Source organism: Azospirillum sp. BE72 (assembly GCF_031455875.1).
Classification (GTDB): domain Bacteria; phylum Pseudomonadota; class Alphaproteobacteria; order Azospirillales; family Azospirillaceae; genus Azospirillum.
In genome coordinates, this window is record NZ_JAVDTO010000008.1 from 113,991 (window position 1) to 225,810 (window position 111,820).

Here is a 111,820-nt window from a genome sequence, read left to right on the forward strand (position 1 = left end):
TCCTCGTCGTCGACGAGGATGAACATTCGGCCGTTGCGGGCCTCTTCGATGATCTCCGCCGTCGAGGACAGGAATGGATGGCGTGGGGTGCAGGGCAGCATCGTCATGATCTTCCTCCGATCACCGCATCACATGTTCGACAGCGCCTGACGGATCAGCGAATCCTCGGAGTCGTCGTAGAGCGAATCGATCAGCGCCGCGTAACGCTCGTTCAGCACCTTGCGCCGCTTTTTCCGGGTTGCCGTCATGACGCCATTTTCCGCCGACAGCTCTTCGGGAAGGATCCGGAACGACTTTATCTGCTCGACGGGCGCCAGCCTCTGGTTCGCCTTGGCGACCTCCCCCTCGATCAGGTGGATCACCGCTTCCGACGAACAGAAATCCGAATAGTCGTTGATCGTTTCATTCCCCCCCTTCACCCAGTCGGTCATCGCGATGCGGTCGACCTCGATCAGCGCCACGAGGTATTTCCGCCCGTCGCCGCAAACCACGGCTTCCGAAATGTAGGGGCTTCGCCGCAACTCGTTCTCGATCTGCGCCGGACTGATCGACTTGCCGCCGGAGGTGTTGATGATCTCCTTTCTCCGGTCGATGATAGCCAGCTGGCCATCGGGCCGGACCTCGACGATGTCGCCGGTGTGGAGCCATCCGTCGCGCAAAGCCTCCAGCGTGTCGTCGGGCTTGTTCAGATAGCCCGTGAACAGGCCGGGTCCCGTCACCAGCATTTCGCCATCGCCAGCGATCCTCGTCTTCCAGCGCGGATCGGCAATCGGAACGCCGATGGTTCCGGGCTTCGACCAGTCCCGTATCTGCCCGGTGTTCGCTCCGACCAGTTCGGTCTGCCCATAGACCTCCTTGAGGTTCACCCCCCAGGTCTGCCACAGCTTCACGACGTCCGGCGGCATCGGTGCGGAGGCGGTGTAGGGGTATCTGAGCTGATCGAGCCCGATCTCCGCCAGGAGCGGCAGAAAGACCTGATCGCGGCAGGTCGCGAAAAGCGCCTGGAGAAAGGGATCGTCCGGACCGTCCGCCTGCCGGTCCGCCAGCGCCTTCTGGGCGATGGACATCGCGAAGCGGTAGGATTTCCTGCCGACCGTGGCCGACGCATTGATCCTGCTGACCAGTTCGGCGGCATAGCGCTGGTAGAAGCGCGGCGGCGCCATCCAATAGGTCGGCCTCACGTCGCGGATGGTCGTCGCGAAGTCCGCTCCGGTCTCGCCGAAATAGGGCGTGACCTCGCTGATGAGAGGAAGAACGATCCCCTGCCCGAGTCCCACGACATGGGAGAGGGGAAGATGGACGACCACCCGCTGGGGTTCGCGGAAAAGCGCCGGGCAAAAGCCTCGGATGGTCAGCAGCCCCTCGATCAGCGACCGGTGGGTGAGGATCGCGCCCTTGGGATTGCCGGTCGTGCCGGAGGTGTAGACGATGCTGGCATTGTCTTGCGCCCGCGCCTTGCCGGCCTGCTCGTCGAGCAGCGACGCACAGTCGGACGACGAGGCGGAAAACCGCGGCAGCGAGACGATGGTCTTCGATGACGGGACCGCCGGATCGAAGACCACGATCTTCTTCAGCGCCTCCGCCTGCCGGCTGCGGAGAAGGACGGCGAGTTCCTTCTCTCCGGCGACGAAGGCGAATTTGCTCCCGGAATCCTCCAGGAAATACTCCACCTCCTCCGTAGAAGAGGTGAAATAGATTCCGACCGCCACGCCGCCGGCACAGACCGTCGCCAAATAGGCGACCACCCAGTCCTGCGAGATGTCGCCCATGATGGCGACGTGGTCCCCTCTCTCCAGACCATGATCGAGGAGGGCACGCGAAAGCGCCGCGGCGTCCCTGGCGAATTCACCCCAGGTCGTGGCATGCCACGTGCCGGCACGCTTCTGGAAGAGCGCCACGGCCTCGCCCCTGCCGTCCCGGCGGTCGCGCAGCAGCGACGGCAGCGTCGCGTCCTCATGCGCGGCCGGTGGAGGATCGATGGCGGATGAGGCGATCGTGGAGGGGGCAATTGGGGGCAGGACGGGCGGGAAAAAGGAATGCGGCCCGCCCATCTCAATTGCCGCCTTCTGCAAAGCGTTTGCGCTTCTCGCGGAAGGCGGCGACGGCCTCCTTGCGCTCCGGGCTGTGGAAGGTGAGCATCTCGAGCGCGCCGGCGGTGTCGAGATTCAGATGCACCTGCTCCTTGATCAGCTTGTTGACGGCGTATTTGGTCCAGACGATGGCGTCGCGGGGGCCGGAGGCCAGCATCTCGGCATAGCGGACCGCATGCTCGACGACGGTTCCTTCCGGCACGACCCTGTTGATCATGCCGGCCGCCGCCGCGTCCTCCGCCGAAATGAAGTCTCCGGTCATCAGATAATGCTTCGCCCGGACCGGCCCCAGAAGGAGCGGCCAGATCACCGCACCGCCGTCCCCGGCGACGACGCCGGCCGTCACATGCGTGTCGGCGAAGCGGGCACCGGGCTCGGCGAAGACGACATCGCAGAACAGGGCGAGCGTGGCGCCCAGCCCGACGGCGACGCCGTTGACCGCGGCGATCAGCGGGCATTCCAGTTCGAGCATGTTGCGGATGAGATGACGCCCGGAACGGGTGGGCGAAATCGGCCCCAGATCGTCATCGAGCGCAGTCTGATCGCCGCCGGAGCAGAAACCGCGACCGGCACCGGTCAGGACGACGGCCTTGACCGCCCGGTCGTTGTCGAGGTCCACGAACAGCTCTTCCAGCGCGGAATGCATCGGCCAGTCGATGGCGTTGAGGATTTCCGGCCGGTTCAGGGTGACGACGGCCACGCCGCTCGGGCGTTTCTCGACGAGCAGGCCCGTATAGGTCTTGTCGGTCATGTGGGACTCTCTTCAGATCGGTCGACAGGGGATCAGGCCGAAGCGTTCACCGTCCGCATCCTGCGGATCTGGTCGAGGATCTCGTCGGTCGGACGCACCACATTGTTGCGGTCGTTGAAATGCGGGATGACGTAGCGTCCGACCAGTTCGATGGCCTTCATGATCTCGGCATGCGAAACAGAGTCGATGTGGAATAGGATTTCTTCGGCGCCGGTTTCGATGAAGCGTTCCAACTGGCGGATGACCGTATCCGGGCTGCCGCAAACCAGGCTGGCGGAGTCGTTCAGGAGATAATCCCAGTCGGTGGCCGCGCGCTGGAGCGCTTCCAGCCCCTCCCCCATGTAGGCGTAGTCGTCGGCGATCTTCGCCAGCCGCGGATAGGCATCGGTCGAGATGCGGGCGTACCGCATCAGCGGCTCGGCATAGATGTCCTTCGCCGCCTGATCCGTTTCGGCGATCCCGAGGAACACCGGCATGCCGAGACGCGGACGGTCTAGCGGGCCGTTCGGATCCCGCTGCCAGTTCGACCGGTAGGCTTCGACCATCTTCGCCTGGGCGTCCCAGCCCTGATAGAGCGTGTGGCTGAGGACGGCGAGCCCCTGGCGGGCCGCCCAGACGTGGCTGCGCTCGCTGGTCGCCGCGATGCCCATCAGCGGATAGGGCTTCTGGACCGGCTTCGGCACCAGCATGCGCGGCGGAACCTGATAATGCTTGCCCTCGAAGGTGAAGATGTCCTTGCCGAAGGCTTCGCGGATCAGCGCGATCCCCTCCTCCATCTGTTCGAGGGTTTCCGCGGGCTCCACATTGAAGGCGCGCATGGCGATGGTGGTGTTCGCGCGGCCGCAATACAGCTCCATGCGGCCGTTGGACAGGATGTCGGTGACGGCGGCACGTTCCGCCGTGCGGAGGGCGTGGTTGATCTTCTTGGGCATCAGGGAAACCGCCGGCCTCAGCCGGATGCGGGACGTGACCGCCGCGAGATAGCCATACACGACCTCGGGAGCCGAGCTGGAGATCCCGCCCAAGGCGACATGCTGCTCGGACAGGCTGACGATGTCGAAACCCATCTTTTCGGCAAACACCGCCTCTTCGACAAGCTCATGAAGCCGGCGCGAATAGCTTTGTCCGACCAGAGTTTCCTGCTCGGACCAGAAGCCGAACTTGACTGCCATTTGGTTGCCCCCTCGGGTTTGTTTTGGATGCCTCTTCGGTGATTGGAAGCTTGTCACGAAGCCGGCGGCAGAACCTGCTGAAGATCGGCCTCGCCGACTGTGCGCTCGGAACATTATTTTGTGGAGGAATGACCGGCTGGGTCGTCCTGGGAAAAGCGTTCGACGAGCAGCGAGGCGATGCGCTCGATGCAGTGCCTGCCGATGGTCGCCGAGGAACCGGCGGGGTCGCCGAGAATGCCGTTGGCGCTGACCGCCGCAAGCCCGTCGCGCCACATCAGTTCCAGGTCGCCCTGCGAAAGAAGCCCCAATCTGCCGGCCTCATAGCGCTCGGCGCGCACCCGCTCCGGGTGGATGTCGAGCATCAGCGAGGTTTCGGCGATGTCGGCATGGCCGCCGACCCTGACCGGCTCGCCGCCCGCCTCCTCCACCGCATCGCGCCAGCATTCCAGCCACGCCTTCGCATCGGTGAAGGCGGAGACGCGGCAGGGGGCGGGCACGGCCGACCGCAATCGTGGCAGCATCCTGGCCAATGGCGGAGAATTGCCGACATGGGCGGAGAAGATCAGAATGCGCTCGAAGCCGTGCCTCGCCAGACTGGTGCAGTAGTCCTGGCAGATCATTTCGAATGTGTTCTCCTGAAGCGAGATCGTGCCGGGAAATGCCAGATGGTGGGACGAACAGCCGACCCTGACGGTCGGCGCCACCAGCGCCCCTCCCACGCCCTTCGCCACCAGGATGCCGAGATGGTCCGCATGGTCGGCATCGACGCTGAGGGTCAGGTGCGGTCCATGCTGCTCCACCGCCCCGCAGGGGATGACGATGGTCCGGGTGCCGCCCGCAGTGGCGAGGGCGACCTCGGACGAGGTCATGAACTCAAGCCGGAGATGATCGCCGTCAGCCATGCTGCTGCCTCGTCTTGCGTTGGAGGAATCGGTCACGTGCCGCGGCCGTCTCTCCGCGGTTCAGGTACTCCTGCATGTCGCCGAGCGTGCGGGCCTCCAGCTCCTCGTCGGTCATCCGCGGCGCATCGCCGAAGGTCCGTTTGATCGCCGAGAACAGATGCATGTCCTTGAGACGAAGCGTCTCCGCAATGGCACGGGTCCGGTCCTGCAAGTCGCTGAAACCGACGACTTCATCGACGAGGCCCATCGCCTGCGCCTCCTGCGCCGATACGAGTTCCCCGGAATAAAGCAGGCGCTCGGCAGCCCGGCGCCCGAGGCGGTTCATCGCCTGCCGCATACCCTTCGCGGCAGGAAGCAGGCCATGATTGATTTCGGGAAAGCCGAATTTGGCGCTGTCGCTCGCCACGACATGATCCGCAAACAGCACCAGTTCCAGCGCCCCGCCCACCGCATAGCCGTTGACCGCGCACAGCAGCGGGCAGCGGTAGTTTTCGAGCGCGACAAGCAGCCGATGGAAGGCGCGCATCCTTGGAACCGCGGCATCCGCATTGATGGTGATTTCGCGAATATCGCCACCGGCACTGAAAAAGCGCTCGCCGGCACCGGTCAGTATCACGGCCGGCGCGTCGGCCTCCGACCCGAACCGGGCGAGGTCGCCTGCCAGCGCCTGGATCAGGTCGAATGAGAACGCGTTGGCGGGCGGCCTGTCCATGGTCAGCCGGACCAGCGTCGTGGATAAGCGATCCATCCGCAGCATGTTGCATCCTTTCAGGTCGCATCCTTTCAGGTCGCACGGGGGCTCCGTGCCGGCCGAGGTTAGCGCGGGCTCCCCGAGGGGTTCTTCCGAAGACTTCCCGCAAGCACGTCCATGAAAGGATGTTCTGGCGTGACCTGAGTGTTTGACGGCCGAAGATGCCGCGCGCTCCCGCCGCCGGCTACAGCGCGTCGGCGGCGGTTGCGGACTCGATGGCGACGGTCGCCGTCATGCCCGCCGCCAGTTCGACGCCGGGCGGCACCCGGTCGATGTGGATGCGGACCGGTATGCGCTGGGCGAGACGGACCCAGCTGAAGGTTGGCTCGACATTCGGCAGGCCGCGATGGCCGGGCGTTCCGTTGCTGTCCTCGATGCCCCGGCCAATGCTTTCGACATGGCCGGAAATCGGTTCATCGAAGCCCATCAGCATGATCTGCGCCGGGTTGCCGACACGGATGCACCGCAGCTTCGTTTCTTCGAAATAGCTGGTGATCGAGAAGCTGGTCGCGTCGAGGATGGCGATCTTCGTCACGCCGGCCGTGGCATAGTCGCCGGGGCGCAGTCGCAGATTGGTGACATACCCGTCGATGGGCGCCCGGATCGTCGTGCGTGCGAGATTGAGCTTGGCAAGATCGAGCGCCGCCACCGCACCTTCATAGGTCGCTGCCGCCTGCGCGGCGGCGGCGGCCGTCTGCTGCAGATCCTCCTGCGAAATGACCTCGCGGAGCTGGCTTCGCCGCCGCGCCGCCGCCTGGCGGACAAGCATGTCCTGGCGCCTGGCTTCGGCCTCGGCCTGCGCGGACGCCACCGCGAGCGAAAACCGCTTGCCGTCGATCTCATAGAGGATGTCGCCACGATGCACATACTGATTGTCGACGACGGAGACGGCGCCCACGGTCCCGGACACTTCCGGCGCGATCTGGACCACTTCCGCGCTCACCCGGGCATCTCGAGTCCACGGTGTCTGCTCGTGGCGGGTCCACACCTGCAGCGCCACGAGCGCGGCGACCGAGCCGAAGCAGAGAGTCAGGGCGTAGCGCCCGAGCAGGGACAGCACAGGTTTCATTGGAATGTTCCGCTGGATGGCAGAGCCTGCAGGAGCAGACCGTAGAGGAGGGCGAAAGTGGCGAGTTCGACGAGCGGTCGGCTGGCGGTCAGCCGGAAGAGTCCCGCGGCCGCAAAGAAACGGACCACTGCGATGGTGCCGACGAGGGCAGCCAGGGCGAGCACCAGCAAACCGGGGAGAAAGACGCCCCCGATGTCGAGATCGAGGATCATCGGTCGTTCTCCCGATACACCGCGCCGCCCGGACCGAGGGCGAACCGGAGGTCGATGAGCAGGTCGAGCAACAGAATGCGGTCTGCAATCGGGCTGTCGGCAATCCGCACCATCAGCGCTTCGATGCGCCGGTGCAGAGCGATGGCATCGGAAGGCTCCGCCCGGTATCCGGGGCCGAAGCGCAGGGCGATCGCGGTGAGAAGCTCGAACCCGTCGTAGCCGATCTTGCTGTCATCGTTGGCACCGTCATTGCCGTCGACATGCCGAATTGCCTGATAAAACCGACTGGCGGCGTGACCTACACGAAGATGGTGAAGGGTGTCGTCAAGCACATCCGGGTAGGATTTCCCGGACAGTCGAAGCCTCGGCAGCAACAACGCCGTCCGGTCGATCATAAGGCTTGTCCAGAGCGCTTCGTCGGAACCGCCCCCCAGGGCCCGCCGCCCGACATCCTGCCGGTTCAGTCGAATCATCCGGCCGATTGCCGCATCGACCGGGATGGTCTGGAACAGGCCCATGCTCACGACCGCGAATCCCGTCGCCGCGAACAGCGCGATGATGCTGTTGAGCGACCCGGCGAAGTCGCCGGAATAGGTGGCGCCCAGCCCCGACAGGATCGGGATCGTCAGGGTGATGCCGAGCGCCATGTATGTCGTCGGAGGCCGCGCTTGCAGGGAGCCGGCGAACAGGAAAGCCGGGGCAAGCACCGCGACGAGGCCGGTAAAATCCGTCACGCGGGGCAGAATGACGAAGCTGTAGACCAAGCTGATCGCCACCCCGGCGACCGAACCGACCATGTATTTGACGACATTCGGCGCCGGCGTGTCGACATTGCCGAACAGGGCGCAGCAGACGCCCAGGATCGACACCGCCATTCCGCCCTCCGGCCAGGCCGACCAGATCCAGAACGCGCAGCCGATCACGATGCCGGCGACCGCGCCCAGCGCGGACCGGGCTGCCATCCAGGGGTCGCGGTGATAGACATAGCCTGTCGCACGCCTTGAACGGAGGGGCGATGCGGCGTCCGGCGGCCGGGCGGCGGCTGTGGCGGTCCGTGTGCCGGTCCATGCGCCCCTCCGTACAATGATCCGTTCAAGCCGGTCACACTCGTGAAGCAGGCAGATCATCTCGGCGAGGTGTCCGGCGAGGTTGGCCGCGAGCCCGTCGCCGGCCGTCATGGCCTCCGCGGCCATGCGTGCCCGCACCGTCTTCGCGCGGTCGATCAGCCGGATCGCAACAGCGTCCCGATCAGCCGCATGGGCGGCAGCGACCCAATGCCCCACTCCATCCAGCAGCGCCGTCAGTTCGTCATGCAGGCGGTGGTCTCCGGTGCGAAGGGCATGGATGCGGTCCCCAACCTCCGTCGCGAGCGGAAGCAGTCGCGCAAGCCGGTCATGGATCAGTTGCAACGTCTCGCGGCTCGGCGTCACCGGGACCGGATCGTAGGGCAGGTGACCGGCCAGCCCTTGCAGGGCGAGAAGATCCCCCGCGAGCCGGTCGCGGTCGCGGCGGATCGCCTGCCCGGAGCTTCCGCGGAGCGCGTCGCCCGCCAGCCGGCGGGCATCCCGCAACGTTTCCGACAGCCTGGCGGTGAACTGGTCGGTCATGCGCTTCGGCAGGACGAAGCGATGGACCAGGACGGCGCAGAGGATGCCGATGGAGATCTCCTGGACCCGCACCGACGCCGTATCGAAGATGGCGGCGGGATTGAACACGCCGGGGAAGCCGATCAGGCTGGCGGTGTAGCCGGACAGAACGAAGGCATAGGCCCGCGCGGTGCGGTCCAGCAGCGAGAGGTAGAGGCACAGGCCGATCCAACTGGCGAGAACCACGCTGCAGACAATCGGATCGTTGACGAAGCAGGGGATGATCGCCACGGTCGCCACGGCACCGACAATCGTCCCCACGAACCGATAGACGCCACGGCTGAGCGACGCGCCGGCCGAATTCTGCGAAACGATGTAGACGGTGACGATAGCCCAAGAGGGTTTCGGCACTCCTGCTCGCAGAGCGATGTAGTAGGCCAGCATCGCCGCGGCGAAGCTCTTTGCCGAGAAGAGCAGCGCATCCGCATCCGCTCGCAATACCGGCATCCGGGATTGCAGTGACCATGCGCGCCCGATAGCCGCGATGCCGGTGATGGCGAAGAGCCGGTTCGAAGGTTGTTCGTTTCTCATGCCCAAGAGTATCGGCGCGTTGCGCAGCCGAATAAATTAGGTATCCTGTCAAAAAATCCCTTAATCATGCCAAAGTCGATCATGCCGAAACCTATGTCCGCGTCACGGTCGGCCGTTTCCGTCTTCGACCCCGATCTGGCGGATCGACCTGCGGTCGCACGTCGGCTCGACTTCGCGGAATACGGGGCGGAAGTGCCGGTGCATGTGCATCGCAAGGGACAGCTGATTCTGGCGCTGCATGGCGCCGTCACCTGCACCGCTGACGACGAGATCTGGATCGTGCCGCCCGACTGCGGAGTCTGGATTCCGGGCGGCATGCCGCACAGCGTCAGGACGACGGCGAATGCCCGGCTCAGCTACCTGTTCGTGGAGCCGGGAGCCGCAAATCTGCCCGATGTCTGCTGTACCTTGTCGATTTCTCCGCTGGTGCGGGAACTGGTCAACCGGCTGACCAGCGAGGTTTCGGACTATCCACTGGACAGCCATGCTGCCCGGCTTGCACGGGTGACGCTGGACGAGTTGGCCGGGATGCCGCGTGAACACTTCAACCTGCCCGTCTCCAACGATCCGAAGATCCGGGCGATCGCCGACGCTCTGACAATTGAACCGTCCGACCGGAGCACATTGGGGGAATGGGCGAAGCGCGTCGCGATGAGCGAGAGGTCGCTGGCTCGTTTGATGATCCGGGAGACAGGCCTGACGTTCGGACGCTGGCGACAGCAGTTGCACCTTGTCGTAGCACTTCGCGAATTGGCCAGCGGGGCGGCAGTGCAGACCGTGGCGGATTCGCTGGGCTATGAGTCGGTCAGTGCTTTCATCACGATGTTCAAGAAAGCTCTGGGAAGTACACCGGCGCAGTATTTCACCCAACGCAGGGTGAAGCTGTCACAATCCCGACTAATGACGAGCGCGAAAGATATGGGGCCGGAATTCACAACCGATAACTGAGAGCTTGTTCGTAGCATTTACGCGCTGACTGCCTGGGGAATGAGCCGCTTCAGACGGATGGACAGGATGGGAGATGAAGGCGATCTGGACGAAGGCAACGAAATGGTCCTTTGTCCGCTCGACGATGGTGTTCAATCGGCGGTAGCGACTGATCCAGATGAAGGACCGCTCCACCACCCAGGCGATTTCGGTGGGGATGAACATCCCGTCGCGGCCGCGGGCGATCGGCTGGACGGTGATGCCGAGCGTCTCCCCGGCGTTGGCGAGGCGCTCGCCGCGATAACCGAGATCGCCGATAGCCGGTCCCTGGAAACCGCACCCGGCGATCTCCCGCAGCACCGGCACGATGCCTTTGGTGTCGTGCACGTTGGCTGGCGCAGCATCGATTGCCAGCGGAATGCGGTACTTCTCCACCGCGAGATGGATCTTGATGCCGCGGATCCTCTTGCCGCCGTCTACGCCGCGGGCAAAACAGCTCCAAGCAGACGGGCAGGTGCGGCTGTCGATCACGGTGGCACTTGGTTCCGCCATATCGCCGCAGGCCAGCCGCCACGTGCGGCGCAGCCGGTCTAGCAGACGCCGCCACAGCCCAAGCCGGGTCCAGCGGGCGAAGAGGGCGTACAGCGTGCCGAAGGGCATACCGGAGAGCTGGCCGATGGCGCGCCATTGCATGCCACAAAAGCACACGCACCAGATCGCCATGATCGCCTTGCGCAACGCTGCTCCGGTAAACGCCGGCTTCGGCCCGGAACGGGTTGGGCGACTGCCATCGGCCGCCATCGCTGTCAGCTCGCTCAGCACCTCCTCGACGAAGGCCTCGACATCCGAGAACGCGTCCCAGGACGCTGGCGTGGTGCTTGCGGGACGAACGGCATTGCCCATAGAGTGCGTATCCAAGCGGTGAGAGCGAGGGCCGCGCCCCGTCGCAACACTCCTACTCAGCTTAAAGTAGCATCCCGATCAGCAATCCCAGGGATCCGCCTGCCACGAACAAGCTCTCATTCCCCAGGAAGTCAGCGCGTAAATGCTACGAACAAGCCCTTAACGTGACAATGCCATTCAATCACCAGGACCAGCGCAGTCCGGCCGACAGGCCGTGATTGCTCTCGCGGCGGCGAATTTCGCCGAGATAGCCGACCTGCAAGGAGAGCCGCTGCGTCATCGTCACTGTGAGCCCGGCGCCCACCAGAGCGGCGTCACGACCCCCTTGGCTGGACTGCACAGTGAAGCGCGCGCCGTTAAGGGCGGCGGTCGCCGACGTATCCACGTCGCGCCAGTCATGCTCCCAGCCCACAAGCCCGGTCGGCTCGACCACGGTCTCACCCAAGCTCAGCCGCGTACCGGCCCGCAGCCCGACCGAGCTGCGCAACAGGTTCCGTGTCGCCGTCTCCTCCGTCAGGCTCAGCAGCGGCGTGCCGCTTTCGGTGAAGCCGTCGCGCTCCAGCCGATCCCAACGCAGCCCGACGCGCGGCTCGACCCAGGTCTCGCCGTTCTGCGCCAGTCGGGTGCCAGTCGACAGCTCCGCCGAGAGTGCATTGCCGTTCGCCTCGCCCGAAGCCAACCCGGAGACATTGCCGAACGTCACCGACCGCGACGTCTCGGTGCGGCTATAACCGTAGCCCAACGCCGCATCGACGAAGATCGCACCCGGTGTCCAGCTTCCGTAGGCGGTTGCCTGATAGCTGTCCACCGTGCCCTTGCCCAGCCCGCCTTCCGCCTTGACCCGTGTGCGCAGGAAGCCCAGCGCCACGCCCGCTTTGAGCGTCGGATCGAACGCATAGTCGGAACCAACCATGAAGCCGCCGGTGAAGCGGTCTACCGTCCCGCCGTTGCCATCGTCCCCGCTACGACCCCGGCCGACCAGCGGCTGGCCCCACAGGCTGGCCCCGCCGGGTGTAGCCTTCACGCTGCCGTTGGGCCCTTCCGCCAAGCCAGAGCCAGACCGCGCCTTGCCATCGAACAGAAACTCCACCACGCCTGCCACCGGTCCCGGCGTGTTGAGCGTTCCACGCCCCGCCGCCTGACGGGCCTCCACGGCGTGACCGAACAGACGGCGGTTCGCTCGATCGGCCGCCAGCATGTCGGCATGTATGACGCCGGACAGCTGGTTGAGCGCCGGGCCGATCCGGCTGCCCGACAGGGTGTGGAGATTGTCGAACACCGTTTGCGTCGTCAAATCCGGCGCCTGCCCGCCTGCTACCGGACGGAAACTCTCCAGAGCGGCTCCGACAGCCTGCTGGTTGGCGCTCTGACTGAGACCCGCCGCACCGAGGTTGGCGTAGCTGGTGGGGGTCGCCACCAACGCGACGGCATTGGAGCCATAGAGCAGGTCCAACCGCGTACCGGCCGCCAGTCCGCCGCTCGGTTGATCGAGGGCGGCGAAGCGGCCGGAGACGCCGCCGTCGGCGGTGACCACGGTGAAGCTATCGCCCAGCGCCGGGGTGAAGCTGTTGGTCGCCGAGCCGGCGATGCCGCGCAGGATGGGCGTCAATCGTCCTCCGGCGGTGAAGGAGGCGCCGCGGACGATCACCTGATCGTGGTTGCCGGCGCCCGCCCCGGTGCCGGTACCGTCGATCTCGACCTGATAGATGGAACTTGCGGTGAGCCTGAGAGGGGCGATGAAGACCAGTGTACCTGGCGAATTGCCCGGCGCCAGAATACCGGAGACGGAAGTAGGGCCACCCACGAGGCCGCTGCCGCTGAGCGTCCCTCCGCTGGCAACGGTCACGGCGCCGGTGATCTCACCGTTCACCTTAGCCGAGCCGCCGCCTTCCACGCTCACCGACGAAGCGACCGTGCCGCCGCTGTTGATGGCGACGGTGCCAATTCCAACGGTGACCGGAGCGGAGACGCTACCGCCGTCGCTGACCGTCACCATGCCGCTGCTGACCGTGATCGGGGCGGCCACATTGCCGCCGCTGTTGACAGTGACCGTGCCCCCGCCGACGGAGACTGGAGCCGCGACGGTGCCGCCGCCGGCGACGGTCAATCCGCCCGACTTGACGTTCAGGCCGCCGCTGTTGGAGACCGTGTTGGAGACGATGAGCGAGCCGGAACCGTTCACCGTGAGTTGCCCCGCCCCGGTGATCGAGCCGGACAGGGTGACGGTCGATCCGTTGGGATCGATGACGCCGTTGGACGCCTCGACATTGACCGTCTGGCTCAGGGTCAGTGGTGCCACCGGCTTCAGTGTGCCGCCGTCGAAGGTGACGGTGGTGGCCCTGACCGCGCCGTCCTCGTTGGTGAAGGTCGGCTGGGAGCCGTCGATCACACCTGGGGTGACAGTGGGCGTTGTCGGGGTGGTCGGGGTGGTGACGACCGGCGGCGGCGTCGGCACGACCGGCGGTATAGGCGTGGTCACCACAGGAGGGGTGACAACTGGTGTCGTCGGCGTCGTCGATGTCACGGTGGCGACCAGCACCGTGTCATTGGCGGTGACCGTATAGCCGTTCAGGTCCACGGTGCCGACATATGCCGTGCCGGCCGCCGCCGTCCAAACCGCCGATCCGGTCGTCGCCACCGAAAAGGTCGTCCCGGTGAAGTTGGGTGCGGTGCTGCCGGCGTTGCCACGGATCAGGGCGACCGTCGCGCCGTTGGCGATGGTGACGCCGCTGAGCGTCGGCGTGACCGTGACCGTGCCGGCGCCTGGCGTGTAATTGGCCGTGTTGGCGGTGTTGACGATGTAGCCGCTGCCACCGCTGCCGATGGTGACGGTGATGCTGCCCATGCCGGTGATGTTGCCGCCCGCCGTCAGCACCGAACTGCCGAGAGCGATGGTGCCGCTGTTGACGATGGCGCCGGTGGTCAGGGCGCCGGTGCTGGCCAAGGTGGCCCCTACGGCGATGGTGGCGGCGCCGATGGTGCCGGCCAATGCCAGGGTTCCACCGCCGACGTTGACGGCGCCGCTGAGGTTTGTGACGCCCGACAGGGTTGCCACGCCGCTGCCGGCCTTCACCAGACCGCCGGTGCCGGTGATCGAACCCGACAGGGTCGTATCGGTGGCATCCCCGAAGGTCAGAGCGTTGGCGCCAAGCAAGACGTTGCCAGCGCCGGACAGCGCGCCGACCGTGATATTGGTGTTGAGCTGGAACGCCGCGCCGGAACCGATCGACATGGCCCCTGAGCTGGTGAGAGCCGAAGCGCTGCCGGCCACCAGCGTCCCGCCGGTGATCGTGGTTCCGCCGGTGTAACTGCCGGTCCCCGACAGGGTCAGCGTGCCGGTTCCCGCCTTTATCAGCCCGCCGGTGCCGGTGATCGAACCGCTGACAGTGGAGTTGGTGCCGGCGCTTGTCGTCAGTGTGTAGGCGTTCAATCCGATGATGCCGGCCCCCGACAGGGCGCCCACCGTCTCGTTCGCGCCGAGTTGGAGTGTGCCACTGGCACCGACGTCCAGCGTCCCGCTGTCGGCCAGTGCCGCTCCGCCGTTCAGGGTCAAGGTGCCGCTGTTGATGCTGGAGCCGCCGGTGAAGCTGTTGGTTCCAGACAGCACCAGAGTGCCGGCGCCGGTCTTGTAAAGTCCGCCGGAGCCGGTCAGGCTCGACGCGATGCTGGCGGTGACGCCAGTGCCGGCGGTGATCGTCGACTGCGACGCCGTCAAGCCGATGGTTCCGCCGGTCAACAGGTATCCGGTGGTCCCGAAGGTCATCCCGGCCGCCGAGACTGAGCCGGAAACGGTCACCGTCCCGGCGGTGCCCTGGAAGATCGGCGTGATTGTGGAACCGGTCAAGGTACCATTGGCAGAGCCGTCGGCTTTGGTCCAGTTGGTCCCGGCGCTGCTCCACGTCCCGTTGCCGCCATCCACCGTGTTGTTGGACGCGTTGCCCCCGGTGTCGCCATCCCAATAGAGGCGGCTTGGGTCCGTCAGCGTCACCACCAGGCTGTTCGTGGCGCTGACGACGGTGGCCGTGGCGATATCCAGGCCGGAGGACGGCGCGGTGACGGTGACGCCGCTGTAGTCGGTCGAGGTCGGACCGCTGACGATCGTGTAGGCACCGGCCGCCAGCGTTCCCGACGGCGCCGCCGTCATCACGATGGACGTGCCGCTGGTCAGCATCACGTTGCCCGACACGTTCAATTGGCCGTAGGTGGCGGTGGAGACGACGCCGATCTGCAGCGTCGCACCGGCCGGTTGGCTGTAGGCGCCGGAGAGAGTGGTGCCGCGTTGGACGTAGAGAATGCCCGTGTTGGTGATCGTACCCACACCGCTGGCGGAAGTGACGTTGCCGTTGAGGGCCGTGTTGCCGCTGAACGTGACGTTTCCAGCCGCGGTGATCGTGCTTGCCGAACCAACCGTGGTTCCCGTCAGCGTGCCGAAGCTGGTCCCGGTGCCGCCTGCGATAGACAGGCCTCCGGTCCGGAGATCGGTGATATTGCCGAGGATCGTCCCGGTGTTGGTGAAGGTGTCTATCCTGCCGCTGCTGGAGATCGAGAGCGCGTTTCCGCTGGAGGATGTGCCCTGGATCGTGCCGCTGTTGGTCAGGGTGGCGATCGTTCCGTTGAGCTTGATACCGGTCGCCGCTTTCATCAGACCGGCATTGTCGAGGAGTGTGAGCGAGGTCAGCGAGCCGAAGACCTGAAGCGCGGCTGCCGAACCCTGTGACCCCGTGAGCGTGCCGGTGTTGACCAGGGCGGCGGCGCTCGTGGTTCCGCTCATAGAGACCGGCCCGTTCGATCCGGTGGCGATGATCAGGCCGGAGTTCGTGATGGTGCCGATCGTCGCGTTATCGAGGTTGAGGCCGGTAGCGCCCGTAAGTGTTCCGGAGTTGGTGATGGTGCCGATCCGCGAATTCGATGACGCTTGCAGAACGTTGCTGGCGCCAGAGATGTAGCCGGTGTTGTAGATGCCGGCGATCGAGGCGCCGACCCCCGGCGAAAGAGCATTCGAGTTCACCGATACGATGCTGCCATCGTTCCAGACGGAACCGATGGTGGTGCTGCCGGGAATCGAGATGCCGGCCCCCGATGTCGGTGCGATCTTTCCGGTGGATGTGATCGACAGGCTGTTGCCGGACGTGATCGTCTGAATCGACGTGACGGTCGTGTCCGTGATGGTGTTGGTCGTCTGCGCCTGACCCGGCGACGAGCTCATGACGCCGGCCAGAGCGATCATCGACGCCCCCGCAAGGAGGGTCACACGCAGGGCTGCATACTTGCGGGCGGAAACGGTCGGCATCGTCGTCCTATCCTGATCGTTTACTCAGCCTTTGATTGAAGATATCGGATAGACGACCGACATCTCGGAACGAATACCCAATTCGGAGTCAGGTTTTTACCGACTAGGCAATGCCCATAAGAAAAATGGGTCAAATTCACGCTCAGATAAATGGGATTTTGGTCGTTAACGCTTTATAAGCAAATAAAGAATTTCTGATTTAATTTCAGCGATAATAGCACAGCAGCCTCAGCGTCAATGCAACATAATGTAACATCACAAATTTTTGGATATTCTGTGCGATTTATCAACTTACTGATTATATTAGAAATAAAGATTTTGACATATTCCGCCAATTAGGTGCACCGTGAAAGAAAAGCGATTGCACAGCGACTATATGCAGGAGCTATTCCGGTTGCCGGCTCTTATCCACCAGGGATTGTGCCGTGGGCGGAGTTCGATGGCCGCGGGCCAGGCCACGCGCACGATGCCATCCGTATGACGGTCCGTCGCCGGCGCACCGTCAACGCCACGGGAGCCGGGAAGGCACATCAATGAATGAAGGTGTCATGAAAGTCTGGACGGCCGCCCTGGTCAGCCTCGCCCTCGCCACCGGGTCCGCTCCGGTCTTTGCCGCCGATCCGCCGGCCAAGACCGACAGCGCCCCGCCGCCATTCTGGAGCAAGCGTTGCGTCACGGAGAGCGACGCTCGCGAAAACTGCTTCATCGAACAATATGCCGTCGCGATGCCGACAAACACCGTGCTGCTGAACATCCTGGTCGGCTTCCTTGCACCGGAAGGGAAACCGCGCCTGATCATGACGGCGCCGCTCGGCGTCCTGCTGGCACCGGGTCTGGTGATGAGCATCGATTCCGGAAAACCCGTCACACTGCCGTTCGAAAGCTGTCAGGCCGGCGGCTGCCGCATGGTCGCCGATCTCGACCAGTCCAGCCTCGACCAGTTCCGGCGCGGCGATAAGATGACGGTGCGTTTCGTCACCGGCGACCGCAAGGCCATCGACATTCCTGTCCCATTGAAAGGCTTCGACGCGGCCCTGAAGCAACTCAAGAAATAGGCCGTTCCATGCCTCGCTCCCAGCCTCCGGGAAAGCCCGGGCGTTCCCGTTCCTCGAAGAAATCCGAGCCGCAGGGTATCCCCGTCGAAACGGGTATCGAACTCGCCTATCGCCATTGGGAGGCGGGGCAGCTGCAGGAGGCGGAGATGCTCTGCCGGCAGGTGCTGGCGGTTTGGCCCGGTCAGGTCGACGTGCATCATCTGCTTGGCCTGATGGCGCATGCGCTCGGCCGGCACGACATGGCAATCGATCATCTGCGGCAGGCCTGCGCCCAACCGACGGCCCCCGCCGCCTATTTCAGCAACCTCGGGGAGCTGTGCCGCCGTGCCAGCCGCCTGGAGGAGGCGGAGCGCGCCGCTAGGCAGGCAGCGGCACGGGATTGGACAGCCTCCGGCATCTGGAGCAATCTTGGCATCATCCTCCAAGAAGCCGGAAAACTGGAGGACAGCCTGCGCTGCCTGAAGCGCGTGCTGGTGCTGGCTCCTGATTCTCCGGAAGGCCACAACAACCTTGCAAATACCCTGATCCTTTTGAATCGGCGGGAGGAGGCCGCTGTCCGCTATGGAACGGCCTTGAACCTCAATCCGTTCTATGCCGACGCATGCAGCAATTTGGGCAAACTGATGGGTGAGCTTGGCCATCCCGACGATGGCATAGACCTGCTGAGGCGGGCCATCGAAATCGATCCGCGCATGGTCGATGCGTATTTCAACTGTGCCGACCTGGAAGGCGGGCGCGGGCGCTGGGCGGAGGCGCTGGACTGGCTGGAAGCCCTGCGCGATTTCGCCCCCGACCATCCCGGTCTTGCACGCGCGTTCACCCTCATCCGGCTGCGGCAGGCTGGAAAGGAAACAGAGCAGGTCACGGCGGCATCCGGCAATCCCATGGAGAACGGGCCGGGATGACCGCGATGCAGTCGCTGGAGAAGGAAGGGCGCACCCTGCTGGCGGCCGGAAAACCGGAAGAGGCGGAACAACGTGCCCGGCAGGCTCTCGCCGGCGGCAGCGGAACGGTGGGCAGCTGGCATCTGCTGGCGGTCGCCCTGCGCACCCAGGGCCGTATCGATGAATGTCGGCAGGTTTACGAACTGCTGATCGACAAGCTTCCCGGCAACCTGAACCTCCGCTTCGAACTGGCGGAAATACTGCTGCTGATGGGGGAGTTCGAGCGAGGCTGGCGCGAATACCATCACCGTTACGGCATGCCGCACACCGCCCAACTCGAACGCCGGGTACAGCGCCCACGTTGGGACGGGCGGCCGATTCCCGGCAAGACCCTGCTGATCCACGATGAGCAGGGCTATGGCGACACCTTCCAGTTCCTGCGCATGGTGGCTTGGGCGAAGCAGCGCAGCCAAGCCCGTGTCGTCCTGCAGATCAACATGGATCAGATCGGCTTCGCCCGACGCTCGTCCTGTGCTGACGACCTCGTCCCACGCGGCCAGTTGCCCCCACCCTTCGACGTGCATTGCGAGATGATGAGCCTGCCAATGGCCATGGGGCTCAAGCTCTCCGATCTGCCCGGCAAAGTTCCGTATCTGAACGCGGATCCGGTGCGGGTGAAGCGTTGGCGCCGGCGGCTGGCCGGGTTGCCGAAGCCGCTGGTCGGCTTGGTCTGGGCCGGACGCCCCACCCATCTGAACGACGCTAACCGATCGCTAACGCTGGACCGACTGGCACCGCTGGCGATGACGGACTGCACCTTCCTGGCACTGCAAAAAGGGCCGGCCGAAGTGCAGGCGCTGACGCCCCCTTCCGGCATGCGGATTGAACACCTATCAAATGAAATCGGAGATTTCGAGGATACCGCCGCCATCCTGGCGGTCGCCGATTTGCTGATTTCGGTCGACAGCGCACCGGTGCATCTGGCCGGCGCTTTGGGCCGCCCGGCCTGGGTGATGCTGCCCTTCGTTCCCGACTGGCGCTGGCTTCTGAATCGCGACGATACGCCCTGGTACCCGAGCTTGCGCCTGTTCCGCCAGCCAGCCCGCAACGACTGGGCCAGCGTCTGCGAGCATCTGAAGGAAGAGCTTCAAAACTGGAAGGTCTGAAAGCGTATTCGCAGGAATTGCATAGCTGTCGGCAGGCTTGGAGAGAGCGGATGCTTGCGCGATCCATTCATTCCCGTGACAAAACTCCACAGACTTCCTGCACCGGCTCCTCCCAAAGGCCGGGATAGATTTGCCGGTGGAGCGTAACCGTCGGATACCAAGGGGTGTCGCTGCGTTCCAACTGCCAACGCCAGTCGGGGGCAAAGGGCAGCAGGACCGAAGTCGGCAGCCCCATCGCCCCACCCAGATGGGCGACGGCGGTATCGACGCTGACCAGCCGCTCCAGACCATGCAGGATTGCCATGGTGTCGTCGAAGTCTTCGATCTCCGGCCCCAGGTTGACCAATGGGGTTTTGCCGAAATACCGGCCGATCTCAGCCTGCGCGGGGCCGAGCTGGAGAGAGACCAAAGCCACAGTCTTCAAGTCGAACAATGCTGCCAACTGCCGCAGACGCATGGAACGGTGGTGGTCGTTGCCGTGGGTGGAACGCCCGGACCACACCAATCCAACCCGTCGCAGCCCCTTGGGCACAAGTTCGTCCAGACGGGTCCTCCACCTCGCCGCAAGTTCCTGATCGGCATGGATGTAGGGGATTTGGGCGGGAATGGTCATCAAGTTAGTGCCGAACAGCCGCGGCAGCCCAGACAAAGGACACCAGGCGTCGAAATGCGGCACTGCGTCCCACAGGCTGCGCGCGTTGAGACCGCCAGGCTGTTGCCGGAGGATGGGCAGCATCTCCGCGCTGCAAGCGACGATCGCGTTCGGACAAAGCTTGGCTGCCATCGGCACATAACGGGCGAACTGGATGACATCGCCAAAGCCCTGATCGGCAACCAAGAGAAGAGTGCCTTCCATCGGCTGGCCGTCCCATTGCCGACGATCGGCAAGGCCGCGCCCGGTCAGCCATTCCACCGGTATCGGCGGCGGGGCGTGCGGAAGGCGGTAACGCCATTCGTATTCCTGCCAACCCTCGTCGAGGCGTCCCGCAATCAGCAGGTTTTCCGCCAGTTCGAAATGCGGTTCCGGCGCGTCCGGAGCCAGCCGGACCGCGCGCCGTTCGCACGCGATGGCCTCTTCAATGTCCTGCCGGTCATGCAACGCGATCCCGAGGTTGTAATGAAAATCGGGGTTCCCGGGTTCGAGTGCGACGGCATGACGGCCATGGGCCACCGCCTCGTCCAGCCGCGAGCGCAGGCGCCGCAATTCGCACAAGCCGTGGTGGGCAAGCGCGTGATCCGAAGACAGGCGGATCGTCCAATAAAACCGTTGGGCGGCACAATCCGGATCCCCACGCTCGTGGGCAAGCACGCCTGCCTGATACAGCGCCTGACGGTCGGTCGGGTCGAGCATCAGCGCCCGCAACAGCGTGCGATCGGTCCCAGCGGGGTTCCCGGTTGCTGGCGGGGCGAGGACAGGGTGGGTGTAGGGAAAATTGCCCATCTCGACCTCAAAAGGCGGTACGGGGAACGGTCAAAACCGTCCTGTTCCTCGTGGTGCCATCGGGAGCCGCTGCAACGACGCTCGATCGGTATTGGGCGGTCAAAGACTGTATCCTAAATCCTGGATGGTGCTCTCCAAAATTGGAACGACCGGCTCCAGGTGGCGCATGTAGTGGCGGTGGCGGTAGAGGGAGCGGCTGTAGAGCTTTTCGGTGACCTGCGCGTAGCTCGCGGTACGGGCATGACGCCGGTTCTCGTCGAAACGCAAGCAGCGCCGGTCGAAGCGCAATCCGACGAAGCCCAGCAAGCGGCGAACGTTCGGTTCAAACTCCTGGACGAGATCCTCGTAGCGCAGCGGCAGGTAACGCAACGGCATTTCCCGGCGGTAATGCGCGACCAAGCCGAACATGCGCGCGCAATGGCGGGCCGCCGTTTCCAGATCTCCGGCGCAGTTGAAGCCGTGGGTCAGGTTGTGCGACATCATCGACAGAACGATGTCCAGCGGATGACGCAGGACATGCACCACGGGTACTGCCGGAAGCATCAGGGCGATCAGCCCCAGGTGAAGCTCGTTGAACGGCATCTTGTCGGTGAACAGCCTGGTGCCGGCGCCAAGCGGCACGAGCTTGCGGGCGCGGCGCAGATACTCGTCGCGCAGCCGGTCCAGCCCATCGCGCTGGTCACCCATCCACAGTTCCGACAGGGCGTCCGGATAGGCCAACGGGCTGCCGAGCATTTGCGGCAGGATGGGGATCAGCTGGGACAGCGCCGGCAACTCGTCGCCGGCGGCGACCGACGGGTGGGCCGAGAGGATCTGTTCGACCAGCGTGGTGCCCGATCGCGGGGCGCCGACGATGAAGACCGGCTGGGGACCGGCCGGCGGCGTCTCCGGCCGTGGCAGCAGCCGCAGGCGGGGGGCGATGAAGAAGCCGGTCAGGCGTTCGATCATATGCGACGCCTCCTGCTCCGCATAGAAATACCCGTCCCGTCGGACCAGTGCCTTGCCCGCGGTCATGGCGGCGAAAGCCTCATCATGGCGGCCCAGCCGATCAAGCACGCGCGCCTTCTCCAGCCAACCCGCGGCATCGAGGTCGGTCGGCGTTCCGGCTGCACCTTCAAGCACGGCCAGGGCGGCTTCGGGATTTCCTCGCCGCGCCAACAGTGCCGCTTCGAAGGCTCCCACCGCATGGGTGGGATCGAGCCGCTTGGTACGTTCGAGGAAGCGCGACGCGCCGTCCAGGTCACGCCCGGCCTCCTCGGTCTGCGCCCATCCCAGCCACGTCAGGAGAATGGCCGGATCGAGCGCCGTCGATTGCCGATAGAGCGCCCGGGCCTCTTCGATGCGGCCCTGCAGTTTCAGGTTCCAGGCGAGGTTCGCCAGGGTAACGGCGTCCGGCCCCGCGAGCGCAAGCGCCTGACGATAGTGGAATTCGCCGGCATGGGGTTGATGCCCCTCCGTCAGGGCCATCGCCATCAGCGCTTGGGAGGTTGGGTCGGTGGGGGCCAGCCGAATGGCGTTGCGCGCCTGGGTTTCCGCCTCCGGCAGTTGCACGGTGCACAGCAGCAGCCGAACCAGATCCTGCGTGGCCGCCAAATCGTCGGGCGTCAGGCGCTGGATACGCCGGAGCACGGCGATGGCGGCTTCGATCGGACCGGAGGCCTGCAACAGGCAGGCGAAAATGGTCAGTGCGTCGACATGGGCAGGGATCTGTTCGAGAATTTCCAAGCAGAGCCGGCGGGCGGTGTCTGCATCGCCACGGTCGAAGGCATCCGCCGCGTGTTCCGTTTCCGCTTCGGCCCAGTACAAGACCGAATTCGACGTCGGTTCGACCGCCGTCTGGTGGCAGCAACGGGAGGCGCGCAGTCCACTTCCGCAGTCGCAACGGTCGTCAGGAATCGGCGGCATCGCTGTGCGTTCCGGCGCTGTTGGGTAAGTCCGATTGTCGATTTGATAAAGACGGGGCCTTCCCGACGCAAGCGGGTGCATCCTTGCCGTTGGCTCCGCCATTGATCGCTGCCGGCTTTGGGTCTGGGATAATTTCTGTCGAAATGTGACAGCTATGCCGGGGCTCCAAAAAGGCAATCACTTTGGACAAAATCGATCTGTATTAAAAATCGGCCAACTTGAACAAATACAAAAACAAAATTCTGCAGCATAAGAATACATGAAAGAGAGGCTTTTACAGATCATCGTGGTTTAATCTTAAGTTAAATATCATAGTCTATGTGTTGTTTACGAATATTTTTAACAACTTTCAATAAATCACAAAGCCATCCCAGATATTTATTTAGAAGATATATCAGTATTATTATAATGGATATTGAGGCTATTGCCATACCATCGACATTTCGCTTAGTTCTTCGGAACGGGAAACTCCAGACCGCCAAGCCGCTCTCCTCCCCAAGGTCAAGATCAATGTCATCGATCCCATCCGTTCCCTCGTCCATTCGCAACCGCATTGCGGCTGGAAAACGCCTTCAGATTGCGGTTGCGGCACCGATTGCGGTTGGCATTTCCCTGGCCGGCAGCGTGGCGCAGGCCCAAAATACCGAGACGCTGTCCACCAGCCGGACGACGACTTTCTATCCGTCCTCGACGACCAGGAATATCATCATCACCGGCACCGGGGCCGTGAACGATACCGGGGTTGCGCCGAACGATCGGCTGTTGACCGGTGTCTACATCACGTCCGCCCCTGGCTGGAGCATGACGAACAACGGTACCGTCAGCATCAGCGAAGTTGGAACATTCCTTCAAGCGGATGGGGTGTACGCGCAAAATTCCGGCACATTGATCAACAGCGGGCTGATCAACGCTCCGAACTCCAACGGCGGCTTCTACGTCGGAAACTCCAGCAGTGCCCAAACGATGGTCACCAACACCGGGACCATCATCGGAAATTATTACGGGGTCGCCGTAAAGCACGCGGTCAATCTGGTCAATGGATCGGCGAGCGATGGATCGGCTCTGATCAAAGGAAATTCATCCGCGCTTTCAGATCATGCCGCCGTCTATGTCAGCGCTTTTCTCAACACCAACACGATCGTCAATTACGGAAGCATCGTGGGGGCGCGTGAGGGGATATCAGCCGGCGGCACCACGACCATCACCAATTACGGAACGATCGCCTCGGGAAACGGGTACAACGCGATCAATCTGAGAAACGCCCTGACGGGCAGCGGCGTGGCCCTCAAGGACGGCAGCCTGGTGGTCGGCAATATGAAGGCCGCCAGCACGGGTACCCTTCCTCCTCTGACGCTGGAAGGAAGCGGCACCGTCTCTGGCACGATCTCCGGCTTCTCGACGCTGACCATGGGCGGCACGGACTGGACACTGAGCGGCGCCACCACCATCGCGAACTCCGCGATCCAGAGTGGTATCCTGCGCCTTGGCAGCACGCTGACCAGTACGGTGCTGATGAGCAGCGGCGCCACCCTGGCCGGCACCGGGACCGTGGTCGGCGACTTGGCAGTGCCGAGCGGTGCCACGATCCTGCCGGGTTCGTCCGGTACACCGGCGACGCTGACGGTCAACGGCGCCTATGTCCAGTCGAGCGGCGCCACCCTGACCGTCCACACCACCCCGTCCGCCAGCAGCAAGCTGGCAGTCACCGGCTCCGCCACGCTGGGTGGCGCGCTGTCGGTCGTGTCCAGCGGAAACGGTTACAGCAACCCCACGCAGTTCACCATTCTCACCGCCAACAGCGTCAGCGGCACCTTCGGCTCGGTCACCGAAAGCGATCCCACCCTCACCCCCACCGTCACCTACGACACCGCCAACAACCAGGTTCTCCTGACGCTGACCGAAACGGTGTCGCCTCCTCCTCCTCCTCCGCCGCCGCCTCCGCCGCCGGTTTCGCCTCCCGTCGTGTCCCCTCCGGTGGTCGTGTCTCCGCCCGTGGTGTCGCCCCCTGTGGTCGTTTCTCCGCCCGTGGTTGTGTCTCCGCCGCCGGTCGTGGGTGTGATCGATACCAGCCAGACCAACTTCACCAACAATGACGGCGCGGTGCAGGCCAGCACCGTCACCTTCGACGGCGGCACGCTGAAGCCGAACTCACCCCTGACGCTGACCCAGGCGGTCACCGTCACCGCCAACAACGGCATCATCGCCCCGGCCGGCACTATTGTAACCCTGTCGGGAGCGATCGGCGGCAACGGTGGCCTCACCGTGACGGGTCCCGGTTCGGTGACGGTGGGGGGAACCGTCGCGAACAGCGGCGGCGTCGTCGTCGCAAACGGCGGCAGCCTCACCGTCGCCAGCGATGGCCGCGTGGCCGTCCCCCTAACCATGGACGGCGGCAGCAACGCCACCATTGGCGGGACGATGTCGGGCATCCTTTCGGTCGGCGGCGGCAGCGGCGTTACCCTGGTCAAAGGCGGCGTCATCACTGGCGGGCTGAACATCGCCAGCGGCTCCGCGACCGTCGGGGGCATCGTGGCCGCCCCGGTCACCGTGTCGTCGGGCGGCTCGATGACGGTCGTCCAGGGCGGCGGCGTCGGCGGCGCGGTGTCGATCAGCGGCGGCAGCCTGACCGTGGCGCAGAACGGCGCCGTCAATGGCACCGTTTCCGTCACCGAAGGCGGCACCGTCACCACCGGCGGCGCCATCATGGCACCGGTTAGCGTGCGCAACGCCACGCTTACCGTCGACAGCACCGGCAGCACCGGCGCGGTCACCGTCAATGGCGCAGGCGCAGCCAGGATCAACGGTTCGGCGCTCGGCACCGTTACCGTCAGCACCGGTTCCACGCTCAGCGGCGGCGGCACCATCGCCGGTGCCACCAGCGTTGCCGGTACCCTGTCTCCCGGCAATTCGCCGGGCGTATTGACAGTCAATTCCTCCGTCACGCTCACCGGGACCGCTGTCTATCGTGCCGAGATCGATGGCCCGACCGCCGGTACCGGTGCCGGGCATCACGACCAGTTGGCGGTTCAGGGGTCGACCTTCACCGCCGCAGGCACGCTCGAACCGGTGCTGCGCGGGATAGCAGGCGACGCCACCAACCGCTACACCGCAACGTTGGGCCAGAGCTTCGCCATCGTCACCGCCTCGGGTGGCGTGCTGGGCAGTTTCGACACTCTGGTGCAACCGTCGGAGGGCCTGGCTGCCGGCACACGCCTCGACACGCTTTACGGTCCCACGACCCTACGCCTGGTGGTGACGCCCAGCCGCTACGCCGCCCTGGGCAACACGCCCAACCAGCGCGCGGTCGGCACGGCGGTGGACGCCCTGCGCCCGGCCGCCGGGACGCGGCTGAGCGGGTCAATGGCTCCGGTATTCAGCGGCCTCTACGGCCTGAACACCGCCGGCGCGGTCGGAGCGCTCGACCAGCTGTCGGGCAAGCTGCATGCGGACACGCTGGCGGCGAACCTGACCAACCGTCGTCTGTTCGGCCAAGCCGTGGAAGACCGGCTGTCGGCGCTGCGCGGCGGCGCAGCAGGCAATCGCCTGAACATCTCCGGCGGCTCCGGCAATACCGTGGCCATAGGGGCATCGGCTGGGGATGCGAGGGAAATCGGCGGGGTGTGGGGCCAACCGCTGGCGGCTTATGGCCGCACCCGGTCCGACGGCAACGCCGCCGGGACGAACGAGCGTATCGGCGGCTTCCTGGTCGGCATCGACCAGGTCTATGAGGACGGCCTGAGCGCAGGTATATCCATGGGTTTCCTGCGCAACCGACTGTCTTCGCAGAACGGGTTTGGCAAAGGCCGTGCGGACAGTTATCAGGCGACCCTCTACGGGAGCTGGGATTTCGGCGGTCCCTATGTCGAAGGAGCCGTCGGTTATGGCTATGCCCATTACGACACGGAACGCTTCGTCTCCTTCGGCGGCTTTTCGCAGGGGGCGAACGCCAAGGCCAATGGCCACGACCTGTCGGCGGAACTGGTGGCTGGGCATCGGATGACGACGGGGCTTCTGGGCGACGCCGTTTGGATCGAACCGCGCGTCGGCCTGAGGCTCGACCGCATTACACGCGATTCCTTCAGCGAAAATGGCGGCGTGGCGGCCTTGGGGGTGGATGCATCCGCTTGGACCACCGTGCGAAGCAGCGTCGGACTGCGGACCGGTACCAACGTATCGCTGGGGGGGTGGAGTTTCCAGCCGAGCGCATCGCTGGCCTGGGCGCACGAGTTCGGCGATGCGACGGCCACCGCGGCCAATCGCTTGGCAGGGCTTGCCTTCACCGCCGATGCCAGCCGTCCGGGCCGCGACGCGGCGCTGATCGGCACCGACGTCAGCGTCCGGTTGGACGACCGGCTGAGCGCCAGCGTCAGTGTCCGGGACGAGGTACGCGTGCGTGAGAACACCGTCTCTGTCGCTGCAGGATTGAAATGGAAACTGTGACAATGTCGGTGTGAGAGCTTGTTCGTAGCATTTACGCGCTGACTTCCTGGGGAATGAGCCGCTGACCTGCCCTCCTGAACCCGCTCCAGCCCCTATTTGAGGGATGGGCAAATCAGGAGGAAGGTATGGCCCGTCGAAAGCGGCATACCCCCGAGCAGATCATCAGCATGCTGCGCGCCATCGAGGTGGCGGTAGCGCAAGGGCGCACGGTCGCGGAGACCTGCCGCGAGCACGCCATCTCGGAGCAGACCTACTACCGCTGGCGCGCCGAGTTCGGCGGCCTGAAGCTGGATCAGGCCAAGCGGCTCAAGGAACTGGAATGCGAGAACCAGCGTCTGCGCAAGGCGGTGGCCGACCTCACGCTGGACAAGCTGATCCTGCAGGAGGCGGCGCGGGGAAACTTCTGAGCCCCGAGCGGCGCCGCGCCTGCGTCGCGCAGGTCCAGCAGACCCTTGGCGTCTCCGAACGCCGGGCCTGCCGGGTGCTTGGCCAGGCACGCTCGACCCAGCGTCATGTATCCGTTGTTCCGGCCGACGAGGATGCGCTCACGGCGGCCATCTTGCGGCTGGCCGGTCAGTATGGCCGCTACGGCTACCGGCGCATCACCGCCTTGCTGCGTCAGGCGGGCTGGCGGGTGAACCACAAGCGGGTCGAGCGGATCTGGCGCCGTGAGGGGCTGAAGGTCCCCAAGAAGCAGCCCAAGCGTGGCCGGCTGTGGCTGAACGACGGCTCGTGCGTGCGTCTGCGCCCGAGTTGGCCGAACCACGTCTGGGCCTATGATTTCGTCACCGACCGCACCCACGACGGCCGGAGCTTTCGCATGCTCACCATCATCGACGAGTTCACCCGCGAGTGCCTGGCCGTCAACGTCGCCCGTCGGCTCACCTCGGACGACGTCCTGCACCGGCTGGCTGAGCTGTTCGTCGACCGTGGTCCACCCGACTTCATCCGCTCCGACAACGGGCCGGAATTCGCCGCCACGGCGGTGCGCGAGTGGCTGGCGCAGGTCGGCGTGAAGACGCTGTTCATCGAGCCGGGCAGCCCATGGGAGAACGGCTACAACGAGAGCTTCAATGACAAGCTGCGCGACGAGCTGCTCGCGCGGGAGATCTTCTACACGTTGCCCGAGGCGCAGGTGCTCATCGAGTGCTGGCGCGTCGCCTACAACACCGTGCGTCCGCACAGCGCGCTCGGCTACCGCCCACCGGCGCCCGCCGCGGTGGTGCCGGCTCCTGTCCAGCCCGGCTCCGCTACGCTCCGCCGGACTGGACAGGAGCCGCCGGGCGGTGTTTGGCTAACATAGTCTCTGGTGTCCCACGTGGGGGCAGGTCACGTGGTCGCCGCCTTTATTGAGGAAATGGTGGTGGCGCAACGGCGTGATCAGGCCGAAGCCCGGAACCTGCGCGGGGATCGGGAGCGCGCCCTCGCCGAGGTTGACCGGAAGATCGCGTCGATTCTGGAAGCGGTGGAGAAGGGGCTGTACAGCCCATCGCTGAACGCGCGGCTGTCTGCACTGGAGGCTGAGCGCGCCGCGCTCGCCGCCGAGATCGGCACCCTGGCGACGGAGGCGCCGGAGATGCTGCTGCCGGCCAACTTGCCGGAGCTGTACCGGCGGAAGATCGCGGCGCTCGAGTCCGTGCTCGGCGACGGCGACGAGGGAATGGCGGCGATGGAGATGATCCTGTCCATGGTCGACCGCGTCGTGCTGTCCCCCTGCCCCTCGGGCGCCGGACTGGAGGCGCAGCTTCATGGCGACCTGCTGGCAATCCTGGGTAAGCGGAGCGTGATCGCACCGGATCAGGCGTTGACAGCTGGCTTCCAGTTCCAGGGGAGGAGATCGGCGAGGCGGTTGGCGGGATAGCCGTTCACCATGCGCTCCAGGACGTCGCGCAGGTAGGCGAACGGCTCGACGCCGTTGAGCTTACAGGTCTCAACCAGCGAGGCGATCACCGCCCAGCGATGGCCGCCGCCCTCCGAGCCGGCGAAGAGGCTATTCTTCCGGCCAAGGGCTACCGGCCTGATGCAACGCTCCACCGTATTGGTATCCATCTCCACCCGGCCGTCATCCAGGTAGACGCACAACGCCTTCCAGCGGCCGAGCGCATAGCGGATCGCCTCGGCCAGCTTGGAGCGGCCCGGCAGGCGGGGAAGTTCGTGCTCCAGCCACGCCTTCAGCTCCGCCACCTGGGAAGCGGCCTCGGCTTGCCGAAGCTGCCGGCGCTCATCGGCCGTGCGGCCGCGGATGCGCTCTTCGATCGCGTAGAGCCGGGCAATGCGGCGCAGCGCCTCCGCCGCGATCGGCGAGCCGTTTTCGGCCAAGTCGTAGAAGCGTCGACGCGCATGGCTCCAGCACGCCGCCAGCACGACCCGATTGCCGGCAGCCAGCCGCTCGAACCCGGCATAACCGTCCACCTGCAGCACCCCGCGGAACTCCCGCAGGTGGGCGGCTGGGCGTTCGCCTTTGCGATCGCCGGTGTAGGCGTAGATCACCGCCGGCGGGTCCAGCCCCTGCCAGGGCCGGTCATCGCGAGCATAGGCCCACAGCCGTCCGGTCTTCACCCGGCCGGTTCCCGGTGCCAGCGTCGGCATCGGCGTGTCATCGGCGAATAGCTTGGTCGAGGCGAACAGGGCCTTGGCCAGATCCTCATGCAGCGCCTCCAGCCACCAGCAGGCCTGTCCCGCCCAGCCCGCCAGAACCGAACGATCAACGGGAAAGCCGTTGCGGGCCAGGATCTGCGCCTGGCGGTAAAAGGGCAGATGATCGCAGTAGCGGCTGGTGATGACGTGCGCCAGCATCGCCGGCGTCGCCATCCCCCTAACGATCGGCTTCTCCGGGGCCGGCGCCTGATGCAGCGTGCCGCAGCCGCGGCAAACGTATTTGGGCCGGTGGATGCGCAGCACCCGCACCTGGGCTGGCACGTAGTCGATCATCCGGGCCACCGTCTCGCCGGCATCATGCAACGCCCCGCCGCAACAAGGGCAGACCCCGGTGCCGGACTCCAGCCCGGGCGGCTCCAGCGTGAGATCGTGATGCGGCAGGTGATCGGGCAAGTCGCGGCCACGGCTGGCCGGTTCTGCCATGGCCCGCGGTTCCGGTTCAGGGGCGGCGAGCTTGGCTTCGACCCGGGCGATGTCCGCCTCCAGCTCCTCCAGTCCGAGATCGAGTTGATCGGGATCGAGCCGTTCGGAGCGCCGCCCAAAGACGGTGCGCTGCATCTGCCGGAGCTGCTGCCGCAGAGCCTCCAGCTCCGCCAAATCGGCCTTTTGGCGCTCAACGACCTCGGCCAAATCGCGCACCATCTGCTGCAGCAGGGCCGGATCGGCGGGCAGGTTGTCGAGGTCGAAGCGCATGAGCGATTATACCCCGGCTCACGGTCTCAGGCCAGCCAAGCCCGCGGTTTTCCTCGCTTTTTCTCCCGTTCATCCCGCTGCGGTCGGCCACGACACCGGTACGGTGTGACGCCAGTCCAGCCCCTCCAGAAGCAGGGACAGTTCCGCCGGCGTCAGTACCACCGTGCCGCCCGGAGTGCGGGTGGTTGGCCAAACGAAACGGCCGCGCTCCAGTCTCTTGGCGAACAGGCACAGGCCGTTCCGATCGGCGTAGAGAATTTTCACGCGGCCAGCACCTTTCCCCCGAAAGATGTAGAGGTGGCCGCAGAACGGATCCTTGCCCAGCGCCTGCTGTACCAGCAGGGCCAGTCCGTCGAAGCCGCGGCGCATGTCGCAGGGCTCCAGCGCCAGGTAGATGCGCACGCCGGCCGGGGTCGACAGCATCATGGCCGCTCCAGCACGCCGATCACCCGGCGCAAGGCTTCGGCATCGACATCCCGCCCGACCCGCAGCCGCCGTCCGCCGGCCAACTCGATCTCGATTATGCCGGCACCGGATGAAGCCGGCGGCGTGAGTGGGAGGGCCGGCGTGGTGTCCGCCACCTCCACCGGCGCAAAGACGGGTGGCGGCTCGACCGGGGTGAGCATCTGGCGACGCCAGCGGAACAGCAGGCTGGGATCGACCCCACGCCGACGGGCGACCAGCGACACGCTCACGCCCGGCTCGCAGGTTTCCGCCACCAACTGCTCCTTCTCCGCCGCCGACCACCGCCGCCGGCGGGGTGCCGCCTCGACGATCTCCATCACCAAGGGAGCGCTCGCCGTCATAGGGACAGCACCAGGACTATCCCAATGACAAGGAGCGCTCACCTCCTGCGCAGCGGCAAAGCGGCGCGACCACCGCCCCAGAGCCCAGCGTCCAATCCCATGGGCTTCAGCATAGGCTTTCAGCGTCAGCCCGCTGTCCTTCCAGGCATCGACATGACCGCGCCAATAGCTCTCCAGATCCTGACCCGACATCCTCTTACCCCGCTGAGCTGTGACCAGCGGAATATTTCATGAACCATGATCAGGTCGGATGTGTCGTCACACAACGCTTACAATCCTGGAGGCTTGCGCAGAAGCGGACCCGAAACGCCGACAGCCCGCCTCGTTGGAGGCGGGCTGTCAAGCGTCAGTGGTTGCGGGGGCAGGATTTGAACCTGCGGCCTTCAGGTTATGAGTTCGTTTCCAGCCCCCTACGCGCACGTTTCCGGCACCACGCCAAAGTATCCGATTGCACTATAATACATTGTTTCTATTGATGTTTTCTCGTAGATAAACTACGCTTCAGTTTCGTCGGAAGCGCTCTCTTTTCCTCCCGAGTGATTCCGATTTGATTCCGGAGATTCCGGCGTTCGTGGGGTGCTCTATGGCCAAGATCACGAAACGGTCCGTCGATGCCGCCGTCCCCGGCCAGGAAGAGTTCTTCCTCTGGGACGAGGAGCTGAAGGGCTTCGGACTGCGCGTCTATCCCTCCGGCCGGAAGATGTATCTGGCCCAGTTTCGGGCCGGCGGTCGCCTTCGTCGCGTCAACATCGGCCCCCATGGCGTCCTGACGCCCGACGTCGCCCGGACCGAGGCCATGAAGCATCTGTCCGATGTCCGGCGCGGCAGCGATCCGGCGTCCGAACGCGACCGGCGTAAGGCATCCCCCACCATGAAGGAATTCGGCAAGCGCTTCCTGGAGGACTACGTCGCCTCCCACTGCAAGCCGACGACCCAGGCCGAATACAAACGCTCCATCGAACTTTTCATCAATCCTAAGCTCGGCAGCCACCGCATCATCGACGTCAGCCGCGCTGAGGTGGTCGAACTCCACCAGTCCCTGAAAGCGACCCCCTATCAGGCCAACCGAACGCTGGGCGTCCTCTCCGTCATGTTCACCGTCGCCCACACCTGGGGGGTCCGGACCGACGGCGTCAATCCGTGCTGGAAGGTGAAGCGCTACAAGGAGGTCAAGCGCGAACGCTACCTCACGCCGGACGAACTCGCCCGCCTCGGCAAGGTGCTGCGCGACTCCACCTCCGAACCGGAAGCGGTCAACTGCATCCGCCTCCTCCTTCTGACGGGCTGCCGCCTCAGCGAAATCCAGAAGCTCAAATGGGAGCATGTCGATCTCACCGCCGGCGTGCTTCGGCTGCCGGATTCCAAGACCGGGGCGAAACTGGTGACGATCGGGAAGGCCGCCGTCGAGGTGCTCAAGGGCATCACCAGGGTGACGGACAACCCCTATGTCATCACCGGCCAGGTCGAAGGCCAGCATCTGACCGACATGCAACGTCCCTGGCGCCGGCTGCGCAAGCGCGCCGAGCTGGACGACCTGCGCATCCACGACCTGCGGCATTCCTTCGCCTCCGACGCGCTGCAACTCGGCGAAGACCTTCCGATGATCGGGCGCCTGCTGGGACACACCCAGGTCCAGACGACCGCCCGCTACGCCCACCTCAAGACCGACCCGATCAGGGTGGCCGCCAACAAGGTAGCGGAGGCCATCGCGAACGCCCTTACCCGTCCACCCAAGAAGGACGACACAGCGAAAAGCGACAGCCGGAACCTGGGGCAACCGGGCGGATGAAGACTTCCACGTCCGGTAAGAGGGGCACAACCTCGGGCATCGACGTTGCGCGTCGAGATCCCCTGCCCGTGCACCTTTTGGATCACCGCGATCAGCGCCTTCTCCGCGGTACACCACGGCTCCAGAACGGCCGGGAAGCAGGAGCCGCGCCACAGCTTGGGAAAATGCGCAGGTCGATGGCGTCGCGCGTGTCTCCCAGGTTCGCGCGTGATATCCGCTCTACTTGTTCTGGCGGTCGTCGCTGCACTCGCCGCCGTAGCCGGCGCCGCATTGGCTCTCGCCCTCCAGTTCCATCAGCCGCTGGGCGGCGAAGCCGACTATCTCGCGCAGAAAGTCGGCGTGGGCGCTCTTCCTAATCAGTTCCTGAAGAGCGATCCTGTCGTCGGTGATCGTGGTCTCTGTTCCAGTTGATGGTCGTCAAGCAACCTCAACTTGCCAAAGATACACGGTAACCGCCCGCTTCCGGACGATCCGCCCACCTGTATCAGCTATGCGGTTGATCCGGACGGCTTTGTCCTCGATTACTAGCAACCCGGCTCACGGCTTTAGACAAGCTGCTCAGCAATGGAGCGGGTCCGTGGCGTCTCAACATCCCCGGTGTGCTTTGTTGTCACGGGTTCGACCAGCAGGACCCAACACTCCTCATCGGCAACCGGATTATGCATCACTCCACGGGGAATCACACACAGCTCGCCGGGTGAGAGCACCGTTTCGCGGCCATCCTCGAACTGGATGCGAAGGCGGCCGCGGATGACCTGAAACAACTCGTCCTCGTTATCGTGCCTGTGCCAGACAAACTGGCCGAGAAGCTTGGCAACTTTCACATACTGGTCATTCACCTGCGCAACGACCTTCGGTGACCAATGGTCTGTAAGGGCGCTCAGCGCGACTTCGAAGTTGATGGACGGGATCATGAGTGCTCCTCGAATGACGCGGTTGTAGCGTTGCGGATGCACTCTGGATATCCCTATCCAAACCTTGATCACATCTAATTCTGGAGATAGTTCGCATTAGCAGTCATAATGGATGGATGGTGCGGAACCTCGACATCACTCTGCTGCGCAGCTTCGTCGCTGTTGCCGATCTCGGCAGCATGACGGTGGCGGCCCAGGTTCTTAATTTGACCCAAGGAGCGGTCAGTCAGCGGATTGCTCGCCTAGAGGCATTAGCTGGCGGCCCCCTATTTTCTCGGGACCACCGTAGCCTACGTCCGACGGCACTGGGTGAACGCCTGCTGGGTAAGGCGCGTCGCTTGCTATCATTGAACGACGAGATCTGGGCCGATATCACCGGCGGCGCCGTCGATGGGCCAGTCCGGGTTGGCGCGCCATTTGACTTGGTCGGCCCCTGCGTCGCACCGATGCTGAAAACGTTCGCAGCTGTCTGTCCGCAGGTGGACCTGTCATTGTTCTGCGGATCGTCGGTGGAGTTGGCGGCCCGTGTCGCCGGTGGCGATCTTGACCTCGCCGTCCTGGAAGAACCGTTGGAAACGGCAGCGGGTGAGCATCTGGCCGCCGATCGCTTGGTCTGGGTCGGAGCCCGAGGCGGCCACGCCTATGCGACATCACCGCTACCGCTGTCTCTGGTTGTCGAGACCTGCATTTTTCGGCCAGCAGTTACCGCCGCTCTACGCCGGCAGGGGAAGAACTGGCGCATCCTGTTCGAAAACGGCGGGCTCGATGCCACCTTTGCCACCGTACGGACGGACCTCGCCGTTTCCGCGTGGCTGGCCTTCACCGTTCCGCCCGATCTTGAAATTTTGCCACCGGAAAGTGGTCTCCCAGACCTTCCATACTTCGCTATCACGCTGCACCGGCCGGATCGGCCACCCACTTTGGCAGCGACCGAATTGAGCCGTCACATCCGTGACAGCTTTGGCCGACTGCGTCGAGCTATATGACCCGTTCGTACTCTTCTATCACCCCGCAAGCGCACAGATCGCCATCCCGACGGCGCGTAAAAAGTACCGGTATCCGAAGAAAAACTCCCTGCTCCATTACTTCCCATCTTCAAGCAGGTGGAACAGCACCACCTTAACGGAAGCCTTCAGCCACCGTCGGTATCAGATACCACTCGGTGGAACACGGCCGGGCCAAGGGCGAGACCATCGGCAAGGTCGCGATTCGCGGCGGCAAGGACGGGAAGCGTGATCCATATTGCCATCAATCCCGGCGGTCCGACGCCGTGCTCGCTCACCACCCGCATGATAGCCTGCGCCGGGAGCGGCATGCCCCGTGACACCACGCACGTTCCGTCCGACAGCACAGAGTCGGAAACGGCACATACCGCCTCGCCCCCTTTCCCGTCCTCCTTGCGACTCCAATCGCCGACGCCGGCCTCCATGGCCTTCCTACGCAGTTCATCCTCTGTGGGGCGGCCTTGGCCGGCGGCCGGGACAGTGGGGCAGGTCCGTTAACAACCGAAGCATTGAGGGAATAGCATGCATTTATTTTAGCATGCCGCGCCCGGCGAAGCGGGATGCGGAGCCCAGCTGCTCCTCGATGCGGATCAGCTGGTTGTACTTGGCCAGCCGGTCGGATCGGCTGAGCGAGCCGGTCTTGATCTGGCCGCAGTTGGTGGCGACGGCGAGGTCGGCGATGGTGCTGTCCTCGGTCTCGCCAGAGCGGTGCGACAGAACGGCGGTGTAGCCGGCCTTGTGCGCCATGTCCACCGCCTCCAGCGTCTCCGACAGGGTGCCGATCTGGTTGACCTTCACCAGGATCGAGTTGGCCACGCCCTTGCGGATGCCTTCGGCCAGCCGCTTGGGGTTGGTGACGAACAGGTCGTCGCCGACCAGCTGCACCTTGGAGCCGATGGCGTCGGTCAGCGCCTTCCAGCCCTCCCAGTCGTCCTCCGACATGCCGTCCTCGATCGAGATGATCGGGTAGCGGCCGGCCAGATCGGCCCAGTAGGAGACCATCTGCTCAGGCGACAGCGACTTGCCTTCGCCGGCCAGCTCGTACTTGCCGTCCTTGAAGAACTCGGTCGAGGCGGCGTCGAGCGCCAGCATGACGTCATCGCCCGGCTTGTAGCCGGCGGCCTCGATCGCCTTCATCACGAAGCCGAGCGCCTCGTCGGTGGAGGCGAGGCTGGGAGCGAAGCCGCCCTCGTCGCCGACGTTGGTGTTGTGGCCGGCATCCTTGAGCTTCTTCTTCAGCGACTGGAATATCTCCGAGCCCATGCGGATGGCGTCGGTACCGGTGGCGGCGCCCACCGGCATGATCATGAATTCCTGGATGTCGATCGGGTTGTCGGCGTGGGCGCCGCCGTTGACGATGTTCATCATCGGCACCGGCAGCAGGGTGGCGAAGGCGCCGCCGACATAGCGGTAAAGCGGCAGGCCGGCATCCTCGGCCGCCGCGCGGGCGACCGCCAGCGACACGCCCAGGATGGCGTTGGCGCCAAGCCGGCCCTTGTTCGCCGTGCCGTCGATCTCGATCATGGTCATGTCGAGCACGCGCTGGTCGGCAGCGTCGATGCCGATCAGGGCCTTGGACAGCTCGCCGTTGACCGACTGGACGGCCTTCAGCACGCCCCTGCCGCCGAAGCGGCCCTTGTCGCCGTCGCGCAGCTCGACCGCCTCGTGAGCGCCGGTGGAGGCACCCGAGGGGACGGCGGCGCGGCCGAAGGCGCCGCTTTCCAGCGTGACGTCAACTTCGACGGTCGGGTTGCCGCGGCTGTCCAGAATTTCGCGGGCGTGAATCTCGGTGATGGCGCTCATGGTCGGTGATCTCCGCCTTGGGGGCTTGACGTTCAGAATCCAGCCGACACCAAGTCTCGAGGCGAGCAATCCATCGGGATTTGGCGTCGGCGGTGATTAAAACCAGGATCCGTTATCAGTACACCAACATGGTGAATGGCCACACATAAGCCTGCGCAAGGATAAACAGCCCGACGAGCCCCGCCAGAGCCAACGAATGGAAGAACACGTAGCGCAGGATGTCCCCCTCATGTCCGTACCAGCGGGTTGCGGTCGAGGCGACAACGATGCTTTGGGCATCGATCATCTTGCCCATCACGCCGCCTGAACTGTTCGCCGCTGCCATCAGGACCGGATTCAGCCCCAGCTGCTGGGACGTGACTTTCTGCAAACCGCCGAACAGGACATTGGAGGCGGTGTCCGACCCGGTCAGGGCAACACCCAGCCAGCCGAGCATGGTGCCGAACAGCGGGTAGAGCCAGCCGGTCTGTGCGAAGGCCAAGCCCAGCGTCGCGTCGGTGCCCGAATATTTGGTGACGTAGCCGAGCGCCAGCATGCCGGCGATGGTGAGAAGCGAGTAACGGATCAGCACGAAGGTCCTGACATACTGGCGAACCAGTGCGACGGGGGAATAGCCCATGACCAGGCCGCTGACGACCGCCGCGACGAAGATGCCCGTTCCGGTTGCAGACAGCAGATTAAACAGGTAGACGGCGGCTTCGGTGACAGGTGCCGCCGCCACGGGCGGAACCTTCTGCACCAGATTGTGCAGTCCGGTCACGGGAAGTTTGGCGATCCACAGGCTGTCCAGCAGGGCTTTCACCTGTGGTGTTCCCCACAGGAAGACGCAGACGCTGAGGATCAGCCACGGAACCCAGGCCTTGATGACCTGCGCCTTGGTATAGACGGCCCCTTCCGCGCCGCTGGTCGCGACCACGGCCGGTGATACCTGCGCCCCCACGGCCTTGGCCTCCGCCATGGTGTTGTCCCGCGTGGTCGACAGCCACAGATCACGGGGTTGCCAGACCCGCAGGAAAGCGGCCAGCGCCACCATCGACACGATGGCCGCCACCACATCGACCAGCCAGGGACCATGGTAATTGGACACGAGGAACTGCGGCACCGCGAAGGACAATCCGGCGACGAGCAGAGCCGGCCAGATCGCCAGCATGCCGCGGAAGCCGGCAAAGGCCCAGATCAGCCAGAAGGGCACGATCAGCGAGAACAGCGGCAACTGCCGTCCGATCATGCCGCTCAACTCGTGCAGATCCAGACCGGTCACCGCTGCCAGCGCGATGATCGGCGTGCCGAGCGCTCCGTAAGCGACCGGAGCCGTGTTGGCGATCAGCGAAAGGCCCGACGCCGCCAGCGGCGAGAAGCCCAACCCGATCAGCATGGCGCCCGTCACGGCGACCGGCGTACCAAAGCCGGCCGCCCCTTCGAAGAAGGCGCCGAAGCAGAAGGCGATCAGCAGAAGCTGGAGCCGGCGGTCCCGGGTGATGCCGGCGATGCTGTCCTGCAGAATGGTGAACTGACCTTTCTCGTTGGTCAGCTGGTACAGGAAAATCACGTTCAGAATGATCCAGCCGATCGGCATCATGCCGTAGGCGGCACCGTAAGCCGCCGCCATCGACGCCATGCCGGCGGGCATGCCGAACGCGAACACCGCCACCGCCAGGGATGCGAGCAATCCCAGGAGCGCCGCGACATGCGCCTTGATGTGGAAAAGCCCGATGGCCCCCAACAGCACGACGATCGGGATCGCCGCAACCGCGGTGGATAGCGCCATACTGCCAAACGGGTCGTAGACCTGCGCCCACATGGACGTCCTCCCATTTTTGTGTGTTTGTAATCAATGCCTTGATGATGGCGACCGCCGACGCCTTTCAGCCGACCTTTCAGCCGACGTCGGTCAGCAGGAACGGCGCTTTTGCAACCCCACCGCCACCGGCAGGCACGAAGGCCGCTTGTCCGGCGAGCGGCACCGGAAGAGGGCCCCCGGTCGCCCAGTCCAGCAGTTCCACCGTATGGACCACCGGAACGCCGGTGCCCGACGCGATCTGGGTGATGCAACCGATGTTGCCGGCAGCGACCGCGTCGGGCCGCAGGCTCTCGATGTTGCGGACCTTCCGGTCGCGCAGCTGCGTCGCCAGTTCGGGCTGGAGCAGGTTGTAGGTGCCGGCCGAGCCGCAGCACAGATGCGCCTCGGGCACACCGCGGACCAGGAAGCCCGCCTTCGACAGCAGGGCCACCGGCGGCGCCTTGACCTTCTGGCCGTGCTGCAGCGAACAGGCGGCATGATAGGCGATGACCTGACCGGTCGGCCGCGAGACGGCGGGAAGGCCATGTTCGTCGAGGAATTCGGTGATGTCCCTGGCCAGCGCCGAAACGCGGGCCGCCTTGTCCGCCCAGTCCGGGTCATGCCGGAACATGTGGCCGTAGTCCTTGACCGTCGTGCCGCAGCCCGACGCGTTGATGACGATGGCGTCGAGCCCGTCGCCCTCGATCTCCCGCGTCCAGGCGGCGATGTTGGCCAGGGCGGACCGGTGCGCCGGATCGGTCTTGCCCATATGGTGGGTCAGGGCACCGCAGCAGCCCGCCCCCGCGGCGACCACCACCTCGACGCCGGCGCGCGCCAGCAACCGCACCGTCGCCTCGTTGACCGAGGGGGCGAGCACCGGCTGGGCACAGCCGGACAGGATGGCGACCCGCTTGCGCCGCGGCCCGGCAGCGGGAACCACCTGCGGCCGGTCGATGGGGCTGGGCAAGGGAACCCGCCGGGGCGCCAGATCGAGCATGGCCTTCAAGCGCGCCGGCAGCCAGCCGGAAGCGGGCTTGACCAGACGCGCCGCGATCAGCGCCAGACGAAACAGCCCGGGCCGCGGCAGCAGCGCGGACAGCATCCAGCGTTGCAGCCGGTCGGGCAGCGGGCGGCTGTGCGTCTTTTCGACGTGAACGCGGGCGTGATCGACCAGATGCATGTAGTGGACGCCCGACGGGCAGGTCGTCATGCAGGACAGGCAGGACAGGCAGCGGTCGATGTGCCTGACGACCTCCGGCGTGGCCGGCCGGTCGTTCTCCAGCATGTCCTTGATCAGGTAGATGCGCCCGCGCGGGCTGTCCAACTCGTCGCCGAGCAGTGTGTAGGTCGGACAGGTCGCGGTGCAGAAGCCGCAATGCACGCAGGAGCGGAGTATGGCCTCCGCGTCCTTCAAGGCAGGGTCGGCGAGTTGCGCCAGGGAGAAATCGGTTTTCATGGCGAACGGCTCCTTCGACCGGGCGTCACAGCCAGGCGTGCATGCGGCCGGGATTGAGGATGCGCTTGGGATCGAAGCCATCCTTGATCCGCCCGGTCAGGGCGGCGAGCGCGGCCGGCAGGGGGTGGAAGACGTCGGCGGCGGAGCGCAGGGCCTCGCTGCCGCGCACGAGGGTGGCGTGCCCGCGGTTCGGGGCCAGAACCGCCCGAACCGAGGCCGCATCGATCTCCGCCGGCGCCTCGACCCACAAAAGCCCGCCGCCCCAATCGTAGAAGGCGTCGATCTCGCCCAGCCGGCGCAGATCGGCGACGATGCGGGCACCATCACCGGGCCGGACCGACAGTCTCCACACCGTGCGCGGGCCGGTTCCGGCGAAACAGGCAACGTCCCGGATTTCCGTCCACAGCGATGCGGACTCCGCACCATCAAGGCACGCGCCGTCGTCATGACGGTCCAGCCGGGCCGCCAACGCGGAGGAACGGGCGGCGACCGACGGCCCGCACCCCTCAAGCCGCAGTGCGGTCACCGGCTGCCCGGCCGCCGCGACAGGCGCCACGGCCGAACGCCGGGCGACGGACGCCGGAAGGTGGGCGGCTCCGGACAGGTCGACGGCGCTTCCCAGCAGATCCGACAGCAGCGACAGCGCCGCCCGGTCATCAAGGCCGTACACCAGATGGGTCCGCTCCGAATCCGGCACCGGCAACACCTTCACGGTGAGCTCCGTCAGCAGCGACAGCGTGCCGTAGGAGCCGGTCAGCAGCTTGCAGAGATCATAGCCGGTGACGTTCTTCACGACCCTGCCGCCGGCCTTGTAAGCCTCTCCCCGCCCATTGACGGCCTCGCAGCCGAGCAGATGGTCGCGGGCGGCGCCGTCCTTGATCCGCCGCGGCCCCGCCAGATTGCAGCCGATGATGCCGCCGATCGTCGCCCGCCCGGGCGCACCGCCCAGCAGCCCGCCAAGGTCCGGCGGTTCGAAGGCCAGACGCTGCCGCCGTTCCGACAGGACCGTGCCGATGGTGCGCAGCGGGGTTCCCGCCCGAACGGTCAGCGTCAGTTCCTCGGGCTCGTAGGCCACGATGCCATCCAGCCCGGTCGTGTCGAGGGTCATCGCCGCCTGCACCGGCCGCCCAAGACCGCGCTTGCTCGCAGCGCCCCGGATTTCCAACGGTTCGCCCACCGACAGGGCATGGCGCACCACATCGGCGGCCTGCGCCGCCGTTTCTGGTTTGAAGGTGGTCATCGGCGGAGTCCTCAGAAGCGGGGAATGTCAGGAAACGGCAGCGCGCCCTGGTGAATGTGCATGCGGCCGAGTTCCGCGCAGCGATGCAGCTTCGGAAACATCTTGCCGGGATTGAGCAGCCCCTTCGGGTCGAACGCGCATTTCACGCGCTGCTGCTGGTCGAGGTCGATCTCGGCGAACTGGTAGAGCATCAGGTCGCGCTTCTCGACGCCGACGCCGTGCTCGCCGGTCAGCACCCCGCCGACATCGACGCAGAGCTTCAGAATGTCGGCGCCGAACGCTTCGGTCCGCTCCAACTCGCCGGGAATGTTGGCGTCGTAGAGGATCAGGGGATGCAGGTTGCCGTCGCCGGCGTGGAAGACGTTGGCGACGCGCAAACCGTAATGGGCCGACATCTCCTCCATCCGCTGCAGCACCAGCGGCAAAGCCTTGCGCGGGATCGTGCCGTCCATGCAGTAATAGTCGGGGCTGATGCGCCCGACTGCCGGAAAGGCCGCCTTGCGCCCGGCCCAGAAGGCCAACCGTTCCTGTTCCGACGTCGAGATGCGCAGGGATATTGCACCCAGCGTCAGCGCGATGCGCTCCACCTCGCGGACAAGATGGTCGACCTCGGCCGATGGGCCGTCGAGTTCGACGATCAGCAACGCCTCGACATCCCGGGGATAACCGGCCTTGGCGAAATCCTCGGCCGCGGAGATGGCGAGGCGGTCCATCATTTCCATGCCGCCCGGAATGATCCCGGCGGCGATGATTCCCGCCACGCAATCGCCGGCTGCGGCGCTGGACGGAAAGCCGATCAGCAGTGCGCGCGCCGTTTCCGGCTTCTTCAGGATGCGCACGGTCACCTCGGTGACCACACCCAGCAGACCCTCCGATCCAGTCATCAGGCCAAGCAGGTCGTAACCCTCGGCGTCGAGATGACCGCCGCCCAGCCGGACGACCTCGCCGTTCATCAGGACTATTTCGAGCCCAAGAACATTGTTGGTGGTCAGGCCATATTTCAGGCAATGCACGCCGCCGGAATTCTCGGCGATGTTGCCGCCGATGGTGCAGGCGATCTGGCTCGACGGGTCGGGGGCGTAATAGAAGCCTTCATGCGCGACCGCGTTGGATATGCCGAGGTTGGTCACGCCCGGCTGCACGGTGACGCAGCGGTTGGCGTAGTCGATGTCGAGGATCTTGTTGAACTTGCCCATCCCCAGCAGCACGCCGTCGGCCAGCGGCAGGGCCCCGCCCGACAGCGAGGTGCCGGCCCCGCGCGGGACCACACGGACGCCTTCATCGCTGCAATAGCGCAGGATGCGACTGACCTGCTCCGTGGTGGTCGGCAGGACGGCCAGCAGCGGCGGTTGGCGATAGGCCGTCAGCCCATCGCTTTCATAGACCTGCAATTCCCGTTCTTCTGCGATCACCCCCTCGCCGGGAACGATCTGCCGCATGGCCTCGATGATCGCACGGCGGCGCGCGATCACGCCCGCGTCCGGCGTTGGCATGCGCATCGCGGAACCTCCCTTGATTTTGATAAGCCGGGGGCGTTGTCCGCCGCATCCGGACGCATTCGACCTTTGATCGTGAAGTTGCTGCTCAGGCCACGGGAGCCGGGATATCGCCGCCCACCGCCTCGGCCATGCCCACATGACGGGGTTCGGTCACCGCCACCCGCAGGATGTTGGTGGCGCCCGGGGTGCCGAAGGGAACGCCGGCGGTGATGACCAGACGCTGCCCCGGTTCGGCCAACCCCTCGTGAATGGCGGTCCGGCAGGCGTGGTCGACCATTTCGGAGAAGCTGCGCACATCGGCGGTATGGACCGCATGCACTCCCCAGGCCAGGGCCAGACGGCGCGCAGTGGGCAGGCTCGGCGTGAGGCCCAGCACCGGAACCGCCGGACGCTGGCGCGCCACACGCAGGACCGTCGATCCCGAGGTGGTGAAGGCGGTGATCGCTGCGGCCGACACCGTGCCGGCAACCTGCCGGGCTGCGGTGGTGATGGCGTCGGCCGTCGTGGCCTCGGGCTCGGGCAGACCGGCTTCGCTGATCCGGCGGTGCAGCGGATCCCGCTCGACCCGGCGGACGATGCGGTCCATCATCGCCACGGCCTCCACCGGATAGGCGCCGGAGGCCGATTCCGCCGACAGCATCACGGCATCGGCACCGTCATACACGGCGGTCGCCACGTCGGAGGCTTCCGCCCGTGTCGGCGCCGGGGCGGCGATCATCGATTCCAGCATCTGCGTCGCAACGATGACCGGACGGCCGAGCGCGCGGCATTGAGCGACGATGCGCTTCTGGGCGCTGGGAACGTCCTCCGGCGGCATCTCGACGCCCAGATCGCCGCGCGCCACCATCACCGCATCCGACAGGGCGACGATGCCGTCCAGCGCCGCCATCGCCGCCGGCTTCTCGATCTTGGCGACGATCCCGGCACAGCCGTCGATCAGGTCCCGCGCTTCGGCCACATCCTCCGGACGCTGGACGAAGGACAGGGCGACCCAGTCCACACCCAGACGAAGCCCGAACTCCAGGTCTTTGCGATCCTTCTCGGACAGCGCCGACAGCGGCAGCACGACGCCGGGCAGATTCACTCCCTTGCGGTCGGACAGGACGCCGGAGGTGACCGCGACCGTCTCGGCGAAATCGGCGCCGCACCGCTCGACCCGCAGCCGCATCTTGCCGTCGTCCAGCAGAATGTCGACGCCGGGCGCCAGCACATCGTAGATCTCCCGGTGCGGAAGCGCTACGCGCGTGGCATCGCCCGGCGCCTCGGCGGTGTCGAGGCGGAAGCCCTGCCCGGCCTCCAGCCGGATCCGCCCTTCGGCGAAGCGGCCGATGCGCAGTTTCGGCCCCTGGAGATCGAGAAGGACGCCGATCGGCCGCCCCACCTCGCGTTCCAGGTCGCGGATGATGCGGTGACGGTCCGCGTGATCCTCATGGCTGCCATGGCTGAAATTGAGCCGGAAGACATCGACTCCGGCGTCGTACAGGGCGCGGATGGTCCCGGGTGCCGTGCTCGCGGGGCCGAGGGTGGCGACGATCTTGGTGCTTCGCTGACGGGGCATGGCTCAACTCTTCCCAGAGAATCGCGGCGCGCCGCCGCCGATCAGGATGGCGCGGAAATCATTCACGTTGGTCAGGGTCGGCCCGGTCACGACGAGATCGCCGAGCGCCTGGAAAAATCCGTAACCGTCATTGTCCGCCAGCCGGGCCTTGGCATCGATGCCGAGCCCGGCCGCGCGCACCAGCGTGTCGGGAGCAAGCAGCGCCCCCGCGTTGTCCTCCGTTCCGTCGATCCCGTCGGTATCGCCGGCCAGTGCGTGGACACCCGGCATTCCGTCGAGTGCAACGGCCAGCGCCAGCAGAAATTCGGCGTTGCGCCCACCACGGCCGTGGCCGCGTACCGTGACGGTGGTCTCGCCACCCGACAGCAGCACGCAGGGCGCCGTGACCGGCTGGCCGTGCTCCACGACCTGACGGGCGATGCCGGCGTGGACCAGCGCGGTCTGACTTGCCTCCCCCTCGATGGCGTTGCCCAGGATCAGCGGGGCATAGCCGGCCGCCGAGGCCACCTCGGCGGCATGCTCCAGCGCCATTTGCGGGGTGGCGATCAGGATCGTTTTCGCTTCGACCGCTCGCCGGTCGGACCGGACAGCACTCTCGCGCATGGCCGTCAGATGCCGGACGACTGCGGCCGGGGGATCGATTCGGTAGGTCTCCAGGATTCCCAGCGCATCGCTGGCGGTGGTCCGGTCGGGCACCGTTGGGCCGGAGGCGATCACCGAGGGATCGTCGCCCGGTACGTCGGAAATGATCAGAGACAGGACGGGTGCCCGCGTCGCGGCGGCCAGACGGCCACCCTTGATCGCCGACAGTTGCTTGCGCACGCAGTTCATCTCGTCGATCGACGCACCCGACCGCAGCAACGCCCTGGCCACCGCCTGCTTGTCGGCAATGGAGATACCCGGCGCGGGAAGGGCGAGCAGCGAGGAACCGCCGCCGGAGATCAGGCACAGCAGCAGATCCTCCGGCCCAAGCTCGCCAGCCAGCGCCAGGATACGGCGGGCGGCCTCCTCCCCGGCGGCGTCGGGAACGGGGTGGCCGGCTTCCACCACCTCGATGCAACGGGTCGGCACGGCGTGACCATAGCGGGTGACCACCAGGCCGGACAGCGGGCCGGACCAATGGTCCTCCACCGCCTTTGCCATCGCGGCGGCGGCCTTTCCCGCGCCGACGACCACCGTGCGCCCCTTCGGGGGAGCGGGCAGATGCGGCGGCACGCACCGGGCGGGCGACGCCGCCGCCACCGCCGCCTGAAACATGGCCTGCAAAACTTCGTTGGGCTGCGCGCTCATGGCGGCCAATCCTTCAAAGGGAGGGCGCCGGCACCATTCCGCCGAACCGCCGTCGGGCGGCGGAGATGGCGCACGGCGTCCGGGATCAGACCGCCGGAGCGGCGTCCTGGCCGATCTCGTGATTGGCCATCAGTTCCAAGGCACGGACCATCGCCGAATGGTCCCACGCCTTGCCACCCTGGGCGGCGCAGGCGTTGAACAGTTCCTGGCAGGTCGCGGTGTTGGGCAACGACACCCCCAGCGCTCGGGCGCCGTTCAGTGCAAGGTTCAGGTCCTTCTGGTGCAGTTCGATGCGGAAGCCCGGATCGAAGCTGCGCGTCACCATGCGTTCGCCATGGACCTCCAGGATGCGCGAGGAGGCGAAGCCGCCCATCAGCGCCTGACGGACCTTGGCCGGGTCGGCGCCGGCCTTGGAGGCGAACAGCAGGGCTTCGCCCACCGCCTCGATGGTCAGCGCGACGATGATCTGGTTGGCGACCTTGGTGGTCTGGCCGTCGCCGTTGCCGCCGACCAGCGTGATGTTCCGGCCCATCGCCTCGAACAGCGGTTTGACCATGTCGAACGCCGCCTGCGGGCCGCCGACCATGATGGTGAGCGAGGCGTTGCGCGCCCCGACCTCGCCGCCCGACACCGGAGCGTCGAGATAGACGCAACCCAGGTCGTTGATCCGCTTGGCATAATCCTTGGTTTCGATCGGCGAGATGGAGGACATGTCCACCACGATCTTGCCCGGCGAAAGCCCTTCGGCGATGCCGGTTTCGCCGAACAGAGCGGCGCCGACATGGGGCGTGTCCGGCACCATGGTGATGATGACATCGGCGGACCGCGCCACCTCGCGGCCGGAACCGCAGTCGATGGCTCCCTTGGCGAGCAGTTCGTCGGGCGCCGGCTTGATGTCATGGACATACAGCGTGTGGCCGGCGTCGATGAGGTGCGCGGCCATCGGCCGCCCCATGATGCCGAGTCCGATGAATCCGACCTTCATAGCGTTTTCCTTCTCCTGGAAATCGATGCTGTTCGTTGTGCCGTTCCGGGCGATGTCGTTCAGACCGCGGCGGCCGGCGCGGAGCGCCAGGACAGGCCGACGCTGGTGTTGCCGGCCGGCTTGTATTCGCAGCCGACCCATCCCCGATAGCCGAGACGGTCGAGTGCCTTGAAGACGAAGGGATAATTGATTTCCCCGGTGCCTGGCTCGTTGCGGCCCGGATTGTCGGCGACCTGGATGTGGGCGATCCGGTCGAACAGCCGCTCGATGGTCGGCACCAGATCGCCCTCCATCACCTGCATGTGGTAGACGTCGTATTGCAGGAAGAGGTTGTCGGACCCGACCGCGTCCATCAGCCGTTCCGCCTGGGCGCTGGTGGCGAGATGGAAGCTGGGGATGTCGCGGGTGTTGACCGGCTCGACCAGCAGGCGGATGCCCGCCTCCTTCAGGGCGCGGGCCGCAAAGGACAGGTTGTCCACCAGCGTGCGCTCCACGGCGTCCGCGGCGATTCCGGCGGGTGTCTTGCCGACGAGGCAATTGACTTGGACGCAGCCCAGCGCGGTCGCATAGTCGATCGCCCTCCCGACCCCATCCTGGAACTCGCCGACGCGGTCCGGCAGCACGGCGATGCCGCGTTCCCCAGCCTCCCAATCGCCCGCCGGCAGATTGTGGAGAACCTGCGTCAGCCCGTGCCGATCCAGACGGTCGGCCAACTCATCCTTGGGATAGGCGTAGGGGAAAAGATACTCCACCCCGGCGAAGCCGTCCTGCGCGGCGGCGGCGAAGCGGTCGAGAAATGCGTGCTCGCCATAGAGCATCGTCAAGTTGGCGGCAAATTTGGGCATGGTTCGTCGTCTCGCGGAAAGATACCGGGAAGTGCGGAAGAATCCGGCCGGTCAAACCAGGATGGTGGCGGTGTCCTCGACGGGCAGATCCAGCGTCTCCTCGAACTCGGTGACGTTGTCGATCTCGGTGCCCATGGCGATGTTGGTCACCCGCTCCAGCACCAGTTCGACGACAACCGGCACCTGATACTCGTCCATCCAGGCCTGCGCCTGGGCGAAGGCGTCCTGGATGCGGTCGGGCTCGGTGACGCGGATCGCCTTGCAGCCCAGCCCTTCCGCCACCGCGACATGGTCGACGCCATAGACGCCGATCTCCGGCGCGTTGATGTTCTCGAAGGAGAGCTGGACCTGGAAATCCATCTGGAAGGCGCGCTGCGCCTGCCGGATCAGCCCGAGATAGGCGTTGTTCACCAGCACATGGATGTAGGGCAGCTTGTGCTGGGCGCCGACCGCCAGCTCCTCGATCATGAACTGGAAGTCGTAGTCGCCGGACAGCGCCACGATGCGCCGCTTGGGATCGGCGACGCGGACGCCCAGCGCCGCCGGCAGGGTCCAGCCCAGCGGGCCGGCTTGGCCGCAATTGATCCAGTGGCGCGGCTTGTAGACGTGCAGGAACTGCGCGCCGGCGATCTGCGACAGGCCGATGGTGGTGACGTAGGTGGTGTCCTCGCCGAAGGCGCTGTTCATCTCCTGATAGACGCGCTGCGGCTTCATCGGCACCTGATCGAAGTCGCTGCGGCGGTGCATCGACCGCTTGCGGCCCTGGCAGTCCTTGACCCAGCCGCCCAGATCCTTGAAGCGCCCTTCCGCCTTCCACTCCCGCGCCACCTCGATGAACAGGTCGAGCGCCGCGCCGGCGTCCGAGACGATGCCGAGGTCGGGCATGAAGACGCGGCCGATCTGGGTCGGTTCGATGTCGACATGCACGAACTTGCGGCCCTTGGTGTAGACCTCAACGGACCCGGTGTGGCGGTTGGCCCAGCGATTGCCGATGCCCAGCACGAAGTCGGACTTCAGCATGGTGGCGTTGCCGTAGCGGTGGGCGGTCTGCAAGCCGACCATGCCGGCCATCAGCGGATGATCGTCGGGGATGGTACCCCAACCCATCAGGGTCGGGATCACCGGCACGCCGAGCAGCTCGGCGAACTCCACCAGCTTGTCGGAGGCGTCGGCGTTGATGATGCCGCCGCCGGCGACGACCAGCGGACGCTCGGCCGCCGCGAACAGCGCCAGCGCCTTCTCGACCTGGGTGCGGGTGGCGGTCGGCTTGTAGACGGGGAGCGGCTGGTAGGCCTCCTCGTCGAACTCGATCTCGGTCATCTGGACGTCGATCGGCAGGTCGATCAGCACCGGGCCGGGCCGGCCCGAGCGCATCAGGTGAAAGGCCTGCTGGAAGACATAGGGCACCTGCGCCGGCTCCAGCACCGTCAGCGCCCATTTGGTGACGGGGCGGGCGATGTCCGGCACATTGATGGCCTGGAAGTCCTCCTTGTGCAGGCGCGCGCGCGGCGCTTGGCCGGTGATGCACAGGATGGGGATGGAATCGGCGATGGCCGAATAGAGGCCGGTGATCATGTCGGTGCCGGCCGGGCCGGAGGTGCCGATGCACACGCCGATGTTGCCGGCCTTGGCCCGGGTGTAGCCCTCGGCCATGTGCGAGGCGCCCTCCACATGCCGCGCCAGAACATGACCAATATTGCCATCGGCTCTCAAAGCTGCGTAAAACGGATTGATCGCAGCACCGGGCACGCCGAAACAGATGTTAACACCTTCCTTTTTCAGGACACGGACTGCGGCTTCTGCTGCGCTCATCCTGGACATGGCACAAGTCCTCTTGAAATCTCCGACTATCTTGGCCGGAGATGAAGGTTTTGTTTGAGATGCTGATGGTTTTATATTATCGCTCTGCGAGCCGACAGCCCCTCATGTGGCAAATCATTCTTGCAGCGAGGGGCAGATAAGGAGAGGTGATGGACTATCTCAGCGCCATGAGGGCGTTTGTCCGGACCGTGGAACTTGGCAGCCTGTCACGGTCGGCAGCTGAAAGCGGAGCCAAGGTTTCGACCGTGTCACGCTACATCGCCGCCTTGGAGGCGGATGTCGGCGCCGCCCTGTTCAACCGGACGACGCGGCGGCTTCACCTGACCGAAGCCGGCATGACCTTCTACGAGCGGGCCGCCCGCATCATCGCCGACGTGGACGAAGCCCGGCTGGCGACCTCGTCGCTGAACAGCCGACCGCAAGGGCTCCTGCGGATCAACATCCCATCGGCGTTCGGACGGCGCCATGTGCAGCCGCATCTTCCGGACTTCCTGGCCGCCTATCCCGACATCCGCATTGACGCCACCTTCACCGACGCAACCGTCGATCTGATCGATGCCGGAGCCGACATTGCCATCCGGATCGGTGCCCTGACGGATTCGACGTTGGTGGCGAAGCGGCTGGCCCCCCACCGGCGCGCCCTGTGCGCCAGTCAGGATTATCTGGCACGGGCCGGAATGCCGGACAGCCCCGAATCGCTCGCCACGCACAACTGCCTCGCCTTCGCTCTCCAACCCTCCAACCGCTGGTATTTTTGCGAGAAAGGCACGGCGAAAACGGCGGAGGTGGTCATCGGAGGACGGCTGCGCGCGAACGACTCCGAGGCGCTGCTCGGCGCCGCTCTGGCCGGCCTGGGGATTGCCCTACTGCCGACGTGGCTCGTCGGACCGGAGATCCGCTCCGGACACCTCGTGTCACTTCTGCCGGAATGGGAGGGAAACATTTCCGTCGGACCGGAGCGGAGCATCTGGGGCGTCTATCCCCCCAAGAAGGTGGTGTCGCCGAAGGTCCGCGCTTTCCTGAGCTTCATCGAACAGCGCTTCGGCCACCCCCCTTACTGGGATCTCGAAACAGGCCTGCGGGTTTCCCCGGCAAGCACGGCCGGATCATAGCAAGGACGACGACCGGGCGGGGCATTCCCCGGACAACCACCCGTTTCAGCAACAATGCTTTCCCGCGCCGGTGCTTCATTCTCCGGGCAGCATCCGCCATCTTCCGGTGCGTCAGGAACGGCGGAGCATTCGTTGTTCCGACTCCCTCGGTCCTGGCGTCGACACATCGCAAGCCCCGCAAGCTGCGCCTCCGACACGCAACGAGGAGGCCCTTGTAAACGGAGGTTCCATGCTGACCGTATTCGCTCTTTTCATCGGCTGCCAGCTGGCCGGCGAGATCCTGCGGATGGCCTGCTCCCTGCCCTTGCCCGGTCCGGTGGTGGGAATGTTCCTGCTGACCACCTTGCTCATCATCAGGGATGCGCATGGAAATGACAGCACACGCCAAACCCAAAAGGCGGAGACTCCAGACGACATCGACCGCCTCGCCAATGGGCTTGTCGGTCACATGGGGCTTCTCTTCGTGCCGGCTGGCGTCGGCGTGATCACGGAATTTCCGATATTGCAGCTGGAATGGCTGCCGGTTCTGCTCGGCGTCATCATCTCCACACTTCTCAGCTTGGTCGTGACCGGCTGGGTGATGCACTGGGTGTCCTGTACGACCGAGCCTGACAGGGCATGCAGCAAGTCATAGCCGATTGAGGAGAAACACTGTGATGTTCCCCCACTTACAATGTGATGTTCCCCCACTTACAATCTGTGTGGTCGCCGCTGGAGCCGACCCCGCTGCTGTGGCTCGTGATTACCCTTACTGCGTATCTGATCGGCTGCGGCGGGCAGCGCGTGTGCCAGGGATCACCTCTCGTCAACCCGGTTCTGATCGCCATCGCGATCGTCGCAGCGCTGCTGATCGGGACCGGCACTCCCTATGCCACCTACTTCGCCGGCGCACAGTTCATCCATTTCCTGCTCGGTCCCGCCACCGTCGCTCTGGCAGTCCCCTTGGCAAGGAATCTCGCGCATGTTCGCCGCAACCTGCATGGGATCGGTCTGGCCTTGCTCGCGGGTGCATTGACATCGACAACCAGCGGCATCGCCTGCGTCTGGCTGTTTGGCGGCACTCGAAGCATTGCGATGTCGATGGCTCCCAAAGCGGCGACGACACCAATCGCCATGGCAGTTGCCCAGGATATCGGCGGTATCCCATCTCTGACTGCCGGAATGGCAATTGCTGGTGGCATCGTTGCTACCGCCGTCGGGCGCTTCATCCTGCAGCGGTTGCAGATTGAGGATTGGCGCGCTCATGGGCTGGCTGCAGGAGTTGCCGGCAGCGGTGTCGCCGCTGCACAGATTGCACATCGCAACGGACTCGCCGCTGCGTTCGCGGCAGTCGGGATTGCCTTGAACGGACTGCTGACGCCATTGCTGATTCCGTTGGTGATCGAGGCATGGCCCGCTCAGTAAGAGGTCGTTCGAAAAAAGTTGGCATGTCTGGTGACAATACGTCCTCTGTAGATGGAGCGTGACCTGGGCAGCCAGCTTGGCTCTGGAAACGCCCTAGAACCATGGCTAATTACACAAGCATCTAAAAATAATGGGAATAATTTTTAGGAATAGTGCGTCCATAATATTCTATTTCAACTTGAAATTTTACTTTCCCGATACCACTCTTTGCGTGCTGAGAGATCGAAATGGATCTACGTCATCTCCAACACTTTAATGTATTGGCTGAAACTGGCAGCCTACACCAAGCAGCTCGTAGGCTTGGTTTGGGTCAGCCGGCGCTTAGCCAATCAATTCGATCGCTTGAAGCCGATGTGGGTACAAGTCTGGTCGTACGCAGCCCAAATGGGACGCGCCTTACTCGGGCAGGAGACGCCTTTCTGAATGAGATTCGTCTAGTCCTGGCCGCTCTTGACCGGGCCATCCACATCGCTAAGCTCGCCGTCGATACCCCTGCTCCATTGCGTCTTGGCATCACTCCGGATGTTACTACCCGTCGATTAGCAGAATTATTGCGTGAGTATAGACAAGATCACCACAATGGTGGCATAATAATTATCGATGGATCGACGGCTCATTTGCTATCATTGCTCAATTCAGGGTTCCTAGACCTTGCTTTATTTCCAATTACTGCAATAAATTGTGGCGTCGAGAGCGCAGAAGTACTTTGGAAAGAGGAACTTTACCTCGCTCTACCAACTTCCCACCCGTTGGCGTCCGAACCATCGATCGACCTCCGCTGGTTGACGGAATTGCCAGTGATTTCCAAAGCCGGTCAGGATCCGGATGCCGCCACGCGGTCGTTGCTGGAAGGTTGCCTAGCAGCGAAGATCTCACCGCAAGTCACTGCCACGATGCAACATACCGAGTCGCGGCTGACGTTGGTCGCCGCTGGCTTCGGACTAACCGCCCTACCCGCCAGCGGACTTGGGGGAGAAAGGGATGGTATTATCCATCGACCGACCCGACCATCACTTTATGTAGGCGTCGCTGCTGCATGGCCGACGTCTGGTCAAACTGTGCAGGCTCGACGCTTCCTCGACATGGCCCGCACGCCAATCACCACCGAAACTCATCCGCCCGAAGCGCAACACGCAGCACCAGAATGACCGGCTTGCCGGCGTCGAGCGTGATGACAGGCGCCCGGTCGAGCAGGTCCTTGGCGGCCTTGTCGAGCGGACGGTCAATGCTGTGTCCGAGGATGCCGCCGATCAGGCTGCCGCCGCCGGTCAGCGCCGCCGCAGCAACATCCACCGCGGTGCTGGCGGCGATCAGCAACCCGGTCTGGAGCCACGGCACCTCCACCGACCCGGCCAACCCCGCCGCGCCGGTGCTGTCCGTCCCGATGGCGGCGACACGGACCGTATCGTTGCGCGGCCAAGGCCGGGTGATCACCGGGTTGGCCACCTCGATGCGCTTCTGACCTTTGCTAACGCCGCTGCCCACGTCCAGCGTCACCACCGATCCGGCCGGCACCGCCAAGCAGGCGAAACCGGCGTCCCAGACGTCCTGCGTCACCCGCGCCGTGACGATGCCGCCGCGTTCGGTCACCACTCGGTTCACTGTGAGCAAGGGGATCGGCGTGCCCGACGGCACGAGGCAGTCGGACCCGGCGGCGGCGAAGTCCGACACCCCGGCCTGGGCGGAGGCGACGGTCGTCCCCTCCTCCTTGCGACTCCAGCCACCGACACCGGCCTCCATCGCCTTCTTGCGCAGTTCGTCCTCCTTCGGGACAGTCTTGGCCTGCGACCGGGGTGGCGGGGCCGGCTCCCTCTTCTCGATGCGGGGCGTCGGCGGCGGGACCGGCACCGGCTTGGGCGCCATGTCCTCGTAGCTGGGCAGCCGCGGCTCCGGCTGCGTCGGGCCGAGGGCGACGGACAGCTTCGGCAGTCCGCCGGCCCCCTGGCTGCGGCCCAGCATGTAGGCAATTAACCCCAGGCCGATCACGATGGCCGCCACCAGCAGGATGCGGACGACGTGCGGACCGGAGGTGATCACCCGGTGGCGGGCCAGCGGATCGGGCGGCAGCGGCGGCGGGGTGTCATTGACCGATGTCACGGGCGGGTCCTCCGGATGTGCACTTCCTGCGCGCCGATCGCCAGCAGCAGGTGGTTGTGGATGCCGGCGACGCGGTAGGTGGCGTTCATCCGGCCATACTGGACGGGGATGCGGGTGCCGTCGGCGCCGATGCGCCAGAGGATCGGCGCGCCGTAGGCGCCAAGCGCACCGGGGGTGAAGTTGATGATCGTCACCTCGCCGTCGTCGCACACCGGCGGCTGGCCGTCGGGGGTCGGCACCGGCCGCCACTCGGGTGTGTCGCCGTCCATCGTGTAGGTGCAGCGCCGGTCCCGATAGGCCAGCTCGGTGGTGCGGTCCCGCCGGTCGCCGGCCGCAGCCGGGAGGGCGGTGGCCTGACCGTTCAGCGTCGCGAGATAGTCCTCGGGGTAGCGCCAGCGCACCTCGACGTGGTGGACCCGCTTGTGGGTCTCGACGTTCAGGTCGTATTTCCGCTCGCTGGTGAACAGGGAAATCTGCTGGTTGAGGCCGGCACGCCGGGGCATGAAGGCGATGCACTCGGTGCGCCGGGCGCCCTTGCCGAAGCTGTAGGGCTGGTGGGGAATCCACACCTGGGCGCCGGGCGCCACGATGTCGCGCACCACCTCGCCGGGCTTCAGGCAGACCAGCGTCTGGTTCCCCTCGGCCATGTAGACGAGGTAGTGCAGGTCGGGCTGGTACCAGTATTCGCAGCTCTTGCCCTTGAAGCAGGTCAGCGTCGGCAGGTCGAGGGCCGCCTCGTTGGCCTGCCCGACCCAGCTGCGGGTCTGCGCCCGCGACGGCCGCGGCCCCGCCTTCTCCGTCGGCTCACGCTCCATCGCCGTCGACGGGATGTGCAGGTCGGCCAGGGTGTAGGGGCGCTGCGGGGTGGCGGGGCCGGCGGCCGGCACCGAGGGTGGCTCGGTGGCGCAGGCGGCGAGCAGCGGCAGCGCCAGCAGGGAAACCGGGAGTCTCATGGCTGGGGCTCCATCGTCTCGGATTGGGGGATGGGGTGGGCTTTGGCCGGCTCCTTGGCCTCGGCCTTCAGCGGCGTGCCGCTGGGCTCGGAGAAGCCGGAGATCGACACGCCGTCGAGCGCGCCGTCCCGCGAGGGACCATCGACGGTGACCACGGCGGCGCTCATCATCGCCTTCGCCCGCGGCTTGAAGTCGCGGTAGACCGTCTCGGTCCACACCACGTAGAAGGCGGAAGTGCCCGTTTTCGGGTCGGCCTCGCGCTCCTGGACGCGGATGTCGGCAATGTCGCGGGTCCAACCCTCGGCCGGGGCGAGGTCGGCCGCCAGCAGGGCGTCCCACTTGCGCTCGGCCCCGCCGGTCAGCCGGGCGCGGGCGGCGGCGCGGTCCCTGGCCAGCATCACCGGGTCGGTGCCGATCTGGCGCTGCCAGCGGACGAACCACTGGACGGCGTTGATCCGGGCCCCCTTGGTCACGGTGAGGGTGTTGTCCAGCAGCACGAGGCGCTGGTGGCCGTCCATCTCCTGCTCCACCCGGTACACGGGCTTGTACCGGGCGATCTCCACCAGCCGGCCGGCGATGCGCAGGTTGTCCCAGGTCATCAGCGAGCCCCAGGACAGGCCGAGCACGGCCAGGGCGAAGGTCCAGCGCTTCAGCCGCAACGCCTTGGCCTCGCGGCTGGCACGGTAGGTCATGGCGGCGAGGTACTTCGCACTGTCGGGCACGGCCGCCGGTGGCGGGTCGTAGACGTTGACGACGCGCTCCTTCATGACGGGTCGGTCTCCTTGTCGTCGGCGCGTCGATCCGTTCCGGGCGTCCTACCCGGCGGGTCCTGCGGCCGTTCGGTGGCGTTGGAGGCGGTGCGGCGCAGCCACGAGTCTTCGCCGCCCCAGCGTTCGATGAGCCGGCTGGCTTGCCCGCGGGTAAGGTCGGGGTCGACGGTGCGGCCGGCGGCGAGGCGGTCGAGTTCCCCGCGCTGGGCGTCGGTCATCGGCTTGTCCCAGCCGCTGCCGCGCGAGGCCGAAGCGCGGGACCCGCCGAAACGGCCGGCCGGGTAGCGGCGCCCGGCCGAGGCGCCGGCGGACCCATTGCCGGACCCGCCACCAGCGCCGCCCCCGGTCCCGCCGGTGCTGCCGACGGACGAAGCCACCCCGGTCGTCACATGACGCAGGCCGCTCCACAGCGCCGAGGCCCCCACGGCAAGGCTGCCGGGCGTCCCGGTGGTGGCGGCCGCCGCCCCGGCCATGGTGCGCATGCCGAGCCAGCCGGCGGTCCACAGGGCGGCCAGCGCCGTCATGCCGTCCATCACCGGGCCGCCGTTCACCAGGCCGGCGGCGGCGCGCGGCGCCTTGATGGCCAGCACGAAGATGGCCGCCGCCAGCACCGCCACCCCGAAGGCCTGGGCCAGGGTTGGCGTGCCCTGGAAGGTCAACCCCAGCAGCGTGGCGCTGCACATGGCGATGACGCAGCCGAGCACCAGCAGCTTCAGCGCGGTGGCGGCGATGTAGCCGATGGCGCGCTCGGCCACGAAGCTGGTCGGCCCGAGCACGGCGAAGGGGATCGCCAAGTAGGCGGCGAGCGACAGCAGCCGGTATTCCAGGAAGGCGAGGAACACCTGGATCGCCAGGATGCAGAAGCTGACGATCACCACCAGCGCGGCCAGCAGGAAGATAACGATCTCGACGAAGTTCAGGAAGAAATCGACCGGCCCCAGCATCTCCTTGACGCGCTGCATCAGTGGGATCACCGCCTGGATGCCGAGGTGGGCGATGTAGCCGGGATCGTCGAGGGCGAAGCCGCCGCCCGGCACGAGGTTGAGCCCCTGCTGGGCGGCGGCCTGCATCAGGGCCGCCGAGCCGGCGGGGAACCACTCGACCAGGGCGCCGATGGCGGCGAACTTCAACAGCATGCGCAGGAAGGGGCCGTGCACCGCCGCCTTGCCCTCGAACAACCAGAGCAGCAGGGCCAGGGTGTAGGACAGCATCATCAGCAGGCGCAGGGCCGTCCGCACGTCCGGCCCGAGCAGGCCGAGGCCGGTGACCACGGCGGCGGTGAGCTGGTGCAGGACGACCGACAGGGCGCTGACGTCCATGGCCGGTCACTCCTGTACAGAGCGGGCCGGCACCGGCCGCTCATACCGGCCGATGCCCTCCCAGGCCGGGTTGCTGCGCTCCAGCCGCTCCAGGGCCGAGGCTCCCGTGTCGGAGCGGACGTAGAGGACCAGAGCCACAGCGCCGATGACGCTGACGACCAGCATCGCACCGAGAGCGAGGAGAATGTGCCGGAGTCCCATGGCTCAGCTCCCCGGTGCGCCGTAGGTGTCGAGGCCCCGCCAGTTGATGCGCGTGTGCTGGCGGGCGCGCTCGACGGCGGCCTGCTCGTAGTCGAGCTGGGCTTCCGCCGCCCGGTGGTGGGCCGCCTGCATCATCAGCAGCTGGCCGGCGACCTCGGCGTTGAGCAGCGTCGCCTGGGTGCCGGCGTCGATGGCGCAGGTCTGGCCGTCGCACGCCTTCAGCGCCGCCATCAGCGCCCGGGCGCGGGCCGGGTAGTCCTCGATGCCGGTCATGACGTCGGCCGAGACCAGCTTGCTCGCCCGGCTGGCGTCCCGCGCCAGCCGCGCCTGCTCGGCCTGGTGGCCGGCGAGCGCCGCGGCGGACATGCCCTCCGGCAGGGCGTCGGGGTAGAGGTCGGCGAACTGCTGCCCGACGCCGTCCAGGCTCCACAGCACCCGGTCCACCAGGCCGGCGGTGCGGCGGGCGTCGCCGAGCCGGACGGCCACGTCGACGCGGGTGTCGAGGTCCGACAGCCGGCGCATGCGGATCATGTTGTCGATCTGGGTCAGCATGTGCGCGGTCTGGGCGATGATCTCGACCTCCTGGCGCTGCACCATCTCCTCGACGATGCGCGGCCGGCTCTCCACGATCGGGCAGCCGGGCGCCTGGGAGCCGCCGTTCCCCATCAGGCTGGAGCCGGCCCCCACGGCGGCGCCCACCGGACCGCCGGTGACGTAGCCGGCGACGGCGGACAGCGCGGTGCCGAACAGCCCGTCGCCCTCCTCGGAAAAGCAGCCTCCTCCGCCGCCACCGCCGAAGAAGCTGTTGAGCAGCCCGCCCAGGAAGGCGTGGGCCGGAGGCGGGCCGGCGGTCAGGCCGACCGTGAGGGCGAGCGCCGCCGTGGCGACGCGCAGGGTGCTGGTCCTCATGGAATTTCTCCTTCATGGATCGTCTCCAGGGGGTCGGCGGCGTCCTTCAGGCCGTTGCGGCGCAGCCATTCCGCGGCGAAGCGCTGCGGCCCGACGTCGCTCCTCAGCTCGAAGGCCCGGCGCTTGTGAGCCGCCCCGCCGCAGCCGCAGACGGCCAGGGCGGCGGGATCGAGGGTGAGCTGACCGAGCCGGCTGCCCTCGGGCGTCTTGAAGAAGAGGTCGCGGCGCGGCATGGCGCGGGCGACCTGAGCGGCCTGGGTGGCGTTCAGTCCCCAGTCCCGGAGAATGGAGCGCTTGGCGGCGTTGGGGTCGGCGAGCAGCACCAGGACCTGGATGGTCTTCAGCATCGCCGCGATGGCCGAGCCCTCGATGTCGTCGAGCTGGTGGGTGGCCAGCACCAGGGCGACGTTCTTCTTCGGCCCGCGCCGGCGCAGTTCGTCCAGCTCGGCCGGCTGGTGCTTCAGCGCCTTGAACGCTTCGTCCACCAGGAACAGGGTCGGCCGGCCGTCCTCGAACAGCCGGTAGAAGCGGCGGAACAGCGCCTTGATCACCGGGGCGGCGCCGGGGCCGCGGTCGATCAGCGCGCCGATGTCCACCGTGGTCCAGGCCGAGCCGAGGAAACGGTCCTCCGCCGCATCGACGAGGTCGCCGTAGGGGCCGCCGCGGCAGTAGGGTTCCAGCGCGATGCGGACGATGTTGTCCTGCACCAGATGGGCAAGGTGCGACAGCGTGCGTTCGGACGGCGGCGAGACGGCCAGCAGGTGAAGCGCTGCGTCCACTGCGTCGCCGGCCTCGGCGGCCGACAGGTTGCCCGGCGCCAGGACGCCCTGGAGGCGCAGCAGGTCCATGACGAAGCCGTGGCTCCAGGCGAAGCCGTTGGAGGTGTCGACGTCGGCCAGCGGCTGCAAGGCGAGGTCGCCGAGCGCCCCGTCACCGGAGCCCATGGACAGGAACTCGCCGCCGGCTGTCCAGGTCGCCACCAGCGACGTGCTCTCCGTGGCGTCCACATCGATCCACACCACACGGGCGCCCGGCACGCGGGCGAGGAACTGGTGGCCCATGAAGGCCAGCACAGTGGACTTGCCGGTGCGCGGTGGGCCGATCACCAGCGCCGCCCCGTCCTGGCCCTGGTGGATGTCGACCATCAACGGGGTGCCGCCCTCGGCCTCCAACTGCATGAGGGGATCGCACTTGAGGTGCGGGTTGCGCTCCGGCCCGCCCCAGGCCGAGGAGAGGATGAGGAAGTCGGCAAGCTGGACCTGGGTCAGCGGCACCTTGCGCGGGTTCGGGCGCACGTGGCCGGGCAGCGTGCCGTACCACGCCCGCTCGGCGCCCCAGGTCTCCTCGATGATGGTGAAGCCCAGCGTGCGCAACGCCTTCACCAGTTCGTCGCGGCGCTCCTCGACCTCCTCCACCGAGCGGCCCCACAGCACGGCGGTGGGCGTCATCCAGCCGGAGCTGGTGCCGGCCTGTTCGGCTTCCAGGCGGGCGGCCTCGGCCTCCAGCGCCTCCATGACGCCGACCGGGTCGTGGCGCAGGGCGGCATAGCCGCCGACCGCACGCAGTAGCACCGAACGCCAGTCGTAGGAGGTGTCGTCGTGCTTGCGCCACAGGGCGGCGAAGACGCCGCGCGCCTGGACGTGGTCCATCGCCTCGAAGCGCACCGACCAGCGGAACTCGAAGGGCAGCTTGTCGAGCACGTTGAGCAGGCCGGGGTGGCTGACCTTGGGGTAGCCGCCGATGCCGATCATGCGGACCGGCCATTCGGTCCCGCCGTTGCTCCAGGCCGGGAACGAGCCGGGCTTGAAGCCGACGTCCACGAGGTTGGCCTTGATCGGAAAACCCGGAAGGTCGGGGGCGGTGACGTGGCGCTGGTACAGCGGCGAGACGCAGTTGTGCAGCAGGGTCTGCACACCGTCATCGTCCAGCATGCGCGCCCACCCCACCGCGCGGCCGAGCAGGGACGCGAACTGGAGCACCAGTTGGCGGAAGGGCTCGACGTGATCGCGCATGACATCCGGCCGGGCGCGTTCCGGCGGGTTGCGGGTGAACCAGGAGGCCACCGTGCGGGTGGTCGGCCGGGACGGCGTGTAGGTGATCGCCACGAAGGTGCGGGTGCGCAGTTGGCACCCGGTTCCGTCCAGCCGGGCGCGGCGCTCGCCGTCGATCAGCTCGGAGACAGGGTGCGAGCCGGTGGAGCGCGGGTAGCCGCCGACCTCGCGCCGCTGCATCTCGAAGTGGAAGGTCCAGCCGCCGGTAAAGGGGAACAGCACGTTGCCGGCAGCCAGCGCCGTCTGCATCCGCTCGGCCGGGTCTTGACCGTCCTGGTCGCGGCCGCCGTACTCGACGACGGCCATCAGCGCGCCGTCCTCCTCCAGCAGCACCACGCCGGGCCAGACGAAGCAGTCCCACGGCAGGTGCCGGGACAGGGCGTCGAAGCCGTCGTCGAAGGCGGTCAGGTCGAGCATGCCTCACCTCGGGGCGCGGTAGGACGAGAGGGACAGCGAGCGGCCGCGGGTGCGCAGCGCCCGCAGCAGCCAGGCCGAGGCGTTCTGGCGGACGATCTCCAGCCACCAGGGATCGCGGCGCGTCAGGTAGCGCGCCGTCAGGAAGACGAGCAGGAACCCCGCCACCGCCTGGAGGATGGCGCCCAGCGCCAGCCACAGTTCCGCGGCCAGCCAGACGGCGATGGCCAGCAGTTCCATGGGCACGCCGAGCGGCATCTTGGTCGGCCGCACCGAGGTGCGGCGCACCGGCTTCTCCCAGCCGTCGGGAACGGACGGCGGCGGCAGCGGGGAGTCCATGCCTCAGCCCCCCGCCAACGCAATGATGGCATCGCGGGCGCCGTAGGCGGCGGCGCCGGCCACGGTGAAGACGAACACCACCACCCCGGCGATGCGGGAGAACATCGCCGCAACCAGCGCCAGCAGCAGCCCGGCGGTGACGGCGATCGGCACGAAGTTGGTGTCGAACACCGCCTGCCAGGACAGCAGCTCGGCGCCCAGGTTGGCGATCACCTGGGCGTGCGCCGGCAGCGCCGTCCACGCCAGCACCAGCGCCAGGACCAGCCCCCGGCGCGCGTTACCGTTGCGTCGCATCGTCACCTCCACCGTCAAGCTCCCCCGCCCCCAGCGGACGGAGGACGAAGCCGTGGTCCGGGTCGAAGCGCTCGACCCGGACGATCTCGTTCACGAAGCGGCGCCCGTCGGGGTAGCGGGCGAGGTGCACCACCACGTGCACCGCCTTGGCGATCCAGCGCATCTGCAAGGCGTCCATGACGACGCCGCCGAGGCCGACCATCTGCGCGATACGGTCGAGCGCGTCCCAGGCGGAACCGGCGTGCACGGTGCACAGCCCCGGATGCCCGGTGGTCCAGCCGACCACCATCTGCCGCGCCTCGGCCCGGCGCACCTCGCCCAGCACCAGGTGCGTCATCGGCACGCGCAGCGCGTTGGCGACCAGCGTCTCCAGGGTGACCGGCGGCTCGGCCCACGGGTCGGCGACCATGGCGTAGGCGTGCGGGCACGGCGGCTCGAACTCGTAGGGGTCCTGGAGCACCGCCGGCAGGCCGTCCCGGAAGGCCGGTTCCTCCAGGCAGGCGCGCAGCAGCGTGGTCTTGCCGGTGTCCACGTCGCCGGCGATCACCACCGTGCGGCGCCCGGCGATCAGCCGGCGGAGGATCCGCGCCTGAAGTGTTGTCGCGGCGCCGGACCGCACCCAGTCGTCGAGGGTGATGCGGCCGCGGTAGGGCTTGCGGATCGAGCAGGCCGGGCCGGTGGTGACCGGCTCGATGTCGGCGTGGATGCGCTCGCCGGTCTCCGGCAGGGTGACGTCGAGCGTCGGACGGTCGCGGCGCAGCTCCTTGCGCTGGAAGCCGGCGACGGTGGCCAAGAAGCGGCGGACCTGGTCGGGATCGGCCTCGCGCACGAACTCCGGCGACGGGCCGTTCTTGACCAGCACCCGGCAGTTTCCCTGCCCACGAAGAGGCGGCAGCACCAGGACGTTGGCGACGTCGTCGCGGGCCAGCAGGTCGCCGAACAGATCCTCCCGCAGCCGGCCCAGCGACGCCAGCAGCAGGGCCTGACGGTCGGGATCGGACCCCGCCGGCCCGGTCATGGCGCCCCCCCGGCGCCGGCCTCCTTCGGGTGGAAGCCGTCGCGCACGCTGGGCACCGTGCGGCGGGGATGGCCGAGCCGCTCGTGGATCGCCGCCTTGGTCTCGGCGACCACCGCCGGGTCGAGATCGTGCACCAGGTTGAGCACCGCCACCACGGTGATCAGCAGGTCGTCGATGCGGGCGACGGTGGCCTCCAGCCGCTCCGTCTTCGCCCGCTCGTTCGCGATGGCGTCGAGCCCCTTGTCGAGCACATGGATCAGGGCATCGCTCAGCGTGCGCAGCCCCTGGCGGGTCTGCACCAGGGCGAGCTGATCGGCCAGCAGCGCCGGGATGCGGGCGGAGATCGGCCGGGTGGCCGGGTCGTCGGGGGTGTCGGTCATGGCCAGAGCCTCGGGGGTATGCCGGGACGGCGCGGCGCCGGCGGAGCGGGTGCGCGGTCGGCCGTGCCGGCGGGGTGACCCGTGCCGAACCAGCGGTTGGCGTCCGGGTTGGGAGTCCAGGCCGCCGCGGTGCGGCCGTAGAGCGGGCGCCACAGCGGATCGGCGTAGGGGTGCAGGCGGGTGGCGCGGATCGGCTTGCCGTAGCCGAAGACGATCAGGTCGTTGCCGTCCATCTCCAACGCCGCGTGCATCGGCAGCACCGGCCGGCGGTCCACCCGCACCCCGCGGCTGACCGTGGGGAACAGGTCGAGCAGGCCCTTGGAGGTCGAGCGCGTCGGCACCTCCTCGATGGCCTCGCCGACCATGCGGCTGATCCGTTCGGCCTCGTCCGAGGAGTTGGGGCGGAAGACCAGCAGCCGGCAGTTGGCGGTGAGGCCGCGGCCGTACTCCTCCTCCACCTCCGACAGGCTCTGGGCCAGCAGCAGCAGGCGGATGCCGTATTCGCGGACGTACTTGATCCACTCCGCCGCCTCGCGCAGGTGGAACTGCAGGAACTCGTCGAGCGCCACCAGCAGCCGCCAGCGCCGCGCCCGGCCGTCGTCGGCCAGGCTGCGGTCGATGGTGAGGAAATCCACCATCTGCGTCAGGATCAGCTTGAAGACGCGCTTCAGGCGCCGGGCGTCGAGCGGGCGGGCGACGATGTAGAGGGTGACCGGCCGCTCGCCGGCCACCAGGTCGGAAATGGAGAAGTCGCTGACGGCGGTCTGGGCTTCCAGCACCGGGTCTTCGAACTCGGCGAGCAGCACCGAGGCGGTGACGTAGACCGACTTGCGGTAGTGCAGGCTCTTGTCGGCGCCGCCGCCCCGCCCGCCCTTGGGCTTGCCGGCGGCTTCGTCGCGCTCGGCGGTGTCGGCGGCGGCGAGGCTCTTGTCCCACAGCTCCTGGGCGGCGCGCTGGGCGGTCGGGTGGACGCCCTCGGCCAGCATCAGCGCCAGCCCGTCGTCGCCGAGCAGGATGTGCCGGCGCGCACCGGCCAGCGACTTCTCGCCGTCGGCCGCCGCGGTGAGCAGGTAGACGAAGACGCCGGTGAGGTAGGAGAAGGCGGCGTTGCGCCAGTGCCCCTCCTGCTCGCCCTCGGTGAGGATGCGCGCGGCGTGCTGGCAGTCGGGGACGAGGTAGGGCTCCGGCCGCACCGCCATCAGCGGGTTGTAGCGGGGACCGCCCGACCGGGCGAGGTCGAGCACGATGACGTCGCCGAAGCGGGTGCGGGCGCGGCTGGTGTCCTCGGTGACCGAGCCCTTGAAGTCCCAGACCACCGCGCTCTCGCGCCACGCCGCCAGCAGCGTCGGATGGACGACCGTCGTGGTCTTGCCCGAGCCGGTCGGACCGATGACGAGGACCGGCTGCATGGTGCGCTCGCGCAGCGGCTCCCGGCCGTAGGCGCCGAGGATGATGGCGGAGGGTTCGGTCATCGCCGTCCCCCTCCCAGCAGGCCGCTGCGCCGGACGTCGGTCCGCGTGGCCCAGCGGCCGGCGCCGAACCCATGGGCCCGGTTTCCCCGGAGGTCGAGGCCGGCGCGCACCGCCAGGGCCAGCGCGCAGGCGCCCGACACCAGCGTGGCGCCGTCGACGATCCAGCGGTGGCCGGGGGCCAGCAGGCCGCGCCAAGCCAGGAACTGGCCGGGTCCGTACAGGGCGATCGGACCGACGCGCCACCCGCCGAAGACGGCCGGCCAGGCGAACAGCCAGCCGACCAGCTCGGTGATCGCAAACAGGGCAACGAGCCAGACCAGCAGCAGGGTTCCGAAGCGGACGATGGGAGCGGTCACAGCTCGTGCCCTCCCAGGTCCTGGAGATCGTCACGCCCGGCCTCGCGGCCGCGCTGCTGCTCGCGCAGCCGCTGCATTTCGACGAGCTGGCGGTCGAAGTCCTGGCGCTCGCGCTCGGTCATGTAGCCGAGGCGGTCGGTGGTGACCTCGATGGCGTCGTGACGCAGCCAGCGCGAGACGACGTCCGGGTCGAGGTAGAGGTCGCGGTCGTTCTGCACGCCGCGCACCATGATGTGGAGGTGCTGGTTGCCGTCCGGGTGCGCCATGTCAGGCTTGCGCTCGACCGAGGCCACCCACTCCAGCGGGCCGACCCGGCGCTCCCAGGCGGCAACGACATCACGGCCGTAGGACACCATGTCGTCGATGCGGTGGCCGTCGTTGGGGCTGACGATGACGTGGAACACCCGGCGGTCGGCCAACCAGGCGTCCACGATCTCGGCGGTGTCGATGCCCAGCCGGTCGCGGTCGAACAGCGGGCCTTCCTTGGCCAGGTAGTTGGCCAGAACCGCGACGGTGTTCGGGTAGGCGCCGCGGGCGCGGTCGTGGTAGAGCACCTTGACGGTGACCGGGCGGGCGTAGGGACCGGCCTGCGGCGGCGCGCCCTTGACGCGGACCTTCTGCATCGGCCGGCGGGTGTAGGCGCGGGCAAGGCGGCGGCCGCGGTCGGCCAACGCCTTCATCCGCGCCTTGAAACCGTCATCGTCGAGGATGCCCGCGAAGAGGCCGAAACGCTGCCCCATGCCCTGCCCTCCCATGCCACCACCCAAGTCGTGGCGTCACAGAAATATCGCCGCCGGCAGAAAATCATCAATCATTCTGAGGGGTTATCGGGATATCGAAGCCTGTATGCACCGGCATACCACAGACCTTCCTGAATACAGGCAAGCCATTGAAAAGCAACGACGGACGATCCCGCTGCATACGCTCTTTTATCTTGCTGACCGTTGATTTCTCTTCTTCCTCATACCCTCACGTAAACCCGCCAAAGCTTGGACGTCCTGTCCGGTTTCCTGTCTTTGCACGCCGTAGTGCGATCGGCTTCGCTCCGGAGACGGAGCGGGCCGCTGCCCTGCCCGATCAGCCCGCCACCGGGACCGATCCCAGGCCGAAGACCTCCGAGACGAGACCGCGGACGTCGGCTTCGGCCCGCCCGGCCATCTCCAACTCCGGCACCAGCAGCCCGGTGTTCCGGCTCGTCGCGAACACCATCCGCCGACGCACCACCGCCTCCGACACCGGCAGGCGCAGGCCCAGCACCTGAGCCTCGGTCCCCGGTTCGACCAGCACGCTCTCCGGCGCCTGGGTCAGCACCAGGGCCGCAGTCAACGCCGGCTCGGCCGCCAGCGCCTCGACGACCAGCTGCATGGTGGCGGCACAGCGCCCCACCGCCTTCCGGTCCGGCGGCGTCGGCATCAGCACGGTCTCCGCCACCAGCAGGGCCGCCCGCACCGCCGCCGGCGAACGGGCCGGGGTGTCGATGACCACGTGGTCGACGCTGATGCCCAGCCCCCACAGCCCGCAGCGCAACTGGGCGCTGGTAATCGTGACGGTGTCGAACAGGGCCGGCAGGTCGTTGCGCCCGCGCATTCCCGCCCAGTCCCGCACGCCCGAAGCGCCATCGACGTCGAGCAGCGCCACCCGCTTGCCTTGCAGGGCCAACTCGCCGGCCAGGTTGACCGCCAGCGTGGTGCGGCCCACCCCCGGCGCCAGGTTCACCAGGGCGGCGATCATCGCCCCTCCTCCCCGGCGAAGCGGGCTTCCAGCAGCTCGCGCAGCAGCGCCGCCATGGTGACGCCGCGCCGGAAAGCGGCGATCCTGATCCGCCCGCGCAGCTCCGGTGTGATGTCCACCGTCAGCCGCGCGGTGTAGACCTCCGCCTTGGCCGGCCCGCCCTCGCCCCGGCGCACCCAGGCGTCGGGCGCACCGGGGCGGGCGCCGAAGCCGATCCGTTCCGCGCTCATGGCCCGGTTCCCAGCAGCTCGGCGGCCAGGGCCGCGATCTCCAGCGCCGCCGTGGAACCCGGCTCGCTCTCGAAGGCCAGCCGGCCGGAGCGCACGCAGCGGGCGAAGACGACGCGCTGGCCGACCGACGCCGCCATCGCCGGCGGCACCACCCCGGCCAGTTCGCGGCGGGCTTCGGCCAGCAGCCGGGTCCGGGCGATGCAGCGGTTGAGCAGGAAGCGGGCGGTCAGGCCGGGCCGCCAGCCGCGCGCCTCGTCGAGCAGGCGCAGCAGCTCGGCCGAAGCCCAGGCGTCGAACGGGCTGGGCTGCACCGGGATCAGCACCCGCTCGGCGGTCAGGATCGCCGAGCGCGCCAGCGCCGTCACCCGCGGCGGCCCGTCGATGACCACGTGCTCGACCCCGGAGGCCAGGTCGGGCACCTCGCGGTGCAGCGTCTCGCGCGCCAGCCCGACCATGGCGAACAGCCGCGGCAGCCCCTCGCGGTTGCGCTGCTCGGCCCAGTCGAGCGCCGAGCCCTGGGGATCGGCGTCGACTAGCAGCACGCGATGGCCAAGCCGGGTCAGTTCTCCGGCGAGGTGGAGGGCGAGCGTCGTCTTGCCGACACCCCCCTTCTGGTTGAGGAAGGCCACGATCATCGCCGCGCCCTCCCCGTCTGGAGATGGTTATCCACAGGGAGAGGATTCGTGGAGTCAGCCGCCAAGAGTCTGTTATTGTTTAAGTTATATAAGTTATAGGGGCGAATCGGTGAGGCGGGACAAGGGCTTGACTCCGAGTCGGGGTGGCGTTCTCCCGCGAGTCGGCATGGCGATCTCCCGATTTCCGATAGATGTGATGTCCCGTCATCATTCACAGGCTGTCCACAGGAGGCTGTGGACAGGTTCGCGGCGGTCCGTTCTCGGGAGAACAGCAGGCGTTCCTCGCCGCCACCCCGCTCGATGGACAGCTGGTAACCCGGCAGGCCGGTGGACGCGATCCGCCGGATGTGGCGGGCGAACTCGGCCAGGCGCACCGGACTGCCGCTGCGGGCGTGCAGGCGGCGCAACCCGATGGCGCTGCCGCCGTGCTGCCGGCCGCCCATCTTGCGCACCAGCCGGTACAGCCAGCGCGCCACCCCGCCGGTGAGGTCGAAATAGCTGGAGTCCAGCGTCAGCACGCGACGCTCGCACACCGCCGTGAACAGCCACTCCGGCAGCGTCAGGCGGACGCCGGCCGCGGTCGGTTCCCACCCCTCCAGCCAGCGGAAACGGGCCGCCCCCTCCGGCCCGGCGCGCAGCGTAGTCTCGACGCGGGTGGCCGCCAGCCGGTCAAAGGCGGCGCGCAGCAGCGCGTAGTCGTGCCGGCCAACGCCGCGGCCGAGGAAGCGCAGAAGCGGATACGCCGGGGTTTCCAGATGCCGGCTGGGCGTCCGGCCGGCGTCGAGGGCCTCGGTCAGCTGGCTGACCGCCCAGACCAGCGCGTCGGCGTCCCAGAGGGTGGCGATGCCGAGGCCGCCGGCCGGCTCGACCCGGATGCGCACCGCCCCCTGCTCGAAGACGATGGGCGCGTGGCGTGGCGATTTTGCGAGGCTGAACCACGGCCAGATCATCAGGTCGGCCACGTCGCGCACCGCGATGTCGGTGCGGCGGGCGGGAAAGCGAGGGTCGTCCATGCTCCCCTCCCCTCAGCGGCGGGCCGGCCGCACGGCGCCGGCGCCGGGGTCGGAGGTGGAGGTGCGCAGGCCGCGGTCGGCCCAGGCTTTCAGGTCGTCGAGCGCGTAGACGACGCGGCCGCCGATCTTGCGGTAGCGCGGGCCGGTGCCGTAGACGCGGTGCTTCTCCAGCGTCCGGCCGGACAGGCCGAGGAAGTGCGCGGCCTCGGCCGTGCGCAGGAAACGGTGCGGCAGGTCGTCGGCGGTGTCGTGCATGGTCGAGCCTCCGTGAGCCGAAGCGCACCGCCGGGAGCGGCGGGGCGCGATGGCGGAAGGCTCGCGGAAACACGGAAACGCCGGGGAGGGGAAAGACCAGCGGGGCCGGAGTCCCCCGGCCCCTTCCTGCGGCGGTCTACCGCTGGCCGCGCCCGAGGCGGCCGGCCAGCAGCTCGCGGTAGCCGCCGGCCATCAGCCGCCGGCCCCGGCGGACCAGGTAGCGGACTTGGTCGCGCAGGGGGCTGGAGCGAAACCAGTCGGCCGCCACCCGCTTCGGACCGAACACCGCCTCGGCGGTGTCGCGCAGGCTGGCGCCGGCCAGGGCGGCGTCGAGCGCCTGCAGGGCGTGGCGCAGCAGACCCGTCTGGTACGGCGTCAGCTCGGGCGGCGGTGGCCGGCCCGCCATCAGCGCCGCCAGCCGCTCGATCCCGGCGACCTGCGGCGCCCGCGGCCGGTCGAACGCCACGGCGGCCCACATCGCCGTTCCCGGTGCCGGCAGGTCGGGCGCCAGGACCAGAAACCGCCGCTCGCAGGCGCCGTCGGCGATCACCACGTGGAAACCGTCCGGGGTCGGCAGCACCGCCCGCCGCCCCGGCCCGGCCAGCGGATCAGCGTCCGGAGCCACGGGGATCGGCTGCATGGGAACCGGGACCAGCCGCACCAGGTCCGGCAGCAGGTCCGGCGTCCAGAAGATCGCCGTGTCGTGGGCGGTCCGGTCCGGGTCCTCGGCGAAAGGACAACCCCCAGCGCCGACCGACGGCGGCGTGCTCGGGCGAGCGCGGCGCGGCGGCCCGCGTCGCGGCCCTGTACTCCGGATTGCGGCGCAGGAACTCCCACGCCCAGCCCGCCACCGGCAGCGACGCCGTGTCGGCGTAAGCGGCGGCGGACCGCCAGTCTCTCGTGCCTGTCATGAAACCGTCCTCGTCATGGATGAAGGGACGGATGCGCATCCAAACGCTCAGGTTGCGAAGGGCCGAACGCGCCGGTAGGCCGGTGCGGCGTATCGGGGGATCGATGCAACCGGCACACCCCGATCGAAAGGGGAGGAAGCGCTTGATCGGACAGGAAAAGAGCCGTCAAGGCGGCGTTCGGCACTGCCGGACGCGCCGGACGGCAATGGCGGCTTAACCTGAAACGAGCAGGTGGCGGTAGCCGCTTTCGGTCATCCAACGGGCGCGGGCAAGGTGGCTGGCGTGGGCACGCCGGGCGCGCTCGGGCTCCTCGTCCGGGTCGATGCGCAGCACGATCCGGGCGACCTCGTCGGGGTCGGCGCCGTCCGCCGCGGCGTCGAGCAGGCGCAGGTAGGTCACCAGATGCAGCCGGTCGTAGTCGGTCAGCGTCTCGCTGGTGGGCGCCACGTCGAACACCGGCGCGTCGATGCGCGGCTTCCTCATGCGCAGCCTCCTTTCCGTTCAGCCATGCAGACCACTCGGCAGCCGGGGGCCCGCGTCGGAATGGTAGATGTATCCCGTGGAGACTTTCCCCGCAATGGGGCTCCATCCTGGCGATGGAGGACCTGCCCGACATCCTGGCCGCGAACATCCGGCGCCTGCGGCGTGAGCGCGACATCACGCAGGAGGAGCTTGCGCATATCTCGGGCATCGACCGCAGCTACGTCGGCCAGATCGAGCGGGCCGAGCACAAGGCGAGCGTGGTGACGCTCGGCCGGCTGGCGCGGGCGCTGAAGGTGCTCCCCGGCGATCTGCTGGCGCTGCCCCCCGATCACCCCTTCCTCTCCGAACTGGCCGGCCCCACCCGGGACGGCGATGGCGGTGCGTGACGACATACGTGGGTAGGACGCCACGTTTCCGCCATCATTGCTTTTGGGGGTGAAGGGTTGGCAATGCCAACGGTTTCCGGGAGAGGTGCGTGTCTTTTTAGGCATATGCCGGCCAAATCCGGACTGCGGCCGAGGTGCATTGCCGTATTCTCGGGAGCCCGGATTTCCGGATCGGCGGAAGTCCGGATCAGTGGAAAGCCGGATATATGGACCGCCGGCTTCCCGTAAATCCGGACAGGAGAGGAGCCGTGCGCCCGATGACGGCGGCCGGCAGAAGGGCGGAGGATCACCGGCGCAGCGCCGGACAGACGCATGGCGAAACAGAGCGCGCCGGCAGGCGTCCTCCGGCCACACGACGAGGCTCTTGGCCGCGACGCACGGCGCCGCCTCAAGCGGGCGGCGCCTCCCCGATGAACACCGCCGCATCGGCGGCGCGGTCCATCCTCGCCTGCCGGGCGAGGAGCTGGTCCAGTTCGGCCCGGGCCTGGGCGCGTTCGCGGCGGGTCAGGGCGCAGGATGCCAGCTCGGCCCGCAGTTCCCGGACTTGGTCGTGGATGGTGAGCATCGTCCCCTCCTCTGGTTTTGAAGACGAGGGGGCGTCACGATGCCGGAGCGGTCCGGGTCGAGGATCGCCACAGGCGACCGGCCTGCCGGCGAGCGGGGGAGCCAAAAGGCGCAGCCTTTTGGGGGAACCGCTCGTCCTCGAGGCGGGCCGCTCCGGCATGGTAGGCTGGGACGTCCGAAGAGACAGACGGACTTTCGGGAGCACGGGACTCCCCCATCTCGGCCCGTGATCGGTCGCACGGCGATCACGGCCATCATGAGCGCCAGCGCCAGCCGCTCGCCGCGTTCCAGCACGCCCGTTATGGCCCAGAGCCGGTTGCGGCGCCCCGGGGGAGTGCCGCAACCGGTGGCCGGCCTCAGCGGGACCAGATCAGGACGTAGCCGCCGTCAACCTCGACTAAGCTGGCGTAGATCGGAGCCGGGAAGCTCGGATCGTCGAGCTTGACCGAGTGGTAGTCGCGGCCGGTTTCCTTGGCGGTCTTGCGCCAGCCGGCGCCGATCTCGATCCCGTTGCTCTGGGCGCGCAGGTCGGGAGCCTTGTCGCTGTCCTTCGCGGCCGGGACGAAGCGGGCCTTGATGTTGAGGGTGAGCGTCCGAATGGTCCCGGTAAAGGAGCCGTCGTCGTTGCGGGTGAAGGTACCGATCTGAGCCATGGTCGCCTCCTGCGGGGGTCGGCCGCGACCACCGCGGCCTTGATGGCGATCACAAGGGCGCCGGGCGACCGGCCTGCACGCGCAAGGGCCGCAGCGCAGCGGAGGACGGCCGGGGGCCGGGCTTCTTGTCGCGCGAGGAAGCCGCGCACAGGCGCAGCCGGGCACGGCGGGGAAGAAGGCCGGCCCCCGGCCGTTGCGGGATCGAGGTCGGGCTGCCCCGCAGCCGTACCCGGCGTCAGGGTCGCCAGCAGGAAAGGCCGCCGTGGTCGAGCCGCGAGCCGTTCCGCCGGAGACGACACCGCTCACGGCGCCGCAGCGCAACGCCGGATGCAATCTTACCGGAAACGGCACGGTTCCCCGATCACATGGCCTCGGCCTGGGAGAAGGACCATGAACGGCTCCCACCCGCCGTGGTAGCGTCGCCCGATGGAGCGGCTCGGCGGAGATGGATGCATTACCCCGGAGCGGTGCCGGTTCTTCCGCCGTCAACTGGGATGGTCGCAGGAGGCCCTCGCCGAGAAAGCGACGCTGTCGGTGTCGGCGGTGCGTTCCTTCGAACTCGGCAAGGGCTCGTCGCAGGGCTATGTGCCGGGCAGTCTCCGGCGGGCCTCCGAAGCCGCGGGTGTCCGCATGGACAGCGACGAAGCATCGCGAACGGCCACGGTGGATTGAAACCTTCAGGCACAGGGAATGGCCGGTGGCGAGCGGTCGCCATGGGTAAGGTGCCGGAGGCTGACGATGACGGAGTGTCGTCGGAGGAAACCGATCGCCCCATCACGGTTGGGATCGCCCTGCACCCGGACCCGGATCCTGCCGTCGTCCCCCTTGCAGGAGGAAGGCACGTCGCGGGAGATGCGCCAGGGATCGACGGTCGTCAGACTCGAGACACCGCAGGTGGCTCGATTCACGAGAGCCCGGCGCGCGGGCTTGCCCGTGCGGGCGCCACCACAACCGTCCGGTTACAGGCCGCAGTCGGCCGAACAGTCCAGCGTGAGCACGCATCGGCACCGTTCACCTATTCCGGCGTGCACACTGAAGCGGTATGATTGCACGATTGAGCGCGATGTTTCACAAGCGAAGCAACAGCATCCGGCGGGCATTGGGGGTGGGATGAGCGCCTTGGTTTCGACGACCGGGTTGTGGAGCAACGATAAAGCAGTCGGCTTGACCACCCACACCAGGCACAGACATGGTCCAAGCCCGATATCGCTGCACTTCACTGCACCAAATGCCACGCCAAGTCTTATCTTTGGCCCGATGGCGCTGGCGGCGGCGGTAGCGAGAACGGCAACGACGCGGGAGGCCCGTCCCCGGTTGTTGGCAGGGCTGCAGAAGAGCGCCCTGGCCCAGCTGGAATGCCTGATCTCCGATGACCCGGTCTTCGAACTGTCGGCCGATTTCAACGATCTGGCCGATACCGAAAGAACACTCTTCGCCGCGCGTGTCGGCGCCGGCATCACCGATCTTTACATGAACGCACTGGGATATGTGTGGCGCGCCAATGCTGCCTGCTTGTCCAGGACGCTCGACCCCCACGCGGACTTTATCTATGACGGCGGAAACGCGGACGGACATGGCGTGGTGCTGGCGGAGGCCCATGGGTCGTTCGCAGCCAAGGCAACCGCCAAGAGTGTAGCCGCGCAGGCCAAACGAAAATATGCGCGACAGGTAAAGCCCTATCTCGCAAAGACATCGCCCTATGGCCAAGTCGTTCATGGCTATTCCATCGCATTCGGTTCAAAGCCCGGAACGGCGGGGGCATTCCTGAGCTTGGCCGAGACACGAATTCCAAAGCCCGGCAAGAAATCACCACCACCGCCCGCTCTCCAAGCGCCCACGGGCACCGGGGCGACGCCGACCATGATCGCTCTTGCCACGCACCGTTCGAATTTTCTCCTGATGGGCGCCAGCCAAGTGGTCGATTGGATCGACTGGGTTCGCGCATCTGGTGAACTGCCCGCCGACCGTGCCCCGGTGACGTTCCTGAGATTCGGTTACGCGGGCCGCTGGTATCTCGGGAGTCCGTCCTACGTCTGGCCGCTGTTTCCACGATGGTGGCCTGACATGTACTGGGATGACCCGGCCCTAGGGGACTGGATCGAGCATAACACGCTTGCCCGGAGACCGCGGGGCGGACCGCCGACAGGCTGGTTTGTCATGGAGGAAACAGCCTGCGTGTCGTTCCTCGACGCGCTCAGCGGCATGATCCGCGATGGCGGTGAGCGGCGCCCCGAACGGCTCGAACTGCCGACCTTCGACCCGATCGGTTTCGGTGCCGGCGGGGATGATCGCGTCCTGGATGCGGAGCACCCAGACTACGATTACGCGCTGTTTCGTGACGGCCTTGCATTGATCGACGCTCCGTTCCGATGGACTGGACGCCACATCAGGAGATGGCTGCCTAAGGAAGGATTCGAAAGACAGGCCTGACGACGGACAGCGCGACGGCTGGTTCAAGCAAGACCATTCAACAGATAATGGCTGAGTTCCGGTGTCTGCGCCCATCAGGCCTGACAACGTGTCATCGGCACCGGCGTTCGTACGCCTATGCAGGGCATGGGGCGGTCACCGCATTCAACGCCGGAAGATGGCCGGGCGTCGAGCATATGTCGGCTTGGGGCATGTGCGCCGGATCCTGCTGGCGTTGAACGGCTCCGAGGACGCTGCGATGCGCGCATCGTCCGCCAGCAATCACCGGAAGCGGAGCTTACGCGCGCCCCACCGAATCACCGGACCGGACGACCAACGCGTCCGGCTTGTCGGTGGGGGGATCGGGGTTGCGCATGCCGGAAACGTTCTGAGACAGGGGCGGCGACCGGCTCAGCCGGACAGTGTCGGACGCTCCTGCTCCGCCACCGCCAGGGTGACGAGGTCGGACAGCACGCCGCGCAGAAACGGCCAGGGAAGGTCGTCGCCCTCCGGTTCCCGCTCTCCCCATTGCTCGATGACGACGAGCTTGGCAATCGCGCCCATCAGCGAGTGGGCCGGCGTCACAGCGGCCATGCGCAGCAGCTCATCGACGCGGTGGTCGGCGGCAACCTCCGACCGGATAACCGCGGTGAGCCCACAGGCGGCGGCTTCGGCGTTCCAACGGGCACGCGCCGCCCCCAGAGCGCGTTTCAGGCGGCGGCGTTGCGCCAATGTCACCGGGTCCGTGCCCAGCACCCGGTCGATCTGGCGCGGATCCGTTGCCCGGACCATCGGCCGTTCGGGATCGCTCATCGGGATCTCGACGGTCGGCAAGCCGATGCGGCCGATCAGGTGACGTTCCAGCCGTTGCGCCTCACGGCAGAGATGCTCCGACAGAGGAAAGGCAGCCCGCCATTCCCTCCAGAGAACGAGGAGGGGCTCCGCATCATTCCCGTCCGGGGCGGCGTCCAGCACCCGGATCGCCGCGGACAAGGCCGCGTGACGTGATGCTTTGCTGGTCCTCAATCTTGGCGTGCGCGTCTCCCGTGGCATGATCGGTCCCCTCCATTCCGGCCGGGTCACTCAGCGTCGCTTCAGCGCCGACTCGCATGGGGGCTACGGCCTGTCGGCCAGGACACCAGGGGCATACCCACGCGAAGCCGAGCTCCTGACGGTTCAGATGAGTGCGCATTTTTCGCACTTATGCGTATAGAGCGCAAGCGCATTTTCCGTCTCCTTGCGCTTTCTGCGTACCCGCCTACCATCCGGCACATGAATCTGACGCCCGCTCAATGCCGCGCCGCCCGCGGTCTGGTGAACATGACCCAGCAGCAGCTCGCCGAGGCGAGCGGCGTGAGCCTGCGCACCATCACGCATTTCGAGAAAGGCGGGCGCACCCCCATACCCGCCATTCTGCGGGCGCTGAAGGACGCGCTCGAGGCGGCCGGCGTCATCTTCATCCCCAGCAATGGCGAAGGTGTCGGCGTCCGCCTGCGCAAAGGCACCGAGCCACCGGCGGGGCTGAACCATGGTGGGAATTGAGGCGCGCCAAACGCGCGCCCATTCCCGCCGTCACCCCGTCGGACCTACCGGCCGGTCGGATCGCCCCGGTCGCCACCGGTGCCATTGCCCACACGGACCACGCCCTGAGGCATGATCCGGCGGTTCGTTTTCACAGGCCGCCGGTTTCCCGTAAATCCATCATTCCGGGTATCCGGATCGCCGCCGAAAAGGCAAAGCGGGAAAACGTCGTTGTGGTTGTGCATCCGCACGCTGTAGAAGTTTTCGCGACGGTTGCATCGCCTTTGAAGTGAACTTCCTCCTTGCTGTCCCAAGCTCTCGACGCGCTCCTCAGGAAACGGCAATCCCGCACCCCGCTGTCCGATGCGAGCGTGGACACCTATCTGGCAAAGACGCTGTTCATCGACGTCGAAGCCGACCGTGGCGGGCGCCCGAATGCGGTCGGTGCGGTGCTGGACGACCGGATCTTCCGATGGGAGAAGCGTGGTTCCAGGTCCTTCGCCTCCGCTGGACTGGAAGGATTCGTCCGCGGCGCCGAGCGCATCGCCGGCCACAACATCCTGGCACACGACCTGCCGATCTTGCGCGACGCGTTGCCGGGACTGGCCGCATGGACGTTGCCGGTGGTGGACACGCTGGTGCTCTCACCGCTGGCCTTCCCGGCCAACCCCTATCACCGGCTGATCAAAGGCTACAAGCTCGAGAAGGATGCGGTGAACGATCCGGTCGCCGACGCCCGGCTGTGCCGGGCGGTGCTGCGCGACGAGATCGATGCCTTTGTCCGCCTGGTGCGGCAGACTACGGACGCCGCCGCGTTCCATCGCTTCGCGCTGTCCGGTCCGGGGCAGAGCGGCATGGCCGACCTGCTCGGCCTGTGCGGCGCAGCCCTGCCGCCGACGGCATCCGCGGCCTTCACGCTGTGGATGCGGTGCGCGATGGCACGCGTCTGCACGACCGCATCCTCCCGCCTCGGTGCGGCCGACCTGGAACCGTCCGCGGCGCGCCTCGCCTTCGCCCACGCGCTGGCGTGGCTCGGCGTGGCAGGCGGCGCCTCGGTGTTGCCGGCCTGGGTGCGCCATCAGCACCCGGCGGTCGGGCCGCTGCTGCACGACCTGCGCGACACGCCGTGCGACGATCCCGCGTGCGCGTGGTGCCGCACCGCTTTCAGCGCGACGCATTGGCTGCGGGAGAGCTTCGGGTTCGACGCCTTCCGGCCCACGCCGGCCGCGCCCGACGGCGGGAGCCTGCAACAACGCATCGTCGAGGCCGGCCTCGCCGGGCGGCCGGCGCTGGCGGTGCTCCCCACCGGTGGCGGCAAGTCGCTGTGTTTCCAGGTGCCGGCCCTGGCCCGCCACCAGCGCACCGGTGCCCTGACCGTGGTGGTGTCGCCGCTGCAGGCGCTGATGAAGGACCAGGTGGACAATTTCCGCAGCAAGACCGGCCGGCCGGCGGCGGCGGCCGCGCTCTACGGAGCGCTCACCCTGCCGGAGCGGGGCGCGGTGATGGACCGGGTGCGTCAGGGCGACGTCGCGCTCCTCTATGTGTCCCCCGAACAGCTGCGCAACCCGTCCGTCGTCCGCACCATCGAGCAGCGGGAGATCGGCGCCTGGGTGTTCGACGAAGCGCACTGCCTGTCCAAGTGGGGCCATGACTTCCGCCCCGACTATCTCTACACCGCGCGCTTCATCGCCGAACTGGCCGAACGCCAGGGCACGCCGCCGCCACCCGTGACCTGCCTGACCGCCACCGCCAAGCACGAGGTCGTCGAGGAGATCCGCAGTCACATCCGTGACCGGCTGGGGCAGGAACTCGACCTGTACGCCGGGGGCGCCGAACGCTCCAACCTGACCTTCGCCGTCGAGAGCATCACGCCGGCGGAGAAGGTCGAGCGCATCGCCGCCCTTCTGGAGCAGCATGTGCGGCCGGGCGGAGCGTCGGCCAGCGCCGTGGTCTACGCCGCCACCCGGCGCAGCACCCAGGAGCTGCGGGACGCGCTGACCGGATACGGCTGGCCGGCCGCCGCCTTCCATGCCGGCATGAAGGCCGCCGACAAGGCGGAGGTCCTGGCGGGCTTCATCGGTGGCTCCATCCCTGTGGTGTGCGCCACCAACGCCTTCGGCATGGGCATCGACAAGGACAGCGTGCGGCTGGTGGTGCACGCCGATGTGCCCGGCTCTTTGGAAGCCTACACCCAGGAGGCCGGACGCGCCGGGCGGGACGGGCTGCCGGCGACCTGCGTACTGCTGTTCGATCCCGACGATCTGGAGGAGCAGTTTCGCCTCGCCGCCCGGTCGGAGCTGCGGCGGCGCGACATCGGGCAGATCCTGCGGGGCGTGCGGCGGCTGTCGCAGCGGTTGGGGAAGGACGAGGTGGTGGCCACCGCGGGCGAGCTGGTGGCTGATCCGGAACTCGACCTCGGCTTCGCGGCAGAGGATTCGGACGCCGACACCAAGGTGAAGACGGCGCTGTCCTGGCTGGAGCGCGCCGGGCTGGTGATCCGGTCCGAGAACCGGACCTCCGTCATCACCGCGCGGCCCAAGCCGCTGTCGCTGGAGCAGGCGCGCACCACCATCGAGCGTCTGGGTCTGCCCGCGGCGACGGTGGCGCAGTGGATGGCCATCTTCCGCACGCTGGTGGCGGTCGCCGCCGATCCCAGCGAGGAGCACCCGCTGACCGTCGACACGCTGGCCGCTCTCGATCCCCTGGCGGCCGACACCGCCGGCCCACCGCAGGAGGCGACCGCCAAGGTGCTGACGGTGCTGACCGCGATGGCCGGCCATGGCCTGATCGAGAGCGGGACCGTGCTGACCGCACAGGTTAGGCCGTCGGGCGTCAACGCCTCGCGCCGTGTCCTGGCCCAGTTCTCCGCGGCGGCCCGCACCCTGCTGGCGACGCTGCGGGAGGAGGTGCCGGATGGGGAGGAGCTGTGCCTGTCGCTGACGGCGGCCACCCAGCGGCTGCGCGACCGCGGCTGTGCCGAATGCCAGCCCGAGGTGGTTCTGCGGCTGCTGAAAACGCTGTCCGACACCAACCGTGGGGGCAACGCACGCCTGCGTCTCGCCACGGTGGCACGCTGGCGGTACAGCCTGACGCTGGCGGGAACGTGGCAGGGCCTGGAGGATGGCCTGCGCCGGCAGGAAGCGGTCGCCTCCCTGGTGCTCGACCGTCTGCTGGCGACCGGCCGGGCCACCGATGGCGCGGGCAAAACGGTGGTGCCCTTCGCCATCGAGGAGTTGGCCCAGGCGGTGACCGGTGACCTGACGCTGGCCGCCGAGGTGACCGATCCGGTCGCCGCGGTTCAGGCGGCCCTGCTGATGCTGCACGACTGGAAGGTGATCCTGCTGCAAGGTGGCCTGTCGGTGTTCCGCCAGGGGCTGAGCTTGCGGCTGCCGGAGACGGCGCGGGGGCGGCGCTACACCAACGACGACCATGAACCGCTGGCTCGCCATTACGCCGGCCGCACCTTCCAGGTCCACGCCATGGGCGAATACGCCCGTCTGGGGCTCGCCAGCCCGGAGCGGGCGGCGGCCTTCGCCGCCGATTACTTCGCCCTGCCGGAGGACCGGCTGCTCGCCCGCCACTTCCCGGGCCGGCGCGCCGAACTGGCCCGCCCGGTGTCGGCGGACAGCTACGCCCGCATCGTCACCGATCTCGCCAATCCGGCGCAGCAGGCGATCGTGACCGCGCCGGTCGGGCGCAACCTGCTGGTCCTGGCCGGGCCGGGGTCGGGGAAGACCCGCGTCATCGTCCACCGCTGCGCCTACCTGATGCGGGTGCTGCGGGTGCCGGCGCAGGCGATCCTGGTGCTGTGCTACAACCACGCGGCCGCCCTGTCGATCCGCCGACGGCTGCGCGCCCTGATCGGCGACGAGGCCGGCTGGATCGACGCCTACACCTATCACGCGCTGGCCATGCGTCTGGTCGGGGCGAGCATTGCCGAGCGCCTGGAGCACCGGCCGGACAGCGCGCCCGCCGATCCCTTCTCCGGGGTGATCGGCGACGCCACCGCGCTGCTGCGCGGGGAAAGCGCCTTTCCCGGCCTCGACGCCGAGGATGTGCGGGAGCGGCTGCTGGCGCGCTACCGCTACATCCTGATCGACGAATACCAGGACATCGACGAGGAGCAGTACGACCTCGTCTCCGCCATCGCCGGCCGCCAGGAGAAGGACGCCGAAGCGCGGATCGCGCTGATGGCCGTCGGCGACGACGACCAGGCGGTGTATGGCTTCCGTCACGCCGACGTCGCGTTCATCCGGCGATACCAAGCCGACTACGCGGCGGAGGTTCACCATCTGGTGGAGAACTACCGCTCCACCGCCGCCGTGATCGCCGCGTCGAACACGTTGATCCGGCACAACACCGACCGGATGAAGACCGAGCACCCCATCCGCATCGACCGGGCGCGGGCCAAGGACCCGGCGGGCGAACCCGTGCGGGTCCTGGCGGTGGGGACCATCGCGCATCAGATCGGCAAGGCGCTGGACGTCATCGAGCGGTGGCGGGCTCGACATTCCGGCACGTCGTGGAGCGACTTCGCCGTGCTGGCGCGTCAACGCCACGTTCTGGCGCCGTTCCACGCGTTGTGCGACCAGGCCGGCATTCCCTGCGATCCCGCCTACGACACTACGTCCGACCGGTTTCCCCTGCACCGGCTGCGCGAGGTGGTGGCCTTCCTCGACCGGCTGAAGCGGGCGACTGCACGGGTCGACGGGACATGGTTGCAGGTGCAGCTGGCCGCCCTGCGCCAGGAGATGGGCGCCTCGCCCTGGTGGACGCTGGTGGAGCAACTGCTCGGCGGCTGGGCGACGACGAGCGCCGGGCGGGCGGCGGAACCGGAAGCGGTGCGCGAGGCCCTGTATGAAGGGCTGTCCCAGCTGCGCCGCGAGCGCTCGACCGGCGCCGGCATCCACATCGGGACGCTGCACGGCGCAAAGGGGCTGGAGTTCCGGCACGTCATCCTCCTCGACGGGGGATGGGACGGCCGGCCATCGGACAGGGCTGCCGCGGACAGCGAGGAGGAGCGGCGGCTGTTCTACGTCGGCATGACGCGAGCAAGGGAGACGTTGTGCCTGATGCGCCGTGCGGATGTGAGGAATCCGCATCTGCCGCTGCTCGATGGCGTCGACCATGTTGCCTGCGCCGACACCGGGCGCGCCGACCGGAGAGTGCTCCACCGTCAGCGCACCGTGCTCGGGCTTGGCGACCTGCACATCGACTTTGCCGGCCGCCAGCCGGCAACGGCGGCCGTTCACCGGGTGATGGCGGCCCTGCGGCCGGGCGATGCGGTGACCTTGCGGGCGGCACGCTCGGCGACGGACCGGGTTTCGGTGCTGAGCGCTGACGGCACGGTGATTGCGCGCCTTTCGGAAGCGGCCAGCCGGCACTGGTCCTGTCTGATCTCCGCGGTTGAACAGGCCCGTGTGCATGTCGTGGTTCGCCGGCATCGGAAGGACTGCGCAGAGGCTTGGCGCGGCCAGCTCAAGACTGAAAGCTGGGAGCTGCCGGTGATTGAAGTCTGGACGCATTCTGTCCGTTGACATCGCTTTTGCGGAGAGATCCTCGTTTTTGGCACCCGGATCAACGAACTTCCTCTATGCGCCAGGAGTGGAAATCAATAAGCGCGCAATCCAACATCCGAAACCGGCCCGTCCGACTCTGAGCACGATGGGAGATCTGTCAACGGCCGGGCATGCGATTTCTCTGCCGATTTTGATGAGTAAATCCAGATCGGTACGGAGATGCACATGGACTAAGTATTACCTTAGCTTGGCATGATCATTGACTGACCTCAGCAACGTTTAGCAAGCCTATCCCTACAGACGGTTCCGAGCCCGAATGGCGGTCCGAACGTCTTGGGCATTAGCGATGCTCGATTGGAGATATTGCCGGAGTTCCTGAAAGACCGGCTTCGTGCCATCCGGATCCTCAAGCGTCAAGAGCACCGCGAAGGGCACGCCATCTGCCGGGAACTCGGCCTCGGCCCGCACGAGGCTTGTGACTTCAAGGCACCATTCGGATGAGCTGCCATGGTCCTCGAAGGTTGAGCCGTATTGCTTTGAGGGCCACCATTTAAGACCATGGTCGATAAGTGCCTTTTCCGGAATAGCCCGCTTGGCCGAACCCGGCAAATAGCACGCATCGATCTGGTTGAGAAAACGGGCATTGCCGGCCTTATCCGGTTCCGGCTGCCGCTGCTTGAGCGCGGCTTCCAGATTCACCCGTATGAACTCGGCGCCGAAAGCAGGATCCAAAGGGGGCGAATAAACGAGCGTGATCCGCGCACGTCCCGAACATGCGCTGTTGGGAGCAGTCAGACTCTGAGGCCAGATGAAGGGGAAGTGCAAGATCACGGGTTTGCGTTCGCCAATGCTGAGCCGACTCTGGAATAGCAACGTGATTTGATGCTCGCCGGTTTCCAGCATATCGACGACCGAGGCCGGTTTGCCGAACCCGGCGAATTGCCGGGGGATGTCTTTCAAGCCACGCCGGGTCAAGGGTTCCGGCATGGTCGCGTGATGCAGAAGCATCGCACGCAAGGCCTCAGTGGTAAGGCCACCTCGGGTCGCGGCATCAAGGCCGGCAAGGCTGCGCGCTACCAAGGGAGCCGAGAAGCTTGTACCAGCGACATCCTCCCGCAGCCCATCCGGCGAGATCGAGGACAGCCCCGAGGGGGCGCCGGGCTTCGCCGATCCGATCCCGCCATATGTGGCGACATCCGGCTTAACGCCGAGGCCGGAGCCGCGGGTCGTATAGGTCGTGGGAGCGTCGGCGATTTCGTGTGTGCCAGGAGGATTGAGCGCGCCTACCGCGATCGATCGCACGCTTTCTGACGGCTTGAAGATCGTGTCGGGTAATGTGCGCGACGCGAAATAGCGAACGACATCGATCGGCCGTTTCGGCCACGGTACGCGACGTTCTTGGGGTGGCAGATTGCCGGCCGAATTGACGAAGATGACGCCGAAGGCGTCCGCGATCTGGTCGAGGCGCGAGGCATAAATGCTGTAGCGATGTCGCTCAACATCTGAAACCGCGTTGATCGAGAGGTTGAAGACGCGCACATCATGTTCTTGGGTGGCTTCAGCCACGGCCTGCTCGATTTCCTCCAGGAAGTCCGTAAAGCCCATAGGGTATTTCGCACTGAAGTTCCCGCTCGGAAAGAGTGGGATATCGAAGATACGGCATCCATTGGTTTCGGGCGCAATCGCTGGTGGGTTGATTAATTGCCCCATGGAGATGAGACCTGCGACCCCAGTGCCATGGATGGCATCAAATTCGTCTTCGCTGAGGAAATCGAACCGGCCGACAACCCACTCTTTGAGAGAATCGCCGACGCCGGAGTCGATAACGCCGACGATCGGATACGTGGCGTTGGCGACGGGCCCCGGGATAAAGAGTGGTGTTGCGCTAGGATTCGATACACCAGTTTCGGCGTCAGTTAGCTGAAGGAGGACAGGTGGCAGGATGGCTCGTACCAGCGGATGCTCCTGCAGCTTGTTCAGCACAGCCTCATGCCGATCGGCGTTTAAATCGATGGGGGCGGATTCGGGCCTCACGGCCAGATCGCTAGATGTAAGACCGGTGCGATTGTTGACGAGGGCGGGCTGGGTTCCGCGCGTGAGTTGGAGTTCGAGTATCGGCGTCCGGCCGATGGGAGAATTCAGGAAGCTTCGAGCTCCCGTGCCCAACTGTAACAACAACTGCCCGAGTGTGCGGCGCAAGGTGTTGTGCCCGGCCCGATCCGAGGCGATGACATTGTCACGGGGCGTTTCGAACAGCTCGATCTGATAGCCAGAAACGGCACGGGGGTCCTGGAAGGAGGCAAGGGCTGCGGCTATCGAGAAGGTCCGCTTGGCATCGGGTGGCGCAATCTCGATCGAATAGATAGCGCCAACCTCAGCCCGCGCCACCGTCGGTGCCTTGTAGGGCTCGCCGTCTCTGAGTCGGCGCTTGATCTCGACCTTGAGTTCGGCCGTATTGATACGATCGCGTAGCGCGCTCATGAAGATCAGCGGTGCCCTGAAATAAAGCGTGCCGACCGCCTCCGCCCCGACGCAGGGAAACTGGTCGCGCTTGAAGATCCAACCCGGCCTATAGGATTTGGCCAGCGCTTGGTCACGCATTTGGACTTTGAGATAGGCAGCCGGCCCGAATGGGCTTGTACGGATCGCTGCGGTGATAGCATCGACCGCAGCTAGTAGAGCCGCCTTGTGAGCGGCAAAGGCATCATCGGCATTTTCGAAGAAATCCTTATTACGCGGTGGCTGGCCGGGCTCTGGCGCCCGATGGAAATCCGCATCGTTAAGGATGATTTGGACGGGATTAGGCATGGGCGACATCCATCAGGCTCAGGTGGCGTTTGGATTTCTTGAGATCGCTTACTCGGGATTGGCCGAACCCAGTGGCATCGCCGATTTCAGCTTGCTTGACACCGAAATTTGCATCGTTTGCAATCAAGCTGATAAAGGCTTCGGGATCCTTGGCGAGGATGCGTGCTGGCAAATGATCGAGATGCGGTGCCCGGGCCAAGATCTCGCCAAGCGCGCGGAACAAGGCCGGCCCATCATGGCTATCGTTTTTGAGAGCGAGTGCCCTTTTGACGGCCGAGCAAGTTCGTTCGAGGTCGGCACCGGAGCGTCCAGCCAAGCAATAGGAGAATATGCGACAAGTAGTCGGGCCGGTATCGATAGGTTCCAGGAACCGAGCGATCAGCTGTTCGCGCGCCTGCATTTCGGGCTCGCCCATATGGACATGGGTTTCGAAGCGGCGCCAGACTGCGGGGTCGAGCAGCCGATCATGGTTGGTGATGGCGATGGTGATGCCGAATTCCCGACGTCGGTCGAGATTCTGAAGAAGCGTATTTACGACGCGCTTAATCTCGCCGATCTCCTGCGGGTCGTCGCGCAGCTTGGCCAGCGCATCGAATTCATCTAGTAGTAGCACGCAGGCATATCGATTCGCGAAATCGAATAGATTGGCGATGTTGCGCGCGGTGGTCCCGAGGAACGACGAGATCAACCCATCGATCTTGGCTGTGATCAACGGCAGGCCCAAGCGTTCGCCGATATAGCGGGCCGTGATCGTCTTGCCGGAACCGGGCGGTCCGTAAATCAGCAATGAGCGCGTCGGTTCGACGCCAACAGATTGGAGCGCATCTACACTCGCCCATTCCTGCAGCAGGCCGTCAATGGTGTCCTGAACGGCTGAGCTGAAGACCGGAGCCGTTTGGCTGGTCTTCGGGAAATCGATCGAGCAGAGCCGCGCGCCCGTTTCCCGGTCGATCGGTGGGTTGATTTCGGCAGTAAGGCGTTCACCGCTGACCATACCCCGCGAGACCTCAACGCGGCTGGGCGCGAGCTCTCGAGTTTCTTCGACGGCCCCCAGCAGCCGCTCAAGGGTGGCGGCCTCTTTGACGGCGCCGGCCTTGGTCAAGCGCTCGCGCAGGCGTTCGACCTGCTTCATCGCTGCCGTTCTGTCACCCGTCAGCGCCGCGCGCGCGATGCTTTGCACCACCGCAAAATGTTCCATAGGGCGCCTCCCTTGATGAATACGGTCCCAGACCGCTTTCTATCGCGGTCCCTGCATTTGCGCAACGACATATGGTGATCCTTATCGAGAAAATAAGGATACCTATCTGAATGTGTGGAGCAAAAATCGCCTCTCCTCCCGTTTAAATCGCCGAGAGGCTGCTTTGAATCCCAGTCCTGCAGGAAAGACAAGGACCGGCCGCAGCCTCGCTTCGGAGAGCGCAAAAGGGGCTAGAATCAGCTGTGGAAGCCCGAGATTGGCGCAGAGCCGCCGATCCAGTTGCCAAGGGGAACAGATTTACGGAAAGCCGGCGATCCGCCTGTGCGGATCGCCGGAAGGACGGTGCTCAGGCGCCGCCGTCGCCGAAGCGCCAGACCGGGATGCCAAGGCGCCGGGCCTTGTCGGCAAGGTTGGCGGCGATGCCCGAACCGGGAAAGGCCACGATGCCGATCGGCAGCGCTTCCAGAAGGCGGTCGTTGCGCTTGAACGGGGCCGCCTTGGCGTGGCGGGCCCAGTCGGGACGGAACAGCACCTGCGTCACCTTGCGGTGCTCGGCCCAGCAGGCGGCGATCCGCTCCGCTCCCTTCGGGCTGCCGCCGTGCAGCAGCACCATGTCCGGGTGCTTGGCGCGCACCTTGTCGAGCACCGCCCAGATACGATGGTGGTCGTTGCACTCCACCCCGCCGGAGAAGGCGATGCGCGGGCCGGCCGGCAGCAGCGGCTCGGTCTCGGCCCGGCGTTTGGCGGCGAGGAAATCCCGGCTGTCGATCAGCGCGGCGGTCAGGGTGCGGTGGCTGACCAGCGAGCCGGCGCGCGGCCGCCAGCCGGAGCCGGTGTGGACCTCGAACAGGTCGGCGGCGTGGTCGCGGAAGGCCTCCATGGCGGTGTGGCGCTCGATCAGCGTCAGTCCCTCAGCCAGCAGCCGCTCCAATTCGACGGAACGGATCTCCGAGCCGTCCTGTTCGCGCTGGCTGCGCTTCTGGGCGTCCTCGTTGTCGTCGAGCTCGCGCTGCACGCGGTCGGCGGCGCGGTGGAACAGGTTGACAGTGGACCACAGCAGGTCGGCCAGGTCGGGTTCCAGGCGGGTGTCCTTCAGCGTGACCACCAGGGCGTCGAAAACGTCGGCCAGGGCGGCGCGGATGGCGGTCTCGTCGGGCAGCGGCCGGGGATCGGGATCGTCCTCGAAGGGCCGGTGGCCATAGAGCTGGAGTTCGGTCAGGGCGTGGTCGGTGGAGGAGGAGGCATGGTGGAACCCGGCGGCGTCGGTGTCGGTGATCATGGCGGCTGCCCTTCGGCTGGAGGATCGGCCGCGCCCACCGCGGCCTTCGTGGCGATCCCCCGGCGGCGGGCGGGGCGGGTCCGCACCCTCTTGGGCCGCAGCGCAGCGGAGGACGGCGGGGGGCGGCTTTCTTGTCCCGCGAGGAAGGCCGGCTTGGCCGGCCGGGGAAGAAAGTGGTGCCCCGCCGTTGCGGAGCCGGCCCGGCTGCCGCCCGATCGCCCGCTGGAAGGCCGGGGCCGCGGCCTCCCGCCGGCCGGACCGGCGTCCGCCTGCTCCGACCAGCGCCCGTCCGCCGAGGCTCAGGCTCCCCACGACCAGCCGCCACTCATCCAGAAGCGCGCCACATCCTCCGGGGCAAGCTAGGCCCGCAGATGCGCCCGCAGCGCCGCCTGTCCGAACGCCAACAGGTCGTCGTTGAGGTCACCCAGCACCGGTGCCAGGACCAGCGCCTCGATGCCGAGGGCCTCGGCGCGGCCCCTCAGGCGCTCGGCCGCCCGGCGTCCGGCGGCGTCGTTGTCGCGGGCGACGTAGAGGCGGCGCAGCGTCGGCGGCAGGCGCAGAGCGGCGAGGTGGCCGGCCGAGAGCGCGGCGACCATGGGCAGGGCCGGCAGGGCGGTGCGCAGGGCCAGCATGGTCTCGACGCCCTCCCCCGCCGCCAGGACGTCGCGGGCCACGCCGAAGCGGACGCCGTTGCCGAGCAGGTGGCCCAGCGCCCGGCGCGGTGACGGCATCGACGCCTTGCCCCGGCCGGACGGGTCGAGCCAGGTGCGCTGCACGCCGGTGAGGCCGCCGTCCAGAGCGGTGACCGCGGCGATCAGCGCCGGGCCTTGGGCGAGCCGGTCATCGGCGTTGCGGTACCAGCAGCGCGGCTGGAAGCGCAGGCAACCGAGGGTCCGGACATCCGTAAATCCGCGGTTGCGCAGATACGCTTCGGCCAGCGTGCCGGCGAGTGGCCGGGAGCGGGCGAACAGACGGCGGGCGGCCTCCGGTGATCCCATGGGGGCTGGAGGTTCCCACCGCGGCTCCGGCGGCGCCCGCGGCGAACCGAGGAAGACACGGGCCTCGTCGAGCACCGCGGCCAGCCGATCGAGACCGCGGTTGAGCCCGATGAGGTCGAGCAGGTCGCCGTGCTCGCCGGTGGCAGCGTCGGCCCATCGGCCTGCAGCAGCCCCGTGCAGCCGGACGTAGAGGCTCTCCCCCGGCGTGCCATGGGCATCGCCGATCCGCCAGTAGCGCCCCTCCCGCCGCCCGTGCGGCAGGTAATGGCGGCACACCGCCTCGGCCTCCCGCGCGAGGCGCTGCGCCATCTCCGACGCAACGGACATGGCGCCGGCCCCTCATGGTCCCGTCCGGCCGACAACACGGAGTAGCGGATGGCGGGCCAGCAGGGCGGCGAACACCGCCGGTCCGCGCTCGCCCACCGGCACGAACAGCCGCAGCGTCCAGGCGATGATCTCCGACATCAGCCCCAGCGCCTTCAGCCGCTCCACCATCCCTTCGCTGAAGCCGGACAGCTCGATCCGGTGGGTGCTCATCACGGTGACCCGGCGCAGCCGCAGCCCGTCTGCCAGATGCAGCACTGCCCGCCCTTCCAGCACCAGGGTCCAGGCCCGCTCCGCCGACGGGACCGGCACGGCACTGGCGCCAGTACCGAAATTGCGCTCGACCTCGGGCAGGGCCTCCGGCGCCACCACCCGGCCGATGATCCGTTCGCCGTCGTCGGTCTGCAACCGCACCACCCGCAGGTTCGTGTCCGGCAGATGCCGCCACACCGGCAGCAGCAGCCCGGTCACCAAGTGCAGCGTGCTGGTGGCGAACTCCGGCACCGCCGCGGCCTCCTTCTCCCAGACGGCGGCGAAGGCCTCCGGCTCGGCCGGGCGCCAGTGGCTCTGCGTCAGCTCGGCCAGCGTCACCGTCAGGCGTTCCAGCGGTCGCAGCAGCCGCACCCGGCGCTCCACCGTGCCGTCGTCGAGCATCAGGCCGGCGGCGGGCACCGCCACCGCCGCCCGGCCCGAGCGGGCATTCACCAGCAGCCGCGCCTGCGGCCCCTCCCCTTTCTCCAACGCCTCCTCCAGACCCAGCGGCCGGTTGCGGTCGCGCCGCGCCAGGGTGAACAGCCGGGTCTCCGCTCCGGTCGCCGGGTGGGTGTAGAGGGTGCGTCGCGCCGTGACGGTGAAGCTGTCGGCCACCAGCGTCTCGACGCCGCGGTCGTAGGTGCCCGAGGCGATGGCGCCTTCGATCTTCGCGGCGAGCAGCTGCTCGAACACGGTGAACAGCGTGTTCTGCAAGCCGATGGTCAGCGCCAGCAGCCGGTTGAGGAAGGTGGTGATCGGCGGCAGCTCCTCGCGCAAGCCGCCGTCGCGGTCACACAGCGCCAAGCCGGTCGCCGCCTCGAAGTCCCCCAGCGAACAGCCTTCCACCTTGCCGGCGTGCAGAAGGCCGTAGAGCTGGCGCAGGGCGGCGCGGGCGTAGATAGACTCCAGGTTGTCGTCAGCGCGGAACAGCCCCTGCCCGCCGGTCTGGCGCTGGCCGCGGGTGATGGCGCCCAGCGTGTCGAGCCGGCGGGCGATGGTGGAGAGGAAGCGCTTCTCCGCCCGCACGTCGGTGGCGACCGGGCGGAACAGCGGCGGCTGGGCCTGGTTGGTGCGGTTGGAACGGCCCAGCCCCTGGATGGCGGCGTCGGCCTTCCAGCCCGCCTCCAGCAGGTAGTGCACCCGCAGCCGCCGGTTCTTCGCCCCGAGATCGGCGTGGTAGCTGCGGCCGGTGCCGCCGGCATCGGAGAAGACCAGGATGCGCTTGTCATCATCCAGGAAGGCCTGGGTTTCGGCGAGGTTGGCCGAGCCGGGGCGGCTCTCCACCGCCAGCCGCTCGTCCCCGCCGGGATCGGTCTTGCGCACGATCCGCCGGCTCCGGCCGGTGACCTCGGCGACCATCTCGGCGCCGAAGCGCTGGACGATCTGGTCGAGCGCCCCCGGCACGGGTTCCAGTGCCGCCAGCCGCTCGATCATGCGGGCGCGCCGCTCGACCGCCTCGCGGCAGGGCACCGGCTGGCCGTCCTTCCACACCGGCCGCGACGAGAGGGTCCCATCGGCGTCGGTGAAGGGTTCGTGCAGCTGGGTCGGAAAGGAGTGGGCGAGGTACTCGAGAACGAGCTCGCGCGGCGTGACGTCGATCGACAAATCACTCCACTCTTCGGTGGGGATGTCGGACAGACGGCGTTCCATCAATGCTTCACCGGTGGAGACGAGCTGCACCACCACGGCGTGGCCGGCGGCAAGGTCGCGCTCGATGGACTTGAGCACGGTCGGCGTTTTCATCGCCGAGATCAGATGGTTGAAAAATCTTTGCTTGGCGCCCTCGAAAGCGGAGCGGGCGGCGGCCTTGGCGGCGCGGTTCAGGGTGCCGCCGGCCCCGGTGACGTTGGCGGCTTCCAGCGCCGCGGTCAAGTTGGCATGAATCACTTGAAAAGCAGCGGCGTAGGCGTCGTAGATGGCGACCTGCCCCGGCGTCAGCCGGTGCTCGACCATCTCGTAGCGGACCCCCTCGAAGGAGAGCGAGCGGGCGGCGTAGAGGCCGAGGGCCTTGAGGTCGCGGGCCAGCACCTCCATGGCGGCCACACCGCCGGCCTCGATGGCCTGGACGAACTCGGCGCGGGTGGCGAAGGGGAAGTCCGCCCCGCCCCACAGGCCGAGGCGCTGGGCGTAGGCGAGGTTGTGCACGGTGGTGGCGCCGGTGGCCGAGACGTAAAGGATGCGACCATCCGGCAGGGCGTGCTGCAGGCGCAGGCCGGCGCGGCCCTGCTGCGAGGGGGTGACGGGACCGCCCTCACGGCCGAAGCCGGCGGTGCCGCCGGCGTTGCGCAGGGCGTGCGACTCGTCGAAGACGATCACCCCGTCGAAGTCCCGGCCGAGCCAGTCGACGATCTGCTGGACGCGCGGCACGGCGCCCTCGCCGCCCTCGCCGCGCAGGGTGGCGTAAGTCGTGAAAAGGATGCTCCGCTCCAGGGTGATCGGCACGCCGGGACGGAAGCGCGACAGCGGGGTGACCAGCAGGGGCTCCTGGCCGAGCGCCGACCAGTCGCGCCGGGCGTCCTCGATCAGGGTGTCGGACTTGGAGATCCACAGCGCCCGCTGGCGGCCCTTGAGCCAGTTGTCGAGCAGGATGCCGGCGACCTGCCGGCCCTTGCCGGCGCCGGTGCCGTCTCCGAGGAACCAGCCGCGGCGGAAGCGCACCGCGTCCGCGGCATCGTCCGGCGCCGCCGAGACGACGTCGAAGGTCTCGTCCACCGTCCAGGCACCGGCGAGATGGCCGGCGTGTGCCTCGCCGGCCAGGATGACGCTCTCCAGCTGGGCGTCGGAGAGGATGCCGCCGGTCACCAGGGCGGCGGGCAGGTGCGGGCGGTAGCGGGGTTTCGGTGGGGCGACCGCGGCCATGGCGGCGGACTGGACCAGCGGCGTCGGGTGCGGCTGGGCGCCGGGGATGGCGATGGATTGCAGCGCGTAGGGCTCGTAGAGCGCGGCGGTGAGGCGGGCGCCCGCCTCCGGAGTCCAGTCGCGCGGCTCGTAGGCCAGCTCGACGACCGCCGGGTCGGACACGGGCGTGCACACCGTCGGCATAGCCGCCGCCCGGCGCAGGGGCCGTGCCACCATGGCGCGGGCCAGCACGGGCAACGGAGCCGTTGCCGAGGCAGGAACGGAAGCGCGCGGGGGAACGTGCCGCCGGACCCAATCCAGCAGCGTGGCGACGTCGGGGGCCATGCCCGGCGAGGCCGGGAAGACCATCGGGTCGCCGGCGGGCACGCGGTCGATGACGGTCAGCCGGGTGTCCACCGTGGTGCCGTGGCGAGCGTAGACCGTCCCGTCGATGCCGGCGGAGAAGACGACGCGGCCCCGCTCCTGCAGGCGCACAAAGGCGTCGCGCCACGCCGGATGCTCGGGCGCCAGCCCGGCGCCGGTGACGGCGACGAGGCGCCCGCCCTCGGCCAAACGCGCCAGAGCCGAGGCGAGGTGGCGGAGGGCAGCGTCGGCCACCCGGCCGTCCACCGCCGCCAAGGCCGAGAAGGGCGGGTTCATCAGCACCACCGTCGGCCGGATGGTGGGGTCGAGATGGTCGTGGATGGCGGCGGCGTCGAAGCGGGCCACCGGGACGCCGGGGAACAGGCGCTCCAGCAGGCCGGCGCGGGTGTCCGCCAGCTCGTTGAGGGCGAGACCCGCCCCCGCCTGTTCGGCGAAGACGGCGAGCAGGCCGGTGCCGGCGGAGGGCTCCAGCACCCGGTCGGCCGGGCTGAGCACGGCGGCGGCGGCCACCACGCCGGCCAGCGGCAGCGGGGTGGAGAACTGCTGCCGCGCCTGGCTCTCCTCGGAGCGGCGGGTCTGGCTGGGCAGCCGCGCCGCCACCCGCTCCAGCATGGCCAGGAACGCCGCCGGGCTGGCGGAACGGGCCAGCATGGCCGGGCCGAAGCGGCGCAGGAACAGCACCTGCGCCGCCTTGCCGGCGTCGTAGGCCAGCTTCCAGCTCCAGGCGCCATCGGCGTCGGAACCGCCGAACGCCGCGGTCATCGCGGTGCACAGCGTGCCGGCGTCGATGGTCCGGCCGCGTTCGAGGCCGGACAGCAGCCGCTCCGCGGCGGCGAGCAGGGCCGCCGCGGTGTCCACCGGGGGCGGAGAGCAGGGGGCGGCGGCATCGGTTCGGAGGTCGGCGGTCAGGGTCATGGCGGAGGATCCGGGAGAGCGGGGAGACCAGCGGCCGGCGGATGCTCTCTCGATCCGCTCCGGCTCACCCCGCCCCCCCGCCCCCCTCGCCCTCTACCCGCCGCCGGGATCGAACGGCGGGTGGTAAAGCTCATAGGGGTCAGCGTCGGCGAGGTGCCCGAAGGGGGTGAGCACCACCTCGCCACCGCGTTGCGCGACGGCGCAGAGAATGAAGCGGGTGTCGCCGGTGCGGGCGTCGGTGCCCTGCACCAGCGCCAGATCACCGGCCGCCGCGGCGCGCAGCAACGTCTCGAAATTCGCCTTCACAAAGTCGGGGATCGACATGAGGGTCTCCCAGAAGACAGGAGCCCGGCGCGGTGGCCGGGCTCGATAAGGGACAAAGGCGGCGGGTACGGATCACGCGAGGCAGCCAAGGCGGCGTTCGGCCGCGCGGATGGCGGCCAGCGCCGCCCGGAACCGCGCGGCACCGTGTTCCTCGCTGAGGCCGGTGTTTGCCGCCACGGCCCGGCAGGCGGCGTGGATGTCGGCGTCGCCGACCATCTCCGGGCTCAGCCGGGTCAGCGTGCCGTCGGCCTCGATCACGGTGCGGATCTCCTCCCGGACCTCCTCTTCGGCCAGGCGGAGCAGGACGTGCTCCCGGGGGACATCAGGGTCGAAGAGAACGACTCCCTGGCTGACCGGGATCACGACGAAGGCGGCCTCGGCGGTGATCACGAGGACCGGGACGCCGTGGGCGAGAGCGGCGGCCGGCAGACGCACGACCATGGTGACGACGGGCTCGGTCATGACGAACCTCCAGAAACGGGGACGGAGGCAGAGCGGCCGGAGCCGCTCCGCGGTTTGCGCGTCACGCGGCGGCTGCCTCGGTGCGGTCCGCGCCGTCCCCGGCGTCCGGAACCTCCCCGCCACCGGTCAGGAAGGCCGGCAGGGAAGCGTGGTCGCCCTCCGCATCGCCCTCCGCGCCGGCGTCGTCGCCGACCGCCGGCTCCAGCGGCCGGCGCAGCGGCTCGGGCAGCCAGCCGCTGTCGGCCAGCAGCCGCTCGGCCTCCTTGGCCATGTCCGGCTTGCGCAGGTGGTCGATCAGCTGCGCCGCCTCCAGACCGCGCGCCTCGCGCACCGCCTCCAGGATGCGCGCCTTCGGCACCCGGCCGAGGTAGCTGTCCACCGTCGCCGTCCAGCCGGCCGCCGCCATGTCGAGGCCGACCGCCCCGGCCAGCAGGTCGGCGTGGGCGGCGCGCTGCGGCGCCCGGTTCCACGGCTCGTGCACCGCGTTGACGCCGAAGGAGACGCAATGGGCGAACAGCGCCGCCCGGCTGTCGCCGTCGAACCCCACCAGCGTCTCCCACAGGGCGGCCGGTTCGCTCGGCAGCTGGGTGCTCCAGGCGCGCTGGCGGGCGTCGATCGCCCGGGCCGCGGCGCTGGCGGCGAGGTCGGGCGGCTGCACCCCGAAGCCGGCGCTCTTCAGCTCCAGCTCCAGGCAGGAGGCGCCGGGGCGCTGGGTGAAGGTGCGCAGGCACAGCGCGTGCAACGCCGCCAGGAAGGCGGTGTCGGGGTCGTTGGCCAGCGCGTCGCGCAGCGCCAGCGTGCGGTGCACGCTCAGCTCGATCAGCAGCCGCTCGGGCAAGGGCCGCAGCCCTTCGTCCTCCTCCGGCGCCGCCGGCCCGGTGACCGGCACCGGCGCCGACACACTGGCACCGCCGGCGATGGCGGCCGGCTGGGCGGCCACCGCCCCGCCCCCGCCGCCGGCCGGGACGGCAGACGTCTCCGCGCCGCCGGCCGGAACCACCGGCTCGACCGGTGCCTCGTCCTCCGGTCGCACGTAGCCGCGGTCGACCTGGAGCCCGCCCTCGACATCGACGCTGACGAACACCCCGGCCCGTGCCACCTCGGCGGTCTCGTAGACCAGCGGCCGCTCCTCCAGCGCCCGCAGTTCCAGGTCGATCTCGGCGAGGCGCCGCGCCACCCGATCCAGCTCCTCGGCTTCCGCCGGCTCGCTCGCCTCCAACCGCTCGTACTCGGCGTGCAGCGCATCGTAGGTGGCCTGCTCCGCCTCACTGAGCGGCACCGGCTCGCCGGCCAGACGGCGCAGCCCGCGGCTGTGCCCGTAGGGGAAGGCCAGCGCCACCTCCACCCACGTCCAGCCCTCGGCGCGGACGGTGGCAGCTTCCGCCTCCAGCTTCTCCGCCACCAGCCGGTCGAGCAGGGCCGGGTCCTGCAGCCAGCCGCCGTCGTCGTGCTGGAACAGGTCGCGCATCACCGCCCCGCCGGCCACCTCGTAGGCCTCCACCCCGACGAACAGCGCCCGCTTGTCCGACGCCCGCACCGCCCCCTCGGTGAGCAGCCGGCGGATCTGGTAGGGCTCGCGGCTGTAGGCGCGCGACAGCGCCTCCCACACCTGCTCCTGGCGGGCGTGGTCGCCGCTGACGGTGAAGGCCATCAGCTGCTCCAGCGTCATGCGGTCCTCGGCGTAGGCGTCGAGCAGGGCCGGTGCGATGGCGGCCAGCTTGAGGCGCTGCTTCACCACGCCAGGGGCGACGAAGAAGCGGGCGGCGATCTCCTCCTCGCCGAGCCCCGCCTCGCGCAGGGTCTGGAAGGCGCGGAACTGGTCGAGCGGGTGCAGCGGGGCGCGCTGGACGTTCTCGGCCAGCGAGTCCTCCTCGGCGAGGCCGGCGGTGCGCACGACGCAGGGCACCGGCTGGGTCCTGCTCATGCGCTTCTGCTTGACCAGCAGCTCCAGCGCCCGGAAGCGGCGGCCGCCGACCGGCACCTCGAAGACGCCGGTCTCGGCGCCCTCGGCGTCGAGCACCGGGCGGACGGCGAGGCTGTGCAGCAGGGTGCGCCGGGCGATGTCCTCGGCGAGCTCCTCGATGGAGACCCCGGCCTTCACTTTGCGGACGTTGGCCTGGGACAGCACCAGCTTGTTGAAGGGGATGTCGCGCGAGGTGTTGAGGACGATCTTGGGCGTGGCCATGTCGAACTTCTCCGCGACGGACGGCCGGGAGCCTCTCTCCCAACCTCCTCATCCGTCGTCCATCCCCACTGCCCTTTCCCTTTAAGCCGGGCGCGGCTCGGCAACCGGCCTGCGGCTTCCTTGTTGCCCGAACGGCCGCTTGCCGGGGAGCCCCGCCACACGCATCATCCCGGCCGGGACAGCAGAAGTATTTGGAGAGACCCTCCGGTGTTCGTGGTGGACGAGGCGATGGCCGCGGCGGTGCGCCGGGCCTTCGACGAGCGGGGCGACTGGCCGGCGGTGGCGGAACTGCGGCGCCACGTGTGCATCGACGACAATGCCGAGGCCCTGCGGGTGGTGCGGACCATCGCCTCGTGGCGCCGCTCTCCGGAGGCGTCGCCCTCCTGACGTCGCTCTCCTGAACGCCCGGTTGGTCACCGTGCTGTCGTGACGAACCGCCTCACCCGCGCCGTGCGCCGGCGATCGGGGATGCGGGCGTCGTCGCAGGGGCTGTCTTCCGATCGCCGCAGGGTGATCCCGCGCGCCTCGGCGCGGCCGGCCGCTTCGACCGGGTAGGTCTCGATCCCGTACACCACACCGGCGTTCGAGAACACGACCTCGACCGCGAAACGGGGCGCGGCCGGCTGTTTCACAGGAGTCATCGCACATCCTCCGGCAAGGGCTGCGTCGAGAAGGGAGGCAGGGCCGGCTTCGGGCGGCCCCCGTTCCCTCCGGGACCGGGAGCTACACGCCACACAGGCCCTCGCATTCGTTGGGCCAGAGATCGAGCTGGCCGCGGTCGGCGTCGGTCGCCAGGTCCGCCTCGTCGAGCGGCACGGCCGAGCGGTGGAGATAGACCTCGCCGCGGATCCCCCGGAACCCCGTGCGGATGGCCCGGTCCACCGCCACGGCGTCGGCCCAGGCGTCGGGATCGCCGTCGCGCAGCCGCCTCCATTCGGCGTCGGAGTGGAAGGGGCAGCCGATGCAGGCGCTGCGGGGTAGCTCCGGATAGCCGTGCCGGGCCAGCCAGAGCAGGCAGTCGCGCCGGGTCATCCGCTGCTCGACCAGCGGCCAGCGGTTGACCTGCCAGCCCTCGGCCGACGGCTTCATGCGCGCCGCCTCATCGAGCGAAATCCCCAGCCACGCCTCCACCACCGGGGTCTTGGGCGAGCGCCGGCCGGCGATCCCGGCCAGGTCGCGCACCTTGCGGCGGATCGGCACCACCTTGAAGTCGCCGGTGCATTGTCTGCGGATCATGCCGATGGTGACGCGGCCGGCCGGCAGGACGCGCGTGCCGACGACGACCGTCCCGCCCTGGCCGTCCTCGCCGACGAGCGGGACCACGGTCCCGGGCGGGGTGACGGTGCGGGTGTAGGCGGGGATGGACGCCCGGCGTTGCCCCCGCGCCCCGGCCAGGAGGTCGGCCCGGAGGTCGCCGGCCGAGACGACATGGACCGGAAAGGGCAGAACGCCCAGCGCCATCAGCCAGGCGAGGTGGCGGTAGACCGCCTGCGGCTCCCAGCCGGTGTCGGCGAAGTCGGCGCAATCGGGCAGCGGGCCGACGGCGCCGTGCGCCGCCATCAGGGCCAGGGTGGTGGACTGGACGCCGGCGCCGAGGCTGAGGACGCGCAGCCGGATTGCCTCCGCCGCCGGCTCGGGCGGCGGGCACCATGAGGAGAGCGCGCCCATCACGCGGACTCCCGCTCGTCACCGGCCGCGGGAGCGGTTTCGGGCAGGAAGCCGAGGAGGTAGTCGGCCGCCTTGCTGGCCTGGCTGGCGGCGCGGACGATGGCGTGATCGTCCCCGCGCAGCACCTCGACCCACGCGCCAACGTAATCGGCGTGGCGGACGGTGGGGACGATGCCGAGCGCCGCGCAGAGAAAGGCGGCCGAAATTTCGGCAATCAGCTCTTCGAAGGCGTACTTGCGGGAGCCGAAGGACCCGGACAGGTCGCGATTCAACCTTGAGGCGTGCCCAGTCGCATGAGCTCCCTCGTGGAGGGCGGTTCTGTGCCAGTTGATGGGCTCGAAGAAGGCCTGGGGAGGCGGCACCTGCACGTAATCGTGCTGGGGGCTGTAGAAGGCCCGGGTGCCGCCGATGCGGAACTCGATGCCGCTGGCCCGGATCAGCGCCTCGGCCCGCGGCAGGATCAGCCCCTCCGGGATCGGCGGCGGCGCCACGGCGATGCCCTCGGGCAGGTTCTCGCATTGATCGCAATTGAAGACCGTGAAGCGCTTCAGGAAGGGGACCGCCTGGGGCTCGTCCCCGGTGTCCCGCGCGCGCCGGCGTTCCCCGTCGGGGATGAAGCGGTCGGCGTAGACGACGGTGGTGCCGCGCTCGCCCTTGCGGACGTGGCCGCCCAGAGCCAAAGCCTGACGGAAGGTGAGCCAGCCCTGGCCGGAGAAGCCGCGGGCGACGACGGCGCCCCACAGGATCAGCACGTTCACGCCGGTGTAGGCGCGGCCGGTGGCGGCGTTGCGCGGCAGGCCGAGCGGGGCGGAAGTGGCCGGGGTTCCCCAGGGCTGCACCCAGGGCAGCCGGCCGGCCTCCAACTCGGCGATGATGCGGGCGGTGATCTCGGCGTAGAGGCTGGTCCGGTCGGAACCGGAGCGAGCGGTTGGCGCGGTGTCGGGCATGGCGGGTCTCCGCGACGGACCGGCCGGAAGCCTGTCCTCCAGCCCTCAAGCCCGTCGCGAACACCGCCTCGGCCCTCTCCCTCTTGGTGCGCCCGCCCCTGCCTGCCGACAGGACGGCCAAAAAAATAGCCCGGCGCTGACGCGGGGCCGTTCGAGATGGAAAGGGGACGGGCCGTCAGCCGCCGTCGCCGGGATCGACGCCGGGGTGCAGGGGCTGGGCCCGGCCCATCCAGGGCTCCGGCCGGATGCAGCGCACCCAGTCGGCGAAGCCGGGGATGAAGCCGAGATCCTCGCGGACGTGTTGCTCCCCGATCAGCCGCACCGGCACGACGCGGCCGGTGGACAGCGTCTCCAGCAGGAAAATGCCCTCCGCGTGATGGCGCAAGGCCCGGTGCCGGAAATCAGCGGTTATGGCTTTTGAGCCATCCACTGGTGCAAGGCCATGTACTCGTCCGCCGTCCCTCCCCAGATGCGCGCCGACGATAGGGCGTGATGTCATCCGCGAGCTTGCCCGCTCCTTTTTCGGATCTTCAACTGTGGTAACCAGTAGTTCGGCGGCCTACGCGTAGACCCCAATTTCACCCATTCATCACTTCGATTTGAATGTGGTGCCCAATGCCGTGGAACCGGCAGTTTGAGCGCCGCTTGCACCGCGACTACCGACTCAGGGGGCGCCTGATCAACCGTGAGGATATCAAAGTTAAGCGGGAAAATATTGTCGATGAACTGCGGACTCCAGGTCCTGCTCACGAGCTGGCAATAATCAACCGCTTCAAATATCACAGCGAATTGGCTTGCAGCTTGGTCAGGCTCAGGCAGCCATACAAGTCTTTCTCCTGGCGTCAATATTTCCTTGCCGTTGACAATACCATTCACTGCCTTGCCGTCTCGATCAAGAAAGGGCACCGGATCAGTCACACCCCAGTAATGACCTTCCGAATAGCTTGAAACGCTCTCAGGGGAGTCGGTCACCAGAATCTCAAGCAGGTCACCGTTGGAATGGGCCTGATAGACGTTAGCAACGTCCATTTTTCCGGCCAGCAGACTCATCGGATCGGGGTAAGTCAGGTGAAAGAACGTTTGGCCTGCTTCTAGGCTGAGCGCAAGGCGGTCTCCGGCTCGCAGGTAGTGTGGGGACGGCGATTTCCAGCTCGCGATCCCACCCGCCTCGACTGCAGACAAGCGGATTGTCTCGACCGCCTCATCGACAGTGACGAAGAAAAACTCTCGGCTGGAGTTCACTCGTTGGGTTGCAAGAATCGTATGCGCTCTTTCTTCGACGTCGAATGGTCGGGATGTCGCCGTCCGATATTCCACCGTAAAGGGCGCAGGAACGCCTGTCGTGAACAGCTTCTTGGCGCGGTCCTCGGCCAGTAACCCGGTCTGGCCAATCTTCACCAAGCCGGACACGTAGTAGGGGTTCGTCAGCACGTACACAAACCCGACTTCATGCATTTTCTAACCCTTCGCCGAAAGCGTCATTGATTGTCAGTACCTTACCGTCAGCAACAGGTACGGTATGACCTTCCGCGCCCGCAGCCGACCGAACCGCTCCTTAAACATGCAGACCGACCGTGAGGCACCCTTATACGGCATTATTGATAAAGATTATGTCAGCCGAGAGCATACATACAGCGCAGATTAAAATCTCTCTCCTGCGTCCAGATTTCGATGATAATCTCGTTATAGTAGCGAGAATGTTTCTCGCGCGTTAGCTTCGTGGGTGGTTCATAAGGGAACGCAATGACCATTGACAAACTTATCGGGTGGTTACTCGCAAAGAAGACCAAGGCGGCGATTGTGGCCGCTGCGCAGGCGCTGACGGCGGGCAAGCGGCCGATACGCCCCCAAGGCTCTCAGAAGGAATTCGACAGAGAGCTGAAGCGGCACCTCAAGGATCTCGGCAACTATCTCGTGAAGAACCAGCGGCGCGAGGCCATGGCCACCGCGCTGGCTCTCGTTATCACCGACGCAGAGTTCACCATCGCGGAGATTCGCCGCGTCGGGCTGTTCCGCGCTTCGCGCTATGCGTACCAAGGCTCCCTCGTCGGCCACATCGCCACGGCGATCCTTCAGATTCGGCCCCTGCTGACCCTTCATCCGGATCGCTTCGCCTATCTCGAGTCGGTCCAGGCACTGACCCGGCTGGCGCCAAATGTTCGCAAGTTGCATGATGACCTTGCTGATTTCCTGCGGCTCCGCAAGGACGAGGTGATCAAGACGATCCTCGTTCTGGTGAACAACGTCTTCTATTTCGGCTGGGTTCATCACCCCGAAATAGACTCGGATGAGCCGCAGCACTACTCCGCCGAGGATTTTAGCGAGGCGGCATCCCTGGTGTTGTCAATGTATCGGGAGATGTTCAAGCTTACAGCGGAGACCTGCAATCTTGTCGACGAAAAATTAATCAAGACGACCGATCTCCCCTATTATCGACTGCTGGTCGTGGCAGCCAAGATCAACAAATTTCGGGAGGCCGAGGCCACCATCGACAATCTTCCGTACCAGGCCGTCTTGAGTGGAACTTCTGTCACTGTGTCATCCATTGACCCGGACGTCGAGAAATCGGTACGCCTCGGCTACATCCAGTCCCAGTTCCAGCTCCTCAAGCGCTTGAAAATGCTGGAGGAGCTTGATGCACCGGTTTCCATCAAAGAATTTGTCAATCAAGGGTGTCGCACGGGGACACTCGAACAGGTTGTCACAATTGTCGACAAGCCGATCAAGAGATTGACACTCCGCCTTCCGACCGCCCCCCAAATCTTCGGCCTGTTCTCCACCCACCAGCGCTTCAGAGATGAGATCGAAAACCTCCTAGTGCTGGATGTCGACAATTTCGACAATAAGGAAACGGCGCCAACCTATAAAATATCCGGCCGGATCTCCTCCGAGGATATTTTCAAAATTCAGCGGTATTTTCGCTTTCTTAGCTGCATCTATCAGAAGAGACTTGAGGGTTTTACCGATCCCGAGAGATTATTGCTGACCTATCGTTCGACGGTGTTCATCATGCCGCGCGATGAAATCGTCAACCAGCTCAACTTGATCTTCCACGATTATGAGAAGACCAAGGAGTTGGTCGACTATCTGACCTTGGGCGAAAACCGCACCTTCGTGGATCTGCAATACACACCCATCATCGTTATAGGCGATCATGTCGTCATTGCACCGCACCTCGTGGCCGCTTCGAATCTAGTCCGTAACATCGTCACCGCCAACAAGCTGCGGACCGATCTGGTCGCGGGAACCATCGACCCGATGCAGAAAGCGGTGGCCGACGCTCTCGCGGAGGCGGGGTTCAAGGTCGAAGTTGAGGCCAAAATCAGAATCAGCGGCAAAGAGGTGGAGACCGATATCGTCGCTTGGCGGGATGACACCTTGTTCCTGTTCGAATGCAAGAACGCCTACCTCCCCTGTAACGCTCACGAAATGCGGAACAGTTTCGAGCATATTGAGAAGGCGGGCCACCAACTGACGCTCCGCAATACGACATTCCAGGCGATCGCCAACCAGAAAGCCCTGTTCAAAAAGCTTGGCTGGAACGTGCAGCCCACCACCGCGATCCATACCGGCATCGTCATCGCCAACCGCGTTTTCCACGGTGCCAAGATGAGCGGCCATCCAGTGCGGCACGCCCATGAGTTCATCAATGTTGTTCTCCGCGGCTACATCGGCATCGGAGACGAGCAGATCAGCTTCTGGAAGGGACCGACGTTCGAGACCTCTGACTTGGTGTCATATCTGAAAGGTCAGACGGTAATCGTGGATCAAATGTCCTCCCTAGAACCCGTCACCCAAAAATACCTATTCGGCCCGCGCTCCCTCGAAATCCTAACTTATGTGCTGCGTCCGGAAAAACTGGACGAGAAGATCAGGGCAAGTCGGACCGACGTAGGTGGCGACGCTCTAATCTGATGCGAATGATCAAGTGGATCAGGCCGGATTTGATGGGGAGCCGCGCTCGATATCCTCGCGAAATGGGTCTCTCTCGACCGCGAAACACGTCGCCTCCCGTGTGGAAGCGTGGATTGAAACCTCGTGCAGTTCTCGCTGCTGGCGCGACAGGGGCGAAGGTGCACATCTACGATGCCCTCCCTACGCCTACCGACGATCGGCCGGCTCTGGCCGGGTTTCACAGAACGGGTCGGCCCAGGCCTGGCACAATGCTGGCTCGGCCTCGGCCGGTGGTGTGGCGGGCACCCCGCCGATGATCTCGTTGTGGTAGGAAGCGCACATGTCCGGTCTTCGCGACCTCCTTCGTCTGTCAGTGCCGATTGGATACTGGCCCATCCGCATTTTCGGTGCAGAGGATCAGCTTGAGCGTTACTGTTCAGGCGGCTTCGAGGACACGATGGCGCAGCAAGTCGAAGCCACCGCGGCCGTTCATCGTGCGCTTGATCGTCTTCAGCCGGCTGATCTGGCCCTCCACCGGCCCGGTGCTCCACGGCAGCGACAAGGCGGCGCGCACCGCCGCCAGATCACGCTTCAAACCGCCGGCGAAGCCCGCTATGGCTGTGCCCTCGGTCGCCAGCAACCACTCATCCAGTTCTCCGGCCCGCTGTTCACGAACCATCGTCCGGAAGGCCCGAGCCAACGCGACGGTCTGCGCCAGCTTCGGAGAACGGGAAAGTAGGGCGGTGACGAAGGCCTGTTCGGTCGCGTCGATCTCGGTCTCGTCGGCGACCACCAGCCATGCCGCCCGTCGCCGCGATGGCACCCGCCACGAGGCCGCGATAGCGGAGGCCATGCCCGGGATGGTCTGTCGCAGAGGCCGTGCCCAGTCCCGGACCGTGGTCCGCTGACCGGTGAAGCCGAGGGCCTTGATCTCCTGCCAGAGTCGGGCGGCGTTGTGGCAGCCTTCGTCCCAGCGCCGGCGCAGATGGTCGAGGAACGGATCGAGCCGGCTGCCCTTGGCCGGTTGGCGCCAGGGCGGTGGTTGTCCGGACCGCAGCCACACCCGTACCGTTTTGCGATCGAGGCCGAGCGTCTGAGCGATGCGGGTTTGCGACCAGCCGCGAGCGTACAGCGCGACGACCTCCTCGAAACGGGCATGGCGGGCGGCTTGGATGGCGGCGCTCCGCTGCTCGCGACGGGTCGGTGGTTTGCCATCCTCCTCGGGCTGTGGCGCGTGCGCCTCTTGTCCGGTTTCGTCAACGGGAGCGACGGCCAGTTTGGACGCCGCTTGCAGGTCCCGATGATGACCGGTGAGACCCTCACGCAGCGCATCGGTGAGATTGTGCAGGAGATGCCAGCGGTCCGCGACCTGAACGGCGGTCGGTACGCCCCGGCGGATGCCGTCGGCATAGGCGCCCGCACGATCGCGGGCAACGATCTCGACGCCGGGATGAGCCTTCAGCCATGCGGCGACGGTGTCGGCCTGGCGGTCGGGCAGCAGGTCGACCGAGCGGCTGTGTCAGCGCCGGATGAATACTCCTCAAAAGGGGCGGCTGAAATTTCCCCAGGCTGACGCAACGGCACGGCCCCGGGGCGTACGCCCCGGGGCCGTCCGGCCGCCCGCTGCCCATCATTCCCTCGGTGGATCGAGGGAGGGCGCGGGTGGTCACACGTGGGGAACTCGTCATGATTCTCGATCTCGCCCGCGAGGGCATGTCCGTGTCGGCGATCGCCCGCCGCACCGAGCTGGACCGCAAAACCATCCGCAAGTACATCGCCCGTGGGCTGGAGCCGCCGGCCTACACGCCACGCCCGCCCAAGCCGACGCTCGTCGGCCCTTTCGAGCCCTACCTGCGCGAGCGCATCGCCGCGTTTCCGGAACTCACCGCCAGCCGGCTGCTGCGTGAGATCCGCGCCCTCGGCTACACGGGTGGCTACACGGCGCTGAAGGATGTCCTGCGCACCATCCGCCCCAAGACACCGACCACCTTCGAGCGTCGTTTCGAAACCCCGCCGGGCAAGCAGGCCCAGGTCGATTTCGCCTTCTTCAAGACCGCCTTCACCGACGAGCCCGAGGTGGAGCGCATCGTCTGGCTGTTCTCCATCGTGCTCGGCCACAGCCGGATGATGTGGGCCCGCTTCGTCGCCCGTCAGGACCTGCAGACCGTGCTGCGCTGCCACGTCGCCGCCTTCGAGGCGTTCGGCGGCGTGCCGGAGCAGATCCTCTACGACCGCATGAAGACCGCCGTGCTCGGCGAGGTGGAGGATCCCGATCAGCCCGGCAAGGGCATCGCCTACAACGCCAAGCTCCTCGACCTCGCCGGCCATTACGGCTTCCTGCCCAAGGCCTGCAAACCCTATCGGGCGAAAACCAAGGGCAAGGTCGAGCGGCCGTTCCGCTACGTGCGCGAGGACTTCTTCCTGGGGCGCAGCTTCCGCAGCCTCGAGGACCTGAACGCCCAGTTCACCCAATGGCTGGACCAGATCGCCAACGTTCGCCGGCACGCCACGACGGGCCGGGTCGTCGTCGAGCACTTCGCCGAGGAGCGCCCCGCCCTCAAGGCGCTGCCGGCCGGCCCGTTCAACACCGTGCTGGCCCTGGAGCGCCGCATCACCCGCGAGGGCATGGTGTCGGTGGCCGGCAACCTCTACTCGGTGCCGGAGAGCACGCGCCGGCGCACCGTCGAGGTGCAGGTCACGGCCGACGCGGTGAACATCCTGGAGGACGGCGCGCTCATCGCCTCGCATCCTCCGCTGGAGGGCCGCGGCCAGCGCCGCATCACCCCCGGCCACCGCACCCACCGGCCGCCGGGCAACAGCCTGACGCCGCGCGAGGATGCCAAGCCCGTGGCGCCACGGCCCTGCGGCGACACGGTCACGCCGCGCTCGCTGGCCATCTACGACGCCATCGGCCGCCGCCTCGCCGGCCAGGAGAGTGTCCGATGAGCACCGTCTCACTCGACGCCGGCCCGGCCACCCTGGACCGCATCCGCCGCCATCTGGTCGGGCTGAAGATGCCGCGTGCGCTGGAGGTGCTGGAGCACATCTTGCGCCGTATCGAGCGCGGCGAGATCTCCGCCCTGGAGGCCATCGACAGCCTGCTCGGCGAGGAGCTGACGCTGCGCGAGGGGCGGCGGGTGAAGAGCGCGCTGAAGATGGGGCGGCTGCTCAACATCAAGACGCTGGCCGGCTTCGACTTCTCCTTCCAGCCCTCGCTCGACCGCGACCGCATCATGGCGCTGGCGCAGCTCGACTTTGTGGAGCGCCACGAGGTGGTGCATTTCCTCGGCCAGCCCGGCTGCGGCAAGACGCACCTGGCGCTCGCCCTGGGCGTCGAGGCGGTGAAGGCCGGGCGCTCGGTGTACTTCGCCACGCTGGCCGACATCGTCGGCTCGCTGGCCAAGGCGGAACGGGAGGGGACGCTGCGCGAGCGGCTGCGCTTCCTGTGCCGGCCGCAGTTGCTGATCGTGGACGAGATTGGCTACCTGCCGGTGATCCCCGGCGGCGGCAACCTCTTCTTCCAGCTCGTGAATGCCCGGTACGAGCGCGGCGCCATGATCCTGACGTCGAACCGTGGCTTTTCCGAATGGGGCGACGTCTTCGGCGGCACCGTCGTTGCCACGGCGTTGCTGGACCGGCTGCTGCACCACGCCATCGTGATCCAGATCGAGGGCGCCAGCTACCGTCTGCGCCGTCACGCCGAGCTGATCCCGGAGAACACCCGCACCCGGCCGATCAGCGCCCCGCCACCGCCGCCGCGGCGTCGCGGCCGGCCACCGAAAGTGAGGTCCATCGACCCAGCCGCCGATCCTTGACTTCGCCAACCATCTGGGGATTTTTCGCCCGCCCGTTCTGGGGAAACTTCATTCGGCCTTTACAGGCTGCGTTCGAGGTCGACGACGATGGTGCCGTAGCGTTTGCCGCGGCGCCACGCCCAGTCGTCGATACCGATGACGCGTGGCGTCGGGGACGGCGCCACCGGCTCCGCCCGGATCAGGCGCAGCAGCGTGTCGCCGCTGACCGGCATCGCAAGGCGGGTGGCCAGCCGGGCACCGGGATCGCCGCCCGCGCTCAAGGCGATGGTGCGTTGCGCCTCGGCAAGCCGGCGGGTGCGCCGAACCCGTGGCGCCGCGACCATGGGCAGGCGTTCGACGAAGACACGGCGTGGGCAGTCCGCCGTCGGACACCGGAACCGGCGGACCTGCAGACGCAGTTCACCCAGACGGCCCTGCCAGGGCAGATCACCCAGGCGGCGGCTGTAACGGCTATGGACGCGGCGCGATGGTCGGCGGCACAGCGGGCAGGCGGCCGTCGCGGCACGCACATGGGCCGCCACGACGACACGATCGGCGTCGACCGTGACCTGATCAACGACAAGCCCGGCCGGCAGCAGGGAAAGCAGCAATTTGGACAAGGAAACGGGGGCTCATGCAGGGAAAAGGTTCCCTTATGTGCTCACTCCGCCTCCCATCAGCATCCGGCCTGCACCGAAAATGCGGATGGGCCAAACTTCATTCGGCCTTTACACGCTGAAGTGGCGGTGATGATGTCCATACAGGCTTCCCAGTTCCACCGCACAGCGGAAACGGTCCCTCCCGTCGCCGACGCCTACGTTCTGCTCGTCAGGCTGGCGGAAGCGGTGGACGTCGCCCTGCCCGGCCGGGCCAAGGCCATTCTGCCGCCGGGGCGGTACCTGTACTGCGGCAGCGCCCGCGGCCCGGGTGGACTGCGCGCCCGCGTCGGCCGTCACATGCGCCGGGATAAGAGCGTTCGCTGGCACATCGACCGCCTGACCACGGCGGGTACCGTGACCGGTTGCTGGGTTTTTCCCGCCGGCGAGGAATGCGCGCTGGTCGCACGCCTCGCCGCCCTGCCGGTCCCGATCCCGGGGTTCGGCAGCAGCGACTGCACCATCTGCAGGAGCCATCTCCTGGCATGGCCTGGTGGCATCGCGCTGCCCTTCGGTGCACCGGATGTTTCCCCGGCCGCCGCTGGACCGGACGTCGCCCGGGTGCTATCCGTCGCGGCCATGACCGATACCGTCGACTTCACCCCCGCCGAACGCGACCTGATCCGCCGCGAGTTCATGAGCCGCTGGTCGGAACCGCCGCGGCTGGCGGACGGCATCCTTCTGAAGCGATGGGCGACTGGCCCGCGGAAAGGCGAACCGAAACTCCCGGCCATCGTCCAGAGCCTGCTGGAGCGCGGACTGGTGACGATCGCCGAAACGGATCGGGGGTTTCCCCGCGCCCATTTCACCGCGGCGGGCTACGCCGCGCTGCGGGCCATGGCGGCCAGCCCGCGGCATCTCCCACCGGAGCGCTACGGTCATCTCATCGACGAACTCGCGCATCGGTCGGAGGAACGCTGATGTTCGGGCGTCCGGCAAACGTCTCGGTCGGCGACCGCTTCACCAAGGTCGGCCAGCCGTCGCGGGTGTTCATCGTTATGGCTCTGGACGACCGTCCCAGTCGGCCGCCGCACGCATTCGTGTCCGTGGCGCCGAATGGTGGAAACCGCCGGCTGATCGCGGTTTCCGCACTCACCGATCCGACCCTGTTCAGACGACTGTAAAAGGAGCGAGCACGGCGCTGATCACACCGCAAGCGATGGAGCCGATCAGAGCATCTGGACAGCCGGCACCTCGCTGGAGAAGCGCAGCTTGCGCCGGATCGTCTCCCCCATCTCGGAGGAAACCTTGGTGAGGCTCTGCGCGCCTCGCAGTCGGGAAGGGGTGACAGCACACCGCCGCTGCTCCATCCTTGAGGGCCATGCCGAAGCCGTCGCCTACCGATCCGACCCGTCCTGCCGCCGAGGACCGCGAACCGCTGTCCGGGCTGGTGGAGCGCGTCGCCTATCACAACACCGAGAACGGCTACTGCGTGCTGCGGGCCAAGCTCCTACTCCTCCAAATCGGCGTGGTCGCGTCAGTGCCACGCTGCCTCGTGCTCCAGCCATGAGTCGATATCCGACAGCATGCGACCTGACCAGTTGCCGAGCTGCGGATGCTTGGCCCATGAGGCTAGCGGCACCTGGAAGCTGCGCAGATGTTCTTCTAGCGACCCGCCATAGGAACTTGGCAGCATGCGCGAGCGTAGCGCATTGCGGAACTGGGCAAGCCTGCCATAAAGATCGGCGAGTTCCTGCAGGGCCGGATGCCATGTCCACGCGTCGTCCACCTGCTCGAGGATTGGATAGAAGCTGAGAAGGAACGCGATCCGGCCCTCAGGATCCTGCTGGACCCATTCGAGCATCGACGCTTGGGGTGTTTCGAAGAGCACGCCCGAACCAGTCCGGATCACGTCGAAAGCGAAGGGCTTGGTAGCTGCGATGATCATTTCCAACCGGTCGCGCTCGGAGCGCGTCGCGACCTCGTAGAAGCCCGCCAGCACCGCCCAGGCCCCCAATGGCGCGTGTTTGACGATGAGCGTGAGGCCGGTGCGAAGCGCATCGGCCGGGCGGTTGTAATGTCCGCCGACCGAGCGGCACGCCCGCTCGATCTGCTGAGCGAAGCCACGTGCGAAGGTGTCGTCGATTGCATCGGAGGCAGCGAGGCGGCGGATCAGGCGCTCGAGCGCATGTTCCGCATGCCCGGTGTTGCCCTTGCCCCCATCCGCGATCGCTGGCGCCAATATGGCGAGCTTGATCAGTGCCGGGATCTCGGGTGGAAGATCCTTGCCGCCATGAGTGACCATGGAAAGGATTTTGATGGCCGCCCAAGCGCCGCCATCGCTTCGGTCGACCAGAGCTTCGATCAGGGCGGTGAGGGTTGGCATGGAGACGGCGTCCAGGGCCCTGCCGTAGGAGATCGGAACGACCCGGAACGGATCAAGCGTCTTCGCGCGAACCTCGTCCGCGATGGATTTGACGCGCTCGTCCGTCATGCGCAACGCGCTATAGATGTTCATCGGGCTTTCGGAGAGGACCCGCGACGATTTCGCGATGTCGACCAGCTTATTGAGCTGCTCGATGTCTCCAGCCAGCCGGCGGTCCAGCGAGGAGAGGAGTGCGCGCACGAAGCCGACACCGGCACGGCTATCACTCGCCTCGAGCACATCGACCGCCTTTCCGAAGGCGCCGAGCGGATCGGGCAGATGCTCGGCAAGCGCCTGCGCGAAGGCGAAGGGTGCGTTCAACTCCTCGCTGGCCATCACCTCAATGATCCGGGCGAGTTGTACCGGGTCGCTGGCGATCGCGGGTGCCAGCCCCTGCGCACGCCGCGTCGCATAGTCGAAATCCAGGTCGTTGACATTGTCGGTGTAGCGCTGGTCGGGATCTTGGATGTCGGTCCCCCAGAACCGGCTGTAGAAAAGCGCCTGCTCCACCGGTTGGGATGGAAGTGCCGTATCGTAGAGCGCGCGTACCGACTTGGTGAAACCGTCGGGCCGGCTGGGGCTGTCGAAATAAAGCCAGTCGCCGATGTGCCTGGTTCCCTCCGACCAATGTCCCCTAACGGCGACCACTTCCTTCACGAACGTGGTAATGATGGGGAGCAGTTCAAAGCCGAGCAGCGTGCGCAGGTCCGCGGCGATTATCTCCTCGATGCGTGAGCGGAGTGACAGGACGGTGCGCCAGACCTCGAGCAGGCGCTCCAAGGCCCAAGAGAAGTAGCTGACCACCACCTCGTGGTCTTGCGGCAACCATTCCGACCGGTACGGCTCGGTACCGACCTGCTCGAAGTCCCCGAAGCGCGTCATATGGGTTGTGAGCATCGCACCCAGCGCCTCGACACAGGCGCGCTTCATCCGCGGATCGTTGTCCTCAAGGGCTTCGTCGAGCGTTTCGCGCCTGCAGCGATCGTCGGCTTCGGTGCCGGCAAGCGCCACCTGGAACAGCCGACGCAGCAACTGAAGGACAGGAGTATCGGCATCGAGATCCGATGCGGCGGCGAGGCGAAGGACGAGACCGGTGGTCGGTCTGAAGGTTTGCTTGCGCGAGGCGAGGAGCCGCAGCGAAGCGAGCAGAGCGTCACTGATGTCGAGCAACGCGAGTTCATCGATCGACTTGCGGATAATGGCGGAGTGGAGCACCCCCATCATCGTGTTGGGGTCGGCATGGACGAACGCGACGAGATATGGTGCACCCTTCTCGCCCAGCAGCGCCTCAACCTCCTGCAAGGGGCCGCCCAGGACATGCGATCGGACCACTTCCACCAAGGTCGGTGACCGTTCACCCAGGGAGCGCCAGCGCGCGAGCATGGAGTCACGGCACGCCGAGCTGGTGTTTGTCAGGAACGCACTGACGGTGGATGGCCGCAGATACCTCAGACGCCGCAATGCAAGATAGTTGGCGATCGGCAGCGGCTGTGCGGCCATGCTATCGTGATTACGGTCGACCAGATGCTGCTCCGCAGCGATGACGAGTTGCTCGTACATCAGTTCGCCCTTCATATGGACGAGCGTCTCGGAGAGCGTATCAAAATCGCTTGGCTCCCGATCGGGGGCCAGATATTCGAACAGGGATAGGCATTCGAGCGCCCGGATGGTGTTGTGCTCGATGCCAGCGGCCTTGAGGATTTTCTCGGCGACGTCATGGGCCGAACTTCGAACACCGAAGCCCTTGTCGCCTGCGGAGGCGGCCAGCACCGCAAGGCGCGGAAAGCCATCGCACAGTGCGGCGATCTGGTCGAGCACATCCGGCGGTGTCGTCTTCAAACCACTGGCAAGGATGCCCTTGATGGTCGCCCTGTCCGACGGGTGGACTCTGATCATCAGGCAGCCGTCGACCTGATCCCGCCCCTCCGCACCGAGCGTAATGACGCGCAGTTGGCTGTCCGCGGCGTTAGCCAGTTCGAAAAGCCGGCGCGAGTCCTCCCAGGGACAGGCGTCCACCACCAGGACGGCTGCGTAAGGAGCATTTTTGAGGTGGTTGGCGACATCCCAGATGTGTCCAGTGACTTCCCGATGGTCGCAGAAGATGAATTGGGCGGCCACCTGATCCCGTAGCGTGCTGGAACTGAGGGCTTGGTGGAGCGCCCGGGTCTTGCCGATGCCCGAGGCACCCCAAATGCGCACGCACGCGCCCGGGTCCGACAGATGGTCCACGATCCGTCCAGCGAGCTGGTCGAAGTCGAGGAGATCGTTGGCGCTTGATCCGAGCGAGAATTTTCGTTCCGGACTTGGCACGAACGGCGGCGTCGCGATATCAGCGCGCTTGCCCCATCGATCGAGGGTCGAGAACGCAGCCAGCGGAATGCCGGCCTTGCGCTCCTTGACCCACAGGGCGACGGCGGGATGATCAGTGGCCCAGGCGCTGAGCTTGTTGCCATCGTAGACTTGGACCGAGGCGAGCTTGGTCGGATCGCCGCCGGCCTCGGCGATGCCGTCCCGGATTGCTGTCGCGCGGTCCTCGGCCTTGGTTCCGACCAGCGGCGTGGCTGTTACCCCTATATAGGTGCCGCCGCGCGCAAGCACGTCACTGATTGCTTGGTTGAGTACCTTGGCCTTGACCTTCTTGGGCTGCGACTGCTTGCTCCAGACCTCCTTTTTCCACTGAGAGTCGCCATGATCAGTCGCCTTGCACTGGAAGACGATGTCGCGCCCTGGGAAATATGCGGTCGAGGCTTCTCCGTTCTCCCAGTGAACGGACGCGTCCTGCCCGCCATCGGCGATCGTGATCTGCAGCGGCACATCGACATTGCGCAGCGGCACGCCGGCCTTGCGCGCTTCGGCATAGAGAAGAACACGCAGCAGCTCGACCAGCTCGGCGCCGTCGAAATGTTCTATTTCCGATGGTCTGACGGTAAACATCAACCCTTTTAGCCTGGCGGCATTGCCGGTGGAAAGGCTGAATTAAAGCATGGGAACGCGCTTCTTCAGCTTCACCGCCGACATGCTTCGCTCTCCCGCCCGCCATCGTCGGTCAGCTTTTTCATCGTTTGGTATCGAGAGCACGCTACGAGTTTTCTGCCTAAGCACAGGCTTGACCCATGCTGATCGGCTATGCACGGGTATTGATCGACGGCCAAAACCTGCACCTTCAGCGTGGCGTGCACAGGAACGCTGGATGCGAGAGGATTTTCGAGGACCATTGCAGTGGTGCCAAGGCGGACGGACCTGCTATGACTGCCGCCGACCGAACGGGGCGGCGCGCTGGCGGTGCAAGGCGTGCCGCCGGAATTTCTCGCTGACCAGCGGTATCCTGTTCGCCTTCAACAAGCTGCCGCTGCAGCTCTCCATCGCCGCCATCCTGATCCTAGTGAACAGGGTGAAAGGGAAGGCAGCACTGGTGCTGTCGCGCGACCTTGACGTCCAGTACAAGACCGCCTTCGTGCTGGCCCACAAGGTCCACGAGGTCATGGCCGTGGAGGTGAGGAACGGCGCTGGTCGAATCTGCGCGACTGGCTGGCGAGTCGCTGATCCAGACCCGCCGCTCTGCTCTCTCCAAAGCCTATATACCCGGCGCCCTACGCCCGAGCCCTACGCCGGAGCGCGCTGGAATTTCCGCCCAAATGATTCCGGTTTGATTCCGGAAGCGGTCTGAAGATGACTAATCGGAACATAAAAAAAGCCCTTGAAAGCTGTTTGCTTTCAAGGGCTTGGATTTGGTTGCGGGGAGAGGATTTGAACCTCTGACCTTCAGGTTATGAGCCTGACGAGCTACCGGGCTGCTCCACCCCGCGGATGTCCGTCATATGGGGTGATGGATGTCGTGACGATGCCAGCGTTTG

The 111,820-nt window shown here is 67.0% G+C and carries 92 protein-coding genes, 1 tRNA gene and 4 pseudogenes (1 of these 97 running past the window's edge); 27 read left to right on the forward strand and 70 right to left on the reverse strand.

All coding sequences use genetic code 11. From position 1 onward, the window contains the following. The 9 genes from ribB to J2Y49_RS19940 all read right to left on the reverse strand — a co-directional run. Window positions 1–107 carry the beginning of a 3,4-dihydroxy-2-butanone-4-phosphate synthase gene (gene ribB / locus J2Y49_RS19900; RefSeq protein WP_310116642.1) on the reverse strand. The gene continues 1,024 nt to the left of window position 1, outside the view, so 107 of the gene's 1,131 nt are visible here — the first part of the coding sequence; it begins with the start codon at window positions 105–107; the stop codon falls past the left edge of the window. A gap of 21 nt (window positions 108–128) precedes the next feature. Beyond that, the gene (locus J2Y49_RS19905) at window positions 129–2,051 is read right to left on the reverse strand and encodes an AMP-binding protein (RefSeq protein ID WP_310116645.1); all 1,923 of its coding nucleotides are present in this window, start codon (window positions 2,049–2,051) and stop codon (window positions 129–131) included. A 1-nt stretch (window position 2,052) separates the two neighbouring features. Continuing rightward, entirely contained in the window at window positions 2,053–2,841 is a 789-nt protein-coding gene (locus tag J2Y49_RS19910) for an enoyl-CoA hydratase-related protein (protein WP_310116646.1), read from the reverse strand. A gap of 32 nt (window positions 2,842–2,873) precedes the next feature. Continuing rightward, the gene (locus tag J2Y49_RS19915; RefSeq protein WP_310116647.1) at window positions 2,874–4,013 is read right to left on the reverse strand and encodes an LLM class flavin-dependent oxidoreductase; all 1,140 of its coding nucleotides are present in this window, start codon (window positions 4,011–4,013) and stop codon (window positions 2,874–2,876) included. Between the two features lie 113 nt (window positions 4,014–4,126). Next, a complete protein-coding gene (locus J2Y49_RS19920) occupies window positions 4,127–4,915 on the reverse strand; it encodes a creatininase family protein (protein ID WP_310116648.1) in 789 nt (262 codons plus the stop codon). Beyond that, entirely contained in the window at window positions 4,908–5,672 is a 765-nt protein-coding gene (locus J2Y49_RS19925) for an enoyl-CoA hydratase/isomerase family protein (protein WP_310116649.1), read from the reverse strand. The genes J2Y49_RS19920 and J2Y49_RS19925 overlap by 8 nt, the downstream gene beginning before the upstream one ends. Before the next feature lie 178 nt (window positions 5,673–5,850). After that, window positions 5,851–6,735, reverse strand: a complete 885-nt coding sequence (locus J2Y49_RS19930) for an HlyD family secretion protein (protein ID WP_310116650.1) — start codon at window positions 6,733–6,735, stop codon at window positions 5,851–5,853. Then, window positions 6,732–6,947 carry a DUF1656 domain-containing protein gene (locus tag J2Y49_RS19935; protein ID WP_310116651.1) on the reverse strand — a complete coding sequence of 72 codons (216 nt, stop codon included), beginning with the start codon at window positions 6,945–6,947 and terminating at the stop codon, window positions 6,732–6,734. The genes J2Y49_RS19930 and J2Y49_RS19935 overlap by 4 nt, the downstream gene beginning before the upstream one ends. Continuing rightward, entirely contained in the window at window positions 6,944–9,124 is a 2,181-nt protein-coding gene (locus tag J2Y49_RS19940; protein ID WP_310116652.1) for an FUSC family protein, read from the reverse strand. Before J2Y49_RS19940 ends, J2Y49_RS19935 begins: the two co-directional genes overlap by 4 nt. Window positions 9,125–9,217: 93 nt before the next feature. Here J2Y49_RS19940 and J2Y49_RS19945 point away from each other — a divergent pair, with 93 nt between their 5' ends. Further along, on the forward strand, window positions 9,218–10,072 hold the full coding sequence (locus J2Y49_RS19945) for a helix-turn-helix transcriptional regulator (RefSeq protein WP_310116765.1): 855 nt from the start codon (window positions 9,218–9,220) through the stop codon (window positions 10,070–10,072). On the opposite strand, the gene J2Y49_RS19950 is transcribed toward J2Y49_RS19945, so the two are convergent. Together J2Y49_RS19950 and J2Y49_RS19955 are read right to left on the reverse strand one after the other, a co-directional pair. Further along, on the reverse strand, window positions 10,022–10,954 hold the full coding sequence (locus J2Y49_RS19950) for an IS5 family transposase (RefSeq protein WP_310116653.1): 933 nt from the start codon (window positions 10,952–10,954) through the stop codon (window positions 10,022–10,024). The two genes, J2Y49_RS19945 and J2Y49_RS19950, sit on opposite strands and share 51 nt — an antisense overlap. Before the next feature lie 181 nt (window positions 10,955–11,135). Further along, on the reverse strand, window positions 11,136–16,244 hold the full coding sequence (locus J2Y49_RS19955) for an autotransporter domain-containing protein (RefSeq protein ID WP_310116654.1): 5,109 nt from the start codon (window positions 16,242–16,244) through the stop codon (window positions 11,136–11,138). Window positions 16,245–16,792: 548 nt separating this feature from the next. On the opposite strand from J2Y49_RS19955, the gene J2Y49_RS19960 reads away from it, so the two are divergent. From J2Y49_RS19960 to J2Y49_RS19970, 3 genes are read left to right on the forward strand one after another with little or no spacing between them, the layout of a single operon-like run. Beyond that, window positions 16,793–17,299: an invasion associated locus B family protein gene (locus J2Y49_RS19960; protein ID WP_310116655.1), complete on the forward strand. Its 507-nt coding sequence runs from the start codon at window positions 16,793–16,795 to the stop codon at window positions 17,297–17,299. Window positions 17,300–17,307: 8 nt separating this feature from the next. Continuing rightward, on the forward strand, window positions 17,308–18,204 hold the full coding sequence (locus tag J2Y49_RS19965) for a tetratricopeptide repeat protein (protein WP_310116657.1): 897 nt from the start codon (window positions 17,308–17,310) through the stop codon (window positions 18,202–18,204). A gap of 5 nt (window positions 18,205–18,209) precedes the next feature. Next, on the forward strand, window positions 18,210–19,349 hold the full coding sequence (locus tag J2Y49_RS19970) for a tetratricopeptide repeat protein (protein ID WP_310116658.1): 1,140 nt from the start codon (window positions 18,210–18,212) through the stop codon (window positions 19,347–19,349). Between the two features lie 67 nt (window positions 19,350–19,416). Here the strand turns inward: J2Y49_RS19970 and J2Y49_RS19975 are convergent, their stop codons facing one another. Continuing rightward, window positions 19,417–20,790 carry a tetratricopeptide repeat protein gene (locus J2Y49_RS19975; RefSeq protein WP_310116660.1) on the reverse strand — a complete coding sequence of 458 codons (1,374 nt, stop codon included), beginning with the start codon at window positions 20,788–20,790 and terminating at the stop codon, window positions 19,417–19,419. Between the two features lie 99 nt (window positions 20,791–20,889). Next, window positions 20,890–22,695 carry a sulfotransferase gene (locus J2Y49_RS19980; protein ID WP_310116661.1) on the reverse strand — a complete coding sequence of 602 codons (1,806 nt, stop codon included), beginning with the start codon at window positions 22,693–22,695 and terminating at the stop codon, window positions 20,890–20,892. 510 nt (window positions 22,696–23,205) lie between these two features. On the opposite strand from J2Y49_RS19980, the gene J2Y49_RS19985 reads away from it, so the two are divergent. From J2Y49_RS19985 to J2Y49_RS19995, 3 genes are all read left to right on the forward strand, one after another. Continuing rightward, a complete protein-coding gene (locus J2Y49_RS19985; protein ID WP_310116662.1) occupies window positions 23,206–27,135 on the forward strand; it encodes an autotransporter domain-containing protein in 3,930 nt (1,309 codons plus the stop codon). A gap of 125 nt (window positions 27,136–27,260) precedes the next feature. Next, window positions 27,261–28,438, forward strand: a protein-coding gene (locus J2Y49_RS19990) for an IS3 family transposase (RefSeq protein ID WP_310116664.1) whose coding sequence is annotated in 2 segments (ribosomal slippage) — window positions 27,261–27,528 and window positions 27,528–28,438 — 1,179 coding nt in all. Because the reading frame shifts where the segments join, the coding sequence is not laid out codon by codon here. 15 nt (window positions 28,439–28,453) lie between these two features. After that, a complete protein-coding gene (locus tag J2Y49_RS19995) occupies window positions 28,454–28,996 on the forward strand; it encodes a recombinase (protein ID WP_310116665.1) in 543 nt (180 codons plus the stop codon). Here J2Y49_RS19995 and tnpC read toward each other — a convergent pair. The 4 genes and pseudogenes from tnpC to tnpA (J2Y49_RS32445) all read right to left on the reverse strand — a co-directional run. After that, the gene (tnpC, locus tag J2Y49_RS20000) at window positions 28,933–30,486 is read right to left on the reverse strand and encodes an IS66 family transposase (RefSeq protein ID WP_310116666.1); all 1,554 of its coding nucleotides are present in this window, start codon (window positions 30,484–30,486) and stop codon (window positions 28,933–28,935) included. The genes J2Y49_RS19995 and tnpC overlap by 64 nt on opposite strands. A 69-nt stretch (window positions 30,487–30,555) precedes the next feature. Further along, window positions 30,556–30,909: an IS66 family insertion sequence element accessory protein TnpB gene (tnpB, locus tag J2Y49_RS20005; RefSeq protein ID WP_310116766.1), complete on the reverse strand. Its 354-nt coding sequence runs from the start codon at window positions 30,907–30,909 to the stop codon at window positions 30,556–30,558. Next, a complete protein-coding gene (gene tnpA, locus J2Y49_RS32440) occupies window positions 30,909–31,292 on the reverse strand; it encodes an IS66-like element accessory protein TnpA (protein ID WP_409017878.1) in 384 nt (127 codons plus the stop codon). Before tnpA (J2Y49_RS32440) ends, tnpB begins: the two co-directional genes overlap by 1 nt. Before the next feature lie 51 nt (window positions 31,293–31,343). Then, window positions 31,344–31,484: pseudogene (gene tnpA / locus J2Y49_RS32445) on the reverse strand (IS66 family insertion sequence element accessory protein TnpA); the annotation flags it as partial. Between the two features lie 391 nt (window positions 31,485–31,875). On the opposite strand from tnpA (J2Y49_RS32445), the gene J2Y49_RS20015 reads away from it, so the two are divergent. Together J2Y49_RS20015 and J2Y49_RS20020 are read left to right on the forward strand one after the other, a co-directional pair. Continuing rightward, window positions 31,876–33,081 carry a tyrosine-type recombinase/integrase gene (locus tag J2Y49_RS20015; protein ID WP_310116667.1) on the forward strand — a complete coding sequence of 402 codons (1,206 nt, stop codon included), beginning with the start codon at window positions 31,876–31,878 and terminating at the stop codon, window positions 33,079–33,081. A gap of 207 nt (window positions 33,082–33,288) precedes the next feature. Further along, the gene (locus tag J2Y49_RS20020) at window positions 33,289–33,492 is read left to right on the forward strand and encodes a hypothetical protein (RefSeq protein WP_310116669.1); all 204 of its coding nucleotides are present in this window, start codon (window positions 33,289–33,291) and stop codon (window positions 33,490–33,492) included. 134 nt (window positions 33,493–33,626) lie between these two features. Here the strand turns inward: J2Y49_RS20020 and J2Y49_RS20025 are convergent, their stop codons facing one another. After that, window positions 33,627–33,995 carry a cupin domain-containing protein gene (locus J2Y49_RS20025; RefSeq protein WP_310116671.1) on the reverse strand — a complete coding sequence of 123 codons (369 nt, stop codon included), beginning with the start codon at window positions 33,993–33,995 and terminating at the stop codon, window positions 33,627–33,629. Between the two features lie 119 nt (window positions 33,996–34,114). On the opposite strand from J2Y49_RS20025, the gene J2Y49_RS20030 reads away from it, so the two are divergent. Then, the gene (locus J2Y49_RS20030; protein ID WP_310116673.1) at window positions 34,115–34,981 is read left to right on the forward strand and encodes a LysR family transcriptional regulator; all 867 of its coding nucleotides are present in this window, start codon (window positions 34,115–34,117) and stop codon (window positions 34,979–34,981) included. A gap of 546 nt (window positions 34,982–35,527) precedes the next feature. On the opposite strand, the gene eno is transcribed toward J2Y49_RS20030, so the two are convergent. From eno to gcl, 10 genes are all read right to left on the reverse strand, one after another. Then, window positions 35,528–36,802: a phosphopyruvate hydratase gene (eno, locus tag J2Y49_RS20035; RefSeq protein ID WP_310116674.1), complete on the reverse strand. Its 1,275-nt coding sequence runs from the start codon at window positions 36,800–36,802 to the stop codon at window positions 35,528–35,530. 115 nt (window positions 36,803–36,917) lie between these two features. Beyond that, window positions 36,918–38,603: an L-lactate permease gene (locus tag J2Y49_RS20040; protein WP_310116675.1), complete on the reverse strand. Its 1,686-nt coding sequence runs from the start codon at window positions 38,601–38,603 to the stop codon at window positions 36,918–36,920. Between the two features lie 76 nt (window positions 38,604–38,679). Then, window positions 38,680–40,038 carry a glycolate oxidase subunit GlcF gene (glcF, locus tag J2Y49_RS20045; protein WP_310116677.1) on the reverse strand — a complete coding sequence of 453 codons (1,359 nt, stop codon included), beginning with the start codon at window positions 40,036–40,038 and terminating at the stop codon, window positions 38,680–38,682. 25 nt (window positions 40,039–40,063) lie between these two features. Continuing rightward, on the reverse strand, window positions 40,064–41,278 hold the full coding sequence (gene glcE, locus J2Y49_RS20050) for a glycolate oxidase subunit GlcE (protein WP_310116678.1): 1,215 nt from the start codon (window positions 41,276–41,278) through the stop codon (window positions 40,064–40,066). Between the two features lie 11 nt (window positions 41,279–41,289). After that, the gene (locus J2Y49_RS20055) at window positions 41,290–42,777 is read right to left on the reverse strand and encodes an FAD-linked oxidase C-terminal domain-containing protein (RefSeq protein ID WP_310116679.1); all 1,488 of its coding nucleotides are present in this window, start codon (window positions 42,775–42,777) and stop codon (window positions 41,290–41,292) included. An 85-nt stretch (window positions 42,778–42,862) separates the two neighbouring features. Next, window positions 42,863–44,335 (reverse strand): pyruvate kinase, encoded by a 1,473-nt coding sequence (gene pyk, locus J2Y49_RS20060; RefSeq protein WP_310116680.1) that lies wholly within the window; start codon window positions 44,333–44,335, stop codon window positions 42,863–42,865. 3 nt (window positions 44,336–44,338) lie between these two features. Beyond that, window positions 44,339–45,625, reverse strand: coding sequence for a glycerate kinase (locus tag J2Y49_RS20065; RefSeq protein ID WP_310116681.1), 1,287 nt, complete (start codon window positions 45,623–45,625; stop codon window positions 44,339–44,341). Between the two features lie 85 nt (window positions 45,626–45,710). Continuing rightward, window positions 45,711–46,610 carry a 2-hydroxy-3-oxopropionate reductase gene (glxR, locus tag J2Y49_RS20070; protein ID WP_310116682.1) on the reverse strand — a complete coding sequence of 300 codons (900 nt, stop codon included), beginning with the start codon at window positions 46,608–46,610 and terminating at the stop codon, window positions 45,711–45,713. Window positions 46,611–46,669: 59 nt separating this feature from the next. Then, window positions 46,670–47,455: a hydroxypyruvate isomerase gene (gene hyi / locus J2Y49_RS20075; RefSeq protein ID WP_310116683.1), complete on the reverse strand. Its 786-nt coding sequence runs from the start codon at window positions 47,453–47,455 to the stop codon at window positions 46,670–46,672. 51 nt (window positions 47,456–47,506) lie between these two features. Beyond that, window positions 47,507–49,216: a glyoxylate carboligase gene (gene gcl / locus J2Y49_RS20080; RefSeq protein WP_310116767.1), complete on the reverse strand. Its 1,710-nt coding sequence runs from the start codon at window positions 49,214–49,216 to the stop codon at window positions 47,507–47,509. Between gcl and J2Y49_RS20085 the strand changes: the two genes are divergently transcribed. The 5 genes from J2Y49_RS20085 to J2Y49_RS20105 all read left to right on the forward strand — a co-directional run bounded on the left by J2Y49_RS20085 (window position 49,127) and on the right by J2Y49_RS20105 (window position 52,940). Continuing rightward, a complete protein-coding gene (locus J2Y49_RS20085) occupies window positions 49,127–49,321 on the forward strand; it encodes a hypothetical protein (protein WP_310116770.1) in 195 nt (64 codons plus the stop codon). The two genes, gcl and J2Y49_RS20085, sit on opposite strands and share 90 nt — an antisense overlap. Before the next feature lie 122 nt (window positions 49,322–49,443). Next, window positions 49,444–50,388, forward strand: a complete 945-nt coding sequence (locus J2Y49_RS20090; RefSeq protein WP_310116768.1) for a LysR family transcriptional regulator — start codon at window positions 49,444–49,446, stop codon at window positions 50,386–50,388. Between the two features lie 229 nt (window positions 50,389–50,617). After that, on the forward strand, window positions 50,618–51,022 hold the full coding sequence (locus J2Y49_RS20095; RefSeq protein ID WP_310116685.1) for a CidA/LrgA family protein: 405 nt from the start codon (window positions 50,618–50,620) through the stop codon (window positions 51,020–51,022). A 44-nt stretch (window positions 51,023–51,066) separates the two neighbouring features. Next, on the forward strand, window positions 51,067–51,792 hold the full coding sequence (locus J2Y49_RS20100) for an LrgB family protein (RefSeq protein ID WP_310116769.1): 726 nt from the start codon (window positions 51,067–51,069) through the stop codon (window positions 51,790–51,792). A gap of 227 nt (window positions 51,793–52,019) precedes the next feature. Continuing rightward, on the forward strand, window positions 52,020–52,940 hold the full coding sequence (locus J2Y49_RS20105) for a LysR family transcriptional regulator (RefSeq protein WP_310116687.1): 921 nt from the start codon (window positions 52,020–52,022) through the stop codon (window positions 52,938–52,940). Here the strand turns inward: J2Y49_RS20105 and J2Y49_RS20110 are convergent. From J2Y49_RS20110 to J2Y49_RS20215, 22 genes are all read right to left on the reverse strand, one after another. Beyond that, entirely contained in the window at window positions 52,891–53,889 is a 999-nt protein-coding gene (locus J2Y49_RS20110) for a TrbI/VirB10 family protein (RefSeq protein ID WP_310116688.1), read from the reverse strand. The two genes, J2Y49_RS20105 and J2Y49_RS20110, sit on opposite strands and share 50 nt — an antisense overlap. After that, window positions 53,886–54,842, reverse strand: a complete 957-nt coding sequence (locus J2Y49_RS20115; protein ID WP_310116689.1) for a TrbG/VirB9 family P-type conjugative transfer protein — start codon at window positions 54,840–54,842, stop codon at window positions 53,886–53,888. The genes J2Y49_RS20110 and J2Y49_RS20115 overlap by 4 nt, the downstream gene beginning before the upstream one ends. Beyond that, the gene (locus J2Y49_RS20120) at window positions 54,839–55,609 is read right to left on the reverse strand and encodes a hypothetical protein (protein ID WP_310116690.1); all 771 of its coding nucleotides are present in this window, start codon (window positions 55,607–55,609) and stop codon (window positions 54,839–54,841) included. The genes J2Y49_RS20115 and J2Y49_RS20120 overlap by 4 nt, the downstream gene beginning before the upstream one ends. Then, window positions 55,606–56,931, reverse strand: coding sequence for a type IV secretion system protein (locus J2Y49_RS20125; RefSeq protein ID WP_310116691.1), 1,326 nt, complete (start codon window positions 56,929–56,931; stop codon window positions 55,606–55,608). Before J2Y49_RS20125 ends, J2Y49_RS20120 begins: the two co-directional genes overlap by 4 nt. Window positions 56,932–56,937: 6 nt before the next feature. Next, window positions 56,938–57,132, reverse strand: coding sequence for a hypothetical protein (locus J2Y49_RS20130; protein ID WP_310116692.1), 195 nt, complete (start codon window positions 57,130–57,132; stop codon window positions 56,938–56,940). Between the two features lie 3 nt (window positions 57,133–57,135). Beyond that, on the reverse strand, window positions 57,136–58,041 hold the full coding sequence (locus J2Y49_RS20135) for a hypothetical protein (protein ID WP_310116693.1): 906 nt from the start codon (window positions 58,039–58,041) through the stop codon (window positions 57,136–57,138). Beyond that, window positions 58,038–60,509 carry a conjugal transfer protein TrbE gene (locus J2Y49_RS20140; RefSeq protein WP_310116696.1) on the reverse strand — a complete coding sequence of 824 codons (2,472 nt, stop codon included), beginning with the start codon at window positions 60,507–60,509 and terminating at the stop codon, window positions 58,038–58,040. Before J2Y49_RS20140 ends, J2Y49_RS20135 begins: the two co-directional genes overlap by 4 nt. 3 nt (window positions 60,510–60,512) lie before the next feature. Beyond that, a complete protein-coding gene (locus tag J2Y49_RS20145; RefSeq protein WP_310116698.1) occupies window positions 60,513–60,845 on the reverse strand; it encodes a VirB3 family type IV secretion system protein in 333 nt (110 codons plus the stop codon). A gap of 3 nt (window positions 60,846–60,848) precedes the next feature. After that, the gene (locus J2Y49_RS20150; protein ID WP_310116699.1) at window positions 60,849–61,139 is read right to left on the reverse strand and encodes a hypothetical protein; all 291 of its coding nucleotides are present in this window, start codon (window positions 61,137–61,139) and stop codon (window positions 60,849–60,851) included. Beyond that, the gene (locus J2Y49_RS20155; protein ID WP_310116701.1) at window positions 61,123–62,157 is read right to left on the reverse strand and encodes an ATPase, T2SS/T4P/T4SS family; all 1,035 of its coding nucleotides are present in this window, start codon (window positions 62,155–62,157) and stop codon (window positions 61,123–61,125) included. Before J2Y49_RS20155 ends, J2Y49_RS20150 begins: the two co-directional genes overlap by 17 nt. Further along, on the reverse strand, window positions 62,154–62,537 hold the full coding sequence (locus tag J2Y49_RS20160; RefSeq protein ID WP_310116702.1) for a hypothetical protein: 384 nt from the start codon (window positions 62,535–62,537) through the stop codon (window positions 62,154–62,156). The genes J2Y49_RS20155 and J2Y49_RS20160 overlap by 4 nt, the downstream gene beginning before the upstream one ends. Then, complete coding sequence (locus tag J2Y49_RS20165; protein WP_310116703.1) at window positions 62,534–64,009, reverse strand: type IV secretory system conjugative DNA transfer family protein; 1,476 nt, start codon at window positions 64,007–64,009, stop codon at window positions 62,534–62,536. Before J2Y49_RS20165 ends, J2Y49_RS20160 begins: the two co-directional genes overlap by 4 nt. Continuing rightward, complete coding sequence (locus tag J2Y49_RS20170) at window positions 64,006–64,365, reverse strand: hypothetical protein (protein ID WP_310116705.1); 360 nt, start codon at window positions 64,363–64,365, stop codon at window positions 64,006–64,008. The genes J2Y49_RS20165 and J2Y49_RS20170 overlap by 4 nt, the downstream gene beginning before the upstream one ends. Beyond that, the gene (locus tag J2Y49_RS20175; RefSeq protein WP_310116707.1) at window positions 64,362–65,105 is read right to left on the reverse strand and encodes a hypothetical protein; all 744 of its coding nucleotides are present in this window, start codon (window positions 65,103–65,105) and stop codon (window positions 64,362–64,364) included. The genes J2Y49_RS20170 and J2Y49_RS20175 overlap by 4 nt, the downstream gene beginning before the upstream one ends. A 337-nt stretch (window positions 65,106–65,442) precedes the next feature. After that, window positions 65,443–66,096 (reverse strand): chromosome partitioning protein, encoded by a 654-nt coding sequence (locus J2Y49_RS20180; RefSeq protein ID WP_310116708.1) that lies wholly within the window; start codon window positions 66,094–66,096, stop codon window positions 65,443–65,445. Further along, the gene (locus J2Y49_RS20185; RefSeq protein ID WP_310116710.1) at window positions 66,093–66,326 is read right to left on the reverse strand and encodes a chromosome partitioning protein ParB; all 234 of its coding nucleotides are present in this window, start codon (window positions 66,324–66,326) and stop codon (window positions 66,093–66,095) included. The genes J2Y49_RS20180 and J2Y49_RS20185 overlap by 4 nt, the downstream gene beginning before the upstream one ends. Beyond that, window positions 66,323–66,961, reverse strand: a complete 639-nt coding sequence (gene parA, locus J2Y49_RS20190) for a ParA family partition ATPase (protein ID WP_310116712.1) — start codon at window positions 66,959–66,961, stop codon at window positions 66,323–66,325. Before parA ends, J2Y49_RS20185 begins: the two co-directional genes overlap by 4 nt. Next, window positions 66,958–67,974, reverse strand: coding sequence for a replication initiator protein A (locus J2Y49_RS20195; RefSeq protein WP_310116713.1), 1,017 nt, complete (start codon window positions 67,972–67,974; stop codon window positions 66,958–66,960). The genes parA and J2Y49_RS20195 overlap by 4 nt, the downstream gene beginning before the upstream one ends. A gap of 12 nt (window positions 67,975–67,986) precedes the next feature. Next, window positions 67,987–68,229 (reverse strand): helix-turn-helix domain-containing protein, encoded by a 243-nt coding sequence (locus tag J2Y49_RS20200; protein WP_310116714.1) that lies wholly within the window; start codon window positions 68,227–68,229, stop codon window positions 67,987–67,989. A gap of 136 nt (window positions 68,230–68,365) precedes the next feature. After that, the gene (locus J2Y49_RS20205; protein WP_310116716.1) at window positions 68,366–68,869 is read right to left on the reverse strand and encodes a DUF2285 domain-containing protein; all 504 of its coding nucleotides are present in this window, start codon (window positions 68,867–68,869) and stop codon (window positions 68,366–68,368) included. Further along, window positions 68,838–69,179, reverse strand: a complete 342-nt coding sequence (locus J2Y49_RS20210) for a transcriptional regulator domain-containing protein (protein WP_310116718.1) — start codon at window positions 69,177–69,179, stop codon at window positions 68,838–68,840. Before J2Y49_RS20210 ends, J2Y49_RS20205 begins: the two co-directional genes overlap by 32 nt. 174 nt (window positions 69,180–69,353) lie before the next feature. Next, complete coding sequence (locus J2Y49_RS20215) at window positions 69,354–69,623, reverse strand: DNA -binding domain-containing protein (protein ID WP_310116721.1); 270 nt, start codon at window positions 69,621–69,623, stop codon at window positions 69,354–69,356. A gap of 113 nt (window positions 69,624–69,736) precedes the next feature. Between J2Y49_RS20215 and J2Y49_RS20220 the strand changes: the two genes are divergently transcribed. After that, on the forward strand, window positions 69,737–70,009 hold the full coding sequence (locus tag J2Y49_RS20220; RefSeq protein WP_310116723.1) for a helix-turn-helix transcriptional regulator: 273 nt from the start codon (window positions 69,737–69,739) through the stop codon (window positions 70,007–70,009). Between the two features lie 388 nt (window positions 70,010–70,397). Here J2Y49_RS20220 and J2Y49_RS20225 read toward each other — a convergent pair whose 3' ends face one another. Both J2Y49_RS20225 and J2Y49_RS20230 read right to left on the reverse strand, forming a co-directional pair. Further along, complete coding sequence (locus J2Y49_RS20225) at window positions 70,398–70,574, reverse strand: hypothetical protein (protein ID WP_310116725.1); 177 nt, start codon at window positions 70,572–70,574, stop codon at window positions 70,398–70,400. Window positions 70,575–70,929: 355 nt separating this feature from the next. Beyond that, the gene (locus J2Y49_RS20230) at window positions 70,930–71,226 is read right to left on the reverse strand and encodes a DUF736 domain-containing protein (protein ID WP_310116727.1); all 297 of its coding nucleotides are present in this window, start codon (window positions 71,224–71,226) and stop codon (window positions 70,930–70,932) included. 426 nt (window positions 71,227–71,652) lie between these two features. Between J2Y49_RS20230 and J2Y49_RS20235 the strand changes: the two genes are divergently transcribed. Beyond that, the gene (locus J2Y49_RS20235; protein ID WP_310116728.1) at window positions 71,653–71,898 is read left to right on the forward strand and encodes a helix-turn-helix domain-containing protein; all 246 of its coding nucleotides are present in this window, start codon (window positions 71,653–71,655) and stop codon (window positions 71,896–71,898) included. Window positions 71,899–72,390: 492 nt separating this feature from the next. Then, entirely contained in the window at window positions 72,391–73,656 is a 1,266-nt protein-coding gene (locus tag J2Y49_RS20240) for a hypothetical protein (protein WP_310116729.1), read from the forward strand. A 390-nt stretch (window positions 73,657–74,046) separates the two neighbouring features. Here the strand turns inward: J2Y49_RS20240 and J2Y49_RS20245 are convergent, their stop codons facing one another. Beyond that, a complete protein-coding gene (locus J2Y49_RS20245) occupies window positions 74,047–74,628 on the reverse strand; it encodes a hypothetical protein (protein ID WP_310116731.1) in 582 nt (193 codons plus the stop codon). 279 nt (window positions 74,629–74,907) lie between these two features. Here J2Y49_RS20245 and J2Y49_RS20250 point away from each other — a divergent pair, with 279 nt between their 5' ends. Beyond that, complete coding sequence (locus J2Y49_RS20250) at window positions 74,908–75,177, forward strand: helix-turn-helix domain-containing protein (protein ID WP_200474811.1); 270 nt, start codon at window positions 74,908–74,910, stop codon at window positions 75,175–75,177. Between the two features lie 281 nt (window positions 75,178–75,458). Further along, a complete protein-coding gene (locus J2Y49_RS20255) occupies window positions 75,459–80,693 on the forward strand; it encodes a RecQ family ATP-dependent DNA helicase (RefSeq protein ID WP_310116734.1) in 5,235 nt (1,744 codons plus the stop codon). A 276-nt stretch (window positions 80,694–80,969) separates the two neighbouring features. Here J2Y49_RS20255 and J2Y49_RS20260 read toward each other — a convergent pair whose 3' ends face one another. From J2Y49_RS20260 to J2Y49_RS20295, 8 genes are all read right to left on the reverse strand, one after another. Further along, window positions 80,970–83,483 (reverse strand): S8 family peptidase, encoded by a 2,514-nt coding sequence (locus J2Y49_RS20260; protein ID WP_310116736.1) that lies wholly within the window; start codon window positions 83,481–83,483, stop codon window positions 80,970–80,972. Next, complete coding sequence (locus tag J2Y49_RS20265; protein WP_310116738.1) at window positions 83,476–84,681, reverse strand: ATP-binding protein; 1,206 nt, start codon at window positions 84,679–84,681, stop codon at window positions 83,476–83,478. The genes J2Y49_RS20260 and J2Y49_RS20265 overlap by 8 nt, the downstream gene beginning before the upstream one ends. A 346-nt stretch (window positions 84,682–85,027) precedes the next feature. Then, on the reverse strand, window positions 85,028–85,960 hold the full coding sequence (locus tag J2Y49_RS20270; RefSeq protein ID WP_310116740.1) for a DUF2493 domain-containing protein: 933 nt from the start codon (window positions 85,958–85,960) through the stop codon (window positions 85,028–85,030). A gap of 359 nt (window positions 85,961–86,319) precedes the next feature. Continuing rightward, a complete protein-coding gene (locus tag J2Y49_RS20275) occupies window positions 86,320–87,285 on the reverse strand; it encodes a toprim domain-containing protein (RefSeq protein ID WP_310116741.1) in 966 nt (321 codons plus the stop codon). Window positions 87,286–87,297: 12 nt separating this feature from the next. After that, window positions 87,298–91,671: a strawberry notch-like NTP hydrolase domain-containing protein gene (locus J2Y49_RS20280; protein WP_310116742.1), complete on the reverse strand. Its 4,374-nt coding sequence runs from the start codon at window positions 91,669–91,671 to the stop codon at window positions 87,298–87,300. A gap of 93 nt (window positions 91,672–91,764) precedes the next feature. Further along, a complete protein-coding gene (locus J2Y49_RS20285; RefSeq protein ID WP_310116744.1) occupies window positions 91,765–91,995 on the reverse strand; it encodes a DUF6117 family protein in 231 nt (76 codons plus the stop codon). 72 nt (window positions 91,996–92,067) lie between these two features. After that, window positions 92,068–92,457, reverse strand: a complete 390-nt coding sequence (locus J2Y49_RS20290) for a hypothetical protein (RefSeq protein WP_310116746.1) — start codon at window positions 92,455–92,457, stop codon at window positions 92,068–92,070. Window positions 92,458–92,518: 61 nt separating this feature from the next. Next, the gene (locus tag J2Y49_RS20295) at window positions 92,519–94,642 is read right to left on the reverse strand and encodes a ParB N-terminal domain-containing protein (protein WP_310116747.1); all 2,124 of its coding nucleotides are present in this window, start codon (window positions 94,640–94,642) and stop codon (window positions 92,519–92,521) included. Between the two features lie 207 nt (window positions 94,643–94,849). Between J2Y49_RS20295 and J2Y49_RS20300 the strand changes: the two genes are divergently transcribed. Beyond that, window positions 94,850–95,029 (forward strand): hypothetical protein, encoded by a 180-nt coding sequence (locus tag J2Y49_RS20300; protein WP_310116749.1) that lies wholly within the window; start codon window positions 94,850–94,852, stop codon window positions 95,027–95,029. Window positions 95,030–95,055: 26 nt separating this feature from the next. Here J2Y49_RS20300 and J2Y49_RS20305 read toward each other — a convergent pair whose 3' ends face one another. From J2Y49_RS20305 to J2Y49_RS20325, 5 genes and pseudogenes are all read right to left on the reverse strand, one after another. Beyond that, window positions 95,056–95,283 carry a hypothetical protein gene (locus J2Y49_RS20305; RefSeq protein ID WP_310116751.1) on the reverse strand — a complete coding sequence of 76 codons (228 nt, stop codon included), beginning with the start codon at window positions 95,281–95,283 and terminating at the stop codon, window positions 95,056–95,058. An 82-nt stretch (window positions 95,284–95,365) separates the two neighbouring features. Then, a complete protein-coding gene (locus J2Y49_RS20310) occupies window positions 95,366–96,310 on the reverse strand; it encodes a hypothetical protein (RefSeq protein ID WP_310116752.1) in 945 nt (314 codons plus the stop codon). Next, window positions 96,310–97,257 (reverse strand): zincin-like metallopeptidase domain-containing protein, encoded by a 948-nt coding sequence (locus J2Y49_RS20315; protein ID WP_310116754.1) that lies wholly within the window; start codon window positions 97,255–97,257, stop codon window positions 96,310–96,312. Before J2Y49_RS20315 ends, J2Y49_RS20310 begins: the two co-directional genes overlap by 1 nt. A gap of 175 nt (window positions 97,258–97,432) precedes the next feature. Then, window positions 97,433–97,728, reverse strand: a pseudogene (locus J2Y49_RS20320) (DUF6915 family protein). 24 nt (window positions 97,729–97,752) lie between these two features. Continuing rightward, window positions 97,753–98,712 carry a GIY-YIG nuclease family protein gene (locus J2Y49_RS20325; RefSeq protein ID WP_310116756.1) on the reverse strand — a complete coding sequence of 320 codons (960 nt, stop codon included), beginning with the start codon at window positions 98,710–98,712 and terminating at the stop codon, window positions 97,753–97,755. A 288-nt stretch (window positions 98,713–99,000) separates the two neighbouring features. Between J2Y49_RS20325 and J2Y49_RS20330 the strand changes: the two genes are divergently transcribed. Continuing rightward, entirely contained in the window at window positions 99,001–101,172 is a 2,172-nt protein-coding gene (locus J2Y49_RS20330) for a hypothetical protein (RefSeq protein WP_310116757.1), read from the forward strand. Between the two features lie 415 nt (window positions 101,173–101,587). Here the strand turns inward: J2Y49_RS20330 and J2Y49_RS20335 are convergent. After that, window positions 101,588–102,658, reverse strand: a pseudogene (locus J2Y49_RS20335) (ISL3 family transposase); the annotation flags it as partial. Between the two features lie 155 nt (window positions 102,659–102,813). On the opposite strand from J2Y49_RS20335, the gene istA reads away from it, so the two are divergent. Continuing rightward, a complete protein-coding gene (istA, locus tag J2Y49_RS20340; RefSeq protein WP_310116758.1) occupies window positions 102,814–104,097 on the forward strand; it encodes an IS21 family transposase in 1,284 nt (427 codons plus the stop codon). Further along, a complete protein-coding gene (gene istB, locus J2Y49_RS20345) occupies window positions 104,094–104,966 on the forward strand; it encodes an IS21-like element helper ATPase IstB (RefSeq protein ID WP_310116759.1) in 873 nt (290 codons plus the stop codon). The genes istA and istB overlap by 4 nt, the downstream gene beginning before the upstream one ends. A gap of 65 nt (window positions 104,967–105,031) precedes the next feature. Here istB and J2Y49_RS20350 read toward each other — a convergent pair. Beyond that, window positions 105,032–105,565, reverse strand: a pseudogene (locus J2Y49_RS20350) (transposase family protein); the annotation flags it as partial. A 129-nt stretch (window positions 105,566–105,694) separates the two neighbouring features. On the opposite strand from J2Y49_RS20350, the gene J2Y49_RS20355 reads away from it, so the two are divergent. Continuing rightward, window positions 105,695–106,522, forward strand: a complete 828-nt coding sequence (locus J2Y49_RS20355; RefSeq protein ID WP_310116760.1) for a GIY-YIG nuclease family protein — start codon at window positions 105,695–105,697, stop codon at window positions 106,520–106,522. Continuing rightward, window positions 106,522–106,725, forward strand: coding sequence for a hypothetical protein (locus J2Y49_RS20360; RefSeq protein WP_310116761.1), 204 nt, complete (start codon window positions 106,522–106,524; stop codon window positions 106,723–106,725). Before J2Y49_RS20355 ends, J2Y49_RS20360 begins: the two co-directional genes overlap by 1 nt. A 353-nt stretch (window positions 106,726–107,078) precedes the next feature. Here the strand turns inward: J2Y49_RS20360 and J2Y49_RS20365 are convergent, their stop codons facing one another. Continuing rightward, complete coding sequence (locus J2Y49_RS20365) at window positions 107,079–110,900, reverse strand: hypothetical protein (RefSeq protein WP_310116762.1); 3,822 nt, start codon at window positions 110,898–110,900, stop codon at window positions 107,079–107,081. 256 nt (window positions 110,901–111,156) lie between these two features. On the opposite strand from J2Y49_RS20365, the gene J2Y49_RS20370 reads away from it, so the two are divergent. Continuing rightward, window positions 111,157–111,633, forward strand: a complete 477-nt coding sequence (locus J2Y49_RS20370; RefSeq protein WP_310116763.1) for a hypothetical protein — start codon at window positions 111,157–111,159, stop codon at window positions 111,631–111,633. A 62-nt stretch (window positions 111,634–111,695) separates the two neighbouring features. Here J2Y49_RS20370 and J2Y49_RS20375 read toward each other — a convergent pair. After that, window positions 111,696–111,772, reverse strand: a tRNA-Met gene (locus tag J2Y49_RS20375). Window positions 111,773–111,820: the final 48 nt, after the last annotated feature.

Coding starts and splice junctions, on each gene's coding strand:
- J2Y49_RS20090 (WP_310116768.1), top strand. CDS start 49,444: ATGAGGGCGTTTGTCCGGACCGTGGAACTTGGCAGCCTGTCACGGTCG.
- hyi (WP_310116683.1), bottom strand. CDS start 47,455: ATGCCCAAATTTGCCGCCAACTTGACGATGCTCTATGGCGAGCACGCA.
- J2Y49_RS19940 (WP_310116652.1), bottom strand. CDS start 9,124: ATGAGAAACGAACAACCTTCGAACCGGCTCTTCGCCATCACCGGCATC.
- J2Y49_RS19965 (WP_310116657.1), top strand. CDS start 17,308: ATGCCTCGCTCCCAGCCTCCGGGAAAGCCCGGGCGTTCCCGTTCCTCG.
- J2Y49_RS20285 (WP_310116744.1), bottom strand. CDS start 91,995: ATGTCGATCCCCGACTTTGTGAAGGCGAATTTCGAGACGTTGCTGCGC.
- tnpA (WP_409017878.1), bottom strand. CDS start 31,292: ATGACGGCGAGCGCTCCCTTGGTGATGGAGATCGTCGAGGCGGCACCC.
- J2Y49_RS20265 (WP_310116738.1), bottom strand. CDS start 84,681: ATGGAACATTTTGCGGTGGTGCAAAGCATCGCGCGCGCGGCGCTGACG.
- tnpC (WP_310116666.1), bottom strand. CDS start 30,486: ATGCGCTTCGACCTCGACAACCTGCCCGCCGATCCGGCCCTGCTGCAG.
- glxR (WP_310116682.1), bottom strand. CDS start 46,610: ATGAAGGTCGGATTCATCGGACTCGGCATCATGGGGCGGCCGATGGCC.
- J2Y49_RS19915 (WP_310116647.1), bottom strand. CDS start 4,013: ATGGCAGTCAAGTTCGGCTTCTGGTCCGAGCAGGAAACTCTGGTCGGA.
- J2Y49_RS19980 (WP_310116661.1), bottom strand. CDS start 22,695: ATGCCGCCGATTCCTGACGACCGTTGCGACTGCGGAAGTGGACTGCGC.
- J2Y49_RS20055 (WP_310116679.1), bottom strand. CDS start 42,777: ATGCGCATGCCAACGCCGGACGCGGGCGTGATCGCGCGCCGCCGTGCG.
- J2Y49_RS19930 (WP_310116650.1), bottom strand. CDS start 6,735: ATGAAACCTGTGCTGTCCCTGCTCGGGCGCTACGCCCTGACTCTCTGC.
- J2Y49_RS20100 (WP_310116769.1), top strand. CDS start 51,067: ATGTTCCCCCACTTACAATCTGTGTGGTCGCCGCTGGAGCCGACCCCG.
- parA (WP_310116712.1), bottom strand. CDS start 66,961: ATGATCGTGGCCTTCCTCAACCAGAAGGGGGGTGTCGGCAAGACGACG.
- J2Y49_RS19970 (WP_310116658.1), top strand. CDS start 18,210: ATGCAGTCGCTGGAGAAGGAAGGGCGCACCCTGCTGGCGGCCGGAAAA.
- J2Y49_RS20370 (WP_310116763.1), top strand. CDS start 111,157: ATGCGAGAGGATTTTCGAGGACCATTGCAGTGGTGCCAAGGCGGACGG.
- J2Y49_RS19935 (WP_310116651.1), bottom strand. CDS start 6,947: ATGATCCTCGATCTCGACATCGGGGGCGTCTTTCTCCCCGGTTTGCTG.
- J2Y49_RS20365 (WP_310116762.1), bottom strand. CDS start 110,900: ATGTTTACCGTCAGACCATCGGAAATAGAACATTTCGACGGCGCCGAG.
- J2Y49_RS20155 (WP_310116701.1), bottom strand. CDS start 62,157: ATGACCGGGCCGGCGGGGTCCGATCCCGACCGTCAGGCCCTGCTGCTG.
- J2Y49_RS20270 (WP_310116740.1), bottom strand. CDS start 85,960: ATGATCACCGACACCGACGCCGCCGGGTTCCACCATGCCTCCTCCTCC.
- J2Y49_RS20355 (WP_310116760.1), top strand. CDS start 105,695: ATGATGTCCATACAGGCTTCCCAGTTCCACCGCACAGCGGAAACGGTC.
- J2Y49_RS20125 (WP_310116691.1), bottom strand. CDS start 56,931: ATGGACGTCAGCGCCCTGTCGGTCGTCCTGCACCAGCTCACCGCCGCC.
- J2Y49_RS20200 (WP_310116714.1), bottom strand. CDS start 68,229: ATGCACGACACCGCCGACGACCTGCCGCACCGTTTCCTGCGCACGGCC.
- J2Y49_RS19985 (WP_310116662.1), top strand. CDS start 23,206: ATGTCATCGATCCCATCCGTTCCCTCGTCCATTCGCAACCGCATTGCG.
- J2Y49_RS19975 (WP_310116660.1), bottom strand. CDS start 20,790: ATGGGCAATTTTCCCTACACCCACCCTGTCCTCGCCCCGCCAGCAACC.
- J2Y49_RS20230 (WP_310116727.1), bottom strand. CDS start 71,226: ATGGCTCAGATCGGTACCTTCACCCGCAACGACGACGGCTCCTTTACC.
- J2Y49_RS20025 (WP_310116671.1), bottom strand. CDS start 33,995: ATGATCCCGTCCATCAACTTCGAAGTCGCGCTGAGCGCCCTTACAGAC.
- J2Y49_RS20105 (WP_310116687.1), top strand. CDS start 52,020: ATGGATCTACGTCATCTCCAACACTTTAATGTATTGGCTGAAACTGGC.
- tnpB (WP_310116766.1), bottom strand. CDS start 30,909: ATGCTGTCGACCCCGGCCGGCGTGCGCATCTACCTGGCGCTGGAGCCC.
- J2Y49_RS20280 (WP_310116742.1), bottom strand. CDS start 91,671: ATGACCCTGACCGCCGACCTCCGAACCGATGCCGCCGCCCCCTGCTCT.
- J2Y49_RS20360 (WP_310116761.1), top strand. CDS start 106,522: ATGTTCGGGCGTCCGGCAAACGTCTCGGTCGGCGACCGCTTCACCAAG.
- pyk (WP_310116680.1), bottom strand. CDS start 44,335: ATGCCCCGTCAGCGAAGCACCAAGATCGTCGCCACCCTCGGCCCCGCG.
- J2Y49_RS20290 (WP_310116746.1), bottom strand. CDS start 92,457: ATGACCGAGCCCGTCGTCACCATGGTCGTGCGTCTGCCGGCCGCCGCT.
- J2Y49_RS20330 (WP_310116757.1), top strand. CDS start 99,001: ATGACCATTGACAAACTTATCGGGTGGTTACTCGCAAAGAAGACCAAG.
- J2Y49_RS20220 (WP_310116723.1), top strand. CDS start 69,737: ATGGAGGACCTGCCCGACATCCTGGCCGCGAACATCCGGCGCCTGCGG.
- J2Y49_RS20085 (WP_310116770.1), top strand. CDS start 49,127: ATGCCGCGCCAGAACATGACCAATATTGCCATCGGCTCTCAAAGCTGC.
- J2Y49_RS19925 (WP_310116649.1), bottom strand. CDS start 5,672: ATGCTGCGGATGGATCGCTTATCCACGACGCTGGTCCGGCTGACCATG.
- J2Y49_RS19960 (WP_310116655.1), top strand. CDS start 16,793: ATGAAAGTCTGGACGGCCGCCCTGGTCAGCCTCGCCCTCGCCACCGGG.
- J2Y49_RS20260 (WP_310116736.1), bottom strand. CDS start 83,483: ATGCCTAATCCCGTCCAAATCATCCTTAACGATGCGGATTTCCATCGG.
- J2Y49_RS20040 (WP_310116675.1), bottom strand. CDS start 38,603: ATGTGGGCGCAGGTCTACGACCCGTTTGGCAGTATGGCGCTATCCACC.
- J2Y49_RS20205 (WP_310116716.1), bottom strand. CDS start 68,869: ATGCAGCCGATCCCCGTGGCTCCGGACGCTGATCCGCTGGCCGGGCCG.
- J2Y49_RS20065 (WP_310116681.1), bottom strand. CDS start 45,625: ATGAGCGCGCAGCCCAACGAAGTTTTGCAGGCCATGTTTCAGGCGGCG.
- J2Y49_RS20305 (WP_310116751.1), bottom strand. CDS start 95,283: ATGACTCCTGTGAAACAGCCGGCCGCGCCCCGTTTCGCGGTCGAGGTC.
- J2Y49_RS20095 (WP_310116685.1), top strand. CDS start 50,618: ATGCTGACCGTATTCGCTCTTTTCATCGGCTGCCAGCTGGCCGGCGAG.
- J2Y49_RS20165 (WP_310116703.1), bottom strand. CDS start 64,009: ATGACCGAACCCTCCGCCATCATCCTCGGCGCCTACGGCCGGGAGCCG.
- J2Y49_RS20210 (WP_310116718.1), bottom strand. CDS start 69,179: ATGCGCATCCGTCCCTTCATCCATGACGAGGACGGTTTCATGACAGGC.
- J2Y49_RS20015 (WP_310116667.1), top strand. CDS start 31,876: ATGGCCAAGATCACGAAACGGTCCGTCGATGCCGCCGTCCCCGGCCAG.
- J2Y49_RS20195 (WP_310116713.1), bottom strand. CDS start 67,974: ATGGACGACCCTCGCTTTCCCGCCCGCCGCACCGACATCGCGGTGCGC.
- J2Y49_RS20275 (WP_310116741.1), bottom strand. CDS start 87,285: ATGTCCGTTGCGTCGGAGATGGCGCAGCGCCTCGCGCGGGAGGCCGAG.
- J2Y49_RS19945 (WP_310116765.1), top strand. CDS start 9,218: ATGTCCGCGTCACGGTCGGCCGTTTCCGTCTTCGACCCCGATCTGGCG.
- J2Y49_RS20215 (WP_310116721.1), bottom strand. CDS start 69,623: ATGAGGAAGCCGCGCATCGACGCGCCGGTGTTCGACGTGGCGCCCACC.
- J2Y49_RS20235 (WP_310116728.1), top strand. CDS start 71,653: ATGGAGCGGCTCGGCGGAGATGGATGCATTACCCCGGAGCGGTGCCGG.
- J2Y49_RS20130 (WP_310116692.1), bottom strand. CDS start 57,132: ATGGGACTCCGGCACATTCTCCTCGCTCTCGGTGCGATGCTGGTCGTC.
- J2Y49_RS20295 (WP_310116747.1), bottom strand. CDS start 94,642: ATGGCCACGCCCAAGATCGTCCTCAACACCTCGCGCGACATCCCCTTC.
- J2Y49_RS20115 (WP_310116689.1), bottom strand. CDS start 54,842: ATGAGACTCCCGGTTTCCCTGCTGGCGCTGCCGCTGCTCGCCGCCTGC.
- J2Y49_RS20225 (WP_310116725.1), bottom strand. CDS start 70,574: ATGCTCACCATCCACGACCAAGTCCGGGAACTGCGGGCCGAGCTGGCA.
- glcE (WP_310116678.1), bottom strand. CDS start 41,278: ATGACCACCTTCAAACCAGAAACGGCGGCGCAGGCCGCCGATGTGGTG.
- J2Y49_RS20180 (WP_310116708.1), bottom strand. CDS start 66,096: ATGATCGCCGCCCTGGTGAACCTGGCGCCGGGGGTGGGCCGCACCACG.
- J2Y49_RS20325 (WP_310116756.1), bottom strand. CDS start 98,712: ATGCATGAAGTCGGGTTTGTGTACGTGCTGACGAACCCCTACTACGTG.
- J2Y49_RS20160 (WP_310116702.1), bottom strand. CDS start 62,537: ATGACCGACACCCCCGACGACCCGGCCACCCGGCCGATCTCCGCCCGC.
- J2Y49_RS20250 (WP_200474811.1), top strand. CDS start 74,908: ATGAATCTGACGCCCGCTCAATGCCGCGCCGCCCGCGGTCTGGTGAAC.
- J2Y49_RS20120 (WP_310116690.1), bottom strand. CDS start 55,609: ATGAAGGAGCGCGTCGTCAACGTCTACGACCCGCCACCGGCGGCCGTG.
- eno (WP_310116674.1), bottom strand. CDS start 36,802: ATGAGCGCCATCACCGAGATTCACGCCCGCGAAATTCTGGACAGCCGC.
- J2Y49_RS20185 (WP_310116710.1), bottom strand. CDS start 66,326: ATGAGCGCGGAACGGATCGGCTTCGGCGCCCGCCCCGGTGCGCCCGAC.
- J2Y49_RS20135 (WP_310116693.1), bottom strand. CDS start 58,041: ATGAGGACCAGCACCCTGCGCGTCGCCACGGCGGCGCTCGCCCTCACG.
- J2Y49_RS19920 (WP_310116648.1), bottom strand. CDS start 4,915: ATGGCTGACGGCGATCATCTCCGGCTTGAGTTCATGACCTCGTCCGAG.
- glcF (WP_310116677.1), bottom strand. CDS start 40,038: ATGAAAACCGATTTCTCCCTGGCGCAACTCGCCGACCCTGCCTTGAAG.
- J2Y49_RS19955 (WP_310116654.1), bottom strand. CDS start 16,244: ATGCCGACCGTTTCCGCCCGCAAGTATGCAGCCCTGCGTGTGACCCTC.
- J2Y49_RS20140 (WP_310116696.1), bottom strand. CDS start 60,509: ATGCTCGACCTGACCGCCTTCGACGACGGCTTCGACGCCCTGTCCCGG.
- J2Y49_RS19910 (WP_310116646.1), bottom strand. CDS start 2,841: ATGACCGACAAGACCTATACGGGCCTGCTCGTCGAGAAACGCCCGAGC.
- J2Y49_RS20315 (WP_310116754.1), bottom strand. CDS start 97,257: ATGCCCGACACCGCGCCAACCGCTCGCTCCGGTTCCGACCGGACCAGC.
- J2Y49_RS19905 (WP_310116645.1), bottom strand. CDS start 2,051: ATGGGCGGGCCGCATTCCTTTTTCCCGCCCGTCCTGCCCCCAATTGCC.
- J2Y49_RS20175 (WP_310116707.1), bottom strand. CDS start 65,105: ATGGGGCAGCGTTTCGGCCTCTTCGCGGGCATCCTCGACGATGACGGT.
- J2Y49_RS19950 (WP_310116653.1), bottom strand. CDS start 10,954: ATGGGCAATGCCGTTCGTCCCGCAAGCACCACGCCAGCGTCCTGGGAC.
- istB (WP_310116759.1), top strand. CDS start 104,094: ATGAGCACCGTCTCACTCGACGCCGGCCCGGCCACCCTGGACCGCATC.
- J2Y49_RS20150 (WP_310116699.1), bottom strand. CDS start 61,139: ATGCGACGCAACGGTAACGCGCGCCGGGGGCTGGTCCTGGCGCTGGTG.
- J2Y49_RS20310 (WP_310116752.1), bottom strand. CDS start 96,310: ATGGGCGCGCTCTCCTCATGGTGCCCGCCGCCCGAGCCGGCGGCGGAG.
- J2Y49_RS20145 (WP_310116698.1), bottom strand. CDS start 60,845: ATGGACTCCCCGCTGCCGCCGCCGTCCGTTCCCGACGGCTGGGAGAAG.